Source organism: Pseudoxanthomonas sp. JC1303 (assembly GCF_058448525.1).
The window spans coordinates 2,272,501-2,380,547 of sequence record NZ_CP185958.1 but is presented as its reverse complement, the minus strand read 5'-3'; the positions used below and the strand labels follow the sequence as shown (position 1 = coordinate 2,380,547).

Annotated in this window: 118 protein-coding genes, 1 tRNA gene, 2 rRNA genes and 1 pseudogene (2 of these 122 only partly in view); 62 read left to right on the top strand and 60 right to left on the bottom strand. The window is 67.2% G+C overall.

The features are described 5' to 3' along the window. Nucleotides 1-1,007, top strand: the 3' portion of a protein-coding gene (locus tag ACORQU_RS10585) for an APC family permease (RefSeq protein WP_491641149.1). It extends 298 nt beyond the left edge of the window; 1,007 of the gene's 1,305 nt are visible here — the last part of the coding sequence; its start codon lies beyond the left edge, outside the window; the stop codon is at nucleotides 1,005-1,007. Between the two features lie 99 nt (nucleotides 1,008-1,106). Here ACORQU_RS10585 and ACORQU_RS10580 read toward each other — a convergent pair whose 3' ends face one another. Continuing rightward, a complete protein-coding gene (locus tag ACORQU_RS10580; RefSeq protein ID WP_491641148.1) occupies nucleotides 1,107-1,736 on the bottom strand; it encodes a lectin in 630 nt (209 codons plus the stop codon). 164 nt (nucleotides 1,737-1,900) lie between these two features. Between ACORQU_RS10580 and ACORQU_RS10575 the strand changes: the two genes are divergently transcribed. Then, the gene (locus tag ACORQU_RS10575) at nucleotides 1,901-2,449 is read left to right on the top strand and encodes a hypothetical protein (RefSeq protein ID WP_491641147.1); all 549 of its coding nucleotides are present in this window, start codon (nucleotides 1,901-1,903) and stop codon (nucleotides 2,447-2,449) included. Here the strand turns inward: ACORQU_RS10575 and hmgA are convergent. The 3 genes from hmgA to hppD all read right to left on the bottom strand — a co-directional run bounded on the left by hmgA (nucleotide 2,421) and on the right by hppD (nucleotide 5,398). Continuing rightward, nucleotides 2,421-3,734, bottom strand: a complete 1,314-nt coding sequence (hmgA, locus tag ACORQU_RS10570) for a homogentisate 1,2-dioxygenase (RefSeq protein WP_491641146.1) — start codon at nucleotides 3,732-3,734, stop codon at nucleotides 2,421-2,423. The genes ACORQU_RS10575 and hmgA overlap by 29 nt on opposite strands. A 17-nt stretch (nucleotides 3,735-3,751) precedes the next feature. Then, complete coding sequence (locus ACORQU_RS10565; protein ID WP_491645062.1) at nucleotides 3,752-4,156, bottom strand: endonuclease domain-containing protein; 405 nt, start codon at nucleotides 4,154-4,156, stop codon at nucleotides 3,752-3,754. A gap of 132 nt (nucleotides 4,157-4,288) precedes the next feature. Beyond that, a complete protein-coding gene (hppD, locus tag ACORQU_RS10560) occupies nucleotides 4,289-5,398 on the bottom strand; it encodes a 4-hydroxyphenylpyruvate dioxygenase (RefSeq protein WP_271647356.1) in 1,110 nt (369 codons plus the stop codon). A gap of 78 nt (nucleotides 5,399-5,476) precedes the next feature. On the opposite strand from hppD, the gene ACORQU_RS10555 reads away from it, so the two are divergent. Continuing rightward, nucleotides 5,477-6,019 carry a MarR family winged helix-turn-helix transcriptional regulator gene (locus ACORQU_RS10555; protein WP_491641145.1) on the top strand — a complete coding sequence of 181 codons (543 nt, stop codon included), beginning with the start codon at nucleotides 5,477-5,479 and terminating at the stop codon, nucleotides 6,017-6,019. 91 nt (nucleotides 6,020-6,110) lie between these two features. On the opposite strand, the gene ACORQU_RS10550 is transcribed toward ACORQU_RS10555, so the two are convergent. After that, nucleotides 6,111-6,569: a DUF6265 family protein gene (locus tag ACORQU_RS10550; protein ID WP_491641144.1), complete on the bottom strand. Its 459-nt coding sequence runs from the start codon at nucleotides 6,567-6,569 to the stop codon at nucleotides 6,111-6,113. Between the two features lie 92 nt (nucleotides 6,570-6,661). On the opposite strand from ACORQU_RS10550, the gene ACORQU_RS10545 reads away from it, so the two are divergent. Continuing rightward, on the top strand, nucleotides 6,662-7,501 hold the full coding sequence (locus tag ACORQU_RS10545; RefSeq protein ID WP_491641143.1) for a helix-turn-helix domain-containing protein: 840 nt from the start codon (nucleotides 6,662-6,664) through the stop codon (nucleotides 7,499-7,501). A 69-nt stretch (nucleotides 7,502-7,570) separates the two neighbouring features. On the opposite strand, the gene ACORQU_RS10540 is transcribed toward ACORQU_RS10545, so the two are convergent. After that, nucleotides 7,571-9,091, bottom strand: coding sequence for a peptide MFS transporter (locus tag ACORQU_RS10540; protein ID WP_491641142.1), 1,521 nt, complete (start codon nucleotides 9,089-9,091; stop codon nucleotides 7,571-7,573). Between the two features lie 113 nt (nucleotides 9,092-9,204). Then, nucleotides 9,205-10,074: a tryptophan 2,3-dioxygenase gene (locus tag ACORQU_RS10535; RefSeq protein ID WP_491641141.1), complete on the bottom strand. Its 870-nt coding sequence runs from the start codon at nucleotides 10,072-10,074 to the stop codon at nucleotides 9,205-9,207. A gap of 179 nt (nucleotides 10,075-10,253) precedes the next feature. Between ACORQU_RS10535 and ACORQU_RS10530 the strand changes: the two genes are divergently transcribed. The 5 genes from ACORQU_RS10530 to ACORQU_RS10510 all read left to right on the top strand — a co-directional run bounded on the left by ACORQU_RS10530 (nucleotide 10,254) and on the right by ACORQU_RS10510 (nucleotide 18,086). Then, complete coding sequence (locus tag ACORQU_RS10530) at nucleotides 10,254-13,787, top strand: Calx-beta domain-containing protein (RefSeq protein ID WP_491641139.1); 3,534 nt, start codon at nucleotides 10,254-10,256, stop codon at nucleotides 13,785-13,787. Between the two features lie 176 nt (nucleotides 13,788-13,963). Beyond that, nucleotides 13,964-15,043: a pyruvate dehydrogenase (acetyl-transferring) E1 component subunit alpha gene (gene pdhA / locus ACORQU_RS10525; RefSeq protein WP_491645060.1), complete on the top strand. Its 1,080-nt coding sequence runs from the start codon at nucleotides 13,964-13,966 to the stop codon at nucleotides 15,041-15,043. Continuing rightward, nucleotides 15,036-16,094 (top strand): alpha-ketoacid dehydrogenase subunit beta, encoded by a 1,059-nt coding sequence (locus tag ACORQU_RS10520; RefSeq protein WP_491641138.1) that lies wholly within the window; start codon nucleotides 15,036-15,038, stop codon nucleotides 16,092-16,094. Before pdhA ends, ACORQU_RS10520 begins: the two co-directional genes overlap by 8 nt. 1 nt (nucleotide 16,095) lies before the next feature. Continuing rightward, nucleotides 16,096-16,455, top strand: coding sequence for an SH3 domain-containing protein (locus ACORQU_RS10515; protein WP_271647363.1), 360 nt, complete (start codon nucleotides 16,096-16,098; stop codon nucleotides 16,453-16,455). Nucleotides 16,456-16,730: 275 nt separating this feature from the next. Then, nucleotides 16,731-18,086 (top strand): dihydrolipoamide acetyltransferase family protein, encoded by a 1,356-nt coding sequence (locus ACORQU_RS10510; protein WP_491641137.1) that lies wholly within the window; start codon nucleotides 16,731-16,733, stop codon nucleotides 18,084-18,086. A gap of 88 nt (nucleotides 18,087-18,174) precedes the next feature. Here ACORQU_RS10510 and ACORQU_RS10505 read toward each other — a convergent pair whose 3' ends face one another. After that, nucleotides 18,175-18,516, bottom strand: a complete 342-nt coding sequence (locus ACORQU_RS10505) for a DUF6172 family protein (protein ID WP_491641136.1) — start codon at nucleotides 18,514-18,516, stop codon at nucleotides 18,175-18,177. 186 nt (nucleotides 18,517-18,702) lie between these two features. Here ACORQU_RS10505 and ACORQU_RS10500 point away from each other — a divergent pair, with 186 nt between their 5' ends. Continuing rightward, nucleotides 18,703-19,461, top strand: a complete 759-nt coding sequence (locus tag ACORQU_RS10500) for an SDR family NAD(P)-dependent oxidoreductase (protein WP_491641135.1) — start codon at nucleotides 18,703-18,705, stop codon at nucleotides 19,459-19,461. A 16-nt stretch (nucleotides 19,462-19,477) separates the two neighbouring features. Here ACORQU_RS10500 and adhP read toward each other — a convergent pair whose 3' ends face one another. The 10 genes from adhP to birA form a co-directional block, all read right to left on the bottom strand. Next, nucleotides 19,478-20,506, bottom strand: a complete 1,029-nt coding sequence (adhP, locus tag ACORQU_RS10495) for an alcohol dehydrogenase AdhP (RefSeq protein ID WP_491641134.1) — start codon at nucleotides 20,504-20,506, stop codon at nucleotides 19,478-19,480. Between the two features lie 176 nt (nucleotides 20,507-20,682). Continuing rightward, nucleotides 20,683-22,341, bottom strand: coding sequence for a M28 family metallopeptidase (locus ACORQU_RS10490; protein WP_491641133.1), 1,659 nt, complete (start codon nucleotides 22,339-22,341; stop codon nucleotides 20,683-20,685). Between the two features lie 67 nt (nucleotides 22,342-22,408). Then, entirely contained in the window at nucleotides 22,409-23,350 is a 942-nt protein-coding gene (locus ACORQU_RS10485; RefSeq protein WP_491641131.1) for an MBL fold metallo-hydrolase, read from the bottom strand. A 79-nt stretch (nucleotides 23,351-23,429) separates the two neighbouring features. Then, nucleotides 23,430-24,728: a tryptophan--tRNA ligase gene (locus tag ACORQU_RS10480; RefSeq protein WP_491641130.1), complete on the bottom strand. Its 1,299-nt coding sequence runs from the start codon at nucleotides 24,726-24,728 to the stop codon at nucleotides 23,430-23,432. Nucleotides 24,729-24,996: 268 nt separating this feature from the next. Beyond that, nucleotides 24,997-25,206 carry a CsbD family protein gene (locus ACORQU_RS10475; RefSeq protein WP_271647372.1) on the bottom strand — a complete coding sequence of 70 codons (210 nt, stop codon included), beginning with the start codon at nucleotides 25,204-25,206 and terminating at the stop codon, nucleotides 24,997-24,999. 203 nt (nucleotides 25,207-25,409) lie between these two features. Then, nucleotides 25,410-25,565: an entericidin A/B family lipoprotein gene (locus tag ACORQU_RS10470; protein ID WP_271647373.1), complete on the bottom strand. Its 156-nt coding sequence runs from the start codon at nucleotides 25,563-25,565 to the stop codon at nucleotides 25,410-25,412. 149 nt (nucleotides 25,566-25,714) lie between these two features. Then, nucleotides 25,715-25,790 (bottom strand) — tRNA-Thr (locus tag ACORQU_RS10465). Nucleotides 25,791-25,819: 29 nt separating this feature from the next. Next, complete coding sequence (locus ACORQU_RS10460; protein WP_491641129.1) at nucleotides 25,820-26,620, bottom strand: SPOR domain-containing protein; 801 nt, start codon at nucleotides 26,618-26,620, stop codon at nucleotides 25,820-25,822. Between the two features lie 11 nt (nucleotides 26,621-26,631). Beyond that, nucleotides 26,632-27,402, bottom strand: a complete 771-nt coding sequence (locus tag ACORQU_RS10455; RefSeq protein ID WP_491641128.1) for a type III pantothenate kinase — start codon at nucleotides 27,400-27,402, stop codon at nucleotides 26,632-26,634. Next, the gene (birA, locus tag ACORQU_RS10450) at nucleotides 27,399-28,406 is read right to left on the bottom strand and encodes a bifunctional biotin--[acetyl-CoA-carboxylase] ligase/biotin operon repressor BirA (protein WP_491641126.1); all 1,008 of its coding nucleotides are present in this window, start codon (nucleotides 28,404-28,406) and stop codon (nucleotides 27,399-27,401) included. The genes ACORQU_RS10455 and birA overlap by 4 nt, the downstream gene beginning before the upstream one ends. 86 nt (nucleotides 28,407-28,492) lie before the next feature. Between birA and ACORQU_RS10445 the strand changes: the two genes are divergently transcribed. Beyond that, nucleotides 28,493-28,780 (top strand): hypothetical protein, encoded by a 288-nt coding sequence (locus ACORQU_RS10445; protein ID WP_271647377.1) that lies wholly within the window; start codon nucleotides 28,493-28,495, stop codon nucleotides 28,778-28,780. Further along, nucleotides 28,747-29,529 (top strand): M90 family metallopeptidase, encoded by a 783-nt coding sequence (locus tag ACORQU_RS10440; protein ID WP_491641125.1) that lies wholly within the window; start codon nucleotides 28,747-28,749, stop codon nucleotides 29,527-29,529. Before ACORQU_RS10445 ends, ACORQU_RS10440 begins: the two co-directional genes overlap by 34 nt. 8 nt (nucleotides 29,530-29,537) lie before the next feature. On the opposite strand, the gene ACORQU_RS10435 is transcribed toward ACORQU_RS10440, so the two are convergent. The 5 genes from ACORQU_RS10435 to dusA all read right to left on the bottom strand — a co-directional run bounded on the left by ACORQU_RS10435 (nucleotide 29,538) and on the right by dusA (nucleotide 34,288). Then, nucleotides 29,538-30,986 (bottom strand): ATP-binding protein, encoded by a 1,449-nt coding sequence (locus ACORQU_RS10435; protein WP_491641123.1) that lies wholly within the window; start codon nucleotides 30,984-30,986, stop codon nucleotides 29,538-29,540. Then, entirely contained in the window at nucleotides 30,986-31,669 is a 684-nt protein-coding gene (locus tag ACORQU_RS10430; protein WP_491641122.1) for a response regulator transcription factor, read from the bottom strand. The genes ACORQU_RS10435 and ACORQU_RS10430 overlap by 1 nt, the downstream gene beginning before the upstream one ends. A 69-nt stretch (nucleotides 31,670-31,738) precedes the next feature. Further along, nucleotides 31,739-31,963 (bottom strand): hypothetical protein, encoded by a 225-nt coding sequence (locus ACORQU_RS10425; RefSeq protein WP_491641121.1) that lies wholly within the window; start codon nucleotides 31,961-31,963, stop codon nucleotides 31,739-31,741. A gap of 332 nt (nucleotides 31,964-32,295) precedes the next feature. Beyond that, nucleotides 32,296-33,207 (bottom strand): arginine deiminase-related protein, encoded by a 912-nt coding sequence (locus ACORQU_RS10420; protein WP_491641119.1) that lies wholly within the window; start codon nucleotides 33,205-33,207, stop codon nucleotides 32,296-32,298. Nucleotides 33,208-33,214: 7 nt separating this feature from the next. After that, the gene (gene dusA / locus ACORQU_RS10415; protein ID WP_491641118.1) at nucleotides 33,215-34,288 is read right to left on the bottom strand and encodes a tRNA dihydrouridine(20/20a) synthase DusA; all 1,074 of its coding nucleotides are present in this window, start codon (nucleotides 34,286-34,288) and stop codon (nucleotides 33,215-33,217) included. 86 nt (nucleotides 34,289-34,374) lie between these two features. Here dusA and ACORQU_RS10410 point away from each other — a divergent pair, with 86 nt between their 5' ends. The 4 genes from ACORQU_RS10410 to ACORQU_RS10395 all read left to right on the top strand — a co-directional run bounded on the left by ACORQU_RS10410 (nucleotide 34,375) and on the right by ACORQU_RS10395 (nucleotide 37,494). Beyond that, nucleotides 34,375-35,424, top strand: coding sequence for a site-specific integrase (locus tag ACORQU_RS10410; RefSeq protein ID WP_491641117.1), 1,050 nt, complete (start codon nucleotides 34,375-34,377; stop codon nucleotides 35,422-35,424). Nucleotides 35,425-36,297: 873 nt separating this feature from the next. Next, nucleotides 36,298-36,870, top strand: coding sequence for a hypothetical protein (locus tag ACORQU_RS10405; protein WP_491641116.1), 573 nt, complete (start codon nucleotides 36,298-36,300; stop codon nucleotides 36,868-36,870). Between the two features lie 49 nt (nucleotides 36,871-36,919). Then, a complete protein-coding gene (locus ACORQU_RS10400; protein ID WP_491641115.1) occupies nucleotides 36,920-37,099 on the top strand; it encodes a type II toxin-antitoxin system HicA family toxin in 180 nt (59 codons plus the stop codon). Then, complete coding sequence (locus ACORQU_RS10395; protein ID WP_491641114.1) at nucleotides 37,099-37,494, top strand: type II toxin-antitoxin system HicB family antitoxin; 396 nt, start codon at nucleotides 37,099-37,101, stop codon at nucleotides 37,492-37,494. Before ACORQU_RS10400 ends, ACORQU_RS10395 begins: the two co-directional genes overlap by 1 nt. Before the next feature lie 353 nt (nucleotides 37,495-37,847). Here ACORQU_RS10395 and ACORQU_RS10390 read toward each other — a convergent pair whose 3' ends face one another. The 4 genes from ACORQU_RS10390 to ACORQU_RS10375 are packed head-to-tail and all read right to left on the bottom strand — an operon-like array spanning nucleotide 37,848 to nucleotide 41,464. Then, a complete protein-coding gene (locus tag ACORQU_RS10390) occupies nucleotides 37,848-38,558 on the bottom strand; it encodes a DNA-methyltransferase (RefSeq protein WP_491641113.1) in 711 nt (236 codons plus the stop codon). Next, complete coding sequence (locus ACORQU_RS10385; protein WP_491645058.1) at nucleotides 38,506-38,730, bottom strand: Com family DNA-binding transcriptional regulator; 225 nt, start codon at nucleotides 38,728-38,730, stop codon at nucleotides 38,506-38,508. The genes ACORQU_RS10390 and ACORQU_RS10385 overlap by 53 nt, the downstream gene beginning before the upstream one ends. After that, nucleotides 38,730-39,722, bottom strand: a complete 993-nt coding sequence (locus ACORQU_RS10380) for a phage portal protein (RefSeq protein WP_491641112.1) — start codon at nucleotides 39,720-39,722, stop codon at nucleotides 38,730-38,732. Before ACORQU_RS10380 ends, ACORQU_RS10385 begins: the two co-directional genes overlap by 1 nt. Continuing rightward, nucleotides 39,719-41,464, bottom strand: coding sequence for a terminase large subunit domain-containing protein (locus ACORQU_RS10375; protein WP_491641111.1), 1,746 nt, complete (start codon nucleotides 41,462-41,464; stop codon nucleotides 39,719-39,721). Before ACORQU_RS10375 ends, ACORQU_RS10380 begins: the two co-directional genes overlap by 4 nt. A gap of 180 nt (nucleotides 41,465-41,644) precedes the next feature. Here ACORQU_RS10375 and ACORQU_RS10370 point away from each other — a divergent pair, with 180 nt between their 5' ends. The 25 genes from ACORQU_RS10370 (at nucleotide 41,645) to ACORQU_RS10250 (ending at nucleotide 59,491) form a co-directional block, all read left to right on the top strand. Next, nucleotides 41,645-42,496, top strand: coding sequence for a GPO family capsid scaffolding protein (locus ACORQU_RS10370; protein ID WP_491641110.1), 852 nt, complete (start codon nucleotides 41,645-41,647; stop codon nucleotides 42,494-42,496). 48 nt (nucleotides 42,497-42,544) lie between these two features. Next, on the top strand, nucleotides 42,545-43,564 hold the full coding sequence (locus tag ACORQU_RS10365) for a phage major capsid protein, P2 family (protein ID WP_491641109.1): 1,020 nt from the start codon (nucleotides 42,545-42,547) through the stop codon (nucleotides 43,562-43,564). 6 nt (nucleotides 43,565-43,570) lie between these two features. Continuing rightward, entirely contained in the window at nucleotides 43,571-44,323 is a 753-nt protein-coding gene (gene gpM, locus ACORQU_RS10360; protein WP_491641108.1) for a phage terminase small subunit, read from the top strand. Nucleotides 44,324-44,422: 99 nt separating this feature from the next. After that, nucleotides 44,423-44,887 carry a head completion/stabilization protein gene (locus ACORQU_RS10355; RefSeq protein WP_491641107.1) on the top strand — a complete coding sequence of 155 codons (465 nt, stop codon included), beginning with the start codon at nucleotides 44,423-44,425 and terminating at the stop codon, nucleotides 44,885-44,887. Next, nucleotides 44,887-45,093, top strand: a complete 207-nt coding sequence (locus ACORQU_RS10350) for a tail protein X (RefSeq protein ID WP_491641106.1) — start codon at nucleotides 44,887-44,889, stop codon at nucleotides 45,091-45,093. The genes ACORQU_RS10355 and ACORQU_RS10350 overlap by 1 nt, the downstream gene beginning before the upstream one ends. 2 nt (nucleotides 45,094-45,095) lie before the next feature. Beyond that, on the top strand, nucleotides 45,096-45,461 hold the full coding sequence (locus ACORQU_RS10345) for a putative holin (RefSeq protein ID WP_491641105.1): 366 nt from the start codon (nucleotides 45,096-45,098) through the stop codon (nucleotides 45,459-45,461). Next, complete coding sequence (locus ACORQU_RS10340; protein ID WP_491641104.1) at nucleotides 45,454-45,732, top strand: phage holin family protein; 279 nt, start codon at nucleotides 45,454-45,456, stop codon at nucleotides 45,730-45,732. Before ACORQU_RS10345 ends, ACORQU_RS10340 begins: the two co-directional genes overlap by 8 nt. After that, nucleotides 45,729-46,400: a glycoside hydrolase family 19 protein gene (locus tag ACORQU_RS10335; protein ID WP_491641102.1), complete on the top strand. Its 672-nt coding sequence runs from the start codon at nucleotides 45,729-45,731 to the stop codon at nucleotides 46,398-46,400. The genes ACORQU_RS10340 and ACORQU_RS10335 overlap by 4 nt, the downstream gene beginning before the upstream one ends. After that, complete coding sequence (locus ACORQU_RS10330; protein WP_491641101.1) at nucleotides 46,400-46,972, top strand: hypothetical protein; 573 nt, start codon at nucleotides 46,400-46,402, stop codon at nucleotides 46,970-46,972. The genes ACORQU_RS10335 and ACORQU_RS10330 overlap by 1 nt, the downstream gene beginning before the upstream one ends. Next, nucleotides 46,969-47,388, top strand: coding sequence for a phage tail protein (locus ACORQU_RS10325; protein ID WP_491641100.1), 420 nt, complete (start codon nucleotides 46,969-46,971; stop codon nucleotides 47,386-47,388). Before ACORQU_RS10330 ends, ACORQU_RS10325 begins: the two co-directional genes overlap by 4 nt. Further along, on the top strand, nucleotides 47,376-47,828 hold the full coding sequence (locus tag ACORQU_RS10320; RefSeq protein ID WP_491641099.1) for a phage virion morphogenesis protein: 453 nt from the start codon (nucleotides 47,376-47,378) through the stop codon (nucleotides 47,826-47,828). The genes ACORQU_RS10325 and ACORQU_RS10320 overlap by 13 nt, the downstream gene beginning before the upstream one ends. Before the next feature lie 60 nt (nucleotides 47,829-47,888). After that, nucleotides 47,889-48,881 carry a baseplate assembly protein gene (locus ACORQU_RS10315; protein ID WP_491641097.1) on the top strand — a complete coding sequence of 331 codons (993 nt, stop codon included), beginning with the start codon at nucleotides 47,889-47,891 and terminating at the stop codon, nucleotides 48,879-48,881. Next, a complete protein-coding gene (locus ACORQU_RS10310) occupies nucleotides 48,874-49,422 on the top strand; it encodes a phage tail protein I (protein ID WP_491641096.1) in 549 nt (182 codons plus the stop codon). Before ACORQU_RS10315 ends, ACORQU_RS10310 begins: the two co-directional genes overlap by 8 nt. Before the next feature lie 11 nt (nucleotides 49,423-49,433). Next, nucleotides 49,434-50,855, top strand: a complete 1,422-nt coding sequence (locus ACORQU_RS10305) for a tail fiber protein (protein WP_491641095.1) — start codon at nucleotides 49,434-49,436, stop codon at nucleotides 50,853-50,855. Further along, nucleotides 50,852-51,205: a hypothetical protein gene (locus ACORQU_RS10300; RefSeq protein ID WP_491641094.1), complete on the top strand. Its 354-nt coding sequence runs from the start codon at nucleotides 50,852-50,854 to the stop codon at nucleotides 51,203-51,205. The genes ACORQU_RS10305 and ACORQU_RS10300 overlap by 4 nt, the downstream gene beginning before the upstream one ends. Nucleotides 51,206-51,212: 7 nt before the next feature. Next, complete coding sequence (locus ACORQU_RS10295; protein ID WP_491641093.1) at nucleotides 51,213-51,860, top strand: hypothetical protein; 648 nt, start codon at nucleotides 51,213-51,215, stop codon at nucleotides 51,858-51,860. A 68-nt stretch (nucleotides 51,861-51,928) separates the two neighbouring features. Continuing rightward, entirely contained in the window at nucleotides 51,929-52,495 is a 567-nt protein-coding gene (locus ACORQU_RS10290) for a phage baseplate assembly protein V (protein ID WP_491641092.1), read from the top strand. Between the two features lie 5 nt (nucleotides 52,496-52,500). After that, complete coding sequence (locus tag ACORQU_RS10285) at nucleotides 52,501-52,845, top strand: GPW/gp25 family protein (protein ID WP_491641090.1); 345 nt, start codon at nucleotides 52,501-52,503, stop codon at nucleotides 52,843-52,845. A gap of 12 nt (nucleotides 52,846-52,857) precedes the next feature. Then, entirely contained in the window at nucleotides 52,858-54,039 is a 1,182-nt protein-coding gene (locus ACORQU_RS10280; protein WP_491641089.1) for a phage tail sheath protein, read from the top strand. Between the two features lie 69 nt (nucleotides 54,040-54,108). Beyond that, the gene (locus ACORQU_RS10275; RefSeq protein ID WP_491641088.1) at nucleotides 54,109-54,618 is read left to right on the top strand and encodes a phage major tail tube protein; all 510 of its coding nucleotides are present in this window, start codon (nucleotides 54,109-54,111) and stop codon (nucleotides 54,616-54,618) included. Nucleotides 54,619-54,765: 147 nt separating this feature from the next. Continuing rightward, nucleotides 54,766-55,101, top strand: coding sequence for a phage tail assembly protein (locus ACORQU_RS10270; RefSeq protein WP_491641087.1), 336 nt, complete (start codon nucleotides 54,766-54,768; stop codon nucleotides 55,099-55,101). Nucleotides 55,102-55,109: 8 nt separating this feature from the next. After that, on the top strand, nucleotides 55,110-55,226 hold the full coding sequence (locus ACORQU_RS10265) for a GpE family phage tail protein (protein ID WP_491641086.1): 117 nt from the start codon (nucleotides 55,110-55,112) through the stop codon (nucleotides 55,224-55,226). Between the two features lie 23 nt (nucleotides 55,227-55,249). Beyond that, the gene (locus ACORQU_RS10260; RefSeq protein WP_491641085.1) at nucleotides 55,250-58,048 is read left to right on the top strand and encodes a phage tail tape measure protein; all 2,799 of its coding nucleotides are present in this window, start codon (nucleotides 55,250-55,252) and stop codon (nucleotides 58,046-58,048) included. A 4-nt stretch (nucleotides 58,049-58,052) separates the two neighbouring features. Continuing rightward, complete coding sequence (locus ACORQU_RS10255; protein WP_491641084.1) at nucleotides 58,053-58,493, top strand: phage tail protein; 441 nt, start codon at nucleotides 58,053-58,055, stop codon at nucleotides 58,491-58,493. Further along, on the top strand, nucleotides 58,490-59,491 hold the full coding sequence (locus ACORQU_RS10250) for a phage late control D family protein (protein ID WP_491641082.1): 1,002 nt from the start codon (nucleotides 58,490-58,492) through the stop codon (nucleotides 59,489-59,491). Before ACORQU_RS10255 ends, ACORQU_RS10250 begins: the two co-directional genes overlap by 4 nt. Before the next feature lie 26 nt (nucleotides 59,492-59,517). Here the strand turns inward: ACORQU_RS10250 and ACORQU_RS10245 are convergent, their stop codons facing one another. Both ACORQU_RS10245 and ACORQU_RS10240 read right to left on the bottom strand, forming a co-directional pair. Then, entirely contained in the window at nucleotides 59,518-60,378 is an 861-nt protein-coding gene (locus ACORQU_RS10245; RefSeq protein ID WP_491641081.1) for a DUF2971 domain-containing protein, read from the bottom strand. A 12-nt stretch (nucleotides 60,379-60,390) separates the two neighbouring features. Further along, nucleotides 60,391-60,810, bottom strand: a complete 420-nt coding sequence (locus ACORQU_RS10240; protein WP_491641080.1) for a helix-turn-helix domain-containing protein — start codon at nucleotides 60,808-60,810, stop codon at nucleotides 60,391-60,393. Nucleotides 60,811-60,852: 42 nt separating this feature from the next. On the opposite strand from ACORQU_RS10240, the gene ACORQU_RS10235 reads away from it, so the two are divergent. From ACORQU_RS10235 to ACORQU_RS10220, 4 genes are read left to right on the top strand one after another with little or no spacing between them, the layout of a single operon-like run. Then, a complete protein-coding gene (locus ACORQU_RS10235; RefSeq protein ID WP_491641079.1) occupies nucleotides 60,853-61,161 on the top strand; it encodes a DNA-binding protein in 309 nt (102 codons plus the stop codon). After that, nucleotides 61,158-61,466, top strand: coding sequence for an ogr/Delta-like zinc finger family protein (locus tag ACORQU_RS10230; RefSeq protein WP_491641078.1), 309 nt, complete (start codon nucleotides 61,158-61,160; stop codon nucleotides 61,464-61,466). Before ACORQU_RS10235 ends, ACORQU_RS10230 begins: the two co-directional genes overlap by 4 nt. Before the next feature lie 34 nt (nucleotides 61,467-61,500). Continuing rightward, nucleotides 61,501-61,785 carry a hypothetical protein gene (locus ACORQU_RS10225; protein WP_491641077.1) on the top strand — a complete coding sequence of 95 codons (285 nt, stop codon included), beginning with the start codon at nucleotides 61,501-61,503 and terminating at the stop codon, nucleotides 61,783-61,785. Further along, nucleotides 61,782-61,985, top strand: coding sequence for a hypothetical protein (locus tag ACORQU_RS10220; RefSeq protein ID WP_491641076.1), 204 nt, complete (start codon nucleotides 61,782-61,784; stop codon nucleotides 61,983-61,985). The genes ACORQU_RS10225 and ACORQU_RS10220 overlap by 4 nt, the downstream gene beginning before the upstream one ends. A 98-nt stretch (nucleotides 61,986-62,083) precedes the next feature. Here the strand turns inward: ACORQU_RS10220 and ACORQU_RS10215 are convergent, their stop codons facing one another. Beyond that, entirely contained in the window at nucleotides 62,084-62,785 is a 702-nt protein-coding gene (locus ACORQU_RS10215; protein ID WP_491641074.1) for an OB-fold protein, read from the bottom strand. A 519-nt stretch (nucleotides 62,786-63,304) separates the two neighbouring features. On the opposite strand from ACORQU_RS10215, the gene ACORQU_RS10210 reads away from it, so the two are divergent. The 12 genes from ACORQU_RS10210 (at nucleotide 63,305) to ACORQU_RS10155 (ending at nucleotide 69,655) form a co-directional block, all read left to right on the top strand. Further along, on the top strand, nucleotides 63,305-63,508 hold the full coding sequence (locus ACORQU_RS10210; RefSeq protein WP_491641073.1) for a hypothetical protein: 204 nt from the start codon (nucleotides 63,305-63,307) through the stop codon (nucleotides 63,506-63,508). After that, the gene (locus ACORQU_RS10205) at nucleotides 63,508-63,774 is read left to right on the top strand and encodes a hypothetical protein (protein ID WP_491641072.1); all 267 of its coding nucleotides are present in this window, start codon (nucleotides 63,508-63,510) and stop codon (nucleotides 63,772-63,774) included. The genes ACORQU_RS10210 and ACORQU_RS10205 overlap by 1 nt, the downstream gene beginning before the upstream one ends. Then, entirely contained in the window at nucleotides 63,771-64,022 is a 252-nt protein-coding gene (locus ACORQU_RS10200) for a hypothetical protein (RefSeq protein ID WP_491641070.1), read from the top strand. Before ACORQU_RS10205 ends, ACORQU_RS10200 begins: the two co-directional genes overlap by 4 nt. Before the next feature lie 290 nt (nucleotides 64,023-64,312). Next, a complete protein-coding gene (locus tag ACORQU_RS10195) occupies nucleotides 64,313-67,048 on the top strand; it encodes a toprim domain-containing protein (RefSeq protein WP_491641069.1) in 2,736 nt (911 codons plus the stop codon). Nucleotides 67,049-67,155: 107 nt separating this feature from the next. Next, entirely contained in the window at nucleotides 67,156-67,581 is a 426-nt protein-coding gene (locus ACORQU_RS10190) for a hypothetical protein (RefSeq protein ID WP_491641067.1), read from the top strand. After that, nucleotides 67,574-67,744 carry a hypothetical protein gene (locus ACORQU_RS10185; protein ID WP_491641065.1) on the top strand — a complete coding sequence of 57 codons (171 nt, stop codon included), beginning with the start codon at nucleotides 67,574-67,576 and terminating at the stop codon, nucleotides 67,742-67,744. The genes ACORQU_RS10190 and ACORQU_RS10185 overlap by 8 nt, the downstream gene beginning before the upstream one ends. A 44-nt stretch (nucleotides 67,745-67,788) precedes the next feature. Continuing rightward, the gene (locus ACORQU_RS10180; protein WP_491641064.1) at nucleotides 67,789-68,244 is read left to right on the top strand and encodes a hypothetical protein; all 456 of its coding nucleotides are present in this window, start codon (nucleotides 67,789-67,791) and stop codon (nucleotides 68,242-68,244) included. Further along, on the top strand, nucleotides 68,234-68,467 hold the full coding sequence (locus ACORQU_RS10175; RefSeq protein ID WP_491641063.1) for a hypothetical protein: 234 nt from the start codon (nucleotides 68,234-68,236) through the stop codon (nucleotides 68,465-68,467). Before ACORQU_RS10180 ends, ACORQU_RS10175 begins: the two co-directional genes overlap by 11 nt. Further along, nucleotides 68,460-68,735 carry an AAA family ATPase gene (locus tag ACORQU_RS10170; protein WP_491641062.1) on the top strand — a complete coding sequence of 92 codons (276 nt, stop codon included), beginning with the start codon at nucleotides 68,460-68,462 and terminating at the stop codon, nucleotides 68,733-68,735. The genes ACORQU_RS10175 and ACORQU_RS10170 overlap by 8 nt, the downstream gene beginning before the upstream one ends. 196 nt (nucleotides 68,736-68,931) lie before the next feature. Next, a complete protein-coding gene (locus ACORQU_RS10165; RefSeq protein WP_491641061.1) occupies nucleotides 68,932-69,204 on the top strand; it encodes a hypothetical protein in 273 nt (90 codons plus the stop codon). Further along, nucleotides 69,204-69,431, top strand: coding sequence for a hypothetical protein (locus ACORQU_RS10160; RefSeq protein ID WP_491641060.1), 228 nt, complete (start codon nucleotides 69,204-69,206; stop codon nucleotides 69,429-69,431). The genes ACORQU_RS10165 and ACORQU_RS10160 overlap by 1 nt, the downstream gene beginning before the upstream one ends. After that, entirely contained in the window at nucleotides 69,428-69,655 is a 228-nt protein-coding gene (locus ACORQU_RS10155) for a hypothetical protein (RefSeq protein ID WP_491641059.1), read from the top strand. The genes ACORQU_RS10160 and ACORQU_RS10155 overlap by 4 nt, the downstream gene beginning before the upstream one ends. 27 nt (nucleotides 69,656-69,682) lie before the next feature. Here the strand turns inward: ACORQU_RS10155 and ACORQU_RS10150 are convergent, their stop codons facing one another. The 9 genes from ACORQU_RS10150 to ACORQU_RS10110 form a co-directional block, all read right to left on the bottom strand. Beyond that, nucleotides 69,683-70,207, bottom strand: a complete 525-nt coding sequence (locus ACORQU_RS10150; protein WP_491641058.1) for a hypothetical protein — start codon at nucleotides 70,205-70,207, stop codon at nucleotides 69,683-69,685. Beyond that, the gene (locus tag ACORQU_RS10145; protein ID WP_491641057.1) at nucleotides 70,207-70,728 is read right to left on the bottom strand and encodes a Panacea domain-containing protein; all 522 of its coding nucleotides are present in this window, start codon (nucleotides 70,726-70,728) and stop codon (nucleotides 70,207-70,209) included. The genes ACORQU_RS10150 and ACORQU_RS10145 overlap by 1 nt, the downstream gene beginning before the upstream one ends. Before the next feature lie 323 nt (nucleotides 70,729-71,051). Further along, on the bottom strand, nucleotides 71,052-71,429 hold the full coding sequence (locus ACORQU_RS10140) for a hypothetical protein (protein ID WP_491641056.1): 378 nt from the start codon (nucleotides 71,427-71,429) through the stop codon (nucleotides 71,052-71,054). Nucleotides 71,430-71,533: 104 nt separating this feature from the next. Further along, entirely contained in the window at nucleotides 71,534-72,259 is a 726-nt protein-coding gene (locus tag ACORQU_RS10135) for an HAD family hydrolase (protein WP_491641055.1), read from the bottom strand. A 177-nt stretch (nucleotides 72,260-72,436) separates the two neighbouring features. Beyond that, nucleotides 72,437-72,697 carry a hypothetical protein gene (locus ACORQU_RS10130; protein WP_491641054.1) on the bottom strand — a complete coding sequence of 87 codons (261 nt, stop codon included), beginning with the start codon at nucleotides 72,695-72,697 and terminating at the stop codon, nucleotides 72,437-72,439. 194 nt (nucleotides 72,698-72,891) lie between these two features. Further along, on the bottom strand, nucleotides 72,892-73,260 hold the full coding sequence (locus tag ACORQU_RS10125) for an EF-hand domain-containing protein (RefSeq protein WP_491641053.1): 369 nt from the start codon (nucleotides 73,258-73,260) through the stop codon (nucleotides 72,892-72,894). A 218-nt stretch (nucleotides 73,261-73,478) separates the two neighbouring features. Continuing rightward, on the bottom strand, nucleotides 73,479-73,868 hold the full coding sequence (locus tag ACORQU_RS10120) for a hypothetical protein (protein WP_491641052.1): 390 nt from the start codon (nucleotides 73,866-73,868) through the stop codon (nucleotides 73,479-73,481). A 77-nt stretch (nucleotides 73,869-73,945) separates the two neighbouring features. Further along, entirely contained in the window at nucleotides 73,946-74,134 is a 189-nt protein-coding gene (locus ACORQU_RS10115) for a CPXCG motif-containing cysteine-rich protein (protein WP_491641051.1), read from the bottom strand. A gap of 71 nt (nucleotides 74,135-74,205) precedes the next feature. Then, a complete protein-coding gene (locus ACORQU_RS10110; RefSeq protein WP_491641050.1) occupies nucleotides 74,206-74,742 on the bottom strand; it encodes a CcdC protein domain-containing protein in 537 nt (178 codons plus the stop codon). Between the two features lie 206 nt (nucleotides 74,743-74,948). On the opposite strand from ACORQU_RS10110, the gene ACORQU_RS10105 reads away from it, so the two are divergent. After that, the gene (locus ACORQU_RS10105) at nucleotides 74,949-76,115 is read left to right on the top strand and encodes a PQQ-dependent sugar dehydrogenase (RefSeq protein ID WP_491641048.1); all 1,167 of its coding nucleotides are present in this window, start codon (nucleotides 74,949-74,951) and stop codon (nucleotides 76,113-76,115) included. Between the two features lie 21 nt (nucleotides 76,116-76,136). Here ACORQU_RS10105 and gnd read toward each other — a convergent pair whose 3' ends face one another. The 3 genes from gnd to ACORQU_RS10090 form a co-directional block, all read right to left on the bottom strand. Continuing rightward, complete coding sequence (gnd, locus tag ACORQU_RS10100; RefSeq protein WP_491641047.1) at nucleotides 76,137-77,042, bottom strand: phosphogluconate dehydrogenase (NAD(+)-dependent, decarboxylating); 906 nt, start codon at nucleotides 77,040-77,042, stop codon at nucleotides 76,137-76,139. A gap of 108 nt (nucleotides 77,043-77,150) precedes the next feature. Beyond that, nucleotides 77,151-77,354, bottom strand: a complete 204-nt coding sequence (locus ACORQU_RS10095) for a hypothetical protein (protein WP_491641045.1) — start codon at nucleotides 77,352-77,354, stop codon at nucleotides 77,151-77,153. 156 nt (nucleotides 77,355-77,510) lie between these two features. Continuing rightward, complete coding sequence (locus tag ACORQU_RS10090) at nucleotides 77,511-78,188, bottom strand: DUF2242 domain-containing protein (protein WP_491641044.1); 678 nt, start codon at nucleotides 78,186-78,188, stop codon at nucleotides 77,511-77,513. 257 nt (nucleotides 78,189-78,445) lie between these two features. Here ACORQU_RS10090 and ACORQU_RS10085 point away from each other — a divergent pair, with 257 nt between their 5' ends. Beyond that, nucleotides 78,446-79,342 (top strand): TIGR01777 family oxidoreductase, encoded by an 897-nt coding sequence (locus tag ACORQU_RS10085; RefSeq protein WP_491641042.1) that lies wholly within the window; start codon nucleotides 78,446-78,448, stop codon nucleotides 79,340-79,342. 4 nt (nucleotides 79,343-79,346) lie between these two features. Here ACORQU_RS10085 and ACORQU_RS10080 read toward each other — a convergent pair whose 3' ends face one another. From ACORQU_RS10080 to acuI, 11 genes are all read right to left on the bottom strand, one after another. Continuing rightward, nucleotides 79,347-80,894 (bottom strand): cryptochrome/photolyase family protein, encoded by a 1,548-nt coding sequence (locus ACORQU_RS10080; protein ID WP_491641040.1) that lies wholly within the window; start codon nucleotides 80,892-80,894, stop codon nucleotides 79,347-79,349. Nucleotides 80,895-80,908: 14 nt separating this feature from the next. Continuing rightward, on the bottom strand, nucleotides 80,909-83,053 hold the full coding sequence (gene glgX / locus ACORQU_RS10075; protein WP_491645056.1) for a glycogen debranching protein GlgX: 2,145 nt from the start codon (nucleotides 83,051-83,053) through the stop codon (nucleotides 80,909-80,911). A 47-nt stretch (nucleotides 83,054-83,100) separates the two neighbouring features. Further along, nucleotides 83,101-83,295: a DUF2934 domain-containing protein gene (locus ACORQU_RS10070; protein ID WP_271647399.1), complete on the bottom strand. Its 195-nt coding sequence runs from the start codon at nucleotides 83,293-83,295 to the stop codon at nucleotides 83,101-83,103. Between the two features lie 7 nt (nucleotides 83,296-83,302). After that, a complete protein-coding gene (gene treY, locus ACORQU_RS10065) occupies nucleotides 83,303-85,921 on the bottom strand; it encodes a malto-oligosyltrehalose synthase (protein ID WP_491641039.1) in 2,619 nt (872 codons plus the stop codon). Next, nucleotides 85,918-87,843 (bottom strand): 4-alpha-glucanotransferase, encoded by a 1,926-nt coding sequence (locus ACORQU_RS10060; protein ID WP_491641038.1) that lies wholly within the window; start codon nucleotides 87,841-87,843, stop codon nucleotides 85,918-85,920. Before ACORQU_RS10060 ends, treY begins: the two co-directional genes overlap by 4 nt. Then, a complete protein-coding gene (treZ, locus tag ACORQU_RS10055; protein ID WP_491641037.1) occupies nucleotides 87,840-89,606 on the bottom strand; it encodes a malto-oligosyltrehalose trehalohydrolase in 1,767 nt (588 codons plus the stop codon). The genes ACORQU_RS10060 and treZ overlap by 4 nt, the downstream gene beginning before the upstream one ends. After that, complete coding sequence (gene glgB / locus ACORQU_RS10050) at nucleotides 89,606-91,858, bottom strand: 1,4-alpha-glucan branching protein GlgB (protein ID WP_491641036.1); 2,253 nt, start codon at nucleotides 91,856-91,858, stop codon at nucleotides 89,606-89,608. Before glgB ends, treZ begins: the two co-directional genes overlap by 1 nt. After that, nucleotides 91,855-93,414: a glycogen synthase GlgA gene (gene glgA, locus ACORQU_RS10045; RefSeq protein WP_491641035.1), complete on the bottom strand. Its 1,560-nt coding sequence runs from the start codon at nucleotides 93,412-93,414 to the stop codon at nucleotides 91,855-91,857. Before glgA ends, glgB begins: the two co-directional genes overlap by 4 nt. 435 nt (nucleotides 93,415-93,849) lie before the next feature. Continuing rightward, nucleotides 93,850-95,730, bottom strand: coding sequence for a DUF1302 domain-containing protein (locus ACORQU_RS10040; protein ID WP_491641034.1), 1,881 nt, complete (start codon nucleotides 95,728-95,730; stop codon nucleotides 93,850-93,852). Between the two features lie 135 nt (nucleotides 95,731-95,865). Then, on the bottom strand, nucleotides 95,866-96,501 hold the full coding sequence (locus tag ACORQU_RS10035; protein WP_271648530.1) for a Rossmann-fold NAD(P)-binding domain-containing protein: 636 nt from the start codon (nucleotides 96,499-96,501) through the stop codon (nucleotides 95,866-95,868). A gap of 85 nt (nucleotides 96,502-96,586) precedes the next feature. After that, nucleotides 96,587-97,573 (bottom strand): acrylyl-CoA reductase (NADPH), encoded by a 987-nt coding sequence (gene acuI / locus ACORQU_RS10030; protein WP_491641033.1) that lies wholly within the window; start codon nucleotides 97,571-97,573, stop codon nucleotides 96,587-96,589. 103 nt (nucleotides 97,574-97,676) lie between these two features. On the opposite strand from acuI, the pseudogene ACORQU_RS10025 reads away from it, so the two are divergent. Then, nucleotides 97,677-97,991 (top strand): annotated as a pseudogene (locus ACORQU_RS10025) (winged helix-turn-helix transcriptional regulator); the annotation flags it as partial. Nucleotides 97,992-98,355: 364 nt separating this feature from the next. Further along, entirely contained in the window at nucleotides 98,356-99,021 is a 666-nt protein-coding gene (locus ACORQU_RS10020; RefSeq protein WP_491641032.1) for a DUF998 domain-containing protein, read from the top strand. 8 nt (nucleotides 99,022-99,029) lie between these two features. Here the strand turns inward: ACORQU_RS10020 and ACORQU_RS10015 are convergent, their stop codons facing one another. Further along, nucleotides 99,030-99,953, bottom strand: a complete 924-nt coding sequence (locus ACORQU_RS10015) for a DUF808 domain-containing protein (protein ID WP_491641031.1) — start codon at nucleotides 99,951-99,953, stop codon at nucleotides 99,030-99,032. Nucleotides 99,954-100,086: 133 nt separating this feature from the next. Between ACORQU_RS10015 and ACORQU_RS10010 the strand changes: the two genes are divergently transcribed. Beyond that, nucleotides 100,087-101,715, top strand: a complete 1,629-nt coding sequence (locus ACORQU_RS10010; protein ID WP_491641030.1) for a dihydroxyacetone kinase subunit DhaK — start codon at nucleotides 100,087-100,089, stop codon at nucleotides 101,713-101,715. A 22-nt stretch (nucleotides 101,716-101,737) separates the two neighbouring features. On the opposite strand, the gene ACORQU_RS10005 is transcribed toward ACORQU_RS10010, so the two are convergent. The 6 genes from ACORQU_RS10005 to ACORQU_RS09980 form a co-directional block, all read right to left on the bottom strand. Then, entirely contained in the window at nucleotides 101,738-102,112 is a 375-nt protein-coding gene (locus ACORQU_RS10005) for a hypothetical protein (RefSeq protein WP_491641029.1), read from the bottom strand. 16 nt (nucleotides 102,113-102,128) lie between these two features. Next, complete coding sequence (locus ACORQU_RS10000) at nucleotides 102,129-102,896, bottom strand: LytR/AlgR family response regulator transcription factor (RefSeq protein WP_491641028.1); 768 nt, start codon at nucleotides 102,894-102,896, stop codon at nucleotides 102,129-102,131. After that, complete coding sequence (locus ACORQU_RS09995) at nucleotides 102,889-104,154, bottom strand: sensor histidine kinase (protein ID WP_491645054.1); 1,266 nt, start codon at nucleotides 104,152-104,154, stop codon at nucleotides 102,889-102,891. Before ACORQU_RS09995 ends, ACORQU_RS10000 begins: the two co-directional genes overlap by 8 nt. 246 nt (nucleotides 104,155-104,400) lie before the next feature. After that, a complete protein-coding gene (locus ACORQU_RS09990; protein ID WP_491645052.1) occupies nucleotides 104,401-104,736 on the bottom strand; it encodes a glycine zipper 2TM domain-containing protein in 336 nt (111 codons plus the stop codon). 860 nt (nucleotides 104,737-105,596) lie between these two features. Further along, nucleotides 105,597-105,711: ribosomal RNA gene (gene rrf, locus ACORQU_RS09985) — 5S ribosomal RNA — on the bottom strand. Between the two features lie 151 nt (nucleotides 105,712-105,862). Further along, a 23S ribosomal RNA gene (locus ACORQU_RS09980) occupies nucleotides 105,863-108,047 on the bottom strand; it runs 681 nt beyond the window's last position.

The following is a 108,047-nucleotide window of genomic DNA, read 5'->3' as shown; positions in this document are numbered from 1 at the left end:
GGCTGACCCGCATCAGCTCGGCCGCCGCCCTGGGCAATGGCCTGGCTGACGCGGTCTCGCGCTTCTGGGCACCGGCCGGCGCCGGCGCCGGGCGCCTGTCCGTGGTCATCGGCTCGCTGGCGCTGCTGACCCTGATCAACGTGATCGGGGTGCGCTCGGCTGCCCGCACCGGCGTGGCCCTGGTGATCGCCAAGCTGGTGCCGCTGCTGCTGTTCGTGGTGGTCGGCCTGTGCTTCATGGACTGGAGCATGGCCTTCGCCGGCACCGCGCCGGACCTGGGCGACCTGCCCAACCTGGGCCAGGCCGCGCTGCTGCTGCTGTTCGCCTATGCCGGCTTCGAGAACATCCCAGCCGCGGCCGGCGAGTTCCGAAACCCGCGCCGCGACGTGCCCTTCGCCCTGATCACCATGATCACCCTGGTGACCTTGATCTACGCCGCCGTGCAGGTGGTGGCCATGGGCACCCTGCCCGGCTTGGCGAATTCGGCCACGCCGCTGGCCGATGCGGCCAGCCGCTTCGGTGGCGAGGGCCTGGCGCTGGTGCTGACCGTGGGCGCCGTGGTGTCGATCCTGGGCACGACCAGCAACACGGTGATGCTGGGGCCACGCTTCCTGTTCGCCCTGGCGGCCGATGGCTTCGGGCCGAAGTTCATCGCCCGCGTGCACCCGCGCTTCCGCACCCCGGCCGCGGCGATCATCGTCCAGGGCGTTCTGTCGGTGGCGTTGGCGCTCTCCGGCTCGTTCGAACAGCTGGCGCTGCTGTCGATGGTGACCCGCCTGCTGGCCTACATCGGCACGGCCGCCGCGGTGCTGGTGCTGGCCCGCCGCCATCGCGACAACCCCAATGCGCTGCGCCTGCCTGGCGGTCCGCTGATCCCGATCCTGGCGCTGCTGCTGACCCTGGGCCTGCTGTGCAGCGCCAGCCTGGCCAATTTGCGGGCCGTCGGCGCCGCGGTGGTGGTGGGCACGGCGATCTATCTGTTCCCGCGCAAGGCCGACGCGGCATAAGGCATGCCTGTTGTGGGAGTGGGAGCCTTCATGCCGGCGAAGGGCTTTCCGGGCAAGCCCCATCGCCGCTGTAGCGGCTCCCACCCAAGCGGTGTTCGATCAGGCGCAGCCTTCCACGTAGTCAATCTGGGGTGGCAGGCCCACGCGCCAGCTGGTGACCTTGCCGTCGGCACCGGTCTCGAACACCAGCTTGTCCTTGCCCTGGCTGACGCTGAGGTACTTGCCGCCTTCCACGTACTTGTGCGGCATCGATGACAGCGCGTCGCCGTACAGCGCGCGCAGCTGGCCCTCGTCCATGCCAACCTTGCCGCCGCCGGGCGCGGTTTCCTTGCTGGTGGTGACGTCGTAGCGGACGAAGTGATCGTGTTCGATCATGAAGGCCACATCGGCCTTGTCGGTCGCCCACTTGGGCGTGAGCTGGTAGCAGGAACCGCCTTCGGACGGGGTGCTGCTGTTGAGCTCTCCGCCCCAGGCCTGCCTGGCCTCCTCCACGGTGCTGCCCAGCTTGAGATCGCCATACCCCTGCCACCCCGCAAGCTGGCTGGACGTCGGTTGGCCGCTGGCCTCACCCGGCTCGGGCAATGACGGCGGCAGCGAGGCCGGAGGGACACTTGCGGCCGGCATGGGCTCCTTGGAGGCGGCGGTGTCGGCCGACGATGCGTGGTCATCGGCCTTGCACGCGGACAGGGCCAGGACCAGGGCGGCGGTCAGGGGCAGCAGGGCTTTCATCAGGACACGGACTCCACGATCAGCAGAGCGTCCAGCCTAGTCACTGGCGGTGAATCGCGCGCGAACCGGGCCCTGCGCACACCTCGCACACCACGCTGGTCGAGTGTCATGGCGGTTTCATCGGCACCGGCGAGCCTGCACCGGCCTCGACGCCGTGCCTCCCCATGCAACCTCGCAAAACCGACCGGGCCCATGCCGCCCTGCAGACCCATCGCGCGGGCCTGGACATGCGCCAGCGCCGGATCCTGATCATGGCCGACGGCCGGCGCACGCTGCCCGAGCTGGTGCAGCTGCTTGGGCCGCAGACCGAAGACCACATCGCCACCTTGATCCGGCAGGGCTATCTGGAGATCGCGCAGGCGTCCGCACTCCACATCGCAAAGACACCGGACCCGGCCCCGCGCGTCCATCGACGCTCCCTGATCGCCGCCCGCTTCTACCTGCAGGGCATCCTGGAGCTGCAGCGCGATCCGCGGGCCGAGGCACTCCACCGGCGGCTGCACGATGCGCCGGACGACGCGACGGTCCTGGAGGTGATGCGCGAAGCGGTATTGCAGTTGCCTGCGATCACCTCGCCCGGCTACGCGCAGCGGGTACAGGCACGCCTGGCCGAGGCCGTCCCGGAACACTACGGCGAGGCCTTGAAGGCACCGCAGCCGCCTGCGATCACAGGCTCCGGGGTGCTCAGCCAGGCGGCTGAAAGCGGCGGCTGAGCCCAGCCCAGCACTGCTGGTAGTCGCGCTGGCGGTGCGCGGCTTGCATCGCCTGGCGCGTCGGACGCAGCACCGCGCGGGTCTCGAACATGAAGGCCATCGTGTCGCTGATCACGTCGGGCTTGGACAGGTCCGCATGCGAGGCTTTCTCGAACGTGGCCGCATCCGGCCCATGCCCGGTCATGCCGTTGTGCAACGACGCCCCTCCCGGGGCGAAGCCCTCGGCCTTGGCATCGTAGGCGCCGTGCACCAGGCCCATGAACTCGCTGGCCACGTTTCGGTGGAACCACGGCGGGCGGAAGGTGTCCTGCGCCACCAGCCAGCGCGGCGGAAAGATCACGAAGTCCAGGTTGGCCGTGCCCGGCGTGTCGCTGGGCGAGGTCAGCACGGTGAAGATCGACGGATCGGGATGATCGAAGCTGATCGAGCCGATCGCATTGAACCGGCGCAGGTCGTAGCGATACGGCGCCCCGTTGCCGTGCCAGGCCACGACATCCAGCGGACTGTGGCCGATGGACGCGCGCCACAGGTGGCCCTGGAACTTGGCGATCAACTCGGACTCGCCCTCGACGTCCTCGTAGGCGGCCACCGGCGTTTCGAAGTCACGCGGGTTGGCCAGGCCGTTGGAGCCGATCGGCCCCAGGTCGGGCAGGCGCAGTGGCGCGCCAAAGTTCTCGCAGACATAGCCGCGTGCCTGGCCGTCGGGCAGGGTCACCGCGAAACGCACGCCGCGCGGAATCACCGCGATCTGCTGCGGCTCGACCTCGATCACGCCGAATTCGGTGGCCAGCCGCAGCCGTCCTTGCTGCGGGACGATCAGCAGCTCGGCGTCGGCGTCGTAGAACCAGCGCCCGCGCATGTCGCGGTTGGCCGCGTACAAGTGAATGCCCACGCCGTGCTGCGCCTCGGCGGCGCCATTGCCGGCCATGGTCAGCAAGCCTTCGATGAAATCGGTGGGCGCCTCGGGCAGCGGCAGCGGCGACCAGCGCAACTGGTCCGGGCTGACCGGCCCCTGGCCGAAGCCGTTGTGGAAGTCCGGCGCTTGCTCGAACAGCGCGAAGCCGCCGTGCATCGCCGCCGGCCGGATCCGATACAGCCAACTGCGCCGGTTCTGCCCGCGCGGCGCAGTGAATGCGGTACCCGACAACTGCTCGGCATACAGCCCGAACGCCACCTGCTGCGGCGAATTGCGCCCCACCGGCAGCGCCCCGGCAATCGCCTCGCTGGCGAACTCGTTGCCGAAGCCGGTCATGTAGCTCAATGAATTGCGTGAATGCTCTGCCATGCCAACACTCGCGATGCTTAAAGCCCCTCTCCCTCCGGGAGAGGGGTTGGGGTGAGGGTAAGGGTAAGGTCGCAGGCGCACCGCCAGATCGTCTCGACCACCGCTTCGGTCTGCGTCAGCACTTCATTATCCCAGCACCGCACGACCTGCCATCCCTGCGATTCCAGGAATTTGGTGCGTGCAGCATCGCTTTGCTCCGAATGCTGACTGCCATCGAGTTCAACGATGAGTTTCAATCCGACGCAGCAAAAATCCGCGATGTAGGGCGGAATCGGATGCTGGCGTCGGAACTTCAGTCCTTCCAGTTGACCACCGCGAAGATGCCGCCAGAGCAAGCGCTCGGCATCGGTCATTTCGCGGCGCAGGGCGCGCGCGTCGCGCAGCGTCCGCGTCGGCAGCGGTGGCTTAACGCGTCCTGGCATGGGCAGACGTCCTGTCTGGAAGCTTGCTGGAAGCATAGCGTCGTTCGCCATCTGGACTTCGCCTGACCCTCACCCCAACCCCTCTCCCAGAGGGAGAGGGGCTAAAGCTGCCGCCGTGATCAAGGCATGCTGCTAAAGCACGCCGCGCCGCATCTGGTCGCGCTCGATGCTTTCGAACAGCGCCTTGAAGTTGCCTTCGCCGAAGCCGTCGTTGCCCTTGCGCTGGATGATCTCGAAGAAGATCGGGCCGATCGCGTTCTGGGTGAAGATCTGCAGCAGCTTGCGCTTGCCGGTCTCCAGGTCGGCGTCGATCAGGATCTTGTTGCGCGCCAGGCGCTCGACGTCCTCGCCGTGTTCGGGGATGCGCTGGTCGATCACCTCGAAATAGGTGTCCGGCGTGTCCAGGAAATCCACGCCCGCCGCCCGCATCTTCTCCACCGTGACATAGATGTCGTCGGTGAAGCAGGCGATGTGCTGGATGCCCTCGCCCCGGTAGGCGTCCAGGTATTCGTTGATCTGCGACTTGGGATCGGACGACTCGTTGAGCGGGATGCGCACCATGCCGTCCGGCGCGGTCATCGCCTTGGACAGCAGGCCGGTCTTGGCGCCCTTGATGTCGAAGTAGCGGATCTCGCGGAAGTTGAACAGCCGCTCGTAGTAATCGGCCCACTGCGCCATGTTCCCCGGATAGAGGTTGTGGGTCAGGTGGTCGATGAAGGTCAGGCCGAAGCCGGTGGGCATGCGCTCCACCCCGGGCAGGAATTCATAGTCCGGGTCATGGATGGTGCCGGTGCTGTCGTAGCGGTCGACGATGTACAGCATGCAGCCGCCGATGCCCTTGATCACCGGCGCGGCCACCGCCTTGGTCAGCTCGCGCGGGCCGATCTGCTCGGCACCGTTCTTCAGCGCCTGCACCCGCGCCCACTCGGCGAGCTTGTTGACCCGGATGGCGAAGCCGCAGGCGCTGGGCCCGTGCTCGGCGGCAAAATCGGCGGCGAACGAATCCGGATCCTCGTTGATCAGGAAGGTGCAGTCGTTCTGCCGGTAGGTGCTGATGGCGCGCGTCTTGTGCCGGGCCACCTGGGTGAACCCGAGCTTGCGGAAGTAATCGTGCAGTTGGCCACCCTGGCCGGCGGGGGCGGCGAACTCGACGAATTCGAAGCCGTCGATCCCCATTGGGTTGTCGAACGTGGCAACCTTCGCTTCCGTTCCGGGCGCGTGCGTGGAGGGCTGAGCGCTCATGGAATCTTCTCCCATCTTGCAAAGGAACTCGCGGCAGCATAGTTTCAATTGAAACAAGGCCGCACGCCGCAGCGCACCATGACCCAGCCAGACGCCTCCCTGCCCCCCGCCCAGCCGCTGACCCTGCAGCTGGAAACCTTCGTCCCCTACCAGCTGAGCGTGTTGTCCAACCGCGTCAGCCAGGCGATTTCCGCCGAGTACTACCGGCGCTTCGGCCTGGTGATGACCGAGTGGCGCACCATGTGCGTGCTGGCCCGCTATCCGGGCCTATCGGCCGGCGAGGTCGCCGAGCAGACCGCCATGGACAAGGTGGCCGTCAGCCGCGCCGTGGCGCGCCTGCTGGAGCGTGAACTGGTCAGCCGCGACATCCACGGCGACGACCGCCGCCGCTCGGTGTTGGCCCTGTCGACCAAGGGCCAGGAACTGCACGACACCGTCGCTCCGCTGGTGCTGGAGTGCGAGCGGCGGCTGCTCTCGGTGCTCTCGCCCGAAGAGGTCGAGCAACTCCACGCCCTGATGGGGCGCCTGGGCGGGGCCGGCATGGAGCAGCTGTTGGATGGGCTGAAGGACGCCCCGGTCAGCCCGGTGTCCTCGGCCGAGCGTCATCCGCCGCTGGGCTAAGGCCGCAGCGAATCCCACCACAACGCCGCGGTCTCCCGCGGCGTTGTCGTTCATGGCCGCCCGCCGCCCGCCGTGGCCGGCGCAGGCCCGATCAAGGCGCGCAGCGGGTGTAGTCGAACACGATGCGCATGGGCTTGCCCTCCTGGTCGGGCCCGGCGATCCAGGCGTGCAGGCGCTCGCCCTTGCTGCGGTACTCGATGGTGTTGGGGAAATCGTGCGCGGCATTGGCAAACCGGACCCAGCCCGGGCCGCTTGCCACCATGGGGAAGACGGTGGCCGCCTCGCCGTTGGGCAACACGTGCATGGCCGTGTGCGCACCGTCGCGCGCGATGCGCATGAACTCGAACGACTGCGTCGCCTCGCCGCGGGTCGTGCGCGACATCCCGATCAACGCACCGCCCACCGGCGCCAGCCACGTCTCTTCGATGAGTTGCCCGGCACGCGCGGCGCACCAGCGTCCGGTCAGCCAGCCCAGGTCGGGGCTGGCGCCCAGCGCCACGCCTGACCACATCGCCATCGCCGCACCCACCACCGCCTTGGCCCTTCGCATCGTCGTCGCTCCATGTCAGGAGGCGCGACCTTAGCGAGGTAACGGTCGTGCACGCTTGTAAAAACGCGCACGGCCCGATTCGATACAGGCCCATGGACTACACCGAATCCGCTCCGCCCCTCGCACTGCGCCAGTACGTGCAATGCCTGTGGGAACTCCGCGACGAATCGCCCGATCCGGCGATCCAGGCCGTCTATCCGGACGGGCGCTGCGAACTGCTGGCCGAACTCGGCGTGCCATTGCGATTCCACGGGATGGACGGGCAACTGCGCGCGGACCAGCCCTTCTGCTTCGCGGCCCAGCAACGCGGCCCCATCCGCCTGCAGGCGACCGGGCCCGTGCACTGCATCGGCGTGCGCCTGACGGCCGCCGCCAGCGGCCTGGTCGTGGGCAAGCGCCTGGGCGGCCTGCGTGACCAGGCGCCGGACCTGTACACGTTGGACGCCGTCTTCGCCACGCGCTTCGAATCCGCGATCCGAGCCGGCGTGCAGGCCGGTACGCAGCAGCCGCTCTGGGACCTGCTGCAGGTCCACTGCGCGGGCTTCACGGTGGATCCCCTGGCCGAGCGCGCCGCCGCGCTGCTGGATGCGGCCGAGGGCGATCTGCGCATGCGCGCGCTGGCCGATCAGCTGGGCGTGGCCATGCGCACCCTGCAGGGGCGCTTTCTCGCCGCCGTGGGACTGACGCCGAAGGAATACGCACGGGTGCGCCGCCTGCAGGGCCTGCTTCGCACGCTGGATGCCGCCGCCGCGCCCATCGCCGACGCGGCGGCGCGCCACGGCTACAGCGACCAGGCCCACGCCACCCACGATCTGGCGCGCCTGACCGGGATGACCCCGGCGCGGCTGGTCCGCGCGCTGGCGGGCGACCGCAACGCGGCAGACGCAGCGCGGCTGGCGGCGGCCTTCGTGCGCGGATACGCCAGCACCTGAGCGCATCGGCCGCATTTGAAAACGCAAAACGGCGGCCGGAGCCGCCGCTGCGTGGACCGGATCCAGGCCCTACTTCACGCCATGCATCAGCTTGCTGACCAGCGGGGCGATCAGGAACAGCACCACGCCAAACGCGGTGAGGATCCAGAAGCCCATGGTGTAGGCGTGCTCGGCCGAGGCCACGGTCATGCCGCCCTCGCCGCTGACCAGGCCGGCGAAGATGCCCGACAGGTTGTTGCCGATGCCGGTGGACAGGAACCAGCCGCCCATGCCGAAGCCGACCAGGCGCACCGGGGCCAGCTTGGTCACCATCGACAGGCCGATCGGCGACAGGCACAGCTCGCCCACCGACTGCAGGACATAGACCATGAACAAGGTCCAGAACGGGATCGTGCCGGCATCGCTGACCAGCGTGGACAGGGCGAACATCAGCAGCAGGAAGGCCGAGCCGTTGAACAGCAGACCAAGGCCGAACTTGCGCGGGATCGAGGGATTGATGCGCCCCATCTTGACCCACAGCCAGGCCAGCACCGGCGCCAGCACGATGATGGCCACCGAGTTGACCGACTGGAACCACGCCGTCGGGAAGGTCCAGCTGCCGAACTGGCGATTGACGATCTCGTCGGCCAGGAAGGTGAAGCTGCTGCCGGCCTGTTCGAAGAAGCACCAGAACAGCACGTTGAACAGGAAGATGATCAGCATCGCGATCACCCGGTCACGCTGCACCTTGCCCTCGCGGATGCCTTCCACCAGCAACAGCACCGCCAGCGCGATGAACATCACCCCCAGGATCCAGGCCAGGGCCTGCGCGCCGATGGCCAGCAGGAAATAGGCCACCGGGATTGCCACGATCGCGCCCAGGGCCACCAGCACGATGCGCATCGGGTTTTCAGCGCCCGGCGGCGGCGCGCCCACGCCATTGAGCGCCCCACGTCCGATCCAGAACCACGCCATGCTGATCAGCATGCCCACGCCCGAGGCGATGAAGACCACCTTGTAGGCCGGGATCTCAGGCGTGCCAAAGACCTTGTCGGCCAACCACCCGGTCAGCAGCGGGGCGACCATCGCGCCCAGATTGATGCCCATGTAGAAGATGGTGAAGCCCGAGTCGCGACGTTCGTCGCGCTGGCTGTAGACCTTACCCACCAGGGTGGAAATGATCGGCTTGAACAGGCCATTGCCGATGATCACCGTGGCCAGGCCGATCTCGAACACGGTGTGGTTGGGCACCGCCACCAGAAACAGGCCGGCGGCCATGACGGCCGCGCCCACCAGCACCGAGCGCTGGTAGCCCAGCAGCCGGTCGGCCACGTAGCCGCCAAAGATCGCCGCGGCATACACCAGCGCCAGATAGGCACCGTAGGTGCGGCTGGCATCGCCCTGGCCCGAGGCTTCACCGCCGTAGAACTGGGCCACGATGTACAGGACCAGTGCCCAGCGGATGCCGTAGAAGGCAAAGCGTTCCCAGAACTCGGTCATGAACAGCATCCACAGCGGTCGCGGATGCCCCATCAGGTCGCCGAAGGCCGGCGGATCGCCATTCATCGGTGGAACGGGTTCAAGCGTGGGCGACTTGGACTCGGCGGTCATGCGTCAGATTCCCCTATGCAGCGTGCGTGGACAAAAAAACGTCCCGCCAAGGGGACGCGGCAGGATCACCGCTGCGGCCCCTTGGCGTCAAATGAAACCATTGCCGGCCGTGTTCAGCGCGACGGCGGCGCCAGCCCCACCACCGTGCGCACCTGGAACAGCTCGGGGAAGAACTCCAGTTCCAGCGCCTGCTTGAGGAAGCCCACGCCGGACGAGCCGCCGGTGCCACGCTTGAAGCCGATCACCCGCATCACCGTGCGCATGTGGCGGAAGCGCCACAGCTGGAACTGCGTCTCCAGGTCCACCAGGTCCTCGCACAGCTGGTATTCGCGCCAGCAGCGGTCGGTGTCGGCATAGATGCGTTCGAACATCGGCAGCAGCGCCTCGTCGCGCACGTGCGCATGGCTGAAGTCGCGCTCCAGGTGCTGGCGCGGCACCGCATGGCCGAAGCGCGCCAGGTAGCGCAGGAATTCCTCGTACAGGCTGGGGGCCTCCAGCGCCCCGCGCAGGGCCTGCTGGCCGAACGGATCGTGGGCGAAGACCTTGAGCATGGCCGCGTTCTTGTTGCCCAGCATGAATTCGATCTGCCGGTACTGCAGCGACTGGAAGCCCGAGGACGGCCCCAGCACTTCGCGGAAGCCCATGTACTCCGACGGGGTCAGCGTCTCCAGCACCGACCACTGTTCGGTGAGCTGGCGCAGCACCTGCTTGGTCCGCGCCAGCACCTTTCGGGTCTGCCAGACCTCGTCGCGCTGCAGGTGGCCGATGGCGGCGCTGAGCTCGTGGATCATCAGCTTCATCCACAGCTCGGAGACCTGATGCTGGACGATGAACAGCATCTCATCGTGGTGCGCCGGTGAGGTCAGCGGCTGCTGCGCGGCCAGCAGCAGGTCCAGCCGCAGATAGCCGCCATAGGTGGTGCGGCCGGCCAGGTCGGTGTGAATGCCGTCTTCCAGCGGCCGCTCGTTGTCTTGGATCTGCATCGAAACCGCCAGCTGCGGAGGGGTCCGGCATGGTAGCCGGTCGCGCGCGGACCCACGCCGCGGGATGGCGCACACGCCATCTGTGACCTGTCATGCAATTTACTCAGGATTCGTTCATAGTCGAAAATCGCGCTGCGGACAGTGGCGCATCCCCCGGAAAACGCGATGGAGAAGCTTCGATGACGTCACGGTTGGCGCGCCTGGCGGCGCTAGCGGTATTGGGAATGGCCAGCGCGAGCGGCGCGCAGGCACAGGTGGTGATCAGTCAGGTCTACGGCGGCGGCGGCAACAGCGGCGCGAGCTGGACCAACGACTTCATCGAACTGCACAACACCGGCACCGACCCGGTGGACCTTTCCAGCTACAGCGTCCAGTACGCCAGCTCCAGCGGCAGCAGCTGGCAGGTGACCCCGCTGAGCGGCAGCATCGCGCCGGGTGGCTACTACCTGGTGCAGGAAAGCGCCGGCTCCGGCGGGACCACCGCCCTGCCCGCTCCGGATGCGACCGGCTCGATCTCCATGTCCGGCAGCAACGGCAAGGTGCTGCTGGCGTCCAGCCAGTCTGCGTTCTCCGGCGCCTGCCCGACCGGCTACGTGGACCTGGTCGGCTACGGCTCGGCCAGCTGCTACGAGGGCAGCGGGGCCACACCTGCGCTGAGCAACGCCACCGCGGCCCTGCGCGCGGGCGAGGGCTGCACCGATACCAACGACAACGCCGCCGACTTCTCCACCGGTGCGCCAGCACCGCGCAACGGCGCCACGGCCGGCGCCGTGTGCGGCGCCAGTGGCACCCCGCTGCTGTCCATCGCCGATGCCTCCGGCGACGAGGGCGCAGGTCCGCTGAGCTTCACTCTCACCCTCACCCAGCCTGCACCGGCGGGCGGCATCAGCGTGAGCTGGAGCACCGCCGATGGCACCGCCACGGCCGGTAGCGACTACGTGGCCGCCACCGGCACGGTGAGCCTGGCCGAGGGCCAGACCAGCGCCACGGTCACCGTGGACCTGATCGACGACAGCGTCACCGAATCGGACGAGACCTTCACCGTCACCCTGTCCGACCTGGTCGGCGCGGCGTTGCTGGGCAACGCGACCGCCACCGGCACCATCGTCAACGACGACATCTCCCTGACCGCCATCCACGACATCCAGGGCAGTGGGATCCAGTCGCCCATCGCCGGTTCGCTGGTCTACACCACCGGCGTGGTCACCGGGGTCAAGGGCGCGGGCTTCTGGATGCAGACCCCGGACGCCGAGGCCGACAGCAACCCGGCCACCTCGGAGGGTGTCTACGTCTACACCGGCTCGACCCCGCCGGCCGCCGTGGCGGTGGGCAACTTGGTGCGCGTTTCGGGCACCGTGCAGGAATACGTGCCCAGCGCCGATCCGTACCAGCGTCCGCTGACCGAGATCAGCGGTAGCCCCTCGGTCACCCTGCTGTCCAGCGGTCAGCCGCTGCCCGCCCCGGTGGTGCTGACCGCCGACATGCTCACCCCCAGCGGCGGCCTGGACCAGCTCGAGCGCTATGAAGGCATGCGCGTCACCGCCGCCAGCCTGCGCGTGGTCGGCCCCACCGGCGGCTACACCAACGAGAGCAGCGCCACCGGCACCAGCGACGGCCTGTTCTACGCCGTGCTGGGCGACACGCCGCGCCCGTTCCGCGAACCGGGGATCGAGGCCCCGACCCCAGTGTCCGGCGAGATCCCGCAGTGGGACGGCAACCCGGAAATCCTCACCGTCGACAGCGACACCCTGGGCGGACCGAGCACCGCGCTGGACCTGTCCACCGGCGCGATCGTCACCGGCATGACCGGCCCGCTGGACTACAGCTACCGCCACTACGTGCTGGTGCGTGACCCGGCCGTGGCCATCGAGACCACACCGGGCGTGACCCCGCAGCCGGCGCGCGCGCCGAGCGCCGACGAGTTCACCGTCGCCGGCTACAACATGGAGCGCTTCTTCGACACCACCGCCGATGGCAACAGCGCGCCGACCCTGACTGCCGCGGCCTTCGCCATGCGCCTGTCCAAGTCCTCGGTGGCGATCCGCGACTACCTCAACCTGCCCGACATCCTGGCCGTGGTGGAGATGGAGAACCTCTCCACCCTGCAGCAGGTCGCCGACAAGGTGAATGCCGATGCGGTGGCCGAAGGCCTGGCCGACCCGCAATACGTGCCCTACCTGCAGGAGGGCAATGACGTGGGCGGCATCGACGTGGGCTTCCTGGTCAAGACCGCCACGGTCGGCGCCAGCGTCGCCCGCGTGGAGGTCACCGGCGTGACCCAGTACGGCAAGGACACCACCTGGACCGAGCCGTCGGGCAATACCAGCCTGCTCAACGATCGTCCGCCGCTGGCCCTGGACGCGGTGGTGCACTGGGGTGACGGGCGCACCTTCCCCATCACGGTGATCGCCGTGCACCAGCGCTCGCTCAATGGCGCCGACACGCTCGATGCCGCCGGCGACCGCGTGCGTGCCAAGCGCCAGGCGCAGGCCGAGTTCCTGGCCAACCTGATCCAGGGCATGCAGACCGACGACCCGGACCGCCGCATCACCGTGCTGGGCGACTTCAACGCCTTCCAGTTCAACGATGGCTACGTCGATGCGATCAACACCATCCTGGGCACGCCGACGCCGGACGCACAGACCCTGATCGCCGGCGATGGCGTCGACCTGGTCAACCCGGACCTGACCAACCTGGGTGAACTGCTGCCGGAGGGCCAGAACTATTCGTTCACCTACGACGGCAGCGCCCAGACCCTGGACCACGTGCTGGTCAACGACGCCCTGGTGCTGGCCACCACGGCCTTCGGCATGGACCACGCCCGCATCAACGCCGACTTCCCCGAAGTGGCACGCAACGATGCGACCTCGCCGGCCCGCCTGTCCGACCATGATCCAGTGGTGGCCTACTTCGCCCTGGCACCCAAGGCCGACCTGGCGGTGACCGCCAGCGCCAGCCCGGCCAGCGTGGTCGCCGGCCAGGCCCTGGGCTACACCGCCACGGTCAGCAACAACGGGCCGGAAGCGGCCGATGCCCCGGGCGTGGGCTTCTCCCTTGCCGGCGAACTGCCGGACATGGCGGTGACCCCGGCCGGTGGCTGGACCTGTGACACGGCCCAGGTGGCCGACGGCATGACCTCGGTGGCCTGCAACAGTGCCTCGCTGGCCAATGGCGACAGCGCCAGCTTCAGCGTCAGCGCCACCTCGCTGGCAACGCAGGCCGGCGGGACGGCGACCCTGGCCGTCGCGGCGACCTCGCAGACCTTCGACCCGGTCGTAGACAACAACCAGGCGGTCGCCACCACCGAGGTGACGGTTCCGAACAACGCCGACCTGGCGGTCTCCATCGCCGGCCCGTCCTCGATCAAGGCCATCCAGCTCTACACCCGCTACGTGGTGACCCTGAGCAACGTCGGCCAGTCCGCGCGCAAGCCGGAGCTGCTGATCGACGGCAACACCATGACCGCGCTGTCGCTGCTCGACACGCCGTCTGGCTGGAACTGCGTGCGCCAGGGCAGCCTGCGCGAGAGTCGCTTCCGCTGCAAAGGCTCCAAGACCCTGGCGACCGGCGCCTCGGTGAAGTTCCCGATCTGGGTGACCACCGGGACGGCACGCCGCGGCAGCACGGTGCAGGTGGGCGCCGAAGCGTCCACCGCCTCGCCCGAAGCCAACACGGCCAACAACACGGCCACCTTCTCCACCGCCGTGCGGTAATTACCGACAAAACGTCCGTTGCACCCGCGCGGCCCCGCAAAGGGGCCGCGCTTTTTTTGTCAATCACGACACATCTAAAAACGCTTGCTGCTGCGTTGCGGGAAGGCAAAGCGCTCCTGGGTCATTAACATGGCGGGGCTATGATGAAGTCCTCTTTGCGCAACACCGACGATGCCATGACCCTGGCAGCCAGTTTCCAGATCGAATACCTGCAATACCTCAACCCGGACGGCACCTCCAACGGGCGGCCCCTGCCCGAACTGGCCAAGGACACCGGCCGGCTGGTCGAACTGTTCAAGCAAATGCTGTTCGTCCGCGTCTTCGACACCAAGTCCATCGCGCTGCAGCGCACCGGCAAGCTGGGCACTTACGCCTCCTGCCTGGGCCACGAGGCCACGCACGTGGGCATCGGCGCGGCGATGCGCCCGGAGGATGTCTTCGCGCCCAGCTATCGCGAGTACGGCGCGCAGTTCATGCGCGGCGTGAAGCCGCGCGAGGTGCTCCTGTACTGGGGCGGTGACGAGCGCGGCAACGACTTCGAGGTGCCGCGCAACGATTTCTCCTGGTCGGTGCCGATCTCCACCCAGTGCCTGCATGCGGCCGGCGCGGCGCTGGCGTTCAAGCTGCGCGGCGAAGACCGGGTGGCGGTGAGCACCTGCGGCGACGGGGGCTCGTCCAAGACCGATTTCTATGCCGCGCTCAACTCGGCCGGCGCCTACCAGCTGCCGCTGATCCTGGGCGTGGTCAACAACGGCTGGGCCATCTCGGTGCCGCGTTCGGCGCAGACCGGCGCGCAGACCCTGGCCCAGAAGGGCCTGGCCGGCGGTCTGTTCTGCCTGCAGGTGGACGGCAACGACCTGATCGCCGTGCTCGACGCCATGGATCAGGCCATGCAGCGCGCGCGCAGCGGCCAGGGCGGCACGGTGCTGGAGTTCGTCACCTACCGCCTGTCCGACCACACCACCGCCGACGACGCGCGCCGCTATCGCGACGATGCCGAAGTGAAGGCCGCCTGGGAGCGCGATCCCATCCCGCGCATGCGCACATGGCTGACCGCGCAGGGCCTGTGGAGCGAGGAACAGCAAGCCGCCTGGAAGACCGAATGCGGCCAGCGCATCGACGAGGAGGTCAACGCCTACCTGGCCACGCCGGTGCAACCGGTCGAAGCGATGTTCGACTACCTCTACGCCGATCCGCCACCGGAGCTGCTCCGGCAGCGCGACGAGGCCATTGCCCGGGAGCAGCGCCATGGATGACCACAAGCCCGCGCCGGCACACGAGGCCCTCGGCGAAGCGCACGCCCTGCCCGCGACCGAAACCCCGACCGCCGCCCCGATCACCCTGATCGAAGCCATCACCCAGGCGTTGGCCTGGGAGATCTCGCACGATCCGACCGTGGTCGTGCTGGGCGAGGATGTGGGCGTCAACGGCGGCGTGTTCCGCGCCACCGCCGGCCTGCAGAAGCGCTTCGGCCCCCAGCGCGTGCTGGATACGCCGTTGGACGAGACCACCATCGCCGGCCTGACCGTCGGCATGGCCGCGCAGGGCATGAAGCCCATCGCCGAGGCCCAGTTCGACGGCTTCGTCTATCCGATGGTCGACCATCTGGTCTGCCACGCCGCGCGCCTGCGCTACCGCACGCGTGGCCGCCTGACCTGTCCGATGGTGCTGCGCGTGCCGTGGGGCGGTGGCATCCGCGCGCCGGAGCATCACTCCGAGGCCAACGAATCGATCTTCACCAACGTGCCCGGCCTGCGCGTGGTGATGCCGTCCTCGCCGCAGCGCGCCTATGGCCTGCTGCTGGCGGCGATCCGCGAGCCGGATCCGGTGATCTACATGGAGCCCAAGCGCATCTATCGCCAGTACAAGGAACGGGTACCCGATGACGGCGAGGCGCTGCCGCTGGACGTGTGCTTCGTCTTGCGCGACGGCAGCGACGTGACCCTGGTGAGCTGGGGCGCGCAGGTCAAGGAAGCCCTGGAAGCCGCCGACGCGCTGGCCGCCGAGGGCATCAGCGCCGAGGTCATCGATGTGGCCACGCTGACCCCGCTGGACTTCGACACCATCGCCGAATCGGTGGCCAAGACCGGGCGCTGCGTGATCGTGCACGAGGCCCCGCGCACGGCGGGCTTTGGTGCGGAGATCGCCGCGCGCCTGGCCGAGGAATGCATGTACGACCTGCTGGCGCCGGTCGAACGCGTCACCGGCCCGGACACGCACATGCCGCTGTTCCGCCTGGAGATGAAGTACATGCCCAGCGCGCAGCGCGTGGTCGACGCGGCCAAGCGCACGCTTGCACGGGGCTGAGATGCCGCGTGCGCGTGTGATTGCCCGGCATCGCGCACCCGACCGCGAGGCGGTGCGCGTGGCCCAGGGCGAAACCGTGATCCTGGGCGACCACGACCACGAATGGCCCGACTTCGTCTGGGCCACGCTGGCCCAGGGCCTGGGCGGCTGGATGCCAGCCAACGTGTTTCGCATCGACGATGCCGGCATCGCCACCGCGCAGCAGGCGTATGACACGCGCGAACTGGAGGCCGACCCGGGTGATGTGATCACGCTGGAGCGCGAACACGCCGGCTGGTGGTGGGCGCACGATGCACAGGGACGCAGCGGCTGGATTCCCGCGCGTTCGATCGAACTCATTCAAGAGAATGGGTCCTGCTGATGCGATGGGGACCTGCCACGCCGCACTTGAGTGCGCGTGGAGCAAGGAAGAACGAAGGAATTTATGCCGATCAATGACCGAGTGATGACGCCGCACCGCGCGCACTCAAGCACGGCCCTCCGGGTTGCCGTGTCCGGCCGCCAGCCGGCCGCGCGCGGCTTGGACAGGCAACCAGCCTCGGGCGAACCGTGGTTCGCCCACTACGCCTCGCACAACCACCTGGCGGCCGGACACGACAACGTGGCTGGTCCCCGTCACATCAGCAGGACCCAACCATGAGCGAAAGCAAGACCTTCCACCTCCCCGACCTGGGCGAGGGCCTGCCCGATGCCACCATCGTGGAGTGGTTCGTGAAAGAAGGCGACGTGGTGCGCCTGGACGAACCGCTTGTGTCGATGGAGACGGCCAAGGCCGTGGTCGAAGTGCCTTCGCCGGTCTCGGGCAAGGTGCTCAAGCTGGCCGGCGCCGCCGGCGAGGTGGTGGTGACCGGCGCGATGCTGGCCCAGTTCGCGCCAGACCCCAGCCTGCCGCAGCGCGCGGAAGGCCAGGACACCGGCCATCACCACGGTCCGCCGAAGGCGGCCGCACCGGCCAAGCCCGCGCCCGCGCCGACGCCGGCGGTAGAGAGCTTCGATCACGAGCGCGACGACGCCGGCACGGTGGTTGGCGCGATGCAGTCCTCCGATGCGGTGCAGAGCGAGTCCGCCGTCGCCGTGGGCGGGGTCAAGGCGATGCCGGCGGTGCGCGCGATGGCGCGCAAGCTGGGCGTGGACCTGACCCGCGTGCGCGCCACCGGCGCCGAGGGCGTGGTGACCATGGCCGATGTGAAGCAGGCCGCGGCCGATGGCTCGGCCAAGCTCGGTCGCGTGCCGCCGGCACGTGGCGCGGCATCCGCAGCGGCGCCAGCGCCCAGCGCCGACGCCAACCGTGCGCGCACCACCCTGTCGGCCAGCGGCAAGCCGATGCGCACCTCGCCTCCGGGCAGCAGCGCCAGCGGCCAGCCCGAGCCGCTCAAGGGGGTGCGTCGCAACATGGCCCGGGTCATGGCCGAAGCCCACGCGCAGGTGGTAGCGACCACGCTCAACGACGATGCCGATATCCAAGCCTGGTCGCCAGGCAACGACCTCACTGCACGCCTGGTGCGCGGCATCGTCGCCGCCTGTCGTGCGGTGCCGGCGATGAACGCCTGGTTCGACGGCCAGGCGCTGACCCGCACCCTGCATCCGCACGTGGACGTGGGCATCGCGGTGGACACCGACGATGGCCTGTTCGTGCCCGCCCTGCGCAATGCCGACATCCTCGATGCACGCGGCGTGCGCGAGGGCGTCAACCGCCTGCGCACCCAGGTGCAGGAGCGCTCGATCCCGGCCAGCGAGCTGACCGGCTACACGATCTCGCTGAGCAACTTCGGCATGTTCGCCGGCCGCTATGCCACCCCGATCGTGGTGCCGCCGTGCGTGAGCATCGTCGCCGCCGGACGCGCGCGCTTCCAGATGACGCCGGTGATGGGCGGCTTCGAATCGCACAAGGTCATCCCGCTGTCGGTGACCTTCGACCACCGCGCCTGCACCGGCGGCGAGGCCGCGCGCTTCCTGCGCACGCTGATCGACGACCTGGCGCTGGCCGACTGACGCGGCCCGCCCACTTAGCCGCCCACACCACAACGCCGGCTACAAGGCCGGCGTCGTCGCTTCAGGCGGGGTCGCGCTGCGCGGCCGCTCAGTCGGCGTCGTCGAACTCCATTTCGCCCGAGCCCGTCCGCGGCGCCGCGGGTGCGGGCGGCGCATGGCGCATGTCCGCGCGGCGCACGACCTCGACGTAGAACTGGGTGCCGCCCTGCGCGACCCACGTATCGATCACGCGAATCAGTTCACCGGAGGAGACGTCCCGGGCGCTGGCTTCGTCGGCACCGAAGCGCGCATCGAACCGCCATACTTCCATTCCCACGGGCAACGGCTTGCGTTGCTCGCGCGCGATGTACTTGCGGATCTCGTGCTTGCTGGCCTCCAGCAGGCGATCCGGATGCTTGCCTTCGAGATTGAGCTGGTAGGTCTTGCGCATGACGTTGGCCTGGAACACGGCCGTGCATTGTGAGGCCGTCCGCCGCTGCGCGCGACTGTGGGGGACTTGGTGGGAGCTGCCATGGCAGCGAAGAGCCCTTCCGGGAAAGCGTCATCGCCGCCGTGGCGGCTCCCGCGGAAGGCTTGGCCGATAATCGGGGTCTTCCCCCCCCCCTGGAGCGACCAGATGCCCGAATCCCGCCTGCACGACCTGCGCATCCTGGTGGCCGGAGGCAGCCGTGGCATCGGCCTGGCCATGGCCGATGCCTTCGCCCGCGAGGGGGCGCACGTGTCGATCTGTGCCCGCAGCGAAGGGCCGCTGCGCGAGGCCGTGGCCCGCCTCAGCGGCCACGGCCGCGCCGTCCACGCCCTGCCCTGCGACCTGTCCGATCCGGACCAGATTCACGCCTGGGTGGAGGCAGCCGCCGCCGCACTGGGCGGCATCGACGTGGTGGTCAACAACGCTTCGGGCTATGGCAACGGCAGCGACGATGCCAGCTGGGCGGCCGGCTTCGACGTGGACCTGATGGCCGCCGTGCGCACCAACCGCGCCGCCCTGCCTCACCTGCGCCGCAGTGCCGCGCCGGCCATCCTCAACATCTCCTCGATCAACGGCACGGTGCCCACCCCGCGCGCGGCGGCCTACTCCACCGCCAAGGCCGCGCTGAACTACTACACCGCGACCCTGGCCACCGAGCTGGCGCGCGAGAAGATCCGGGTCAACGCCCTCGCGCCGGGCTCGATCGAGTTTCCCGACGGTCTATGGGACCAGCGCAGGAGCACCGAGCCGGCGCTGTACGCGCGCATCCAGGGCAGCATCCCATTCGGCGCGTTCGGCACGGTGGAAGATGTGGCCGAGGCCGCGGTGTTCCTGGTCTCGCCCGCGGCGCGCTGGATCACCGGGCAGATCCTGGCGGTGGACGGCGGGCAGTCGCTGGGCGCCTGAGGCCTCCCCGCGCCCCTCAGCTGGCCATGGCCAGCACGATCCGGCCCTCGATCTGGCCGGCGTGCATCCTGGCGAACACCTGGTTGATGTTCTCCAGCCGGTCGGTTGCCACAGTGGCCTTGACCTTGCCAGCCGCGGCGAAGGCCAGCGACTCCTGCAGGTCCAGTCGGGTCCCCACGATGGAACCGCGCACGGTGATACCTTCCAGCACCATGTCGAAGATCGACAGCGAAAACTCGCCCGGCGGCAGGCCATTGAGCGCCACGGTGCCGCCGCGCCGGACCATGCCCAGCGCCTGACGGAACGCCACCGGCGAGACCGCGGTGACCAGCGCACCGTGGGCGCCGCCGATCTCCTTCCTCAGGTAGGCCACCGGGTCGGTGGTCTTGGCGTTGACCGTCACCGTGGCGCCCAATTCGGTGGCCAGGGCGAGCTTGGCATCGTCGATATCCACCGCCGCCACGTTCAGGCCCATGGCGCGGGCGTACTGCACGGCCATGTGACCCAGGCCGCCGACGCCGGAGATCACCACCCAGTTGCCCGGGCGGGTGTCGGTCATCTTCAGTCCCTTGTAGACGGTCACCCCCGCGCACAGCACCGGGGCGATCTCGACGAAGCCGATATTGGCCGGCAGATGGCCCACGTAATTGGCGTCGGCCAGCGCGTATTCGGCAAAGCCGCCATTGACCGAGTAGCCGGTATTGCGCTGGGACTCGCACAGCGTTTCCCAGCCACCCAGGCAATGCTCGCAGTAGCCACAGGCCGAATACAGCCACGGAATGCCGACCCGGTCGCCTTCCCTGACGTGGGTGACGCCCGCGCCGACAGCCACGACGTGGCCCACGCCCTCGTGACCGGGAATGAACGGCGGCTTGGGCTTGACCGGCCAGTCGCCTTCGGCAGCGTGCAGGTCGGTGTGGCACACCCCGCAGGCCTCGATCTTGACCAGCAGTTCGCCGGCGGCCGGCCTTGGCACGGGGACTTCCTGGATCTGCAGCGGCTGGCCGAAGTCGGTGACGACGGCGGCCTTCATGGTCGGGTTCATGGGTAGGACTCCTGGGCTCGGGGGGAAGGCAGCCCCCGCACACCAGTCACCGGGGCCTGCGGCGATCCTCCGCCCTGCGACCCGGTGCGGCATTGATCCGGATCAAGCCGCGCGCCAAACCTGCCTCCTGCGGTCCCCGGCCGTGGAAGGGGAACCACACGCCAACGCCGACATGTTCACTCGTGCGCGGACGCCTCCTCGCGCTGCGCCGCGCTGGCCGCACGTCGCCCGGCGAACTCCGAGCCCGCCTCCCACTGCGGCCAGGCGTCGCTATCGGCAATGCGCCGGCCCAGGTCGTAGACCACCGCGACGTCCTGCGCCTGGCCGGTCGCATCCCAGCCCTCGGTCACCTTGTCGCAGGGTTGGTGGTAGCAGCGGGCGAAGTAGGCCTCGCGCAGCGCCTTGCCGCGCTCGACCCCACCCTCGACCATGTCCAGCCCAGGCCCCACGGTGATCGCCGGCACGCCCTGCTGGGCGAAGGCGAAATGATCGGCCCGGTAGAAAAAGCCGGCTTCCAGGTTGGGATCGGGCGTATAGGCCTTGCCACGCGCCTTGGCCACGTCGGCCAGTGCGCCTTCCAGTGAGACCCGGCCGCGTCCCCACGAGGCGATGTCGCGCGTGGGGCCATCGGGACTGAACATTTCCATGTTGATCACCGCGGCCGTCTTGGCCAGCGGCATCAGCGGGTGGGCGGCGTAGTAGGTCGCGCCCAGCAGCCCCTTTTCCTCGGCGGTCAGGGCCATGAACAGCACCGTGCGCGCCGGGCGCGGGCCAGCGGCGAACGCGCGCGCCAGCTCCAGCACGGCGGCCACGCCGGTGGCGTTGTCCACCGCGCCATGCCGGATCGCATCGCCCTGCGCATCCGGCTGGCCCACGCCATAGGCGTCCCAGTGCGCCGAGTAGATCACCGCCTGGTCGGGCTGCTTGGCACCCTGGAGGCGGGCGATCACGTTGTGGCTGGTGACCTGCGCGCGCTTGACTGCAAAGTCCGTGCTCAGGGTCGCATCACCCAGCGTGACCGGGGTGAAGTCCGCGCGCTGCGCCCGCGCCTTCTGCGCCTGGAAATCCAAGCCGGCCGCGCGAAACAGCGCCACAGCCGCGTCGCGCTGCACCCAGCCACGCAGGCGCGTGTGGTACTGCGCCGCGTCGGCCCGTGGGATGTCGAACAGCGCCGAGGTCCCCGAACTGCGGACCGTCGCCCAGCCATACGCGGCCGGCGCGGTCTCGTGGACGATCAACACGCCGGCCGCACCCTTGCGCGCCAGTTCCTCGTACTTGTAGGTCCAGCGCCCGTAGTAGGTCATGCCCTTGCCATCGAAGGCACCCGGCTGCGGCGTCTCGAAGTCCGGATCGTTGACCAGCACCACCGCGACCTTGCCGGTCAGGTCCACGCCCTTGTAGTCGTCCCAGTGGCGCTCCGGCGCGTCCACGCCATAGCCCACGAACACCAGCGGCGCATCTTTCAGCATCACCCGGTCAGCCGGATACAGGGACTGCAGGGTCACGTCTTGGCCATTGCGCCAGCGGGACGCATGCCCGGCCACACGGACCGTGGCGACCGGATCGCCCTGGACCTCGGCGCGCACCAGGGTGACGGCCTGGGTCCAGCCGCCCTGCTCGCCGCCGGGCTGCAGCCCAGCCGCCTTGAACTGCTCCACCAGGTAGTCCACGGTTTTGCGCTCGCCCTCGCTGGCGGGGGCACGGCCTTCGAACGCGTCGGAGGCCAGCACACGGACGTGGCGCGCCAGCGCATCGGCATCGATCTGGACCGGCGCTTGCGCCAGCGTGGGCGGCGCGGCGGCCAAGAGCAGGGACAGGGCGAAGCAAGCGCGCATCGGACAACTCCATCGGGATGGCGGGGCCTGGCAGTCTAAGCCAGCCCGCTTGCCCACTCCGGCATGCTCAGCGGCCTGCGCGATCCAGCCAGCAGGCCAGGCCCTGCGCGTTGAGTTCGATGTCCATGGCCAGCGCCTCGTGCACCTGCGCCTCATCCAGCGGCACCTGGGCCTCGCGGGCACGCTGCTGGTAGAGCGCGGTCAGGCCTTCGAGCAGTTTGCCGTGGCGGTCCGGGTGGCTCTCGAAATCCTGGCCGAGCTTGGCCATCGCATTGATCTGTTCGTACAGCGCCTGGGCGAGTTGCTCGACCTGCGCGTAGGTCTCGCCGACACGCCCGTAATGGGTCAGGTACATGCCCTGCGGCTGGTAAGCCAGCAGGCGCGCAATGGACTGCTTCAGCGCGTCCGGTTCGAACTGCACCGGCGAGCTGGTCGGCAGGATGAAGGCGCCCTGCGGGCCATCGAGTTCGCGATAGGACAAGCCGAAGGTGTCGCCGGTGAACCAGCAGGCGCTGCGCGTATCCCACACGCAATAGTGGTGCCTGGCATGGCCGGGGGTATCCAGGCATAGCAGCGGGCGACCGTTGTGGTCGACCACATGTCCATCCTCGGCCACGACCACACGCTCGGCCGCCACCGGCTGCACCTGCCCATAGCTGCGCGCGATCTCCGCCTCGCCATAGACCGCCGTGGCACCGGCCACGATGCGACTGGGGTCGATCAGATGGGGCGCGGCGCGCGGATGCGCGACCGCTCTGGCATTGGGCAGGTGCTGCAGCAGCAGTCCCGCGCCGCCGGCATGGTCCAGGTGGATATGGGTGACCAGCAGCCAGTCGATGTCCGCTGGCGTCAGTCCGGCGCGCGCGATGGCCTCCAGCAGCAGCGGCACCGAATGATTGGTGCCGCAGTCGACGAACGCCCCGCGCCCGTTCTCGACGATCAGATAACAGGCGTCGAAGTGATCGCGCTGGAAGGCGGTGTCGACGGTATGGATGCCGTGCTGGCTCATGGCGGGCCGGAAACGCGTGGACGAAGCTTCAGTCTAGGCAGCGCGCCGTGAGCGCCCGATGCAGCGCGCGCCGGGGGCCCTACGACGCGGCGGCGGCTTCGCGCAGCGCCGCCAGTGCCGCCAGCACCGCATCGGCCGGGACCAGCAGGCTGATCTGCGGCGTCTCCATCTGGTCGGCGGTCTCGGCGTTCTTCAGCGCGGCGACCAACTGCCCGGCGTCGCGCGGCGAATCGAAGCCCTGGCTCTGCACCAGCACAGTGCCCTGCGCATCGGAGAGCTTGAAGTAGAAGCGTCCGTCGGCCTCGCGGTACTGCTTGAACACCGGCAGCGCGGCCTTGGCCACAGCCTTGGGCGCGGTGGCCGCGGCGGCCGACAGATCGCGCAGGCCCACCGCATCGCGCAGTTCGCGCAGGAACGGCGTGGCGTACTTGGCGCGCAGGCGCGCTGCGCCATCGCGCAGGATCTCCTCGATCCGGTCCGGCCTGGCGACCAGCGTTTCGTAGCGCTCGCGCAGCGGCGCGATGTCACGCTCGACGCGGTCGAACAACTGCTGCTTGGCATCGCCCCAGCCGATGCCATCGGCATAGGCCTGGGCGAACGCGGCAGTCTCCTCCGGCGTGGCGAAGGCCTGGTAGAGCTGGAACAGCGGCGAGCCTTCGGTGTCCTTGGGCTCACCCGGCGCGCGCGAGTCGGTGAGGATTGAGAAGATCAGCTTCTTCAACTCGGCAGGCTTGGCGAACAGCGGGATCGTGTTGCTGTAGCTCTTGCTCATCTTGCGGCCGTCCAGGCCCGGCAGTGTGGCCACGTGGTCGTCGATCAGCGCCTCGGGCAGCGTGAAGTAATCGCGACCGTAGACATGATTGAAGCGCTGGCCGAAGTCGCGGGCCATCTCGATGTGCTGGATCTGATCGCGACCCACCGGCACTTGGTGCGCGTTGAAGAGCAGGATGTCGGCGGCCATCAGCACCGGGTACATGAACAACCCGGCAGTGATGCCGGCATCGGCGTCCTCGCCCTCGGCGGTGTTCTTGTCCACTGCGGCCTTGTAGGCGTGCGCGCGATTGAGGATGCCCTTGCCGGCCACGCAGGTCAGGAACCAGGTCAGCTCGGAGATCTCGGGGACGTCGCTCTGCCGATAGAACCACACCTTGTCCGGCTCCAACCCCGCAGCCAGCCAAGTCGCGGCGATCTCCAGCGTCGAGCGCTGGGTGCGCGCCGGATCCTGCGCCTTGATCAGGCTGTGCAGGTCGGCCAGGAAGTAGAAGCTTTCGGCATCGGCCGCGTGGCTCGCGGCGATGGCCGGACGCACGGCGCCCACGTAGTTACCCAGGTGGGGCGTGCCGGAAGTGGTGATGCCGGTCAGGACTCGGGTGGTCATGCGCTGGTGTCGCGTGGAAATCGGGCCATGCAGTTTACCCGCCCAACTGCGGTTCCCCTTGTTGGGAACACGCATGCGTGAGAACCAGGCCCCCGCGATACGGGATCATCCATCTCGGGCATGCCGCGGCCGGGCAGGCGATCAGGCGCTGTTTCCGCACCCCACGCGTGAGTACGGACGACCGTCAGCAAGAGCGCACATGGAATGTTGGGTCGCATACGACGACGGGCCCGAAGGCCCGTCGTCAATGTGTCACTACAGAACCAAATCAGTGGCGGTGATCCAGATCGCGCTCGAACGCCGATACCTCACGGTTGGCGCGGTCGCGATCCCAGCCATAGCGTTCCTGCAGCTTGCCGGCCAGATATTCGGAGTTGCCTTCGGCCACATCGAACACGTCGTCTGTCAGATCGCCCCACTTGGCCTGGGCCTTGCCCTTCAGCTGCTTCCAGTTGCCGGCGATGATGTCCTTGTTCATACGTCACCTCTTGTCGTTTGGTTTGGTGTTGCCGAATCGCGTGACCAGCATCGCCATCGAGGCGTTGTGTGCGCATGAGCGAGCCGTGGAGGCGCCGTTATCTGTTCAGGCAGACCATCGTGCATTCCATGCGACAAAGAAAAGCCGGCTTTCGCCGGCTTTTCTCGACAACCGTGGCGCGTGCCCCGGTCATGTCGGCACGCTTACTTGGTGCCGGTGCCGCCGGTGTTGTCGGCAGCGTCTTCCATCTTGCCTCCCACCTTCTGGACGTCCTGGCCAGCACCCTTGACGGTGTTGCAGGCAGCCAGCGAGCCAGCGAAAAAAGCAGACAGCATCAGCATGCAGATCATGCGCTTCATGGGAGTTCTCCAGTCGTGTGGTTTCCCGGTTTTCCCCATCGGAAAACCTTGGCGCAGAGGCTGACGAGGACGCCGTGGAAGCTGCGTGAACCCTGCACGTGCCGGTCAGCCGCGGTTGCGGCGGCGTTGAGCGATGGGCTTCAGGAAGATGGTGCCGCTTGTCCGAATCGAACGGACGACCTACCGCTTACAAGGCGGTTGCTCTACCAGCTGAGCTAAAGCGGCACGGACCGGCGCGGGGCCGGGCCCGCATTCTAGCCGCTGATGCGCCCGCAGTCGCGCGTGGCGGCCCGGGGCGCCTGGGCCTGGGCGCGTACCGCGGCACTGTCTTCCGCGCCTGCCGGCAGGGCGACATCCAGCCACCATTGCGAGGCGCCTTCCTCGCCGACCGGCTGCAACTGCGCGCTGAAGCCCGCCTTGCGCAGATCGGCCTGGCGGCGCAGCGCAGCCTCGCGGCTGCCATAACGTCCCAGCGCCACGCCGTTGGCCGTCTCGCCGGTGTTGATGATCATGTAGTCGGTGAAACCCGCCTGGGCGATGCGCTCGACCATGGCCTGCGCGGCGCTGCGATCGGCCAGCGGCGGCAGGATGACGCTGTAGGCGCGCGCTGGCGCGGACTCGGAGCGGACCTGCGCGCGCACCGCGGCCGGCTGCAGGCGGCCGCGCGCGGCCCGCGCGGCCTCGGCGCTGTCGAACGGTCCCAGCGCAAGGCAGGTCTCGGCCGCTGTCGGACTGGGCGGCGGCACTGAGGCCTGGGCCGGGCTCTCAGGCACAGACGCGGGCGGCGCTGCCACGGATTCGGCCGACGTGGTCGGCGCCGGGGATGGCATCGAAGGTGCCGGGGCGGGCTCCTGCGTCTCGCTCGCCAGCGGCGTGGGCGGCGCGACGGCGGGTTCCGGCAATGGCAATGCCGCGGAGGGCGCCACCAGTTCCAGCTGGGCGACCGCCTGTGGCGGCTTCGTCGGCGGCTCGGTCTGCGCAGGGCGGCCCAGCCACCAGCCGGCCACACCCAGGTTGAGAAAGACCAGCAGGACGATCAGGGCGCGGATCAGCATGGGGCCGGATTCTATCGGGCCACCGGCGTCGGCGTGGACGCCTGCCCGCGCGCCCACGCCGCCAGCCCATCGAGCACCAGGCTGTCGGCGCGGCGCGCCTCCGGCAACAACGCGAGCAGCGAGGCGATGCCGCCGCCGTGCAGCAGCAGTCCCGGACGCGCACCCAGCATCCGTTCGGCCTGGGCCAGGCTGCGCTCGATCAGGGCCACGGCGGCCCCGTCGCAGCCGGAGGCCAGCGCATCCTGGGTGTCACGCGCGAACTCGTCGAAGTCTCCCCCTTCCGCCGGCAGCTGCCTGGCGGCGCCGTGCAGGGCCTGGCGCATCAGCTGTGGCGACGGGGCGATGCGCCCGCCCAGGTGCCGTCCCCGCGCATTGAGCAGATCGATCGTCAGCGCCGTCCCGACCCCGGCCACCAGCCAGGGTCCCGGCCCCTGGCCAAGTGCTCCCAGCAGCGCCAGGAAGCGATCCACGCCCAGACGCGACGGATCCGGATAGGCGACCTGCAGATCGCCCAACCGGGCCTGGCTGCGCGCGAAGGACACCACCCGGAAGCGCGCCTGCAGCAGATCCAGCAGGCGGGCGGTCAGCGCCGGCGAGGCCACGCTGGCGATGCTGGCCGACAGCCCCTGCGCAGGCAGCGCGGTGGCCAGCGCCTTTAAGCCGGCGTCATCGGCGTGCCCCAGGGCCAGGACCGGACCACGGCGGCCATCGGCCTGGAGCGGCGCGCACTTGAGCCGCGTATTGCCCAGATCGAACACCCAGCGCGCGCGATCGGTGCTCATGCGCGCGCCGGCCGCACACTGACCTCCCCGGCATGGACCGCACGCAGCTCGCGCCCGACCCGCAGGCGCAGCGCGCCGTCCTCGCCGATGCCCTCCGCGGTGCCGGTGATGTCGCCCTGTGCCTGGTACACCATCACGCGCCGCCCGCGCAGGGCATCGAGCGCGGCATAACGCGGCAGGAACGGCGCCAGGCCCTGCGCGTCGAACAGCGCCAAGGCCGGCAGCAGCGCCTCCAGCACCTGAGCCACCACCCGGTCGCGTGGCGGACGCGCGGGCAGCGCATGCGCCAGATCGATCCATGGCTGGTCGATCGCCGTCCCCTGAGAGACGGGCATGTTGACGTTCAATCCGATCCCGACGACCGCCCGGACCGGGCCACCGGCCTCGCCACCGCCCTCCACCAGCAGGCCGCCGAGCTTGCGCTCGGCCACAAGCAGGTCATTGGGCCACTTCAGCCCGATGCCCTCCACGCCCAGCCCGCGCAATGCCTCGGCGACGGCCACGCCGGCGACCAGGCTCAGCCCGCCCAGGCGGGCCAGCCCGCCACCGAAGCTGCGCGCCACCGACAGGTAGACATGGGCGGCCAGAGGCGAGGTCCAGGTTCGCCCGCGACGGCCGCGTCCGCCGGTCTGGCGCTCGGCCAGCAGCACCAGGCAGCCCTGGCTCGGCGCGGGCCGCCGCAATAGCTCGCTGTTGGTGGAATCCAGCGACCAAGCCACTTCCAGCGACGCGATCTCGGCACGCACGGGCGCCGGAAGCGACACGGTGATTCGCGCGGGCTCCAGCAGGTCCAGTGGCTGCTCCAGTACATAGCCCTGGCCGGCACTTCCGGCAATGGCCACGCCGGCTTCGCGCAGGGACTGGACCCGCTTCCAGATCGCCGCGCGGGTCAGTCCGGTCTCCTGCGCCAGCAGGTCGCCGGACACCGGCCCGGCTGCCAGCCGCAACAGCAGCTGGCGCTCACGTTCGGCGGGGCTGGTTGGCTGAACAGGACGCGCGGTCATCCCCGGCATTATGCGGCACCTTCACGGCGCGCCGAAGCGCGCTATGATTGGGACTTGCCGCTGTGTGCCCGCCCCGGAGTCTTCCGATGCTTCGCGCCTGCCTTGCCATCGTGCTGTTGAGCTGTGCCGCCTCACCCGTGCTCGCGCAGAACGGACGCGCCGAACCGTCGGGCGCCGCCAGCGCGGCCGGATCGGTGCATGGCGCTGACGCCGGCGCTTCCCCGGCCTCCCCGGACAAGACCAGCGCATCGACCAACTACGTGCGTGGCAGCAGTACGCCGGCCTCGGGCCAGGGCAGCGGTGGAGACGACGACAGCATGCTGCGCGTTCGCGTGCCCAAGTGGAACAGCTTTCTGCCAGGCATGTTCCGCTGATCCAGCGGCTGTGGCGCTGGCTGCGCGGCCAGCCTGCTTCAATCGATGATGCCCGTTGGGAGCATGCCGTTTCGGCATTGCCCTGGGCGCGTGGTCTGACTGCCGACCAGCGCGAGACACTGCGGCCACTGGTCGCCCGCTTCCTCCAGCAGAAGACCATCAGCACGGTGGCTGGACTGCAGCTGGACGATGCCGCTTGCCTGCAGCTGGCGGTCCTGTGCTGCCTGCCGCTACTCGGCATCGGCCCCGGCGGCCTGCGCGGGTGGTCGCAGGCGATTGTCTACCCGGAAGCCTTTCGGGTGCAGCGTAGTCATGTCGATGCCGCTGGGGTCCTGCATGAGTGGGAAGACGAACTCGCCGGCGAGGCCTGGGATGCCGGCCCGCTGATCCTCTCCTGGGCCGACATGCAGGCCGACATCGCCGATCCGGCGGCGGGCTATTGCCTCGCCGTCCATGAGATGGCCCACAAGCTCGATGCCCTGGACGGCGCGATGGACGGCACGCCGCCTCTGCCCGCAGCCTGGCGGCGCACCTGGGCGCGAGACTTCCAGCGTCATTACGACGCCCTGTGCCAGCGCGTGGATGCCGGCAAGCGCACGGCCATCGACGCGTATGCCGCCGAGTCGCCGGAGGAGTTCTTCGCAGTGGCGAGCGAATATCACTTCACCGATCCGGCCAGCCTGCGCCAGGCGATGCCGGAGATCGCGGATCATCTGGCACGCCTGTACGGCACCCCGCCCGTTCTATAGGCCCGGCGCTACAGGCCAGGCGGCAACTGGACCTCGAAGCGCGCCCCGCCCAATTCCTTGGAGCGGCTGACGGTGAGTTCGCCCCGATACCCGCGGACCAGATCCTGCACGATCGCCAGGCCGATGCCGTGACCCTGGACGCGCTCGTCACCGCGCACGCCGCGCTGCAGGACCTTGGCCACGTCGTCCTCGGCAATGCCCGGGCCGTCATCGTCGACGGCCAGCAGCAGTCCGGCCCGGCGATTGGCGGTCCCGCCCAGGGGCGCCACGGTCAGCAGCACGCGCGAGCGCGCCCACTTGAAGGCGTTCTCCAGCAGGTTGCCCATCAGTTCCTGCAGGTCGCCGGGCTCGCCATGGAAGCGCGCGGTCTCGTCGATCTCGAATTCGCAGATGACGCCCTTGGCCGCATAGACCTTTTCCAGCCCGCGCACGATGGATTCGGCGTAGGGCTCGATCGCGACCGGCGCGGAAAACAAGGCGTGGCCGCTGGAAGCCGCACGCGCCAGCTGGTAGGACACCAGGTCGTTCATGCGCTTGAGCTGGATGTCCAGTTCCTCGCGCAGGGCCATGGCATGCACGCCATCGTCCAGCTGGGCGCGCAGCACCGCCAGCGGGGTCTTCAGGCTGTGGGCCAGGTCGGCCAGCGTGTTGCGCTGACGCTCCAGGTTCTCGCGCTCGGAATCGATGAAGGCGTTGATGCTTTCGGTCAGCGGTTCCAGCTCGCGCGGGTGGTTGCCCGTCATGCCCTGCGCCTGGCCACGCTGGACGCGCTTGAGCTCGGCGATCACGCGCTGCAGCGGCCGCAGGCTCCAGTTGAGGATCAGGCCCTGCAGCAGCAGCAGCACCACGCCGGCGCTGCCCAGATACACCCATAGCGCATGACGGAAGGTCTGCAGCTGCGAGGTCAGCACCTGGGTGTCTTCCAGCACATAGATCGAATACTGGAATTCGCTCTGCGGTCCGCGCGCGCCCCACACCGTGCCCAGGCCGAACCGGTACACCGTGCCGGCGCTGCCATCGAGCTGGGTCATGTCCAGCGGCCCCTCGAAATCGCGGCCGCCGGGCTTAAGCAGCTTGCCCGAAGGCAGATAGGGGCCTAGCGAGGAGTCCGAGCTCCAGCGCCCGTTGGGCAACACGATCTCGGCGTAGAGCCCACTGCCGGGCTGGCCGAAGCGCGGGTCGATGGCACTGTCCGAGGGAGGGATCAGCGACCCGTCACGACCGAAATCGACCTTATTCGCATAGGACAGCGCATAGCCCTCCAGGCGCCGCTCCAGATTGTCCTCGGCGGTGGTGACGAAGGCCCGGTCCAGGGCCACGCCGGCCAGCGCCAGGAACGCCAGCAGGCCGACACTGGCCGCCAGCAGCTGGCGCGCCCGCAGCGAGCGTGGACGCCACTTGACGATCGGCTCGCGTGGGCCGCCCGCAGGCGGCGCAGGGGACTGCGCCTCGGGCATCAGCCCTCGTTGCGCGGAATCGCGAAACGATAGCCGCGACCGCGCACGGTCTCGATGGGCTTGAGCGCCCCGTCAGGATCGAGCTTCTTGCGCAGGCGGCCGATGAAGACTTCCAGCACATTGGAATCGCGATCGAAATCCTGCTGGTAGATGTGCTCGGTCAAATCGGCCTTGGAGACCAGTTCACCGGCATGCATCATCAGGTACTCGAGCACCTTGTACTCGTAGCTGGTCAGATCGACATTGCTGCCGTTGACGCTGACCGTCTGCGCCGCGAGGTCCAGGGCGACCGGGCCGCATTCCAGCGTCGGCTTGGACCAGCCCGCCGCGCGGCGCAGCAGCGCATTGACGCGCGCGAGTAGTTCCTCGACGTGAAACGGCTTGACCAAGTAATCGTCCGCGCCGTGCTTGAGGCCCTCGACCTTGTCCTGCCAGCTCGAGCGGGCCGTGAGGATGAGCACCGGGAACTTCTTGCCCTCGTCCCGCAGCGCCTTGATCAGCTCCATGCCCGACATCTTGGGCAGGCCCAGATCGATGATGCCCACGTCGAACGGGACTTCCCGCCCCATGTACAGGCCTTCCTCGCCGTCTTGCGCGGCATCGACGGCAAAGCCCTCGCGCTTGAGGCGCGCAGCAAGGGTTTCACGCAGGGGGGCTTCGTCTTCGACCAGCAGAATGCGCATGGACTCTCCCTAGAAATCAGTGTCGGTATTGAACGGGCGGCACCTGAATGAACCACCATTTCGTTCAGATTACGGTTGTGGGGGGTTAGCCCCGCGTGGACGCTCGGCGGGCGCGTCGTTCCGGGCCGAGCCGCCGCCGCGGCGTTGACGATTGCGCGAGGCCATGTCGTCGTCCATGTAGCGGACCCGGCCCTGATCGTCCATCACCTTGACCCGCATGATGTCGCGGCCATCGAACTGAACCCGCTCTGCACCCAGCACACGGCCGCCGCTCCGGGCCTGGGCGCGACGCACGGCTTCGGCCGCCTCCGCGCGGGAGCGCGCACCGCCATCATCGAATCGACCGCGACCGTCCTGGGGGATATTCTCGCGACCGCCGCCGGGCGGCCATGCGCCCCGATGCTGCGCCCAGGCTGGTGCGACCGCGCATAGGGCAGTCGTTCCGGCGAGCAGTAGGCAGTAAGCGCGTGAGCAGGTCATAACGAAATCGTAACGGAGCATTCCCCGATAGGGATGAACCGCTGCCGATCCTCCGATCAGGATGGACCACCAGTCTTGGAAGCACGCGGTGAATTGGCTCTGAACTTCCTGAACGGGGATCGGTGGGGATTCAGCGCGGTGAAGCCTCAAAAGATTTCCGCCACGCAGCACCGCAGCGAGCCCCCCGCCGCCTCGATTGCCTCCAGCGGCACGCTGCGCACCGCAAGGCCGAGCGCCTGCAGTCGGCCCAGTTGCGAAGGGACCAAAGCCTCCCGTGCGATTTGGCTCATCCAGACCGCGCCGGGATCCAGGCTGATCGCGTTGGCCGCGAAGGCGCGCTTCTGCGCTGCCGTCAGGGTCAACACGCCGTCGCCATACAGCTGTTCGAGCACCCTGAGCAGGGGATCAGGCGTGGCCACCCCATCCGGGCACACCAGCGCCGCGCGGCCGGCCAGCAGCGCCAGCACGACATTGGTGTGGTACTCGCCCGACGCCAGGTCGAACACGAACGTGGCGCGCAGCCCGAAGGCCGCGTGCATGAGCGCGGCACCCTGCGCATCGCAGCGTTCGGACAGTCCGCAGAATCCCAAGCCGCGGGCGCGGTCCACGACCAGTGCGCCGGTCAGTTCGCAGGGATGCGCCTGGGTGGACAGGTCGGTTTCGGCATAGCCCAGCACGTCGGTGAAGAACCGCCTGATGTCGGGACGATCCGCCTCGCGCTGACGCACCGGATGCCGCATGCGCCCCACGATCAATCGTCCGGATGTCGTGGCGAAGACGTTATTGGGAAACAGCGCGTCGGGCGTGCGAGCGTCCCCTGCGAACGTGATCACCGGCACCGAGGCGACCAGCGCGCAATGCAGGGCGCGGTGCTCGGCTGCGGCCGCACCGGGATCGAATCCCCCCTTGGCCATGTACACGTTGTCCTGTGCCGACTCGGCGGCGCGGGCAAACCCATCGGGCGAGACGAGAAAGGCCGCGCGCGCCGTCGCCGGACCGGCGTCGGGCGCACAGGCCAGCGCACGTTGCAAAAAGACCGCCGGATCGCGCGTCAGCATCGAGGACTCAGGCCGCGGCCGTCAGGCCCGTGTCGGTGCCTTCCATCGCCTCCTCCACCAGGCGCCAGTCCGCGCCGGGACGATGGGCACCCTCGCTCAGGACCTGGCGAAAGCGCCGCCCCCCCGGCTGCCCGGCAAACAGCCCCAGGACGTGGCGGGTGATGTGCTTGAGCGGCGTGCCTTGCGCCAGCGCGGCCTCGACGTAGGGACGCAACGCCTCCAACAGCGCACGCCGCGAACGCGGCAGGGCCCCGGCCAGATGCGCATCGGCGCGATGCAGCAGATAAGGGTCGTGATAGGCCGCGCGCCCGAGCATGACCGCATCGACCTGCTGCAGGTGTTCATCGATGGCCGACAGCGAAGCGATGCCGCCATTGAGTGAAATCGTCAGTCCAGGCCGCTCCTGTTTGAGCCGGTACGCCCATTCGTAGCGCAACGGGGGGATCTCGCGATTTTCCTTTGGCGAGAGCCCATCCAGCCAGGCCTTGCGCGCATGCACGATGAAGGTATCGCAGCCGGTCTGGGCCACCTGGTCGATGAAGCCGGCGAAGTGCGCGTAATCCTCCAGCTCATCCACGCCCAGGCGGCACTTCACCGTCACCGGGACCTGCACGGCCGCGCGCATGGCGGCAATGCACTCGGCCACCAGTGCCGGCTCCTTCATCAGACACGCCCCGAAGCGGCCGGCCTGCACCCGGTCCGACGGACACCCAACATTGAGGTTGATCTCGTCGTAGCCATAGTCCTGCCCCACACGCGCCGCTGCGGCCAGGCGCACCGGTTCGCTGCCCCCTAGTTGCAGCGCCACGGGATGTTCCGACGGGTCATATCCCAGCAGGCGTTCACGATCGCCCTGCAGGACCGCGTTGGCGTGCACCATCTCGGTGTAGAGCAAGGCGCCTGGCGCAAGCACACGATGAAACGCCCGGCAGTGCCGGTCGGTCCAGTCCATCATCGGGGCAACGGATAGCCGGATTACCCGATTTTGCTGCGGGTTCAGTGACTTACTGGATGGCCTGGGTGAAGAATTATTCACTTTATATACCGCGTTTTCATCATCATTTCCGTGCCGCTGTACCATTGATGCACCACCAGCTGGGTGGTACACCGCCCCGTGGTACACCGATGGCAACCCTGCAGCCACGGAACGGCCGATGGAGGGCCATTGTGCGCCGCAAAGGCCACAAGGCCCAAACGAGGACGTTCCCCACCAAGACCGCCGCCAGGACGTGGGCCGACCGAATCGAGCGCGAGCTGGCCGAGCTCGAAGCACGCGGCGAAACCCCGGCTGACACCACGACTTTGGCCGAGCTGATCGACTGGCGCACTGGCGAACTGCATCACTTCGGCCGGCAGCTCAGCATGACTCAGATCGGCAACCTGACCCGCCTGCGCGAAGGGCTTGGCAATATCCAAGTGCGGGCGCTGACGGCCAACGACGTAATCGATCACGCTCGCCGGCGTGTGACCGGTGATCACATGCTGCCGAACGGCGTTGTCATCCCGCCCGTGTCGCCGGCGACGATGAATGTGGAGCTCGGCTACCTGTCCGAGCTTTTGAAGTTGGCTGCACCCATGAAGTCGATCCGGCCGGTTGGGGATCCTGTAGCAGAAGCCCGTCCGGCTCTGCGCTTTCTGCGCATGGTGGGGAAGTCCAAGCAGCGCGACCGGCGCCCGACAGATCAAGAGCTCAACCGCCTGCGAGCCTACTTTGCCGCGGCGGCATGGCGATCGGAGATCCCCATGGTCGACGTGATCGAGTTCGCCGTGCTCACGGCCAAGCGCGAAAGCGAGATCACCCGTCTGCTGTGGTCGGACCTTGATGCGAAGACTCGAACCGTGCTGCTGCGCGACGCTAAGCACCCGCGGGAGAAGCTAGGCAACCACCGCCGATTCCCACTGCTCGGCGCAGCTTGGGACCTGGTGCAGCGACAGCCCAGGGCGGCCGATGAAGACCGCATCTTCCCCTACAACCCTAAGTCGATCGGCACGGCGTTCACCCGGGCCTGCGCCAAGCTGGCCATCGACAACCTCCACTTCCACGATCTACGCCATGAAGGCACCTCGCGCCTATTCGAGCAGGGGTACGACATCCCCGAAGTGGCTGCGGTCACTCTGCACAAGTCGTGGAATGAGCTGAAGCGCTACACCCAGCTGCGGCCAGAGTCGCTGCACCGCCTGCCTGCCGCGCCCGAAGCTGAAACCGCTTCCAAGTAGCGCGGGGCGGCCTGGCCGCGCGCGGCGCAAAGGCGTCCGAAACGCCGTCAACCCTCTGGCAAAAAGTCTCCTGGACCCGTCCGGACCAATTCGAAGACGCGGCCGGTCGATCAGCGACCGCTGGACGAAGCGACGAAGCAGTGGGCGGATGGAGAGCCATCGCCACTCTTTGGGTGATTTTTAGGGACGGCATCGGGAACAGGTAACAAAGGTAATCCCTGAGAATTTATAGGAAATTCATCTTACAAATCAATCACTTATTGTGAAATTGCAAAGGTAATTATTGGGTAACATTGAGGTAATGGGGTTACCTTTTCGGGAGGTAACATGTGGATGAAAAAATATCCTTATAAATCAATGACATTACCTTTCCGGGGTCTTGAAGTTACCTCGAATTACCCCGTCAGGTAACCCGTGTTTTTGCATTAAAATCAATCGCTTATGTTGATCTTTGCCGACGGGATTACCTGGTTACCTGTTTCCGATGGCGTCTCTAAAAAAACGAGACTCAGGAACGCGCTGCTACAGCCGCCACACCGGTCCCCGGAGCACCCAATTCCCGCAGGGATCCGCAGGCGAAAAGGCCGCTGTCAGCGGCTCGATGCGCCAATCACGGCCTGCCTTCTAGGGCAGCGCAGGCCCGCCGAAAAACAGGGGTAAAAAGACCGCAGGCGTGGCGGGGCGACGACTGCGCGCGCCGGCTGCTGGACCCGATCGGCGGCCCTTTGGCGTCCGAATGCGAGGTGCTGCCCTCCCTGCGCGCCTGGCCGCCCCTGGCCGGGCTGCGCGGGCCGCCGGGCGCGGTGCGCAGCCCAGTGGCGTGCCGGGCGACGATTGACCGAGCGGGGGCGCCAGCCGCGCTACCGTTGCCGCATGCAGATGCGCCTGGCCAAATTCCACTTCGTCCAAGCCTTCGAGGATTTGCTCGGCATCCGGCCGCCGCCGCCAGGGCACACCGGGGACACGATGGATACTTGGCGCATGGCGCCGGGCCAGTACCCGCGCGGCTACGGCGTTCGGAGCTATGGCGGCTTGGGTCTGGTGAGCCCTCAATGGGATCCGAGCCGCCCTGTGATCTGGGACGTGGATCTACCGTTCACCGCTGATAGCGGGCTCGCGGTGTTCTGCAGCGGGGTGCTCATCCGCGACCATGATGGCTGGCGCTACTTCGAGCCGCCCGACCGGGATCCTTTCCTCCTCGCCGCTGTAGTGCGTGGCTCGGCGATGTCGATCGTGGCCAGTTCGCAAGCGCGGTTCCCCTTCGTCCTTCCCGAGACGCAAGCCAACGCCTGGGCGGATGGCGTGATCCCATGGGAAAACGCGGTGCGCAGCCTTCCACGCGTCGAGCGCACCTGGTTCCGCTCAAGCTTGGTCGCACCGCCAGACCACGCGCCCGGCGATACGCCCGACATCATCACCCCAATGCTGGCTCTCGTACGAGAATAATCGTTGTGTAGTGTTGTGTATTTATCAGGCCTTGTGTAAACTTACACACATGGACAGCCGCACACTACTGAAGCAACTGCTCGCCGATGGGTTCGTGATCGTGTCGGTGCGCGGCAGCCACCACAAACTACGCAAGGGCGACCGCACGGTCATCCTGCCGCACCCGAAGAAAGACCTGCCGCAAGGCACTGTAAACAGCATCCGGCGCCAAGCCGGCTGGAGGCCCTAATGCTCTACCCCGTATACGTCTGGAAAGAAGGAGGCACCGCTTACGGCGCTACCCTGCCGGATCTTCCCGGCGTCAACACTGCGGCCGATGAGTTGGCCGACCTGCCGCGCATGGTGCAGGAGGCGGTCGAGTTGATGTTCGAAGGTGAGACGGTTGGCCCCGCTGCGCCTACCGATATCGACAAGTGGCGAGAGGATCCCGCGTTCGCTGGAGGATTCTGGATGATGGTCGACGTGGACATGGCGCGCCTCAACGCCAAGGCCGTGCGCGTCAATATCAGCCTGCCCGAGCACCTGCTGCATCGGATCGACAGCACCGCCCATGCCCGGCACCTGTCCCGCTCCGGCTTCCTCGCGCTGGCGGCAGAACGCGAGCTGGGCAAAGCGGCGCAGTAACGAAAGCAGCCAGCGGGGCCAGATGTTCGCGCGCGCCCTAGCCGTGATGCTTTCGGGTCTTGCACTGACGTCCAGCTGTAGTCAACCGGGATCGGGTAGGCTCACCCCTCAACCACAAAAGGGGCAAGGTCATGGAAAGGAAGAGGATTGAAGTACGCGACCCGAGCGGCAATCTTTGCAAGCTGGTGCCGGAGCCAGTCTGGGTGCTCCTTTCCCAGGCCGTCCGTGAAAGCGGCGACGCTGCGGCAATAGCCGCACTTGAGGCCGCCGAGAAAAAAGCCGAAGCCGCTAGCTTTTTCGACTAGAAAAAGGCCGCCCCACGGGCGGCCTTTTTCCTTCTCAACCGCGCCTCGTTACAACGAGGCCAGGCGCTCGCGCGCGACCTGGGTGTAATGCTCGGTCACCTCACACCCGGTCCAGCCATAGCCCTCAAGCTGGGCCGCCACCAGCGTGGTGCCGGAGCCGGCGAACGGATCGAGGATCCGCCCACCCGCCTCGGTGATCTTCACCAGTTGCTGCATCAAGGCGGTGGGCTTGCCGGTCATGTGCAGCTTGTCGGCCTTGCGAACCGGCTCGCGGATCACACCTGGCAGCACCGGCGCCCGCCTACTGAGCGACATGCTGCCCTTGCTACCCCACACCACATACTCGGCTTGGTTGCGGAAGCGGCCGAGCTGCGGCCGCACGCCTTCGGTCTTGTCCCAGACCGTGATGCCGCGCCAGGTGAAGCCGGCGCATTGCAGCGCGTCGGTGGTCAAGGGCAATTGCCTCCAGTCGGTGAACAGACACACCGGGGCGCCATCCTTCAGCACACGCGCGCACTCAGTGAGCCACAACGTCATCCAGCGCAGGTGTGACCGCTGATCGCGCTCGTCGCCGGCAAAGTCGGCGTGCAGCAATGCGCCGCCTCCCTGGACGTATTTTTCCGACGGCGGCCGCTGCCGGGCGCTGGCGTTCAGGCCACCGCTGGCATACGGCGGATCGGTGATCAGTGCATCGAAAGAGCCGGCCTCAAGAGTCGGCAGCAGGGACAGGGCGTCGCCCTTCAACAGCTGGTTTTGCATGGCAAGAGCCTTCTTCGAATCGCTCGCGGCGATCTGTCGGGAGGCTCTCGGCCTTCATGTGATTGAGCGTGCCGCAGCGTGGGCACTTGATCTGTAGCTCGGTGAACGCACCCGCACGCGCCAACAGGCGCGCGCAGTCACCGCAGCGGAGGTTTTTCAGGCCGTGGTGCATCATGCGGACGGCAACTCCAGCGGCTTGAAGCGGATTACCTCTTCGCCGATCCATTCGTTGATGCGCTGCATGCGCACCTGCAGGGGCACCAGCTCGTTCGATTCCCACACCGTCGAGGCGTCGCGGATCGAGCCGAAGCCGCCTGAGTTTTGCGGCACCACGCCCAGCAGCTGCGGGTAGACGCGCACCGAGGCCAGCACGTCGTCGCGGGTGGTGCTCTTGATGCCCGTGAACTCGTCTTTGGCCGCCACCTCGCTGACCGGGATTAGCTTCAAGCCATCCTTGTTGCCATTGGGCGAGTGCAGGAACAGGTTGCGGAAATTGCCCGGCCCGCGCGCGTTCTTCAGCGCCTCGCGCAACGCATCCACGTCCTTGTCCGATGGCTGCGGATCGGTCAGGTGCAGGATGAAACCCGCGTGCGAGCCGTTGTTGTAATACTTCCGGCGGAACAACGTCGCCGATTCGTTGAGCAACGCCGACTGCAGGGCCGGCAACCACTCGGGGATGCCGTAGATCTCCTGATTGATGTCCGCCTCGCGCAGCTGATAGACGCTGTTGGGCGCGAACTCGAACTCCTCGCCGGTGGTGCGCACCTGGAAGTAGCGGCCCGGCTCGACGCCGCGCCGCATGTATTTGGCCAAGGCCGGCACCAGCGCCAGCGGCCCGCGCAGCATCGAATTGCGCCGCTCGACGTAGGCCATGCCCAGGTGCGTGAAATCCAGCGCCAGCTGCTCGAAAGCCTCACGCGAAAGCAGCCGGTGAGGCTGGAAGGTCCGCACCAGCATGTTGGTCTTGAAGCGCAGGCCAGAGCCGAGGAAAACGTTGGCGCGCGTGGTCTTTGCCAGGCCTTCCAAGCTGATCGGCGGCTCGTAGTAGCGGCCGTTGTTCCAGCACTCGATGTAGTCCAGCAGGCCGCGCGAATCGAGCACGGGCACCGGATCGCCGAAGGTGAAGGCCTCCATGCGAGCAGGCGCGGCCACGGTGTCATTCATCCGATAATCTCCAGGGTGCTGGTGCGCTGGTTGCCGGCGTGCGGCGCTTCCAGCGGTTCGTTGGCCAGGGCATGCAGCAGCGCCCACGCAAGGTCGGCGTGGCCGGTCTCTTCCTTCCGGTCGGCCATGTAGGTCATCTGCCGCCCGCTGGCGGTCATGGTCTTTTTGATCGACATCAGCGACTGCGGAATATCCGTGGCGCCTGCATCCCACTCGATGCGGCCGTTGCTGATCACGTCGAAGCCCTTCATCACCAGGCGCGATTTCACCTCCGGCGAGTAGCTGAAGGTGACCAGGTTGGGGAAGAACGTCCGCACGATCTGCGCCACGCCCGTGCCCATGCCGGTGATGTCGATGCCGATGTAGGTCACCCAGTAGCGCTCGGTGATCTTGCGGATGGCCTCAGCCTGCGCCGCGAAGTCCTTGTTGCGGAACTGGTGGCGCTCCAGCACGCGGAATTTTCCGCCCGGCGTCTGTGGTGGCGCGAGTACGACCAGGCCGGCGCTGTCGCCCGTCTCCGCTGGGTCGTATCCGACCCACACGGCACGGTCACCGAATGGCCGGCGCGCGAAAGGCTTGAAGTCGTCGGCCCATTCGATCCAGCTATCGACGCCGCACGGCTGCAGCATGGCCAGCGGGAATACGCTGGCGCTGTCGTCGACGAACTCGCACATCAGCAAGTTGGCGAACGCATCCGGGCTGTATTCCTCGCGCAGCTCGTCGATGTCGAACAGCTGGCAGCCCCGGCGCGCCGCATCCATGATCGTTACGATCTGACGCCACACGCGGTCCTCGCACGCGCGGCCCGGCGCAAGGGCGCCGTGGGTCACCTCGAGCTTGATGCGCTGGTCTGCCGGCTTGCCGCGGTTGCGCCGCTCGCCCGTCCAGAAGCTGTAGGCCTGGTGGGCCATGCTCGACGGCGTGCTGAAGTAGGTCTTGCGCCACTTCTTGTGCATGGCCATGCCGCTGGCCACCTTGTTCAGCTCGTCGAACCCGTGGGTCCAGAAGAACTCGTCGAAGTAGAAATTGCCGTGATAGCCCTGCGCGGTGCGCGCATTGGTGCCCAGGAAGAAAAGCTCCGCGCCGTTGGCCAGCACGATGCTATCGGCGCCGCGAAGATCCTTGTCCAGCACCTCGCGCACGAAGGACTGCATGTAGCCGCGGAACAGGAAGGCCTGCGCCTTGGACGCGCTCAGAAAAATCTGATTCCGTCCCGTGGTCAACGCGTCGATCAGCGCTTCGCGGGCGAAGTAATAGGTGGCGCCGATCTGGCGGGACTTCAGGATGGCGCGCGTGCGCTGGGTGCCAGCCCGGTACCAGTCGCGCTGGTAGTCGAAACAGCCCTCCAAAAAAGCATCGGTCAGCCGCTCGATGTCCTCTTCGGTGAACTCGTTGCGCTTGGGCTTCTTCTTCTCGCCAGCGTTGCGGTTAGCCACAGCCGGATTGAGGTCGGCCTCATTACCACCGCCCTGGTACCGCTGGATCCGGGCCTGACGCTCCAGCTGCCGGTGCAGCAGATCGATCTCTTTGTAATCGCCGCTGGTCTTCTGCGGCTTCATGACCAGCATCACCAGGCGCGCTTCGAGCGCACCGCCGATGCGTTCGATGCTGTCGGCGCGGTCCCACTCGTCACGCGCCTTCCAGCTGTGTATGGTCTTTTCTTTCTCGCCGGTGGCCTCGGCGATGTCACAAATGCGCCACCCCATCCAATACAGGAACTTAGCCTGCCGGCGGGTATCCATGGGGAGCTGGTCGACGAGCGCGTTCACCCATCTAGGGTGACTTCCACCCCCCGCCGCATACAGAAAATCACCGCGTAAAGGCGGCTGCTACAACGCGGCCGCGTTGCCGCTGTTGCCGCCCCTGCCGACCATGGATGCTCAAGCGCAAAGACCGCTTTGGCATACACGCAGAGGACACCCATGTCGGCCCAGACCAAGAAGTTCCGCTCAAAGTTTTTCCGCGTCGCAGTGGAAGGCGCCACGACCGATGGCCGCGTGATCGAGCGCACCTGGATCGAACAGATGGCGTCGAGCTACGACCCCAAGACGTACGCCGCGCGGGTCTGGATCGAGCATATGCGCAGCATGCTGCCTGACAGCCCGTTTCGCGCCTATGGCGACGTAACCGCGCTTAAGGCCGAAGAGGTCGAAGTCGGCGGCGAGAAGAAGCTGGCGCTGTTCGCCCAGATCGAACCGACCAAGGACCTGGTCGCCATCGTCAACACTCTCAAGCAGAAGCTGTTCACCAGCATCGAGGTCGCGGAGAAGTTCGCCGCCACGGGCAAGGCGTACTTCGTCGGCCTGGCGGTCACCGACTCGCCGGCAAGCCTGGGCACCGAGATGTTGGCGTTTGCCTCGCAGAATCCGGACGCAAGCCCGCTCAAGGCGCGCAAGCAGGCTGCGGACAACCTGTTCACCGCGGCCGCTGAGGCGAGCATCGAGCTGGAAGAGGTTAGCGCAGCCCCGCCGCCGGTCAGTGCTCTGGCAAAGATGTTCGCCGCCATCGGCTTCGCCCCCGCTCAACCTGCCGTACCGGAGCCGCCGGCACCGCAGGATGTCAGCGCCTTCGGCGCGCAGCTGCTGGAGCATTTCACTCTGCAGGAGCAGGCCACCGCCGACCTGAGCGAACGGCTCAACAAGAGCGATGCGGCCTTCACCAAGCTCAGCGGGGAGGTCTCCGACCTGGTCAAGCGTCTGGGTGAGACCGCAGCCCCCTTCAACCAGCGCCCCGTGGTGGCTGGCCCGACCGGCGACGACGCCACCGACTGCTGACCGCCGACTGCGGCACACCCCCCCCCATCCGAGCACCAGGAGCCACACATGCGCCCGCATACCCGTACCGCCTTCGACGCCTATACCGCGCGTGTCGCGCAGCTCAACAACGTTGCTAACCCCGAGAAGGCTTTCTCGGTCGACCCGACTGTGCAGCAGACGATGGAGGCGCGCCAGCAGGAAAGCAGCGGCTTCCTGAGCGCCATCAACGTGATCGGCGTGGAAGAGCTGGTCGGTGACAAGGTGGGCGTCGGCGTATCCGGCACCATCGCCGGTCGCACGGACACCAGCGGCGACGCCGAGCGCAAGCCGCGCGACGTCACGGCCCTGGATAAGAACGGTTACCAGTGCGTGCAGACCGACTTCGACACCGGCATCCCCTACGCCCGCCTCGACGCCTGGGCGCGCCAGAAGAACTTCCAGGCCTTGGTGCGCGATGCCATCCTGCGTCGCCAGGCGCTCGACCGCATCATGATCGGCTTCAACGGCACCAGCGCCGCCGCGACCACGGATCGCGTTGCCAACCCGCTGCTGCAGGACGTCAACAAGGGCTGGCTGCAGCAGTACCGCGAGAAAGCCCCTGCGCGCGTGATGGCCGGGGGTAAGACGGCCGGCACGGTGAAGATCGGCGGCACCAACGCCGACTACGCCAACATCGACGCGCTGGTCATGGATGCGGTTTCGCAGCTGGTCGACCCGTGGCACCGCAAGGATCCGGGCCTGGTCGTGATCCTGGGCCGCGACCTGATCCACGACAAGTATTTCCCGATCATCAACAAGGAGCTGGCGCCGACCGAGCAGCTGGCCGCGGATCTGGTGCTGGGCACCAAGCGCATCGGCGGACTGCAGCCGGTCGACGTGCCGTTCATCCCAGACGATGCGCTGATGATCACCAGCCTGACCAACCTGTCGCTGTACTGGCAGATCGGCGGGCGCCGCCGCTACATCGTCGAGCAGCCGCAGAAGAACCGGGTGGCGAACTTCGAGTCGTCCAACGACGCCTACGTGGTCGAGGACTACGGCCTGGGCTGCGTGGTCGAGAACATCCAGATCGGCGACGAAGGCTAAGCCACCATGGCCCACAGCCCAGCCAAAGCCCACCTCAGCCGCGTTCGCGCGGCTGAGGAAGCGGTCAAGCGCCGCGACAGCGACCCCGCAGAGGACACGCCGGAATATCACCTGCAGCTGATCCAGCTGGCCGAGCATCGCCTGCGCCTGAAGAACATCCAGTCGGAGGAAGGCAAGGCGATATTCAAGGCCGAGATCCTGCCCGACTACTACCCCTACCTCGAAGGCGTGCTCAAGGCCGATGCCGGCGCGGTAGATGAAGTCGTGACCACGTGCATGGTCTGGGCCATGGATGCCGGCGAATTCGCCTACGCGCTGGACCTTGCCGACTACGTGCTGCGCCATGGCCTGGTCATGCCCGATCGCTTCAAGCGCACCACCGGGTGCCTGGTTGCCGAGGAAGTGGCCGAAGCCGCGCTCAAGGCACAGGCGGCCGGAAAGGACTTTGACCCGGTCCAGCTGGCCCGCGCTGCGGCGTTGACCGAAAAGCAGGACATGCCAGACGAGGTGCGCGCCAAGCTGTTCCTGGCCGCCGGCCGTGGCGTGATCCGTACGGCCACCGACGATTCGACCCCGGCGCTGGAGGCCATGCAGCAGTGCGTGGCCGACTTGACCCGCGCCATTGAGTTGCATGGTGCATGCGGCGGCAAAAAGGATCTGGAGCGCGCCGAGCGCCTGCTCAAGAAGCTGACCCAGGCCGAGTCCACGGCGAACCCGCCAGGCGACCCGCCCAACGAACAGACCGGCCAGTCCGGTTAACCGAGCGTCCCCGCAACCCCGCCGGCTCGGGGCTGATCCAAAACGACCTCTCTCCCGTTTTGGTGAAGCCCCGACCACCGGCGTCCTATTCGAGTGCGTATGTCCGGATTCATCGCCAATGGCGTCAGCACCCCCGTCGAGGCCATCCAGTCCGATGGCTGGTGGCCTGTGGTCAAGCCCGACGACATCCGCAGCTGCATGCGCCTGGATGGCTCAATCTCCGCCGAGCGGTTGCGCTACACGCTGGTGGCGGCCATCTCCACGGTCAACGATGAGCTGCAGGCGTGGAAACAGGTCCAGACACTGGCGGGCCACACCTCGCTGGGGGAAGTGCCGGCCGAGTCGATCGACGGCACCTCTCGCCTGGTCCATCTCTATCTCCGCGCCATCGCGTGCTGTGCAGCGGCCGAGGTCGCCGAGCGCTATCGCTCCTTCGACGCCACCGACAGCGCCAACCAGCGCGCCGACGACCTCAGCCCCTCCATCGACGAGCTGCGCCGCGACATGCGCAACGCCATCCGCGATTTCAAAGGCGTGCGCCGCATCACCGTGGAGCTCATCTGATGCAGGTGTTCGCTGCGCAAGGGGACACGCTCGACGCCCTCTGCTACCGCTACCTGGGAGCCACCGCTGACGTTGTGGAAAACGCGATGGAGCTCAACCCCGGCTTGGCCGAGCTGGGCGCGACCTTGCCCCACGGAACTCCCGTGGTCCTACCCGACACCCCGCCGGCGGCCGCCACGCGCGCCCTGGTCCAGCTTTGGGATTGACCATGACCGAGCCTGCCTCCGCCACTTCCATGACCCTGGCCGCTACCGGCGTCAGCATTGCCGCGATGATGCCCAACATGGACGGCAACGCGCTGATCGGCGCGTTCGCCGGCGCCACGCTGTTCGCCGTGTCTGCGCACTCGCGGCCGCTGCTGGAGCGGCTGCTGTACCTGATGGTGAGCCTGATCGGCGGCTACCTGGCCAGCGGCGAGTTGGTGGGCTGGGGGATGCGATCCAGCGGCCTGGCCGCCTTTTTCTCTTCGGCGGTGATCGTGACTTTGACCCTGGCCGCGATCGAGCGCGCCAAGGCCGTCGACATCTTCGGCTTTTTGAGTTGGATCCGGCGCGGAGGGCCGCCCAGTGCGTGAGCTCATCACCATCCTGACGCTAGTGCTAAACGCCGGCATCTGTTTCCGGCTGCTGACCTACCGCAGCGGCCCGGAGACCCGCCACCGGCGCGCCGTAGGGCTCCTGGCGTGGCTCCTGATCGCCAGCACCGGATCGCACGCGTTGCAGATCCTGCTGATCGGCTGCGCCGCCGAGGTCAACGTCTGGCAGCTCATCGTGCTGACCGTGCTGCTGATCCTCGCATTCCGCGCCAACGGCAACGTCGCGCGCCTACTCAGGATGGATCGATGAACGTCACCGACGAGACCCTTGCCCGGATCATGCAGGTACCCGTTGCGCGCGTGCAGCGCTGGACGCCGCACGTCAATGCGGCCATGGATGAGTTCAGCATCCGTAGCCTCAAGCACACCGCCGGCTTCCTTGCCCAGGTCGGACACGAGAGCCTGAGTCTGTCGCGCGTGGTGGAGAACCTCAGCTACAGCACGGCCGAGCGCATTGTGAAGGTGTTCCGCCGGTTCGACCTCAACGGCAACCGCGCCATCGAGCAGTCCGAACTGGACTTCGCAAAGCGATTCGTCCGACAGCCAGAAGCGCTGGCCAACTTCGCCTATGCCGGGCGCGGCGGAAATGGCGACCAGGCAAGCGGTGACGGCTGGCGCTACCGCGGCCGCGGTCCGCTGCAGAACACCCTGCGTGACGGCTATGCCCGCACCGGGCGCCGCATCGGGCTGGACCTGCTGGCCGCCCCCGACCTGCTACTGGAGCCGCACCACGGCATGCGCGCGGCCGGGGCGTTCTGGCTCGACAACGGGCTCAATGCGTGGGCAGACGCCGGCGACGTGCTGGCCATGAGCCGCGGCGTCAACCTGGGCAATCCCCGCTCGCGCAACACGCCGGAAGGCATGGAGGATCGCGCCTCGCGCTGGCGCCGCGCCCTGCAGATCCTGGGAGCGCTGTGATGGGCGCCGATCCGCTGAAGCCCTATCTGGACGCGCTCAAGTGGCTGGCTGTCGTCGCCTTCGTGATCGGCTGGGGCTGGTACTGGCACCACGAAGGTGCCGCCGCCTGGCAGGCGCGCTACGAGGCAGAGGTAGCGGCCCACAAGACCACCAAGGAGGAAAACGCCAGCGTGCTGCATGGCCTAGCCGAGCGCGCACGCGAGGTGGCCGACAAGGCAAAGGTGGCCAGCGAGGCGCTGGCGACCTATCGCAAATCCAACGACGAACGCTACGCGAGGGAAATCCAAGATGCGAAACAAGCTGCTGTTGATCTGCGTGCTGATCTGCGCACTGGTGCTGTGCAGCTGCAGCCATGGTGGCAGTGTGGTGCTACGCCCGGGGCCGGCACCGGTGACGCTGCAGCCCTTGCCAGCGGCCAAGACCTCGCCGCCGAACTTCGGTACCAGGGCGCGCAAGAGGATGTTGAGGACGGAGATTCCGCCGACGCCTGGATCACCTGGCTACAAAGCGAACTGATCGATACGCGCCGACAGGTGGTGGCCGCAGGCTGCGCCGTGGAGGCCTCACCGTGATCAAGCCTGCGCTGCTGCGCGCGGCCCTGGAGGCGGCCCTACCCGAGCTCGCGCGGGACAAGGATCGGCTTCTGATCTTCGCAGACGGCGGCAGCGTGGTTTCCACCGGCGCCGAAGGGCGATCTTTCGAGTGGCGCTACACCCTCAACGCCATCGTGACCGACTACGCGGGCGACCCGAACCTGGTGATGCTGACCCTGCTGGATTGGGCGCGCGTGAACCAGAGTGAGCTACTAGATGCGCCGTCGATGCGCGAGCGCATCGCCTTCGAGGTCGATGTGCTGGCAAACGACAAGGTCGACCTGGACATCAAAGTCCCGCTGACCGAGCGCGCCATCGTGACCACGGACGCGCAAGGCGCCACGGTGATCACCATGGCACCCGAGCCGTCGCCGGTCGATCAATGGACGCTCTGACCGGCCTGGATGAGTGGCTGCAGCCGATGCTGCAGCGCCTGGAGCCGCCGGCACGCGCCCGTCTGGCCCGCGACGTGGCCAGGTCGCTGCAGACCGCCCAGCGCGATCGCATCGGTCAGCAGCGCAACCCGGACGGCACGCCCTATCTGCGGCGAAAGAACCAGAAGCGCGCCAAGGCAGGGCGCATCAAGCGGCGCAAGATGTTCGCCAAGCTGCGCCAGTCCAAGTACCTCAAAGCCCGAGGCACGCCCAGCGAGGCCGTGGTGATGTTCACGCGCCGGGCTGCGCGGATCGCCCGCGTGCACCAGGAAGGGCTGGTCGATGCCGTGCGGCCCGGCGGCCCGCGGGTGAGGTACGAGCGTCGGCAGTTGCTCGGCTTCAGCGACGCCGACCAGCAGCGGATCCGCGACGCGGTGCTGGAGCACTTGCGGGGCCTGTAGCAGGCGCCGCTACACACCGGCCGGCTGTCGCGCGCGCGTATGCGCCCCGACGCTTGTCCCATGTCCACGTTCACCGCGATCGATCTCTCCCGCCTGCCCGCGCCCAGCGTGGTGGAAACGATCGCCTATGAGGTGTTGCTGGCTGAATACATCGCCAGCCTGCGCCAGCTCGATGCGTCTTTCGACGCACTGGTCGAGTCGGATCCGGCGTACAAGATCATGCAGGTCGCCGCCTACCGCGAAATGATCCTGCGGCAGCGGATCAACGACGCTGCCCGGGCCGTGATGCTCGCCTACGCCATGGGCGCCGACCTCGACCAGCTGGCCGCGATCCTGGGCGTCATGCGCCTGGTGCTGGACCCCGGCAATGCCGAGCAGGGCGTCGGCCCGACGCTGGAGCCGGACGAAGACTTCCGGCGCCGCATCCAGCTGGCGCCCGAGGGATTCAGCGTCGCCGGCCCGGAGGGCGCGTACATCTACCACGCACTCAGCGCCGACAGCCGGGTACTGGACGCCAGCGCAAGTAGCCCGGAACCCGACGACGTGCGGGGCATCGTGATGGACGTACTGGCGGCCAACGGCGCATCGGCCGCCCTGGTGGACGCCATGACCGCCGCACTCGATGCAGCCACCTGGCCGGGCACGGTCGTCATCTCGGTGCTGGCCCGGGCGGGTGATGGCACCGCGGACGACGACCTCGTCCAGAGCGTTGCCCAGGCACTGGCGGCGGACGACGTGCGTCCGTTGACCGATCACGTCACCGTCCAATCGGCTCAGATCACGACCTACCAGGTGGCCGCGACCATCTACACCTTCGCCGGACCGGACTCGTCGGTGGTCATGGCGGACGCCGAAAGTCGCCTGCAGGCGTATGTCATTGGCTGCCATCGCATGGGCCGCGACGTCACCCGGTCCGGTCTCTATGCCGCGTTGCACACCGAGGGCGTGCAGCGGGTGGAGCTCACCAGCCCCGCCAGCGACGTTGTCATCGACCGCGCGGGCGCCAGTTACTGCAGCCAGATCGAGCTGGTCCATGGCGGCGTGGATGAGTAGCGCCTCGCTGCTACCGCCGAACGCCACGGCCACTGAGCGCCAGATCGAAGCGGCAGCGTCCCAGCTTGCGGACTTGCCCGTCCCGCTGCGCGATCTGTGGAACGCCGACACCTGCCCCGAGGCGTTGCTGCCGTGGCTGGCCTGGGGCCTGGGCATCGACGCCTGGAAGGACTACTGGCCGGTGTACGTGAAGCGCGCACGGATCCGCGCGGCCATCGAGATCCAGCGCCGCAAGGGCACCGCTCAGAGCGTGCGCCAGGTCGTGGAGTCGTTCGGCGGCGCCGTCGATCTGCGTGAGTGGCACCAGCAGCAGCCGCCGGGCGTGCCCCACACCTTCCAAATGACGCTCACGGTGACCGGGGCCGGTGGTGCCGAGGCCAGCGCGGGCTTCGTCGACGACGTAATCGCCGAGGTCCAGCGGACCAAGCCGGTGCGCTCGCACTTCACCTTCACCCAGGGGCTCGCCGCGGCCGCGCGCGTGCCGGTGGTGGCCGCGGCGCGGGTGGTCGCGTTCCGCCGCATGCAATTCAACACGAACTGACAGGGGTCCCCATGGCCGGTTTTCAGATCAAGGTGACCGACGCAGGCCGTGCGGCGCTGGTCAATGCGCAGAACAACGGCACGCTGCCGGTGCTGATCACGCAGGCGGGCGTTACCGCAACCGCTTTCACCGCCACCGGCGGCACCACAGCCGTGCCAGGCGAACTCAAGCGACTGGCGACGATTGCCGGCGGCGCCTCAGCGGTGGACACCCTGCACGTCACCATCCGCGACGACGGCAGCTCCAACTACACCTTGCGCGGCTTCGGGCTCTATCTTGCCGACGGTACCTTGTTTGCTGCCTATGGCCAGGCCGATCCCATTCTGGAAAAGGCGGCCCAGTCCACGCTGCTGCTGGCCGCGGACGTCATCTTCGCCGACATCGACGCCAGCTCGATCGTGTTCGGTGACACGAACTTCACGGTCGGCCCCGCCACCACCTCAGCGGCTGGCATCTCAGAGCTCGCCACGCCCGAGGAGGCAATCACCGGCGCCGATAGCACGCGTGCGATGACGCCAGCGGCTGCCAAGGCCGCGCTGGATGCGCGTCTCGGCGTGGGCGCGCCGTCGACCTTCTTCAAGCCGCTCCTGGCACTGGCCACGGCTGCACTCATCCGCTCGGCATTGGAGCTCAAAGGCGCCGCCCTGAAGGATGAAGGCCCCGGCAAGGGCTTGGACGCTGACCTGCTCGACGGCCAGCACGGCGCCTACTATCTCAGCTGGACCAACGTCACGGAGAAGCCCGAGCTGGACGACTTGGACGGCGTCCTTTCCATCGCCCGAGGTGGGACAGGCGCAACCAATGAGACCGCCGCCAGGTCCAATCTCGGCCTTGGTACTGCTGCAGTGATGGACGTTGGAAACAGCGGCACAGCTCTCCCGCGCCTGGACACCGCGAACGTGTGGTCGCAGACGCAGCGGTTCGCACAGCTCTCGATCGCTGTCGACAACCTCCTCCTCTACCAGTCCTCGACGAACGCGCTCAGTGTTCGGTCAGGATCTGCGGGTGCCTACTCCTACTTCAACTTTGCTGCGAATGGCGACTTCGTTGTCAATAACGGGTCGCTGCGCTCCAGCGGCGGATTCCAGCCCATCTCCTCACGAGAGCTGAAGACCGCTTTCCGGGCCAACCCCTATGGACTCGAACACGTGCTGCGCCTGGAAACCACGCTAGGCAAGTATCGGAAGTGGTTCAACCGGGACGGCCTGGAGCGAGTGTTCCACATCGCAGAGAACATCGCAGACGTCATGCCGCAAGTCGCGGCCGGTGGCGGCATTGAAGCCATCCCGCCAGGCTCTGCCAAGCCGCAGCAGTACGGAGGCTACAGCATTGAGCAGCTGCTTGCTGTCCATACCAAGGCAATCCAGGACCTGCACGCCATCGTCGTAGCGCAGGGCCGGCGTGTCGCACAACTCGAAGGAGACACCGCGTGACCAATACCCGCATTCGTAGCATCGCCGATGGCGTGCAGGCTGAGCGCATCGCCACTGAAACCCACATGTTTTATGACCCGCTGACTCAAGACGCGCAGGTGGTGTTTCAAGGCCAGGAGTTCCTTGACGTCGCCGGCGTGTTGACTCAGCCGCTCGACGGCCGCGAGGCCTTGCAGACATCGCTTGCAGCGCTGGCAGCACGCAAGTTTGCCGTTGGAGTAGATCCGATTACCGGTGCGGACCTGTCGGACATCAGCGGCGCCGGCGTAACGATGATCCTCAAGGCCATCTACGACACGCTGCATAACGAGGTGCATGCGCCAGAGCCAGCGGCCTCGGAAGCCGAGTGACCGCGTCGTGACCACCTCGTTCCGCACCAGCGCCGGCTTCGACCTGGATGATGTGTTCGATCTCTACGTCCAAGGCACCAAACCTGGCCCGACCGGCTATCGCACCGGCGACGGTACCGATATCAATCAGCGTTATGCGCCCTTGGCATACGGCAGCCAGGCAGCTGACACCGGATTCCGCGTCTCCAATGGCTCCGACGTGAAAACACTCTTCGCCAAGAAGGGAACTGCAAGCTACGCCCTTGGATTCAACGGCAAAAGCTATAGCGCCACCGGCTCACGCTCAGGATTGCATGGGGGTTCCAGCGCCACCGTTGTGCTGACTATTGCTGCTGATGGCAGGTGGTCAGTGCAGGAGATCGGCACGACGGGGAGCGGCACTGTTGCGGCTTCTGGCACCTGGCTCATGCCGGGCGAGAATGCGGGCGCCTGCCAAGTCATGTTTGAATTTGTGATCAGCGGCAATGGCGCTTACAAGTGCTCGACCACGGCGGCCGCCTTTACCGCTCTCAGCGCAGACCAGTCAGTCGACGCGATGGCGTCCGGCTCCGCCGAGCAGGTATCGAGTGGGCAAGGCACCTTCAAGTGCTACCTGAGGCGACCGAATGGAAGCGTCACGGTGAGCGCTTGTAGCTTCACAGTCTCTGCGAACTGACGTTGTAGAGGGCCTGCAGACATCGCGCACCGCATGCCCGCGCGCGCGCCAGGTTTCAGCATGGGGGCATGTCAGCTGACCTGCCCCGGCTACTCTCCAACCTGATCCGCACCGGCACCATTGCCGAGGTGGATCCGGCACAGCAGCGCGTGCGCGTCAGCACGGGCGAGCTGACTACCGACTGGGCGCCGTGGTTCGCCAGGCGCGCCGGCAGCACCGTGACATGGTCGGCGCCCAGCGTGGGCGAGCAGGTGCTGGTGCTATGCCCCGAGGGCGACCCAGCCAACGCCGTGGTGCTCTGTGGCCTGTACTCGGACCAAGTCGCGCCGCCGTCGAGCGATCCGGCCGTGGACGTTGTGCAATACGCGGACGGTGCGCAGGTCGCCTACAACGCCCAGAGCCACGTGCTGTCCGCTGTTCTACCCGCAGGAGCAACGGTCCAGATCACGGCCGATGGTGGCACCACGATCAACGGCCCACTGACGGTGAACGGTGCCACCAAGATCGTCGGCGACACCGAGATCACCGGCAAGGCCACTGCGAGCGTCGATGTTGTCGGCGCGGGTATCAGCCTGAAGAATCACAAGCACAGTGGCGTGCAGTCTGGCAGTGCTCTCACCGGGGCGCCGCAGTGAAGGGCATGAACGCCAATACCGGCGGCCCGATCGACGGCGCCGCGCATCTGGGCCAGTCCATCGGCGACATCCTCACCACCCCCATCAACAGCCGCGTGATGCGGCGCGACTACGGCTCCCTGCTGCCCGAGCTGGTCGATGCGCCATTCAACGATGCCACCCGGACGCTGCTCTATGGCGCCACGGCCGAAGCGTTGATGCGCTGGGAACCACGGATCCGAATCAAACAGATGACGTTGTCGCAGGGCAGCGCGTCGGGCGAGTTCGTGCTGGATCTGGAAGGCGAGCGCACCGACGTCACCCAAGCCAACAGCTACACCCGATTGACCATCCCTCTTCGCTACCGGTAACTGGAGAAACCCATGGACTACCACCACGGCGTACGCGTCATCGAAGTCAACACCGGCGCGCGCACGATCCGCACCGTCTCCACGGCCGTGGTCGGCCTGGTGGCCACGGGTGACGCGGCGGACGTGACCCTGTTCCCCCTCAATAAGCCCGTGCTGATCACCGACGTTCTGGGCGCGGTCTCCAAGGCCGGCGCGACCGGCACGCTGCGCCAGGCGCTGCAGGCAATCTGCGACCAGACCAACCCGGTCACCGTTGTGGTTCGCGTGGCCGAAGCCGATGGCATTGAGCCCGAAGAGATCGAGGCCGCACAGAACGCCAACGTGATCGGCGCCAAGGTGGGCAGCGACTACACCGGGATGCAGGCACTGCTGGGCGCCGAGAGCCTGCTGGGCGTCAAGCCACGCATCCTGGGTTGCCCCGGGCTGGACACCAAGGAAGTGACCACCGCGCTGGCGATCATCGCCAAGAGCCTACGCGCGATGGCCTATGTGAGCGCCGATGCAGCCACCACCGTCGTCGAGGCCACGGCTTACCGCGAGGAATTCTCCGCGCGCGAGCTGATGATCATCTTCCCGGACTTCCTGGCGTTCGACGCCACGACCAAGGCGACCACGTCGTCCTTCGCCACCGCCCGGGCGCTCGGCCTGCGCGCGAAGATCGACAAGGAACAGGGTTGGCACAAGAACCTGTCCAACGTCGCCGTCGCGGGTGTGACCGGGATCAGCCGCGCCATCCAGTTCGACCTGCAGGATCCTGCGACCGACGCGGGCGTGCTCAACGCCGGCGACGTCACCACCCTGATCCGCATGAACGGGTATCGCTTCTGGGGCTCGCGGACCTGCAGCGATGACCCGCTGTTTCAGTTCGAGACCGCCACGCGCACCGCGCAGATCCTGGCCGACACCATCGCAGACGCCATGGCGGTCTACGTCGATGCACCGATGCAGCCCCAGCTGATCAAAGACATTGTCGAATCGATCAACGCCAAGTTCCGCGAGCTCAAGGCCAGCGGCTACATCATCGACGCCAAGGCCTGGTACGACCCGGCGACGAACACTCAGACCACGCTGTCGGCCGGCCAGCTGCAGATCGATTACGACTACACCCCGGTGCCGCCGTTGGAACAGCTGCAGCTCAACCAGCGCATCACCGACTCCTACCTGGCCAGCTTCGCCTCGGCCATCGCCAGCTAATCGCCGCCCTCATCGAAACCGGCCGCGGCGGGCATCTGACCGCCACGCCACCGCACTGGAGACCGCCCCATGGCGCTGCCCCGCAAGCTCAAGAATTTCAACGTCTTCTCCGATGGCTCCAGCTTTCTCGGGCTGTCCAAGAGCATCACCCTGCCCGAACTGAAGCGCGTCATGGAGTCCTACCGTGGCGGCGGCATGAGTGGCCCGGTCAAGCATGACCTCGGCCAGGACGAGATCCAGTTCAAGGCCACCTACGGCGGTCTGATGATCGACGTGCTGCGCCAGTACGCGGCCGTCCGCCACGATGCGGTGCAGCTGCGTTTCGCCGGCGCTTACCAGCGCGACGACACCGCCGCCGTCGATGCGGTCGAAGTCACCATCCGCGGCCGCCATGAAGGTCTGGAATTCGGCGATGCCGAAGCCGGCAGCGACACCGAGCACGTCGTCACCACGGCCTGCAGCTACTACAAGCTGGTGGTCAACAGCGAGACGCTGATCGAGCTCGACCTGGTGAACATGATCGAGAACGTCGGCGGCATCGACCGGCTGGAACAGGTCCGCTACGCCATCGGCGCCTGATCGGGTCAACGCCTGACTGGGATCCCCTCAACGGACACGGCCAGATCCGTCGCCCCCATGCACTGATGGGCGGAAGCGGCCGAAGCTCGACCGAAGCCGGCATGGCGGAAGAGGTTGCGCGCCCCACCTATCCCCGGAGAGACCCCTGTGTCCAAAGAGCAAGCCATCCCCGCGGCCGACGCCGCCAAGCAGGCCGCCAGCATCCCGCTGGAGACCCCCATCATCCGCGGTGGCCAGCGCATCGATCGCCTGGACCTGCGCAAGCCTGGCGCCGGCGAGTTGCGCGGCCTGAAGCTGGTCGACGTGATCAACATGGACGTCACCGCGCTGATCACCCTGCTGCCTCGCATCACCTCACCCACGCTGACCACCGCCGACGTGTCGGCCATGGATCTGCCGGACCTGACCGCCTGCGCGGTGGAGGTGGCGTCTTTTTTCTTGACGCGGGCACAGAGGGCCACCCAGGACTTCCAGCCCGCGTAGAGGACGCCATGGCCGACATCGCCGCCATCTTCCATTGGCAACCGGAGGTGATGGACAGGCTGTCGGTCGAAGAGTTGATGGAGTGGCGCGAACGCGCCCGTAAGCGAAGCGGCGCCGAGGACTGACCGGCGCCGCGCCTGGAGCCCCGATGAGTGAAGACATGCGCCTGCGCGTCCTGCTGGACGCCGTCGACCGGGTGACCGGTCCCTTCCGCAAGGCCATGTCAGGCGCCAAGGGGCTGACCGGCGCACTGCGCGAGCAACGCGAGTCGCTGCGCGCCCTGCAGGCACAGCAGCGCGACATCCGTGCGTTCCGCGAGCAGTCCGACGCACTCAAGCGCTCCAGCCAGCAGCTGGCCGACCAGCGCGCCAAGGTCCGCGCCCTGGCGGCGGAAATGCGCGGCGCCCAACATCCGAGCGAAGAGCTCACCCAGCGCTTCGAGGCGGCCCAACGCGCAGCCGGCCGCGCCAAGTACCAGTACGGCCAGCAGCAGCAGAAGCTGCAGGCCCTGCGCACGACGCTCAACAGCGCCGGGGTCAGCACGCGCGAGCTGGCCACCCATGAGCAGCGCCTGCGCACTCAGGTGGATCAGGCCACCGCCGCGATCGTCCAGCAGCAGAAGCGCCTGGCCGCACTTGCCGCCACCCAGCGCCGCGCCGACGCGCTGCAGTCCGGCGGGCTCAAGGCAACAGCGACCGGCGCGGCGATGGGCTTCGCCGGCCGGCGCGTGCTCGACGGCGCACTGCTGCCGGTGAGCGAGGCTGTCAGCTTCGAGTCCGCGATGGCCGACGTGCGCAAGGTGGTCAATTTCGACACCCCGCAGCAGTTCGCTCAGATGGGCCAGGACATCCAGGCGCTGTCGATGCGCCTGCCCATGGTGCCGCAGGAGATCGCGGCCATCGTCGCCGCCGCGGGCCAGGCCGGCGTCCCCCGCAAGGAGCTGATGCGCTTTGCGGCCGACGCTACCAAGATGGGCGTGGCGTTCGACACCACGGCCGACAGCGCGGGCCAGACCATGGCCACCTGGCGCACGGCCTTCCGCATGGGCCAGGACGACGTTGTCGCACTGGCCGACAAGATCAATTACCTGGGCAATACCGGCCCGGCCAACGTCCAGAAGATCAGCGAGGTGGTGAACCGCATCGGCGCGCTGGGCGAGGTCGCCGGCCTGCAGTCCGGCCCGCTGGCCGCCTTGGGCGCCACGGTAGCCGGCATGGGCATCGAGTCCGAAGTGTCCGCTACCGGCATCAAGAACCTGCTGCTGACGCTGGCCTCCGGCGAGGCCGCCACCAAACGCCAGCGCGCCGCCTTCGAGGAGCTCGGCCTTGATGCTGGACGGATGGCCAAGCTGCTGCAGAAGGACGCCAGCGGTGCCATCACCATGGTGCTCGAACGCCTGCGCGAGCTGCCCAAGGCGCAGCAGGCCGCCACCATGACCCAGCTGTTCGGCCGCGAGTCGATCGGCGCGATCGCGCCGCTGCTGACCAACATGGAGCTGCTGCAGGCCAACCTGGACAAGGTCGCCAACGCCAACATCTACGGCGGCTCGATGGAGGCCGAATACGCCTCGCGCGTGGCGACCTCGGCCAATGCCATGCAGTTGGCAAAGAACACGGCGCTGGTCCTGGCCCAGGTGCTGGGCGACACTTTGCTGCCGGACATCAAGGCCGCCTCCGAGCGCGTCTCGTCCCTGGTGTCCAACGTGGTCAACTGGACCCGGCAGCATCCGCAGCTGGCGCGCGCCATCACGGTCAGCGCGGTGGCCGGCGCGGCGTTGCTCACGGTGCTGGGCGGCGTGCTGGCGATCGGTGGGCTGGCCGCCATGGGCCTGGGGCAGCTGACCGCGGCGTTCGCCACCCTGTCCGGCGGCGCCGGCATCGGTGGGCTGGCCGCGCGCATGGGCTCGCTGGTGTCCAGCGTCTTCCCCTCGCTGCTCAACCTGGGCCGCGCCCTGATCGTGGTGCTGGGCGGTGTCAGCGCGCCGGTGCTGTTGATCGGGGCACTGCTGGCCGCGGTGGCGCTGGCCGTGTGGCGCTACTGGGGGCCGATCAAGGCCTTCCTCGGCGGCATGTGGGAGGGCATCGTGGCCGTCGCCAGGCCGGCCATGGGCCAGCTGCTGGCCGCCCTGGCGCCGCTGGCCCCAGTGTGGGAGGCCATTACCGGCTTCATGCGCGATGCGTGGGGTGTGGTCAAGGAGATGTTCACCCCGTTCCAGGCAACGGCCGAGCAGCTGCAGGGCGCGACCGACGCCGGCCGAGGCTTTGGCGCGATCCTGGGCGGCGTCATCTCCCAGGGCATCCGCAACCTCACGCTGGCGATCCAGTACGTGGTCGGCGCCTGGCGTGTGCTGAGCGGCATCTTCAGCGGGGATGGCCCCAAGATCCGCGCGGGCCTGGAGCAAATGTGGCAGGCAGTCAGCGCGTTGCTGGGCGGCTGGCCAGACCGGATGCGGCAGATGGGCGTGAACATGGTCGCTGGCCTGGTCGACGGCATCCGCTCGATGCTGGGCGCGGCCCGCGATGCGGTCGCCGGCATCGGCTCGGGCGTGATCGACCGCTTCAAGTCTGTGCTGGGGATCCACAGCCCATCGCGCGTGTTCGCCCAGCTGGGCGACTTCACCATGCAGGGACTCGCCCAGGGCCTGCAGCGGCGCCAGGGCGCGGCGCTGGACGCACTGGAAGGGCTCGGCGCCCGGATGCGCCAGGCGGGCGCTGGCGTGGCCCTGGCGGCCGCCATGGCGCCGGCGGCGGCCATCGACAGCCGCCCGCCCGTGTCGCCCACCAACGCCGGCAGCGCCGGGCAGGTGGTCAACCACTACGAGATCCACATCCACGCCGCGCCGGGGATGGACGTGGAAGCCCTCGCGCGACTGGTCCAGCAGAAGCTGGACGAGCGCGATCGCGCCAACGCTGCGCGCCGACGTTCCGCCCTGGCAGACCGGGATTAACCACATGCTGATGACGCTGGGCACCTTCGTGTTCTCGATTTCCACTGCCGCCTACAACCAGCTGACGCGGCAGACCGGCTGGCGCCACGCGCGCAGCGAGCGCGTCGGTGCGATCGCGGCCAGTCAGTTCGTCGGCCCCGGCGAGGACACGATCGAGCTGGCCGGCCTGATCGCCCCGCCACTGACCGGCACCCACGCCTCGCTGGACTCCCTGCGCGAAATGGCGGGCACGGGCCGCCCGTGGGCGCTGGTCACCGGCACCGGCAAGATCGTCGGCGCGTTCGCCATCACCTCGCTACGCGAGACCCGCACGCACTTCCTCGGCGACGGCACCGCCCGCAAGGTGGAATTCACCCTGTCGCTGGGCCGCGTGCCCGACGAGACCATGCAGGCCGAGCAGCGGCTCGCCGGCGAGCCGAGCGCCAGCACGGGTAACGTGGCATGAGCAGCCCTCCTGGCAATTACCCCACGCCGGCCTGGCGGCTGGTACTGGACGGCAAGGATCTGACTGCACGCGTGGCCCCGCGTCTGCTGGACCTCACCCTGACCGAATGCCGCGATGGCCAGGCCGACCAGCTCGACCTGCAAATCCATGACCACGACGGCCAGATGGCCCTGCCACGCCGCGGCGTAAGCCTGAGCCTGTCACTGGGCTGGGCCGGTAGCGGGATGGTCGACAAGGGCACCTTCATCGTCGATGAGGTGGAGCACCACGGCGCCCCGGACATCATCACCGTGCGCGCCCGCAGCGCGCAGCTCACCGCCGGCATGCGCACGCGCAAGGAGCGCAGTTGGCACGGGACGACGGTTGGCGCGGTAGTCGGCGCGATCGCCACCGCCAACGGCCTCAAGCCGGCGGTGGCCGGCACACTCGCCAGCGTGGCCCTGCGCCACCTGGACCAAGCCAACGAGAGCGACGCGGCGCTGCTCACGCGCTTGGGCAAGCGCTTTGACGCGGTCGCTACGGTCAAGGCTGGCCGGCTGATCTTCGCGCCCATCGGCAGCGGCGCCACGCCCTCGGGCAAGTCGCTGCCGTCCACGTCGATCACGCGCAGCGACGGTGACAGTCATCGGTTCGGTGCTGCGGACCGCGACGCCTACAGCGGCGTGCGTGCGTACTGGAACGATCACAAAGGCGCGCGACGGCGGGCAGTGGTCGTCGGCGAGACGGACAACGTCAAGTCGCTGCGCGAGACCTACGACAGCGAGGCCACCGCCCGGCACCAGGCCGAATCGGAATGGCGCCGCGTGCAGCGCGGCGCGTGCAAGCTCGAATTCACCCTCGCGCTTGGGCGGCCGGACGTCTATCCGGAGCAGCGCGTCACGGTGGTCGGCCTCAAGCCCGAGATCGACGCCATTACCTGGCTGATCGCCAAGGCCACTCATACTGTCAGCGGCAGCGGCGGCTACGCCACGGCGCTGGAGATGGAATCAGCGCTGTAGTCGTGCCCGCTTCGGCCAGTTGAAAACTAGAGCGGCCAGATGGTGCCGCCTGGCTCACCAAATACAAAAGCCATGGAGGGTCGCCTATATGCAACTTCCTCGGGATCGACCTCTAAACGGGTCATCTCATAAGAGCCGGGCCGGAAATATGCGCGATAAAAATGTGGCTTGCCGCTTTCGCCGGAGAAAAGCTTGATCACCGCCTTCATCACGTGGTCGGGGCAGCGCATTCCGAAAAGAATGCTGCTGATCTCAAACGGTTGAGGCAGCAGACCGCTACCCTGCTGGACATCGCGCCACTCCGCTTCATAGCTCCAGTCTGGAGACTTCCGCAAGAACGCTGCTTCCGTCACCCTCCGTCGCGCGCCTCTGCTATTCAACATTACCCATTCCAGCACGTCGGAGAGCATGACCCCGCGCGACGCAGAGTAGTCCACGGGCCTTAAAAAAGGACAGCGGTGCTGATCAGAGGCGTAGCCGATGCAAATTCCGCGATGGCTGTCCGCATAGTGGCTCCACATCAGCGGGCTATCCCAGCGCTCGGACAATGAAAAGACGCCTCGCGTGGCAAACACCTTTGCTAGATGAGCTTCGATATCGTCAATCAGGTAGGGGACGACCTGCTCATCGGACAATCGCAATTCGTTGAACTCTTCGTCTAAGCCTGTTCTGTGGTGCAGTGACGAGTCTTTTCCGCACATCCTCTCGTGCAGTTGCTCGACTTCGCTGAAAGTCAGGTCATTTATAACAGCGGGCACGCCCTCCACCGGGTCATTGAAGGACGCCATGCGCGAATACCACACCTCACCGTCAAGGATCGGCTTGATCGCCAAGGCATCGAAGGCGCGGTACTTGAAGAGCTCATCTGGCAGTTGGTTATGCGCCATGGATCCTGCTCCTCAATCCGCGCGCCGGCGCCGTGCCGGCTTCGCCACGACGGGTTGCGCTGAGCTCGGCTCCGCTTTGACTAGCGCCGCCTTGCCACCGCGAGGCACCGGCCGCGGCGTTGGCAGCGGTGGTGCTTCCATGCCACCAGACAGCGCCACCGTGGCCATGGCGCGCATGGCCGGCCGGGCCTTGCGATAGAGCGCTACCAGCTCGGCTTCGGCGTCGGTCAGACGCTCGTGCCGCCCCGTCAGGATGTAACCGACATCCGCACCGACCTGATCGGCCAGGGTGAGGTACACAGCGGTGGGCGAGTACTCGTCTTTCTCGTACTGGATCTGGGAGCGCTTGGTGATCCCAACCACCTTGCCCCACGCCTCCTGGCTATAGCCCAGGCGCTTGCGTTCTTCCTTGAGACGGGTTCCTACGGACACGATCAATCTCCTTGAAAAGTGAAAATTTCTTCACTACGCTAGGTGAAACATTCTTCACCAAAGCATAACGAGGGTCTCACAGTGGGGAACGGAAACCTTAACGGTAGCGGTCAGGACACCACCCTGCTTACAGCGGCCCAGGTGCGCGAACACCTCCGGGCCAACGGCATCACTATCACGGCGTTCGCAAGACAACACGGCCTGAGTCGGAACTCGATCAACGGCGTTCTGCGGGGCACCACCAAGGGCACCTATGGCGAAGCGCACCGCGCCGCCGTTGCCCTTGGACTCAAGCCGGCGCCGGATTCTTGCACAAAGGCACCCGCCGCCAACATGGAGCCGCAGCCGTGAGCGCGGCCCTGGGCCACCGCGTGGTGTTCAGCTGCGAAGCCTGCGGTCACGCCTTGAAGAAGCGCACCAGCAGCCTGGAGCACCGGTTCCTGCGCAAGGACATCTATGTCTGCGAAAACCCGGTGTGTGGCGCCAGCTACAGCGGTCACTCAGAACTGACCGGCATCGCCAGCCCAAGCGGGGTGCCCGATGCGATCGCAAGCGAATTGCCGCCCACGCCGGCGTTCGTCCGCAACCAGGCCTATCAGGCCTGGCGCCAAAACAACGGCGACACCCAGCTGGATCTGCTCGGCGCCGCCGGCTGACACAACACGTAGCACGCCTGAGGGGAGGCGAATCATGGAACGACGCAACGAGCTGGCCGCACTGCCGCCAGCGCAAAAGAAGTGCCTGCTCGCCGCCGCATTCGCCGGCGGCCTGGTCCTACGCAAGGCGGGTTATGTCGGCTGCGATGTCGCATTGGCGCGCAAGCATGGCGCCCACGGCGGCCACGCCGGCAGCATCGTAGGGCGCCTCAAGTCGCGCGGCCTGCTGGCCGTGTCCTACAACGCAGAAACGGCCACCGTGACGCCCATGGGGCGCGAGGTCGCCGCTGCGCTGTCCAACGACCAGGTGCTGGCATGAGGCGGCCGCACGCGATCTACCGGGACGGCTGGGCCACGGCGATGGAGCCGGCCCTGGTGACCGCGCCCAGCCGCGTGGACCACGTTTCGCGCCAGCAGAAGCAACGCGAGGCGGACGCCCTGCGCGCAGCGGTTGAGGCCCATATCGCCGCTGGTGGCCCATACGAGTGTCTATCAGTGGGCAGCGGCGAAGCCCGATGAACGCGCTTCCAGCATCCCGTATGACCAGGCTGGGGGCGAACTCTGCCCGCCAGAGGCTGGGGCGCGGCAGGATTTACCCTGCCACGCCGACCTGCGCCTTACTGCATGGTGCAGTCGTCCAGCACGGGCGAACCCATGAACATGCCATCACCCTTGCAGCCCACCACGATGTTCTGGCCCTTTGCGAGCTCTGCGGCGGTCGCTGCGCTCAGGCCCTGCACGCGCACCGTGTCGAAGGTGTCCCCGCCGGAGAGCAGCACGTACACCTTGTCGGTGAAATCCTTCTTGATATCTGTGATCGTTCCGCTCACCGCCAGTTGCTTGCCTTTGTAAGCGTTGTCGGCGGTGACCTCATTCGCCTGGTAATCGGCGAAGAGGCTCTCGGCGGATACCTCCACCGCAGGCACCGCTTCCTTGCTGCCCACAGGCGTGAGGTCGACGTACTTGCCGCTAGCGCTGTTGGGGTCAGTGCGGGCGGCCTCAGCCTGCTGCGCTTTGACTTTCTCGACGTAGTCCTTGTAACCGCTCTGGCCGATGGCTGCGCCGAAGATCGCCAAGCCAATGAAGTAGACGATGGGCGACACCACAAGCGAGCACAGCAATGGAATAAGCCCGCCAGCAGTGCGGCCGCGCGTCATGACCACGATGGCCAGGATGAAAGCGACCAGATTGAGCGTCCAGCCAACGAACAGGCCGACGCCGGGAATCGGGATGAGAAACAAGACCCACGCGATCGCCAGAGTGATCCAGGTGGCCTTGACGGGTGCTGCTTTTGCTTCGGTATGAGTGACGCTGGACATGTTGCTTTCCCCCTTGGGTGGTTATTGAAGTTCCATCTAGGCGACATGCACCTGCGCCGGCGCGCGATCCGTTTCAGCGTGAAATGGGCCGCTCCCCAGCGGTCCCCCAGACCCGCGAAGTCTACCTTGCCGCTTTCAGCGGGCCTACGTGGCGTCGCGCGTTATGTGGCGCCGGTCGCGCATGGTGTGCAGGAACTGCCTGCGATTGCAGAGGCCGCACGGGTTTGCATTTCCCCCTTGACAGCCACGACCCAGAGCGGCAACTATTCGTCCGTCGCTGCACATTCAGCGGCCGGGATTGGTCTCCCGTGTTGTTCAGGCGCATCAAGCGCCCTCTGCCGAGCCGGCGCTTTTTTCATGCCTGCCTCGCGGCGGGCGGCAGCTCGCAACCTCTATGGCGGGCGGTGCGCGGGGGGCTTCGGCCCCGCCGGTCCTGAACCCGGTAGACCAACCCGCACCGTCCGCCACCTTCGATTGGTCTCGAAGCGGCGGACTCCATCCAAGTTCAGGAGTCCGTACATGTCTGAGGACACACCCCGGCCGGGCCACGCCCGCGCCCCGCACCTGGCCTATTTCTTCGGCCAGATCGCCGACACCACCGAGTGGCACCACAGCGCATGGCTGGCCCTGATGGCCCGCCTGGAAGCGCTGGGCAAGCCTGCGCGTGACGTCACCGTCGGCGAGATCCACGACGCCATCCAGGCCACCCAGGCAGGTGGCTGATGTGCGCACCCATCGAACTCAGAACACGCGTGCCAGGGATCTTGTTGCGCGCCTCGCGCGACAAGCACTGCGTCTTTCTGGCCTGTATTCAGGCCGACACCGGGCACTGCTTGTCGATCGCGTCCACACAAGCCCACCTCGTGCGGCGAGGCACCCACAACACCCTGATGGCTGGTTCCATGCTCTACCTGCTGGACGCAGGCGAATCCGATCGCCTGCTGGGCTGGATCGATCCGCCGTCCGTAATGCAAGGAGCCCAAACATGACAGACCACCGCAACGGCGCAGACGGCGCCCACAGACCCGCCAGCAGCGACCGGCAGGTCATCGAGGCGAACGATTTCGACCGGCTGCTCAGGGCGCAATTCGCCCTGCAGCTGCTGGCGGCGGTCAACACCAATGTGGCCACGGAGGCCCGGATCAGCCACGACGCCACCGCCGCCATCGCCGAGTACATCCGCGATGACATGCAACTGATCCTCGGCGCCGCCATGCCCGAAGACGAGGCCCGCTGACCCACTCACCCCGGCACGGCGTCGCGCCAACGACGCCGCACCGGATACCCCGCGCTCAGGAGAGAGCCATGCACCACCCCACACACCACGGCCCGCACCGGGCCGCCCGCTTACGGCCCACAAGAAGACGGATCTGGGCCGCAGCGCTGTACGCCTACCAGGCCAGAAGCCTGGTCGCGTCCACGTAAGCCACACGCGGCATGCCGGCGCGCCAACGCCGGCTGCAGCGCTCAACAACGCTCAGGAGAGAGCCATGCAACACCACCACACAACAGGCGGCAGGCTGACCGATGCGGGATGACCTGCGCGACCAGGTGCTGCAGCGGATCCAGGCCGATTACGGCCTGAAGCCGCGCAACGGCACCGACTACCTGCGGGGCGGCACGTGCCCGTCCTGCGGCAAGAAAGAGCTCTACACCAGCCTCAGCAAGCCCTGGATCCTGCGGTGCGGCCGGCAGTCCAAATGCGGCCGCGAGATCGCCATCAAGGATGTCTACGAGGATCTGTTCGAGGACTGGGGCCGTCGCTTCCAGCCGACCGCCGCCGCGCCCAACGCCGCGGCCGATGCTTACTTGAAGGCCTCGCGCGGGTTCGACATTGCCGAGCTCCAGGGCCTGTATACGCAGGAGAACTATTACGATCCGCGCCTACGCGCCGGCTCGGCCACGGTGCGCTTCGCTCTGGACAAGGGTGGCTGGTGGGAGCGGCTGATCGACCGCCCGAGCCGCTTCGGCAAGATGAAGGCCCGCTTCCAGCCCGGCGCCAGCTATGCCGGGGTGTGGTGGGCGACGCCGGCGACGAAGGAAGCCCTGGCCACGGCCAAGGAGGTCTGGATCGTCGAGGGCATCTTCGACGCGATCGCGCACTTGCAGCACGGCAACGTGGCTGTCTCGGCCATGTCCAGCAACCAGTTCCCTGGCGAGTCGCTGCGCGAGCTGGCGAGACTGCGCGCGGGCAACCTGCCGACGCTGATCTGGGCGCCGGACAACGAACCTGCCAAGGGCAAGGGCCCGGGCACCCACGACTACCTGCGCAAGCACGTGGCGATGGCCAAGAGCCTGGGCTTCCAGTCGCGTGCAGCGCTGATCCCCCAGGCCGGCCGCAAGGTCGACTGGAACGACCTGCACCTGCGCGCGGCCGCGCACAGCGACAGCGACGCCCGAGTCAAGCAATGGGCCGACGACCTGGCCGAAGCACGCCACCAGGGCGACCTGCTGCTGGCGCGCAGCGCCAAGGAAAAGGGCCTGTTGATCTTCAACCACCGCCCGGAGCGGTACGAGTTCCACTTCGCGCACAAGGCTCGGATGTGGTGGTTCGAGTTCGACTATGCGCGCCTGGAAAAGCTCAAGCAGGAATTCAAGAAGCAGCACGGCGAGGACGAGCTGGACGACGAGGCCCTGGGCAAGATGCAGGCCGCCGCGGCGACGGTGAGAGAGATCGCCAACTGCTTTCCCGAGGCCCTGTATTTCCAGCGCAACGAGGTCACCGACGAGAGCTGGTATTTCTTCCGGGTCGACTTCCCCCATGGCGCGCCGGCGGTAAAGGGCACCTTTACCTCATCGCAGACCCTCAACGCGCCGGCCTTCCGCGATCGCCTGGCCAGCTTCGCCCCGGGCGCGGTGTTCGATGGCACCGCCTCCGAGCTGATCCACGTTATGAAGGACCAGCTCTACAACATCAAGAAGGTCGACACCATCGACTTCATTGGCTACAGCAAGGAGCACCGCTGCTACCTCCTGGGCGACGTGGCGGTGCGCGAAGGCGAGCTGGTCCAGGCCAACGAGGAGGACTATTTCGAGTTCGAGAAGCTGCGGCTCAAGACCACGCAGAAGTCGATCCGCTTGGACATCCAGCGCGACCCTGACAAGTTCCGCAGCGAGCGCGAATGGTTGCCCTGGCTGTGGCAGTGCTTTGGCACCCACGGCGTGACGGCGCTGACGTTCTATTTCGGTTCCCTGTTCGCCGAGCAGATCCGTAGCGGGCACAAGAGCTTCCCGTTTCTTGAAGCCACGGGCGAGGCCGGTGCGGGCAAGACCACGCTGCTGACGTTCCTGTGGAAGCTGCTGGGCCGCTCAGACTACGAAGGCTTCGACCCGGCCAAGTCGTCCAAGGCGGGCCGCGCCCGCGCGATGGGCCAGATTTCAGGCATGCCCGTGGTGCTGCTGGAAGCCGACCGCAACGAGCCGGACAAGGCGCATTCCAGGACCTTTGAGTGGGACGAGCTGAAGGACTTCTTCGGCGGCGGCACCCTGGCCACGCGCGGCGTTCGCAACGGCGGCAATGACACCTACGAGCCGCCATTCCGCGGCACGATCGTGATCAGCCAGAACGCCGCCGTTGACGCCAGCGAGGCGATCCTGACGCGCATCGTCAAGCTGCATTTCAAGCGGCCCAACGTCACCACCGAGAGCCGCATCGCGGCCGATAACCTTAACGCCTTGCAGGTTGAGGAATTGAGCACCTTCCTGCTGCGCGCGATCCGCGCCGAGAAACAGGTGCTGGAGAAGTTCGCCGAGCGCACCCGCTATTTCGAGGTTGAGCTGCGCAAGCACACCGAGCTGCGGCTGGAGCGCGTAATCAAGAACCACGCGCAGATGATGGCGCTGTTGGACTGTCTGTGCCTGGTCATCGAGCTTCCCGAGGACATCGTGCGCAAGACCCGGGGCGCCATTGTCCAGATGGCCGAGGAACGCCAGCAGGCGATCAGCGCGGACCACCCGGCGGTGACCGAGTTCTGGGAGGCCTACGAGTACATCGAGGGCATGAATACGCGCCCCACGCTCAACCACGCGCGCGACCCGAATCAGATCGCCATCAACCTCAACGAGTTCGCCGCCAAGGCGGCCCATTACAACCAGCGGATCGCGGACCTGCCCACGCTGCGGTCCCTGCTGGCCAACTCACGACGCCACAAGTTCATCGCCGGCAACAAGGCAGTGAACAGCGCCGTGCGCGGACGCGACCTGGAAACCGGCGAACTGCCGCGCGACGGGGTCAGCGTGAAGTGCTGGGTGTTCCAGAAGTGACCACCCGAAACGAAAACCGGGCCAGCAGGCCCGGGAAAAGCCGGTCCGGCGGGAGGCGCGCCAACGCCACCCCAAGGCCATTCACCAACGAAGCTCAGGAGAGAGCCATGCAACAGATGTACGAGAGTAATCCCGAAAACGCCGCACGCTCGGAGGTGTCAAGCACCGGACCAGGCGCGCAGGCTAGCACGGGTGTTGAAGTCTGTGGATTCGATCCGGCCCGCCAGCTGCCGTGCAGCGCCGAGTTCCGGATCGTCATCACGCACAACCGCGTGACCCAAATCGCCACGCTGAACATGGGTGGCCAGCGCACCGTCACACGCACCTGGGAGCGCCGGCGCGGCTCGCGGCCGGGATGGGTGTTGGTCGGGCACGAGAGCGAATTCATCGCGGCCGAGGACGCAATCTCCGCCGAGCTGGCCACCTTTGCCGACAGCGTGGATTTCCCATTTGCGGTCGCCAACATGCTGCCAGGCACCCGGGCTACGGCCGAGGCGGTCGCCGCGGCCGCCCAGGAGGTGGCCCATGCTTGATCTGCTGATCATTGCCGCCGGCCCGCTCGGTGGCGCCCTGGTGCACCACCTGTGGGTCACCCGTCCCGACCGTCGCACCTACAGCGGCACCGCCGTGGGCCAGACGCCTTTCGCGCTGCGCCGGCGCCGTGCCATGGCCGTGCGCGTGGGAGGTGCAGCGTGAACGCTCGCCTCGGGCTTTCCCCCGTCAACGCCGACAAGGTCGTGATGGCGTTGGCCACCGACGAAATGCTGGCCGCCCTGAATATCCCGCTGCAGGTCCGCCGTGGCCGGCTGGTGCTGGATTACCAGACCCACCCGTACCCGGTGCTGATGCTGGGCGCACAGGGGATCCCAGCCGAGCCGCTGTGCCGGATGCACACGCGCGGTTCCAAGCCATGGACCGAAACGCTGGTGCCGCGTGATCCCACGCTGCGGCTGATTGCCGCCGACGTGGCCGAGCGCATGAACAAGGTTCCCGCCTCGCTGGTGCTCGCCCACACCAAAGACCTGTGCCGGCGCAAGTTCGTGCGGCTGCAGATCATCCACCAGGAGAGCCGCTACGTGGCGCTGACGCTTCACGGCACGTGGCGGGGTCACAAATCCGGCTTGCTCGGGCCGTTCGCGGCGCCGGAGCCGAAGATGCGCCCGACCCTGACCCGGGAGGTGGCCCATGGATTTTGAGCGCATCTGCGAGGTCGCACGTGCCGCCCACCGTATGGGCTGCACCGGGCCGCTGTCGAAGGGCGAATCCCTGACCGCCGCCCTGGTCCTCAATCGCGCTGACTGGTTGGTCGAGCACGGCTACACCATCGCCCAGGCGCTCGATCGCATCGACGACAGCACTGTGCCGTTCCTGGGCGAGGCAGAGCGCCTGTTGCGCATGGAGGGCCTGTTCAATGGCTAAGTCCGTGCTGCTTTATGGCCCGCCGGCGAGCGGCAAGACGCGGTACGCCGCACGCATCGCCCAGCGCCTGGGCTTGACGCACGTGGTCGAGCTCGATCGGCAGGTGCGCCGTCCGCAACGCGACGGGCGCGCTGCCAGCGCGCTCTTCATCACCAATAACGAGGCCGGATCCCGCGAGCTCGCCAAGACGCTGCGCGCAGACCGGCTGCATATCGACGTCGCCCTGCAGGCGATCGACGTAGACCCCAAGGAGGTGGCCCGTGGGTGAGTTCGCCGGCGGTTTGGTTCTCGGATTCATCCTCGGCCAGCTGGTGGTGCTGCTGGCCGCCCTTTTCATGATGGGACGCGCTGACGAGCAGGGAGGTGGCAATGGCTAAGTTCGAGATCCGCCATGCACACCTGTTCTGCGGCCTGGGCGGCGGTGCGGCCGAGCTGTTCGAGTCCATCTTGGGAGGGCTCAACCGATGACCCAGCGCGAGATCGAGCACAACAGCCCCATACCAGCCTGCAAGAACGGCCACCCGGCCCGCCTGATGCTGGACACACGCCGGTGCGCTAACGGCGGTCCTGGCGGCCATTACGTCGAATGCCGCTGCCGCTCGTCCGCACGCTTCGCCCATGTCGACGATGCGCTGCGGGACTGGCAAAGGGCCAACGGCCGGCGCGCACCGCGGGCGACACCGTCACTCGGCAACGTCGTGCAGCTGGATCTACTGCGCGCGAAAGGAGGGCCGTGATGGCGGAGCACGCCCAATCCGCCGGAGACTTCTCCGGCGGTGCCTATCGCCTGCAGGAAGAAGCCCGAGAGCTGTTGCGCATGGGGTTCACCACCGCCGAAGCGGTCGACCCGTTGATCGAGCGGGCGAAGGTCGAGCGCGGCGTGAACGGCGCTGCCCGACTGCTTGCAGCCATGCGTCACGAATGGTCCATTCGCACCAGCTGGTGGGAGGGCGCGCCCGAATGAGCCAGTCACACGCAGAGGTGGCCACGTTCTGGCTGCTGTTCGGGCAGTACGGTCCGACTATGACGGTCGAGCAGCTGCGTGACGCCTTCTTCCCCAAGGCGCAGATGCAGACAATGGCCAACAAGCACAGCGCCCGGCTACTCCCCCAGCGAACCGGGCAGGTCTACGACACGCGCGACGTGGCTACCTGGTGGGATGCACAGCGACAACGCGGGGCTGGATGACATACAAAAGCCGCCCTCAGGCGGCTTTCATTTGGTCTGCACGGACTTGACCATCTCAAGGAACACCTTGAATAACTCAAGTTGAGGTGTCGTGATTCCTATTTTTCCGGCCTTTCCCGTGTCTCCCTCGCCAGACCTACTAATCATTCTTACTAGCGTCATCGCAAGAGATAGAGGGACGGCGGCCAGGATCACAAGCACCAAACCCGCCAACACGATCACGTGCCAACCAGCGCCTTTAGTAGTCGCGAAGATGGCAAGAGTCTCGTCATCGATGAGCGCACATATCGCAAACAAGAGCGCCACCAGGTACACGAGGCACGCGCCACCAAATGCGAAAAAAGCTTTCTCGCGCCACTTTCGATGCGCGACCTCGCTAAGCGTGTACTGGCTTGCATAGTCCTCGTTGTTCGACCCGGCCGGAGCTACAGTCGATTGTGGGAGGTCCGCGTTCAACTCGCTCTCAGCGTCCTTCGCAGTCTGCGCTGCAGCGGGGCCCATCTCGGAAAACTGCGCTTTCTCACTAGCGCCAGGAGGGTTCCCAGCAGCCATCAAGCAGCGGCCTCACTCTGGCCAGTACCACCCGCTGACTGCACTTCGCGAATTTTTCGCTTGTAGTGATCCTTGATCAAAGCATTGTCGATAGGCGCAAAGCGCATATCGCGACCACCTTGCTGGTTCCAGGCGATCGACCAAGGAGTGTCCTGCAAGTGCGTCATCGCCGATAGCTGAACACCACTGTAGCCCGCGTAGTGGCTCCAAACCGCATCGAGAAGGCTAGCGGTCGAGGGGTCAACTTCTGAACTCGTCTGCCAAGGGAAAGGCCCTTGTGGAATCAATCCTTGCACGGCTCCGCTTCCGAATAGCTTGACGCGGTCATACAACGACTTGACCACCGGCCCATAGCGCCAAGCCTGAACCTGCTCGTTGATCAACGGCTGATCCAGATAGCCCAAATGCCAGCCGTGCGCGATATAGACCAGCTTGATCAGCTGCATAGGCGTAAGCGCCCGTCCCTCGCTAGAGGCCTTCTCAAGGAAATAATTGGCGATGGTGGCGGGCGAGTGGGCCATAAGTCGCTCCTAGACGCGGGAAGGTGAAGAAACTTCTAGGAAGCCGGTCGAGTCTCACACACCCCAGTCTCAATGGCAGAGAGACCGCAACCGGCAATTCGCGGGATCACTTGATGGGGTTTGGCCCTCAATTCTCAAGAGCACTGTACCAATGGTGTACCAGACTAGCTGTAACGCTTATGTAGCCTGCAGGTCGGTCCAATCCATCATCGGGGCGACTTGAAGCCTGGGCAGCGTCATCGGCAATCGGGGCGGCGCGGTCGGGGCGTCCGCGGGTCACTAGGGGAAATGTGGATTATGCCAGCCCTGCCAGGTAGGCCCGCTCAGTCCAACGGGCGGGCCCAGTGTGCGTAGCTGGTGCGCAACAGGCTGCGCAGCGCCTGTACCGGCATGCGCTGCTCCGGTGCCAGGCGCTCGGCCACGCCGCGCCAGCCGTCTTCGTCGTCGCGGGCCCTGGCGCGCACCACCTCCCGACATGGTCGCGCCAGCGCCTTGGCCAGCGCGCAGGCGAAGTACACATCGCCCGGCGCCCAGCCTGGCTGCTGCCCGAGCGCCACGACATAGCCTCGCGGCACGTCGAGATAACGCGCGATCTCGTCGACGAAGGCGTCGGGATAGCGCGGCGCGTAGGCATTGAGGTCCTTGAGCCGGGCATCGAGCCATGCGTCGCCGGTCTGCGCGGCATAGGGGGGCGGCGCCACGGCTGTCTGGGAAGAGACCGAGCCGCGATCTACGGTCTGGGCCCAGGCACCGCAACTGACTACAAGGCAGGCGATCGACAGGCTCCAACGAACCCCGCTGCGTTTCATCCCAGCGCGTCCCCGGCTTCGATGCGCGCCAGTGCCCCGGGCAGCTCCCGGGCATCCTGGACCTGCAGCAGTTGCGGGGTGTGCTCAGCCAGGTCGTGCTCGGCCTCATGCGCCCAGGTCACGTGATACGGCATATGGATGCCCCAGCCGCCCAGCCCGACGACCGGCGCGATGTCCGAGCGCAGGGAATTGCCGATCATCGTGAAATGCTCGGGGGCGACCTCCAGTTCGCCCAGCACGCGCTGGTAGGTCGGGGTGTCCTTTTCCGAGACCACTTCGATGCGGTGGAAGAGGTCCGACAGTCCGGACTGCACGATCTTGGCCTCCTGGTGGAACAGGTCGCCCTTGGTGATCAGCACGATGCGGTGATCGGCGGCGATGGCTTCCACCGCAGCCCGGATGCCATCGATCAACTCGACCGGATGGTCCAGCGTGGCCCGCCCGATGGCGATGATGTCCTGCACGTGGCGGGCGCTGATGCGCTCCTCGGTCAGCTCGATGGCCGCTTCGATCATCGACAGCATCATGCCCTTGGCGCCGTAGCCGAAGATGCGCAGGTTACGGCGCTCGACCGTCAGCAGGTGTGCCTGGGTGCGTCGATCGCTCAGGTCGATGTACTGCCCCACGATCTGCTCGAAGGCAGCCTCGGCGGCGCGATAGTAGTCCTCGCTCTTCCAGAGCGTGTCGTCACCATCGAAACCAACCCACTCGATACGGGGCATGCGGACTCCTGAAGCGGCACGGGAGGCCTTGAGGATACCGGTTCGCGCAAGCCACCACGCGCCCGCGCCCCGCTGTCCGAACCAAACGAAACGGGCGGCCCATGGGCCGCCCGTTTGACGCTTGCAGCATACGTTGGAGACCCACCGCGATGCTGCAGCCAGCGCCGTTGCTTCGCGTTAGTGCGCCGGCGGGGTGCTCTCAGCCGGGGTAGTCTCAGGCGGGGTTTCCATGGACGGCGGGGTGCTCTCAGCCGGCATGGTCTCGGCCGGCGTCGATTCCGGCGGCATCGTTTCAGCCGGCGCGGACTCGGCGGGCATGGTCTCGGCCGGAGCGGAATCAGCCGGCGGCGCGGTGTCTTCGGCCTTCGGACCGCAGGCGGACAGCACCAGCGAACCGGTCAGAACGGCGGCCAGCGCCAGAGTGTTGCGAATCTTCATCGGATCCTCCTTGTTGCGTATGGGATCTCCGCGGTCAGGCGAAGACGGACGTGGGCGGAATCGGAATACGGGTGGAACGTCATGCAAGACTCCATGAACGCATGAACGGGAGTCCCGCACGCATGAAACGCTGTCCTACCGTTGCGGTCAAGTGAAGCGTTGTCCCGCGCTGCAAGACATTCGGAGCCGGGGGGCTACTGCCCGGCCCCTCCGCCATAGTGGCTGACGATGAAGGCCTTGTACTCCTCCGGGGTGAGCTTGCCATCCGTGTCGCTGTCTGCCTGGCCGAAGATCTGAGTCAGGCCGGGGCTGCCATTGGCCTCTTGCTTGCTGATGGCGCCGTCCCGGTCGGCATCCAAACTCTCCCAGCTCTGCTGGCTTTGACCGGACGCGGCCGGCTGCGCCGGTGTCGCCGCATCGGATTGGATCTGCTGGTGGTCACGCATTGCCGCGTCCTGCAGATCCTGCTGGGTCTGCTGCTGGGCGAAGGCCGTCACTGACAGCGCCAGCGATGTCCCGAGCGCGAGCGCGGCGGCCAGTGGAGAACGGATCGTGGGATTCATGTTGGCTCCTTTCCTGTCCAGTGGGCGGGACGCCGCCGCGTCAGGCACGTGGCATCCGTGGCGAACCATGAGACCGATCGCCTGAACGCAAAAACTCATGCGCGGGCGCGACCAACACCGCGTTAACCCGCTCGATCACAAGCCACGCTAGGCCCGTCGTTAGCGGGACGTCGGCGGTCTGCAAAGCCATCGTTTCGCGCGTGATGCAGCCGACGGTTTCACGCGGGTGGATCGGAGTCCTGCGGTACCTGCGCGGAAGAACGCGCACTGAATGCAAGTCGCGAAAGCACCACGCCGACCACTGCCCCGATGGCTTCGCATGCGACGCGCATGCCGAGGGCGTCGGGATCGTGGATCCGTTGCAGCGCCATCCGCGCATACAACGGCGACTCCAGCTTGACCGTCCCGATGTAGAACAGGTGCCAGGTGTCGATGCCAGCGCCGATCAGCAGGGCGATCCCCAGACTCCAGCCGATGGCGTGGGTCTGATGGAGGCCCGTGCGGGCGGCGATCCAGTGCCACACCGCGTAGACCACCACGCCGATCAACAACGCGATGGCGCCGGCCTCGAGCGCGCCGAGCAGGCCAAAGTGCAGGGGAAGATTCATGAAAGACCGGCTTGCGCCGCGACAGGAAGCGCGGCTCGAGGAGGTCACTACTCTAAAGCAAGGTCACCCGAACGCCGTCAGGCGTCATTCTCGGTCCGGGCGATGACCTGCGCCTGGCCGGCGTCGTCCAGGACCAGCTGAATGCTGATCGGCCGGCAGCAGACCTGGCAGTCCTCGATGTAGGCCTGATCCCCGGCCGAGGCGTCCACCGCGATCTCCAGCGGCTCTCCGCAGTACGGGCAATGGATATCGAGAAAATCGAGCATGGGCGTGAGGATCGGTGCGTCGGCGTGAGGACGGGGTCAGCCCGCAGCGCAAGGGGCGGCGGGTCTCCCGATCACCCCAGCGCGGCCGGCGGCGCGTCGCGGCCGAGCGGCGGACGCAGATGGCGCATCCGCCACCACAGCCCGCCCACATGCACCAGCGAATACACCACCAGCGCCGCGGCGATGCCCATGGTCAGCGGACTGGCCTGCTGACCGCTGGCCGCCATGCCGCCGGTCAGCGCACCCTGGCTCCAACGCCATGCCAGCCGCCCCAGCAGCACCACGCTGAGCGCACCGCCGATCCAGGGATTGGGCGTATACCAGCCACAGCCATCGACCCATTCGGCGTGGGTATGGCGCAGCGAGAACAGACCCAACGCGGCGCCCAGTCCCGCGCCAACGGCCACGCCGAGCGCGACATGCGGCAGCAGGCATGCCACCAGCACCAGCATGGCCGCGACGAATGCCAACAGACACAAGCGCACCATCGTGCGCCGTGGCTTCCATTGCTGGCGTCCGAAGCTGCGCCGGATCCGGCGGTAGTAGAGGAAGGCCAACCCCGCGATCGACAGATACGGGGTCAGCGGGGCAAGGGCGTGGGCAGGCATGGACAGATCCTCGCGGCGGGCACCTGCGCAGACTGGGCCGACCCGCGGATCGATACAAGGTGCCAAGTGTCACCTCCTGCCCAGGGAAAGGCCGCACGCGGCCCGGTGACGATGTGGTCAGCACTGACGCGGACTGAACAAGCCGCCCCGCGAGCCCGGGTACAACCAAGGACACCTACGGCCGATGACCGAAAAGGCGTCCTTCCATGTCCACGTCCCGCACCGCGCTTTCCCTGTCCTGCCTGCCCGCGTTGCTGGCCCTGGCGGCCTGTGGGGGTGCCACCTCCACGCCGGCGGCGACCGATACACGCACCGGGGCCGACACGGCGCCGTTCCAGGTCACCGCCCTGCAGACCTTCGACGCGCCCTGGGCGATGACCTTCCTCCCGGACGGGCGCCTGCTGGTGACCGAAAAGCGGGGCCAGTTGCGCCTCTTCGACCCCGACACCCGACGCACCGGCACGATCGAGGGCGTCCCCGAGGTGGAAGACGGCGGTCAGGGCGGACTGGGCGACGTGGTCCTGCACCCTGACTTTTCCAGCAACCGGCAGGTCTACCTCAGCTATGCCGAGGCCGGCGCGGATGGCACCCGCGGCGGCGCGGTCGCCCGCGCCACCCTGGTGCTGACCGGAGAAGGCGATGGCCGCCTGGAGGCGCTGCGGGTGATCTGGCGCCAGACCCCGAAGGTCACCGGACAGGGCCACTACGGCCACCGCTTGGCCTTCGGACCCGGTGGGATGCTGTGGATCAGCTCCAGCGAGCGGCAGAAGTTCGACCCGGCCCAGGACATGTCCGGCAACCTGGGCAAGATCGTCCGGCTCCACGACGACGGCCGCGTGCCGGCCGACAATCCTTTCGCCGGACAGGGCGGCGCAGCGGCGCAGGTCTGGTCGCTGGGCCATCGCAACGTGCTGGGCCTGGCCTTCGATGCCCAGGGCCGCCTGTGGGCGCACGAGATGGGGCCGCGCGGCGGCGACGAGTTCAACCTGATCGAACGCGGCGCCAACTACGGCTATCCGCTCGTCTCCAACGGCATTCATTACGATGGCCGCCCCATCCCAGACCACGACACGCGTCCCGAATTCAACGCCCCAAAGGTGAGCTGGACGCCGGTGATCTCGCCGGCCGGACTGGTGATCTACTCCGGCAGCCAGTTCCCCGACTGGCAAGGCGACGCCTTCATCGGCGGGCTGTCCTCCCAGACGCTGGTGCGCGTGGAGATCGACGGGACGCAGGCGCGCGAAGCGGCCCGCTACGACATGGGCCAGCGGATCCGCGAGGTTGAACAGGGCCCGGATGGCGCCCTGTGGCTGCTGGAGGACGGCAAGGAGCGCGGCGGCGGCCGGCTCCTGCGACTGACGCCACAGGCCTGAGCCTGCCGGCCGCGACGCGGGTTATTCCCGGGTGATCTTGTGCCCGCCAAACCCGTTGCGCATGGCCGCCAGCAGCTTGTCGGCATACGAGTCCTTCTCGCGCGAACGCAGGCGTTCGAGCAAGGACAAGGTGATCACCGGCGCGGCGACATCCAGATCGATGGCCTCGGCCGCGGTCCAGCGCCCTTCACCCGAATCCTCGACATAGGGCGCAATGCCGGCCATGGTGGGATTGTCCTTCAACGCCTCGGCGGTCAGGTCCAGCAGCCAGGAACGCACCACGCTGCCGGTGCGCCACACTTCGGCGATCTGGTGCAGGTCCAGCTTGAAGTCCTGCTTGCCCTGGAGGATAGCGAACCCTTCCGCATAGGCCTGCATCAGGCCGTACTCCACGCCGTTGTGGACCATCTTGGTGAAATGCCCTGACCCCACCGGTCCGACGTGGCCCCAACCCGTGGTCGGCGATGGCGCCAGCGCCTCGAAGATCGGCTTGAGCGTGGCCAGGGCCTGGTCCGGGCCTCCGACCATCATGCTGTAGCCCTCGGTCAGCCCCCACACGCCGCCGCTGGTGCCGCAGTCGACATAGGCGATGCCCTTGTCCTGCAGCACCGCAGCGCGGCGCAGGGTGTCCTTGTAGTAGGAGTTGCCGCCATCGATGACGATGTCGCCGGGCTGCAGCAGCGGCACCAGCGTGTCCAGGGTGCTGTCGACGATCTTCCCCGCCGGCACCATCAGCCAGACGATGCGTGGCGAAGGCAGGCCAGCGACTAGCGCCTCCAGGGTGTCGGCGGGGCCGATGCCATGTCCGGCGGCACGTGCACGCGCTTCGGGCATGGGGTCGAATCCACCGACTTTATGCCCGGCCTGCACCAACCGCTGGGCCATGTTGGCGCCCATGCGCCCCAGCCCGACCATGCCCAGTTCCATACCATCGTCTCCGAAGACTCACGCACCATCGCGCGGCCGCCATGATGCCCCCGCCTGCGTGAGTCGGGGGTATGCAAACGATGACCCGAGATGGCCGCGTCGAGCGGGCTAGTCGCGGACCAGGGTGACGTAGGCACCGCTGCCGAGGATCTGGAAGGTTTCGTTGTCCACGCGGCGCACCGGACTGCCATCGTCCAACGCATAGCGATCGCGGGGATGGCCGGAAGCGGCCTGCTCGACGTCGGCAGGCAGGATGCGCACGCGGCGACGCTCGCCGGTGCTGTCCTGCGCGAGGAAATAGCGAGATTCCATCGAAGTGTCCCTCCCAGGAGCACGTGGTCCGGGGAGCTTGGAACCGCAGGCGTTAAGACCATCTGCAGACGGTGCGATGCCCATGCCGGCCACGCGCGGTCAACAAAAAAAGCCGACCTGCGAGGTCGGCTCTGGCGCATGTCCGGTGGATGCGGATCAGGGCTCGGATGCGGGCTCGCTGGTCGACTTAGGCGGTGCGGGCGCGTCCACGGGCGTGGCGGGCGCGGTACTGGTCGGCGCCGGGACGATGGTCCCCGCAGACGGGGTTTCGGCCGGCATCGGGATGGTTTCGCCCACCGGCTGCGGCTGCAGCGGCTCTGGCGCGGGCGGAGGCGGCTGGACCGGCTTGGGCGCGGCCGGCGCCGGCTTCTTGACCTGCGGCGGCAGATAGCGGTCGACCAGCTTGAAGAACGAGCGGTAGAAATTGGGATCTTGCACGGTCAGGCTGGCCACGCGCACCAGCGAGTCATCGGTGCTGCCGAACGGCAGCGACAGCGAGCCCAGCGCGGTGCCCACGCTGGCAGAGGTATTGGACTTGCGCAGGTTGTAACGATCCTGCGTGGCACTGGCGAAGACCCAGGATTCGCCCGAGGCCTGGCCCACGCAGGACACGCGGATGGCGACCTGTTCGTGGACTTCCGGCTCGGGCTGGAAATTCTTGTTGGCTTCCACCGTGGAGGCATCCGAGCGGCTGACCACGTAGCCCTGGCTGAGCAGCGCCCGGCGCGAGGCCTCGCAGACCTGGTCGGGGGAGCGGTCGAAGGTGCGCGAATAGGTCCCGTCCGAATCGAAGGTCTCGGTCGCCAGCATCTCGCCGCGGTTGGAAAAGGGCATATGACCGCAGGCGGTCAGCAGCAGAGCGGCAGTCAAGGGTGCAAGGCGCAGCACGATTCGTCGCATGGGGGCTGGCAGGACAGGTGCGGAAAACCCCCGAAGCATACCCTTGTCCGACGTAAACGGTTTCACCTCGGCGCACACTTCGCTCAGTCGGCGTTGGGACTGGCCCTGCGCGGGCACCGAACGCCGCACGGGCCCATCACGGCAGCGGGCCTAGGCTCGATGCCTTCCTGAGCAACCCGCGAGGCAAGCACATGCAGGCTTTGATCACCGGCGGCAGCGGCTTCATCGGCCAGGCGCTGTGCCCTGCCCTGTTGGCTGCCGGCTGGCAGGTCTCGGTGGTCAGTCGCGACACGCGCGAGGCGGCGCGGCGCCTGCCCGGGGCGGTGCGCCTGCTGGCCGACATCGAAGGCGCTGGCGGTGCCGATGCCGTCATCAACCTGGCCGGCGCGCCGCTGGCCGGTCGGCGCTGGACCGAGGACTACAAGCACACCCTGCGCGAATCCCGCCTGCGCACCACCGAGTCGGTCCTGGCCTGGATGGAGGGCCTCACCGTGCGCCCCGGCGTCCTGATCTCCGGCTCGGCCATCGGCTACTACGGCCCGCGCGATGACACGCCCCTGCCCGAGACCGCAGCGGCGGGCCAGGACTTCGGCGCGCATCTGGCCGCCGACTGGGAGGCGGCGGCCCTGCCCGCCCACGACCTGGGGGTGCGCACCGTCCCGCTGCGCACCGGTGTGGTGCTGGGCGACGGCGGCGGCGCGCTGCAGCAGTTGCTCACGCCGTATCGCATGGGGCTGGGCGGGCCGATCGGCGATGGCCAGCAGTGGTTCAGCTGGATCCATCGCGACGACCTGGTGCGCATGATCCTGTGGCTGCTGACTGAGGACACCGTGGACGGGCCGGTCAACGGTACCGCCCCCGAACCGGTGCGGCAGAAGGATTTCGCCGGTGCGCTCGGTCGAGCCTTGCACCGTCCGGCGGTGTTGCCCACACCAGGGTTCGCGCTCAAGGCGGCCTTCGGCGAGATGGGGCAGATGCTCATCGACGGCCAGCGGGTCATCCCGGCGCGGGCGCAGGGCCAGGGGTTCCAGTTCCTGTATCCGGATATCGAAACAGCCCTGGCGCAGATCCTGGAGACGCAGGCCTAGGCCGTCAGCCAGCGGCCGGCACGGCCAAACGCGCGCGCAATTGCTGCGCGCGCGCGGTGATCGCGGCCCGGCGGGTGTCGTCCAGCCGCTCCAGGCTGCGCCACTGCAGCGCCGCGCGCGGGTGCCGCGCGAAACGCGCCTCATGGCGCAACAGGAAATCCCAATACAGCGTGGTGAATGGACAGGCCGTCTCGCCCACCGCCTCACCCGGGTCGTAGCGACAGCCGACGCAGTAGTTGGACATGCGCTGGATGTAGCGCCCGGAAGCCGCGTACGGCTTGGACACCATCACCCCACCGTCGGCGAACTGGCTCATGCCCAGGGTGTTGGGCAACTCGACCCATTCAACCGCATCGACATACACGGCCAGGTACCACGCGTGGATCTGCGCCGGCTCCACCCCCAGCATCAGGGCGAAGCTGCCGGTCACCATCAGCCGCTGGATGTGGTGGGCGTAACCCAGCTGCAGGGTCTGTCCCAGCGCCTGGCGCAGGCAGGCCATGTGGGTGCGGCCATCCCAGTAGAACGCCGGCAGCGGCTGGCGCGCCTGCAGCACGTTGTCGGCGGCAAACCCCGGCATCCGCAGCCAGTAGACGCCCCGTACGAATTCGCGCCAACCGATGACCTGGCGCACGAAGCCCTCCACCGCCTCGATCGGCGCACGCCCTTCGCGCCAGGCCTGCACCGCGGCGCTCACGACCATGCGCGGCGAGAGCAACTTGAGGTTCATCGCGGCCGAGAGCAGCGCGTGATACAGCCATGGCTGGTCGGTCCACATCGCGTCTTGGTAACGGCCAAAGGACGGCAGGCGCAGGGCGATGAAATCCTCCAGCGCCGCGCGTGCCTGGGCTGGGGTCAGGACCCAGTCGAACCGCGTCAGGTCGCCTGGCCGATCGGCAAAGCGGTCCTGGACCAGGGCAATCACCTCGCGGGTCAGCGCATCGGGCGGGAACGCCGCCGGTAGCGGCAGGTCCTGCGGACCGTCCTTGCCGAAATGGCCGCGATTGTCGGCATCGAAGTTCCAGCGCCCGGTCACCGGCTGCTCGCCGTCCATCAGCACGCCTTCGCGGCGGCGGATCCAGCGGTAGAAATGCTCCATGCGCAATTCGCGACGGCCGCGCGCCCAATCGGCGAATTCCTCCGGTGCGCAGTAGAAATGCAGATCGGGCCGCTCCACCCAGCGGCTGCCGGCGGCATTCACCACCTTGGGCAGGGACTGCGCCAGGCGCCACTCGCCGGGGCGTACCGCGATCACCTTCTCCGGCTGCAGTTCGGCCAGGTCATGGGCGAGCGCGTCTTCCAGCGTGGCATGCGCATGCTGGTCCAGCGCGCCGTATTGCACCGGCCAGCCACGCGCGCGCAACGCATCGCGGAAATGGCGCATCGCCGCCAGGAAGACGGTGATGCGCGGCTGCGTGCTCCACACATGCGAGGCCTCGTGCGCGACCTCGGCCATCCACACCGCATCGCGCGCCGGATCGAAGCCCTCGAACGCTGCCGAGTCCTCGTCGAGCTGGTCGCCCAGCACGACAATCAGGTTGCGCACCGCCATCGCTGGCCCGTTGCTCAGTCGCCGGCGGGAGCGGTGGGATGCACCACCGCAGCGTCCTGTTCGACGGCCATCAGCGCCAGCGAGCGCCCCACGGCCGTCCATTGCGCGCCGGCCGGGACCGCGCGCTCGGCGTGGCGTTCGGCGGTATCGATCTGCACACGCCAGTGCTCACCCTCCACGACGGGCAGCTGGAACACCACCTCGTCCGGGCTGGCGTTGAGCAGCATGAGCAGGGTGACGTTGGCACCGACCTCGCGCAGGCCGCTGGCCGGGGTGCGGCCGTCCACGCGCATCATCAGCGCGCGGGCGATCGGGTTGTGCCAGTCCTCCTCGGTCATTTCCTCGCCAGTGGGCGAGAGCCAGGTGACGTCCTTGATGCCCAGTTCCTCGTCGAAGATGCCATCGAAGAACCGCGAGCGATGCAGCAGCGGATAGCGCCGGCGCAGCGCGGTCAGGCGCTGCACGAACCGGGTCAGGGCCTGGCCGTCGGGCTGGGCCGCCAGCTCCCAGTCCAGCCAGCTCAGCTCGTTGTCCTGGCAATAGGCGTTGTTGTTGCCGTGCTGGGTGCGGCCGAACTCATCGCCGGCCTGCAGCATCGGCGTGCCCTGTGACAGCAGCAGCGTGGCCAGCAGGTTGCGCTGCTGGCGCGCGCGCAGGGCCACGATGCCGGGATCCTCGGTGGGCCCCTCGGCACCATGGTTGTAGGAGATGTTGTTGTCGGTGCCGTCGCGGTTGTCCTCGCCGTTGGCCTCGTTGTGCTTGTGGTTGTAGCTGACCAGGTCGGCCAGGGTGAAGCCATCGTGCGCGGTGATGAAGTTCACCGACGACGCCGGGCGGCGGCCGCCGCGGTTGAACAGGTCGGCGCTGCCGGTGATGCGCGTGGCCAGCTCGGAGAGCTTGCCTTCATCGCCGCGCCAGAACGCGCGCACGTTGTCGCGGAACTTGTCGTTCCACTCGCTCCAGCCCGGAGGGAAGCCGCCCACCTGATAGCCACCAGGGCCCACGTCCCAGGGCTCGGCGATCAGCTTGACCTGGCTGAGCAGCGGGTCCTGCCGGCAGGCATCCAGGAAACTGCCGGAGGGATCGAAGCCATGACGCTCGCGCCCCAGGATGGTGGCCAGGTCGAAGCGAAACCCGTCCACGTGCATTTCCGAGACCCAGTAGCGCAGCGAGTCCATCACCATGCGCAGGGCGCCGGCGTTGGTCAGATCGAAGGTGTTCCCGGTCCCGGTATCGTTGATGTAGTAACGACGGTCATCGGCCAGGCGGTAATAGCTGGCGTTGTCGATGCCCTTGAACGACAGCGTCGGGCCCAGCTCGTTGCCCTCGGCGGTGTGGTTGTAGACCACGTCCAGGATCACCTCCAGGCCGCCATGGTGCAGGCGCGCCACCATCTGCTTGAACTCGGAGATGGACGAGGTGGCCATGTAGCGCGCATGCGGGGCGAAGAAGCCCAGCGTGTTGTAGCCCCAGTAGTTGGACAGCTCCTGCTCGAGCAGGTGCTGGTCGTCGATGAAGGCGTGAATCGGCAGCAGTTCCACCGCGCTCACGCCCAGCCCGCGGATGTAATCCACCAGCGCGTCGGTCTTCAGCCCGGAGAACGTCCCGCGCACGCTCTTGGGCACCTCCGGGTGGTTCATGCTCAGCCCGCGCACATGGGCCTCGTAGATCATCGAGCGGTACCAGGGGGTCTGCAGGCGCTTGTCCGCGCCCCAGGTGAAGGCCGGGTCGATCACCGCGCACTTGGGCATGTAGGCGGCGCTATCGCGACGATCGAAGGACAGGTCGCCGTCCTTGTGCCCGATGGTGTAGCCGAACAGATGCGGCGCCCATTTGAGCTCGCCGACGATCTGCTTGGCGTAGGGGTCCAACAGCAGCTTGTTGGGGTTGAACCGGTGCCCGGCTTCGGGCGCGTAAGGGCCGTGCACGCGATAGCCATAGAGCTGACCGGGACGTGCGTCGGGCAGATAGCCGTGGAAGATCTCGTTGGTGTACTCCGGCAGCGCGATGCGCTCGATCTCGCGGCCGCGTTCGTCGAACAGGCACAGCTCTACCCTGGTGGCGTTGGCCGAATACAGCGCGAAGTTGACCCCTAGCCCATCCCAGGTGGCGCCGAGCGGAAACGGCCGCCCCTCGCGGATGCGGGAGCGACGCTGCAGGCGACGCGGCGTCGGTGTGGGACGAGGGGGACGGCGACCAGAAGCACTCAAGGGGCAGGATCCTTGGAATTGGGACGAAACGGATGGACCTCACCGCCCTGTTCGGCGGCACGCAGTTCTGCGTCGACCAGGCGCTCGGCCATCGCCCAGTGGCGGGCCGATTGCCCATCGGGTCGGCCCTCGGCCTCCCAGATCTCGTGGGCCAGCTGTTCGATGCGTTGCCTGCGCGTATTGGGATCCATGGCCAGGTCAGTGATAGGTGGCCAGCACGGCCACGGGGGAATGGGCAAACAACTCGGTCAATGCCACCTGCCCGCCGCTGACCGTCAGCACGCGGTCGTCGGGCAGGTGCCGGTAGCGGCCGTCGGGCAGCGCCAGCGAGCCGCCCTGCCAGCAGCTTGCCGGCAGCAGGGGGAGCGCAGCGTCGAGACAGGAGGCGGCCAGGCCGCGCGGCACGGCGACCACCAGCGTGGCCTCACCGTACTGGCGGCGGAAGGCCAGCACCTGGCCGGCCGGCAGGCCTTCGATCAGGACCGGACGGTAATCACCGCGGGCGAACAGCTCGGGCAATTCCGCGCGAAGCTGCAGCAGCCGCGCGATCAGACGCGCCTTGACCTGGCCACTGCGCCAGCCGGTGAGCAGCGCCGACCACGGCGTGGTGTCGTCGAGCCAGCGCTGGCGCAGGGCGAAATCCACCGGCCGGCGGTTGTCCGGGTCCACCAGCGACAGGTCCCAGTCTTCGGTGCCCTGGTACAGGTCGGGCACGCCAGGGGTGGTCAGTCGCAGGGTGGCCTGGGCCAGGCCGTTGATCGCACCGGCCGCGCCCAGCGCCTGGGCGGCGGCATGCAGGGCCGCGCGCAGCGGCGCCCCCTTGTCTTCGCACAGCGCGGTCTCCAGCAGCGCGCGCGCGGCGGCTTCGTAGCCCGCGTCCGGCTCGGTCCAGGTACTGCGCAGCTTGGCCTCGCGCAATGCCTTGGTCTGCCAGGCGGCCAGGCGCTCGGCATAGGCCGTCAGGCCCGCCTGATCGTCGAGAGCCAGGGCCAGCGGCCAGGCCGCCACCACCATTTGCCACAGCATCAGCGCATCGCCGGCACTGGGGCCGCCCGCATGTGGCGCCCGTCCCAGGTCCGCGGCCAGGCCAGTCAGCCGCTCCACCTGATCGGCCCACCACTGGGGCAGGCTGGACAGCACGGCCAGGCGCATGCGCACGTCCTCGCCCCGCTTGTGGTCATGGGTCGCGGTGGCCAGCAGCATGCGCTGGCCGGCGGCCACGCGCACCAGGCAGGCCTGGTGAAACGCATGCGGATCCACGGCCAGATGGGTGGGATGGGAGCCCACCTCGTTGCGCGAGAGCAGCACGCCATGCCGATAAAAGGCGGTGTCCTCCACCGACTTGGCGTTGAGCGGGGCAGACAACTGCTCGATGCGTCGGCGCAGCACCCGGCGCAGGCTGCGCTGCACCGTTGGGGTCTCCGGCATGTCGCGCATCCACTCGCACAGGGCGTCGATCGCGGCCTGCACCTGCGGCTTGGCGGTGGCCCGGGCCTGGGCGGCGGCCTGGGCGAACAGCGCCCGGTCCGGCGCGTCCAGGCCGTCGTGCCCGGCGTAGGTGCGGTAGACCGGGAAGCGGCGCATCACCGCGCTCAGCGCCCCGCCCAGCATCTGCGGACTGAAGGCGCGGCAGGCCAAGTCCAGATGCGCAGCCGCCACCGCCGCCTGCAGGGCGCGGGTGAACTCTGCCTGCAGCGGTCCATCGAGGATCTCGCCGCGCGCCTGGAATTCCTCCTGCGCGAAATCGCCGCTGCGGCCACTGGCCGTGCGCCACAGCGCGCGCAGCGGCGCCTCGCCATCGGCGTCGTGCAGCACGCCCGACACCTGGTCCATGAAGTCGTAGCCGGTGGTGCCCTGCACCGGCCAGTCACGCGGCAGGCGCTCGCCCGGGGCGAGGATCTTCTCGACCAGCAGCACGATCTTGCCCGGCCGCAGACCACGCTTGCGCCCGGCCTTGTCCACGTGGCTGCGCAGGCGCCGCAGGTAGCCGCGCGGGTCGGCCAGGCCATCGACGTGATCCAGGCGCAGGCCGTCGATCACGCCATCGGCGATCAGCCGCAGCGGCAAGGCGTGGACCGCGGCGAACACCTCGGGCCGCTCCACCCGGATGGCCGCCAGCGAGGTGATATCGAAGAACCGCCGGTAGTTGACCATGTCGTTGCCGACCCGCCACCAGACCAAACGGTAGGGCTGGCGTTCGAGCAGGCGATGCAGGGTCTGCTCGCCGCGGGCGCTGCCCTGGCTGATGCGCCAGGCCCAGTCGCGGCGCTGGTCCGGGTCGGCCGGCACCGGCATGCCATCCATGCGCACCGGGAAGCGGCTGTCGTGGTGTTCCAGGCGCAACTCGCCGGCCGCGTCGACCTCGAGCTTCAAGGCCCCGTCGGTCAGCGCCTGGGCATAGGGGCGATCCAGCACCGGCAACCACAGCTTGCCGTCGTGCCCGGGACTGCGCCAGTCGATATCGAACCAGTCCGCATGGCGGCTGCGGCGCCCGTGGCGCAGCACGTCCCACCACCACGGATTGGAGGCATGGGCCGCCATGTGGTTGGGCACGATGTCCAGCAGCAGACTCATCTGGTGTGCCTGGACGGCCGCGTGGAGCGCCATCAGGGCGTCCTCGCCGCCCAGTTCGGGATTGACCGTGCCCGGATCGGTGACGTCGTAGCCGTGGGTGGAGCCCTGCACCGCCGTGCCGATCGGCGACAGATACAGATGGCTGATGCCCAGACGCGCGTAGTAAGGCACCTGCGCGGCGGCATCGCGCAGAGTGAAGCCGGCATGGAGTTGCAGCCTGGCGGTGGCGCGCAGGTTGGTCATGGCGCGGCGTCCCGTGCCGCAGCGAAGTTCTCCAGCGCGGTTTCCAGCGCCGTTGCCGGCAAGGGTTCGGGCAGGCGGCGGCGCCAGTTGGGATGGCCCTCGACGATGCCTGGCAGGTTGGGCTGCTCCTCCAGGCCCAGGGCATCCTCGGCCGGCAGCAGGGCCAGCGGCGCAGGCGCATGGGCCACAAAGGCGCACCAGCCGCCCAGGTCCGTCCCGTCGCCGCCGTCGGCCTGCACCTGGGTGGACAGCGCGGCGACCTCGGCCTCGCGCTGCGCGCCCTCGGCCGCACGATCGACCTGTCCGCCGGCGCCCAGGCGCTGGCGCCAGTCCAGGTCACGGCCGATCCGCCAGCCGGCCAGGGTCGGCAGATCGTGGGTGGTGGTGGTGGCCACCGCCGAGTTGCGCCAGCGCGACGGTGGCAGGAACGCACCGTCGCGATCGCGGGTGAACATCAGCACGTCGATGCCCAGCACGCCGCGCTTGGCCAGTTCCTCGCGCAGGCCGTCTGGCACCACGCCCAGGTCCTCGCCGATGACGATGCAGCGATGACGCCAGGACTCCAGCGCCAGCAGCCGCAGCATGTCCTGGAAGGGATAGCCCAGGTAGACGCCGTCGCCGGCGCTGCCCCCTTCGGGCAGCACCCACAGCCGCAGCAAGCCCAGGATGTGGTCGATGCGGACCCCGCCGCGCCCCCGCATCACTGCCCGCAGCAAGGCAATGAACGGCGCGAACCCGCTGGCGCGCAGCCCGGTCGGCGAGTAGCTGCCGATGCCCCAGGCCTGGCCGTCGGCGTTGAAGGCGTCCGGCGGCGCGCCGAGGACCAAACCGGGCAGCACCGCCTCGGGCCAGGCGGCCGCTTCGGCGCCATGCGGGTCGAAGCCCACCGCCAGGTCGCTGATCAGGCCGATACGCATGCCCGCCGCGCGCGCGGCCTGCTGCACGCCGGTCCAGCTGCGCGCAGCCAGCCACTGGGCGAACAGCTGCAGCCCGGGATCCGCGTCGCCGGCCTCGCGCGCGGCGAAGGCAGCATGCTGGGCCAGCGCCGGTCCACCATCCTCGATGAAGGCCTGCAGGTCGCGCCACTGCGGGGCGTCCGGTCCGAAGCCGGCATGCAGCGCGCGCAGCCAGGCCCACTTGGCCTGCGCCCCGGCCTCCCAATCGACCCACGGCCCGGCATGCAGGTCCGCGAATCGCGTCTCCAGGCCGGCCTGGCGCAGGGCGGCGGCCGCCGCGTCCTGGCCCAGCACCATCGCCGGCGCGGCATGCAAGGGATCGAAGAAGCGCCGGTCGCTTGGCGAATAAGGACTGTAGTAACGCCCCACCGGACGCGCGGCATGCACCGGGCTCAGGGCCAGGGCATCGCCGCCAGCCGTGGCCACCGCCGCGGCCCAGTCGGCCGCGCCTTGCGCATCGCCGATGGAGGCATCCCACACGCTGGAAGCCGAATACACCTGCAGGCCCACCCCCCACGCACGCGAATGGGACACCTTGCAGGCATCGGCCACCGACCAGCAGCGCCCCGGCGCCACGGCGACCTGCAACGCACTGGCCGCATCGCCGCCGATCTCCAGCCGGTAGTAACCGGGTAGGCGCACCTGCGCGGTCTGGCCTTGCGCGTCCAGGCGCCCTTCCTGCGCGTGGCCCTCGGCATCGACCAGCCGATAGCGGGTGCCGGCGGCGGCGCCGACCTGGATGGGCATTCCCGCCAAGGCCGTCACCAGCACTGGCGCCTGGGCCAGCGCGGCCAGGCGGTGCTGGCTGTCCTCGCGCTGGGCCGGCGTCGCACAGGGATAGCCCATGGCCTCCAGCGCCGCGCGCAGCGTATCCGGCGCGACCGTGCGGGGACGACTCGCCACATCGACCCAGTCCGGCTGCAGGCCGGCCGCGCGCGCCAGGGTGTCCAGGGAGGGCGGACTCATGACGCCGCATCCCGTAGCCAGGCGCGCAGGCTGTCGGGGGCCAGCATCGTCGCGTGCGCGGTGCTGTTCTGCGCATGCAGCAGCTCGCCCGCCGGCGGCGGCGCCGAAACGGCAACGCGGCCGAAGTTCATCTCAACCTGCAGCACCTGCGCCCCGAGTTGCCAGCTGGCGCGGATCGCGCCCGGCGCGAGCACCTCGGCTCCCAGCGCGCGGGCAGCGTCCAGGTGCGGGACCAGTCGCTCGGCGCGCACCCGCAGCAGGGCGGTGAACCAGGCGGCGAACTCCGCTCCTTCACCCTGTTCGGCGGCTGCGATATCGCAGCGCGATGCGGCAAAGGTGGACGCTGCATTCGGATCCGGGATGGCCGCGCGCGCCTCAGGATCGGCAAAGGCGGCGAAGTGCGCGAACTCGCGGCGCCGTCCTTCGCGCACCGCTTCGTCCAGCGGCGGTGCGTAGTCGGTGAAGAACAGGAACGGCTCGCGCGCGCCCCATGGCTCCCCCATGAAGAACAGCGGGATCATCGGCGTCAGCGTGGCCAGCGCGAGCGCCGCACGCAGCGCTGGTGGCGAGATCAGTGTGGACAGACGATCACCCTTGGCGCGGTTGCCGATCTGGTCGTGGTTCTGCGCGAACACCACGAACTTGGTCGGCGGCAGGTGCCCGGACGGCTCGCCGCGCCGGTGCCCGCGATGGTCGGCCTGGCCCTGGTAGGCAAAGCCTTCGGCCAGCACCCGCGCCAGGTGCGCGCTGGGATCGTCGGCAAAGCCGGCGTAGTAGCCCTCCTCCTCGCCGGTGAGCAGCACGTGCAGCGCGTTGTGGAAGTCATCGTCCCATTGCGCGGTGAAGCCATCGGCCAGGCGAAAGGCCTGGTTGAACTCGTTTTCCAGGACCAGATGCACGTGGCGCTGCGGCGGCAGGCTGGCCACCACCGTCTGGCGCAAGGTCTCCAGGAAGTCGTTGGGCACGATGGCGTGCACCGCATCCAGGCGCAGTCCGTCGAAGCGGTACTCGTGCAGCCACATCAGCGCGTTGTCCAGGTAGTAGCGCTGCACGGCGGGCTGGTTGAAATCGATCGCCGGCCCCCATGGCGTGGGCGCCTGCGCGTTGAAGAATCCTTCGGCGTATTGGTGCAGGTAGTTCCCGTCCGGCCCGAAGTGGTTGTAGACCGCATCGAGGAACACCATCAGGCCGTGCCCGTGCGCCGCATCGATCAAGGCCTTGAGTTCGTCCGGCGTGCCATAGGCCGCGGCCGGCGCATAGGGGAGCACACCGTCATAGCCCCAGTTGCGCTGCCCGGGGAAGGCGTTGAGCGGCATCAGTTCGATGGCGGTAATGCCTAGCGCGGCCAGCTTCGGCAGCTGCGCCTGCACCCCGGCATAGCCGCCACAGGTGCCGACGTGCAATTCATAGAGCACCGCTTCGCGCCAGGGCCGCCCACACCAATCGGCGTGCCGCCAGGCATAGGCCTCTGGATCGACCACCACGCTATGACCATGGACACCGTCGGGCTGCCAGCGCGAGGCCGGATCCGGCACGGGCTCGCGCCCGTCGATGCAATAGCGATAGCGCGTGCCCGGCGGTGCGTCGAGCGTGGCGTCGAAGCTGCCATCGTCGCGGCGCTCCAGCGGGTGCCGGCCCGCGTCGTCCAGCTCCAGCACCACCTCGGCGGCATCCGGCGCCCACAGGCGGAAACGGGTGCGTCCATCCCGGCCCGGCGCCGCGCCCCACCACGGTTCGCCGGCCTGTCCCCCGGGCGCGGCCATCAATCCGCCTTCAGCCAGATGGTGGCCAAGGGCGGCAGGGTCAATGCCAGGGACTGCGCGTGCCCATGCATCGGCACCGCTTGGCTGTCCACCGCACCGGCATTGCCAACGTTGGAACCGCCGTAGTGGCCGCTGTCGGTGTTGAGGATCTCGCGCCACTGGCCTGCCCGCGGCACGCCCACGCGGTAGCCATAGCGCGGCATCGGGGTGAAGTTGCTGACCGCGAGCACTGGCGCCGCGCCAGTGTCGCGATCGTGGCGCACGAAGGCGAACACGCTGTTGGCGTGATCATCGCCCACCGACCACTCGAAACCTTCGGGCATGTGGTCGTTGCGGTAGAGCGCCGGTTGCTCCTTGAGCCGGGCATTGAGGTCGGAAACCAGCTGGGCCAAGCCGTGATGCTCATGCACCCGCATCAGCGGCCAGTCCAGCTGCGCATCATGGTTCCACTCGTCCCACTGGCCGAACTCACCGCCCATGAACAGCAGCTTGCGTCCCGGGTGCGCCCACATGAAGCCGAAGTACGCGCGCAGGTTGGCCAGCTTCTGCCAGGTGTCGCCCGGCATCTTGGTCAGCAGCGAGCCCTTGCCGTGGACGACCTCGTCATGCGACAGCGGCAGCATGAAGCGCTCCGAGAACGCATAGACCATGCCGAAGGTCATCTCGCTATGGTGGTGCTTGCGATGCACCGGATCACGCTTCATGTACTCCAGCGTGTCGTGCATCCAGCCCATGTTCCACTTGTGGGTGAAACCCAGCCCTCCCAGCTCCGGCGGCAGGGTGACCCCGCCCCAGGCGGTGGATTCCTCGGCGATCATCATCACGCCCGGAAAGCGCCGGCCGACCTCGCTGTTGAGGCGCTTGATGAATTCCACCGCCTCCAGGTTCTCGCGCCCGCCATGCCGGTTGGGCACCCACTCGCCCTCGGCGCGGCTGTAGTCGCGGTAGAGCATCGAGGCCACCGCATCCACGCGCAGCCCATCGATGTGGTAGCGCTCGATCCACTCCAGCGCGCTGCCCACCAGATAGGCCGAGACCTCGTGGCGGCCGTAGTTGTAAATCAGCGTGTTCCAGTCCTTGTGGAAGCCTTCCCTGGGGTCGGCATGCTCGTAGAGCGAGGTGCCGTCGAAGCGCTCCAGGCCATGCTCGTCGTTGGGAAAATGCGCGCTGACCCAATCCAGCACCACACCGATGCCGGCGTTGTGGCAGGCATCGACGAAGCGGGCGAAGCCTTCCGGCGAGCCGTAGCGCGCGGTTGGGGCATACATGCCCAGCGGCTGGTAACCCCACGAGCCTCCGAAGGGATACTCGGTGATGGGCAGCAGCTCGATGTGGGTGAAACCCAGCCACTGCACGTAGGGGATGAGCTCGCGCGCCAGCCCGTCCCAGTCCAGTGGCTGGCCATCGCTGCCCCAACGCCAGGAGCCGGCGTGCACCTCGTAGACGGCCATCGGCTCGGGCGTGGTCGCGCGCGCCGCACGCTGCGCCATCCACTCCACGTCGGTCCAGGCAAAGGCCTCGGCCTGCGGCACCACCGAGGCGGTGGCCGGCGGCAGCTCGCATTGACGCGCCATCGGATCGGCCTTGTGCGGCAGGCGGGTGCCATCGCCAGCGGTGATTTCATATTTGTAACGGGCCCCGGCGCCCAGGCCGGGAATGAACAACTCCCACACGCCCCCGGCATGGCGCAGGCGCATGGGATTGCGCCGCCCGTCCCAGCCGTTGAACTCGCCCACCAGCGAGACCCGCTGCGCATTGGGCGCCCACACCGCAAACCGCACGCCCTCCACGCCTTCATGCACCATGCGGTGCGCGCCCAGCGCCTGTCGCGCGCACTCGCCGTCTCCATTGACCAGCCCATGCAGCCAGGCCTCTTCGAGCACCGGACCGAAGGCGTACGGGTCATCCATTTCCTGCATGGCCGAAGGCCACGCGATGCGCAGCCGGTAGCGCATTGCGGTCCCCAGTTCGGCCTCGAACAGCCCGGCCGGGTCCAGACAGCGCGTCAAGGCCACGACCTTGCCGTGCTCGTTGAGCAGCGCCATGGCCTCGGCGCCCTGGGCCATCGCACGCACCCGGACCTTTCCTTCGGGGGTCGCATGCGGCCCCAACAGCGCGAACGGATCGCCACCGTGACCATGCAGCAGCGCTTCAAGCCGGGGATCCAGGCACGTTTCCACACGCTCCTCGCCCGTCTCGCTCTCTCCGTCGCTCTTGCGCATTGCCTGCTTGGCCGACATCCGTTCGCTCATGCCAATGCCGTGGTCCGATCGTAGAGCGCCAGGTACTTGCTGCCGGCCAGGTCCCAGCCGCTGGGGCGCAGCATGGCCGCGCGCCGCATCGCATGCATCAAGCCCGGCAGCCGGAAGGTACGGAAGGCGCGCGCCAGGCACCGACGCAGCGCATCGGCGGACGGATCCTGGAACAGGAATCCGGTGACGCCGTCGTCCACCGTATCGATGAGGCCGCCGGTCGCGTGGGCGATGGGCAGGCTGCCAAAGCGCTGGGCGTACATCTGGCTCAGGCCGCAGGGCTCGAAGCGCGAGGGCATCAGCAGGAAGTCCGATCCGGCGAACATGCGCCGGGCCAACTGCTCCTCGAAGCCGATGTAGGCCCCGATGTGACCCGGGTAGCGCCGGGTCAGCATCCCCACCGCCTGCTCGATCTGCGGCTCACCGCCGCCGATGATGACGATCTGCCCGCCGGCCGCCACGATCTGGGGCGCCACCTCGCAGATCAGGTCCAGACCCTTCTGGTGGACCAGGCGCGAAACCACCGCAAAAAGCGGCCCGTTGCGCTCCGGCAGACCGAAGTCACGTCGGACCTGGCGCGCATTGGCATTGCGCCCGGCCCAGTCGTTGACGCTGAAATGCGCCTGCAGATGGCGGTCGGTCCGCGGATCCCAGCTGGCGTCGATCCCATTGAGGATTCCGGTCAGGCCACCGGTCGCCGCGCGCCGCGCGAGCAATCGGTCCAGGCCGCAGCCCATCGCCGGCAGGGTGATTTGCGCCGCGTAACTGACGCTCACCGTATTCACATGCACGGCATGGACGATGCCCCCGCGCAGGAAGGACATCTGTCCATAGAACTCCAGGTCGCCGCGGCCTTCCTCGGGAATGCCCAACAACGGGGCCACCGCATGCGGGAACAGGCCCTGGTAGGCCAGGTTGTGAATGGTCAGCAGGCACGGCGTCTTGCCGCCGGACCACTTCACGTACGCCGAGGCCATCGCACAGGGCCAGTCGTTGAGATGCAGCAGGTCCGGGGTCCAGTCCATGCCGGCGCGCCCGCCAGCGATCTCCGCCGCCGCCCGCGACAGGGTGGCGAACCGGATCGCGTTGTCTTCCCATTCCGCGCCCAGGCTGGTGACGTAGGGCGAACCCTCACGCTCGAACAGCTCCGGGCACAGCAGCACATAGACCGGCAGACCGTCGGCCTGGCGGGTATAGCCCACCTTGCAGGCAGGCAGCGCGGCGTGCGCGCCGATGTGCCCGACGATCTCCAGCTTGCCGGCCCTGGCCAGGACCGCGCGATAGCCGGGGATCAACACCCGCGCGTCGTAGCGGCTGCGCAACGCGCGCGGCAGCGCGGCGGCGACATCGCCCAGACCGCCGGCCTTGATGAAATCGGCCATCTCCGAGGTGACGAACAATGCGGTGCGCCGGGCCACCGTGCCGACCCGCAGCGTATCCGGATCGTTCGCCGCCCCGGGAATGAAGCGCCCACGCGCATCGCGATGCCGGGAGCGGTGACCGCGCGCAGGCACGGCCGGCACGCTGTCCGGCAGCGGGCTAGAAACGGGAGACATCGCAGACGCGACCATGGGGGAAATCCGTCGAAATCTGAAGGGGGAAGGACGGAACAGCACGAGCCAAAACAGCGCGGAGCACAAACCGCCGCCATGGCGCGAAACCAGGCGACGTGACGCGAAGAGAATTGGACGGCGCGGCCATGAGGGGCCGGAGGACGTCCGCGATTGAATCTACGAACGCCCCAATAAAAGGGATGTGAAACGTCTACCTCAATCTCATGACATCACGCAAGCCTTGTCCGCCTGGGTGTTGCAGGAAAACGCCGAACGGTACCCAGCCCCTCTGTCGGCGCTGTCAGACATCCGCCCCGATGGTTCGTCTTCCCAGTGACCAGTGACGTCACCGTGCGGTGCCGCGCTTGGCCTTGAACGCAAAACGCCGCCATCGCACGAAGCCATGACGGCGCCTGGCAGGCCTTGGAGCGTGGCGGACTAGAAGGTCGTCCCGATGGCCATCACCACGTTGTCGTGGTCGGCCAGCACATCGTAGGGGGGGTCGCCCAGGTAATGGGCATAGGCCACCGAGGCAAAGGCGTGGCGCGCAAATTTGGCGGCCAGCCCCAGCGAGACCGTCTTGCGATCCTGGACCAGGCTGCTGTCCACCGCATAGCCGTGCACGTCCTGGCCCCAGGTCAGGCTGGGCGACAGGGTCGTGCCGCCCACCGTGTAATTGAGCTGGCCTTTGACCCGGTAACCCCAGGCCATCTTGGTGAAATACCCCCTGTTCATGCAGCCATCCGGGTTCTGCACCGCCGAGCAACTGCCATCAAAGCCCTCCGGCGAATAGCCCCAGGCGAAGCCGCGCCCGTAACGCGCCGCGTCCAGGCCGGGCAGGTTCACGTGCTGCCAGGCGGCCTCGCCGGCCAGCAAGCCGCTGCTGGCGCCGAGCATCGGTCCCAGGGTGCGCACCGCCGACAGCTGCCCCTGCCACTTGTCGAAGCGGTCATAGCCGCGCAGCAGGAAGCCTTCGGGCTGGCCCAACGTCCGCCCGCCAATCGGCCCGCCATTGCGGGTCAGCGCGGCAAACATGTCGGCGGTGTTGATCTGAACCGGCAGGTTGCCCGAATAGCTCACCTCGCCGGCGAACTTCCACGACCGGCCCTTGTGCGAGGCCGACACGCCCATCAGGTGGATGCCGTTGGGATATTCCCAGGCCTCGGTGATGCCGCTCAGGCGCTGGGACAGCGCGGCATAGGCGGCCGGCACGCCATCGGCTTCCAGCGCCGCGGCCAGCGCGGTATTGGTGATGGCGCTGTTGGGCGTGGTGGCGTTGAGGATCGGCAGGCGCGCGTTGTAGCGCATCCAGTACACGCCGATCTCGGTCGCGATCGGCTTGAGCAGGTAATGCGCCGCCACCCCGTACTGGCCGCCGTCCTTGCCGTCGATGTCGGTGCCGCGCGGCAGAATGCCGCCAGCCGTATTCATATAGCCGTCGCTGAGCCACTGGCCGGCACCGGCTGTGGTGCCGTTGATCGGATAGTAGGCGTTGGACTGCAGGCCGGCGCAGCCGTTGTCGATGCCGATGTCCGTGCCCGACCAGTAGGTGCCGCAGGGATCCAGTTCGGTGCGGCGCCAGTTCCACTGCCAGAATCCTTCGATGGACAGGCCGTTATCGAAGCTCAGCCTGTTCCATAGCATCTCGACCGGCAGCTGCGCCTCGGTGGCCGCATCGGTGCCTGGGCGGCGCAGGGAGGTGTAGTCGAACGGGTTGACCTGGTTGAAGCCGACAAAGAACAGCCCTTCGCCCCACCTGACCCGTTGCTTGCCGACCCGCGCATCCCAGTGGGCGTGGCCGCCGACATTCCAGCGGCCGTACAGATAGGCATCCAGCAACATCGCGCCGGAAAACTTGTTGGATTGCGAGAACCCGTCGTCGCTGAGTGGCGCGTTGGCCTTAAAGCCGCTGGGCTGATTGCCCTGCGGGACATCGTTGTCCTGTTGCGCGGTGTCGTACCAGGCACGCCCGCTGACGGCCAGGCCGAGGTTGCGGTACTTCAGGTCCACCCCGGTACTGATCTTGAACAGTGCCGAATACACATCGCCGGCGCCGTAGTTGAGATTGCCGTCATCGGAGGTGTCGCTGCCGTCGCCGCCCTTGGCCCGACCGTCGGAGCGGAAGCCCTTGCCCACCAGGTGCGACGAGGCACCCGTGGTGCGCACGCCCATACCGAAGGTGGCGCGCGTGGTCCAGTTCCCGGTGAGCTCGCCATCGGCAAGGCTGAAGTCGGCGGCGTGCAGGGGCGCGGCGATGGCCAGCGCCAGCGCACACAGCGGCAGGCGTGCGCGCGGGGTGAAACGGACAGCGTGGAGCATCAAACCTGACCGGCATGCCGAAAACGGCGTGCTCTATACCACCGCGCCAACCCGCTGCCGACTTTGGTTGCAGGCGTTACCGGATCAGCTGAAAACAAGCAGTTTTCGAGCACGCGCGCGCAGTGCTCACCTGGCTTACGCCGCGAGTCGTTCGCTGGATACCACATGCCGCCCAGGGCGCGCCTGCAACGCGGCATCGACCAGGGCAGTGGCGATGCATTCGGCCGGGTTGATCCGCAAACGGGCCGGCAGCAGCGGGCCGAGCATGCGCAAGGTCATTCCCGCAGCGCGTTCGACCAGACGCGACGCATGACGCTCGCCATCGATCAGTCCGGGGCGCACCAGGGTCAGGGAGACATAGCCCAGGGCGGTCAGGTCACGCTCCAGGTTGCCCTTGACCCGGTTGTAGAAGAAGCGCGACCCGGGGTCGGCGCCGGCCGCCGAGGTCAGCGCGTAGGACAGCGCCCCCCTGCCCAGCGCCTGTTGCGCCACCTGGAGCGGATAGTCGTGGTCGACGCGCGCAAAGGCGTCGCGCGAACCGGCCTGCTTCATCGTCGTGCCCAGCGTGCAGACCACGCTGTCGACCTTCCACCACTCGGCATCGCGTGGCAGGGCTTCGAAATCCACCACCGGGTTGATCAGCTTGGCATGGGCGGTGGCCAGCGGCCGGCGCGTCGGCGCGACCACGCGCTCGACCGTCTCCTCGACCAGCAGCTGGGACAGCACAAGGCTCCCCACCAATCCGGTCGCACCGACCACCATGACCTGCATCATCGCTGCGGATACCCACGCGCACCTGTCTCGTTGCTCCCCAGCCTAGCGCAGGCGTGCGCGCCGGTGCACGCGCGCGCACCGTTCAGGCGTTCACGTCGACCACCACGCGTCCGCGCACCTTGCCGGCGAACAGGTCATCGACCACGCGCGGCACCTCGGCCAGACCGACTTCCGTGGTGACCGACGCGAGCAGCGCGGGATCCAGGTCGCGTGCCAGACGCTGCCACGCGGTTTCGCGCACGGCCTGCGGGGCGTTGACCGAGTCGATGCCCGCCAGAGTGACATTGCGCAGGATGAAGGGCGCCACCGTGGTCGGCAGGTCCATGCCCTGGGCGAGGCCACAGGCGGTGACTGTGCCGCGATAGCGCGTCTGCGCCAGCACATTGGCCAGGGTGTGGCTGCCGACACTGTCAACCGCGCCGGCCCAGCGCTCGCTCTGGAGCGGCTTTCCGGCTTCACCCAGCGGACGACGGTCGATCACTTCGGCGGCGCCCAACGCCTTGAGGTGGTCGGCTTCTTCCATGCGTCCGGTGGAGGCCACCACGTGGTAGCCCAGCTTGCCCAGGATGGCGATGGCCACCGAGCCGACACCGCCATTGGCGCCGGTCACCAGGACCTCGCCGTCGCCCGGCCTGACGCCGTTGTGCTCCAGCGCCAGCACGCTCAGCATGGCTGTATAGCCGGCCGTACCGATGGCCATGGCCTGGCGCGCGTCGAAGGCCGACGGGCGATGCACCAGCCACTCACCCTTCACCCGCGCGCGCTGCGCATAGCCACCGTGGTGGGTCTGGCTCAGCGCCCAGCCGTTGAGTACCACCGGATCGCCTGGCTTGAAATCCGGGTTGGACGAATAGACCACGCTGCCTGCGAGGTCGATGCCGCCAATCAGCGGAAAGGCCTGCATGATCCTCCCCTTGCCGCTCAGCGCCAGCGCATCCTTGTAGTTGACCGTGGAGTATTCCACCGCGACGGTGACATCGCCTTCCATCAGGTCGCTGTCTTCCAGCGTCACCAGCTGCGGCTGCACGCCGCCGTCCACCTTGTCCACCTGCAATGCCTTGAATGCCATGGTCCTGGTTCCATCGTGTCGATGGCGGCCATGCTAGCCGCCATGAAGTGAGCGCTACAGAACGTACACTCGTGTGCCTCGGTATCACCGGTGATCCTGTGCCATGCGCAAGCAACCCGAGTTCAAGAGCGGCTGTACGGTCGAACTGACCCTGCACGTGATCGGTGGGGTATGGAAGCCCCTGATCCTGTTCCACCTGCTGGGCGGCAAGAAGCGCTTCATGCAACTGCAGCGCCGCGTCCCCAACGCCACCCAGCGCATGCTGACGCGACAGCTGCGCGAGCTGGAGGCCGACGGGGTGATCCGCCGCGAGGTGTTCCCTGAAGTGCCGCCACGGGTGGAGTACGAACTGACCACTTTCGGCCGCACGCTCGAACCGGTGCTACTGCTGCTGCGCGACTGGGGCGAGCAACATCGCCGGACCCTGTTGCCGGGGGACACGCCTACCGAGGACCGGACCCTGGAGCGCGGTGGCGCGGTCCGCGCGCGGGCCCGCGTACAAGAGAGTGACCCCTCGGTTGCGTCTAAGGTTGATCGGGCCTGATGGGCAGCTTCGTCAACGCGCCTGGTGCTGTTTGAGAATCGATGTCTCGTGAACAACCCATTGCCTGGCTCCGGGGCGCCGTAGGTTTGGGTCACACGCGACCGGGAGACCTCACATAACGACGACGACCGATTGCGCAGCCTCCTTCCGCTGAACAGGCCCCTCGCAGCGCGTGCATCGCATCGTCCCCATGTGGCGACTAGAATCGGACGCCTGCACGATGCAGCAGAACAGACCCATGCCAGGAACGGCAACCCGTACCGAGACCGTCATCGCCGCCACGCCTGCCCATCAGGACGTGCGCCCCCATGCAACGTGGCCGCGCCTGGCGCTGTCCAGCCTGGGCGCCTTCGTCCTCATTACCGTGATCGTGCACCTGCTGCGTCCGGACCTGGACGTGGTGGACGATCAGATGAGCCTGTACCTGATCGGCCCATGGGGCCATCTGCTGCAGGCCGCGTACTGCGTGCTCAGCGTGGGCATGCTGGCGCTGGTGCATGGACTTCAGCGCGACCTGGCCCCGATGGCGCGCAGCCGCGCCTGCCGGGGATTGTTCGTCACCGCAGCGGTGGCGTTGTGCATCACCGCCTTCGCCTGGATGGACATGCCCGAGGCCACGGTCACCCTGCAGGGCGACATCCACCACATCGCCGCGACCACCGCGTTCCTGTGCGCGACGATGGGAATCATCTGGCAGGCGCATACCTTCGGCCGCGATGCGCGCTGGCGCCGGCATCGTCGCTGGGCCCTGCCGTGGGGCGTGTTGTGCTTCGCCTCGCTGTGGGCGATGGGGGCGTGCCCGGACACCTTGAACGGCCTCGGGCAGAAAGCCGTGATCATGCTGATGCTGGGCTGGCTGGCTGCGGTGAGCCTGGTCCTGTTGGGCCACGCGCGCCGCGCGTGAACTGAGCCTCAGTGCGCGGCCGCCTTGCCGCGCGCCTTTCCCACCAGCTGGACCACGCCGAGCACAATCGCACCGGCCAGGATGCCGACCACGGCATTGGCCACCATCGACACCACGCTGCCCAACGTGCCTTCAGGCAGGATGCCTTCGATGAAGTGATGCAGCGGGCCGATGTTGTGGACCAGGATGCCGCCGCCGACCAGGAACATGGCGATCGTCCCGGCGATGGACAGGAACTTCATCAGCAGCGGCGCGGCCACCACCAGGCCACGCCCGACACTGGCCATTACTCCGCCCTTCTTCGTCAGCCACAGGCCCAGGTCGTCCAGCTTCACGATGGCGCCGACCAGGCCGTACACGCCCACCGTCATCGCCAGGGCGATCACGGTCAGCACGATCACTTGCTGCAGGAATGGCGGCGCCGGCGAGGTCGCCGTCAGCACGCCCAACGACAGCACGATGATCTCCGCCGAGAGGATGAAGTCGGTGCGGATGGCACCCTTGATCTTGTCCCGCTCGTAGGCGACCACATCCACGCTTTCATCGGCCAGCGCACGGACCTGTTCGGCATGGCGCGCAGCCTCCGCTTCCTTCGAATGCAGGAACTTGTGCGCCACCTTCTCCACGCCTTCGAAGCACAGGTAGGCGCCGCCGATCATCATCAGGTAGGGGATCGCCACCGGCAGCCAGGCGCTGATCGCCAGCGCGGCCGGCACCAGGATCGCCTTGTTGACCAGCGAGCCCTTGGCCACGCCCCACACCACCGGCAGTTCGCGATCGGCCGTAACCCCGGTCACCTGCTGCGCGTTGAGCGCCAGATCGTCACCCAGCACGCCGGCGGTCTTCTTCGCGGCGACCTTGGTCATCACCGCCACGTCGTCAAGCAGGGTGGCGATGTCGTCGAGCAGGGTGAGCAGGCTGGCTCCGGCCATGGGCGCAACTTCCAGTAGAGGGGCAGGCATTGTGCATGCGTGCGCGCCGCGCGGGGCGACCAGGCCTGCGCGTTCGGCTCACATCGCGTCCATTACGCTCGGACGCCCGTGACAGATCAGACAGGTTGCCTGCATGCAGCAGTTTCTCGGGGCGCCCCGCGCCATCGTCGACGACATCCTCACCGGCACCGCGCAGCTGATGCCCCTGCTACAGAGCACGCCAGAATCCGGCGTGCGCATCGTCCTGCGCGCGCAGCGCGATCCGGCACAGGTGGCGGTGTTGTCCGGCGGCGGATCCGGGCATGAGCCTTCGCACGCCGGCTTTGTGGGCAAGGGCATGCTCAGCGGCGCCATTGCCGGAGAGTTGTTCGCCTCGCCTGGCGTGGAAGCCGTGCTGGCCGCCATCCGCGCCTGCGCAGATGCGCCCGGCGTGCTGCTGGTGATCAAGAATTACACCGGCGACCGGCTCAATTTCGGTCTGGCGGCCGAGCGCGCCCGCGCCGAGGGGATCGACGTGGCCACGGTGCTCGTGGCCGACGACATCGCCCTGCCCGATGCCAAGCAGCCGCGTGGCCTGGCCGGCACGGTGCTGGTGCACAAGTTCGTCGGTGATCTGGCCGCGCAAGGTCTGCCACTGGCCGAGATCGCCCAGCGTGGCCAGGCTTTCGCCGACCGCCTGCTGTCCCTGGGGATGGCCCTGTCCAGCTGCACCGTGCCCGGCCAGACCCAGGGCAAGCGCTCGCCCGAATTGGGCTTGGGCATCCACAACGAGCCCGGCGCGCGTAAGGTCGACCCGCAAGGTGTCGAAGACGCCTTGGAGCTGGTGCTCGCCCCGCTGCTGGATGCAGCCGATGCCACATACGGCGCGGGCGCGCGCCTGGTCGTGATGCTCAACGACCTGGGCGGCTGTTCTACCCAGGAACTGGGCACCCTGACCCGCGGCATGCTCGCCCGTATCGGGGTGGAGCGGATCGCCCTGATGCCGCGCCCGGCCGCGCTGATGACCTCGATGGACATGCATGGCTTTTCGGTGACGCTGGCACCGGCCGATGAAGACGTGCTGGCGGCGCTGCGCGCGCCGGTCGAGACCCTGGGCTGGCCCGGCGTGGTCGAACCGCATGCGATAAAGCACTTCACCCCAGCGCTGTCGCGCCAGGGGGCCGAGCCAGGCGGTGGCCAGCGTGACGCGGCACGCGGCGCGGCGCTGGGCAGGCTGGCCGAAGTCTTGATCCAGGCCGAGGCCGAACTCGATGCGCTCGATGCCCGCACCGGCGACGGCGACGCCGGCTCCACCTTCGCCAATGGCGCCCGCGCCCTGGCCGACGCGCTTGCACAGGATCGTCTGAGCACCGGTGAGGACGCCGCGCTGGCAACCGAACTCGCCGCACTGATCGAGCACAGCATGGGCGGCTCCAGCGGCGTATTGCTGTCGATCCTGTTCACCACTGCGGCGACGACGCTGGAGCGCGGCGACGGCTGGCCGGCCGCGCTGGCCGCAGGCATTGCGCGCATGCAGGATTACGGCGGTGCGCGCGAAGGCGACCGCACCATGCTCGATGCGCTGATTCCCGCCATCCAGGCGCTCGATGGTGGCACGCTGGCCGATGCGATCAACGCAGCGCGCAGCGGCGCGGACGGCACCGCGCAGATGACCCGTGCCGGCGCCGGCAGATCGGCCGCGGTGCCCGAGGACGCGTTACGTGGCGTGGTCGACCCGGGCGCGGAAGCCGTGGCGCGCGCCTTTGCGGCCTACGCGGACTGAGGCCATCGTGACCTGCGTTCTTTCACAGGGCGCAGTCCGGCGCATGTGGCGTGCCGGTGTAATCCAGGCAATGGCGGAAGCCGGCGGGCAATCCCTTCAGTTCCCGGCTCTGCCCGGCTGCGAGCTGGAAGGCGAGCTCGGTCGCATCTGGCGGCACCTGGACCGCTGCCGGTCCGGCCACCTTGAAATAGCACGCGCCGCTTCGGCTTTGCATGCACGTGAAGCGGACGCGCTCGCCCCGCGCCACGATCCGCGCGGCATCGACCTTGACGTGGTCCAGGCTGACGGCCGACTCGATGCTCACATCGGCATGCACATGGCAGCCGCTCAGCAACAGCAGGATCGGAAACAGCACCGCCGGCGATCGCCAGCCGCGTTGGATGGAATGCAGTCGCATTGTGGGTCTCCTTGGCTTACATCGCGCGGAACAGCGGCATGAAGGTCGGGCTGACCGCGAGGACATCCGGATGCGTCTTCAGGCGCAGGCAGCCACGGCCGCCGTCCTCCCGACTGACCGATGCCACCGCGCGCAGGTTGACGATCGTGCCGCGATGGATCTGCTTGAAGTGCGCCGGATCCAGCGAAGGCAGCAGTTCGCGCAGCGGCGTACGCAACAGCGCCTCCCCCTCGCGCGTGACCACCACGGTGTACTTGTTGTCGGCGCGGAAGTACGCCACGTCTTCCACCAGGATCAGGCGCGTGTCGCGGCCGACGCTGGCGGTGAGCCAGACCAGGGGTTCGGCGACCGTGCGCGGCAGCGCACCACCCAGCTGCTGGAACAGCCCCACCAGCGCTTGCTGAGCTGGCAGCGTTGGCGCCTGGCGTGCCAGCACGCGCTGCACGGTGGCCTTCAGCCGCTCCGGAGCGATGGGTTTGAGCAGGTAATCCACCACTCCGTGTTCGAACGCATCGACGGCATACTGGTCATAGGCCGTGGTGAACACGACCTGCGTGCGATATCCGGCCTGGGCCGCGGCCGCAGCCACTTCCAGCCCCGTCAGTCCGGGCATGCGGATATCCAGGAATGCGACGTCGGGCTGAGCGCTGGCGATGGCCTCCAGCGCGTCGGCCCCATCTTCGCACTCGGCGACCACGCGCAGCTCCGGTGCGACTTGGGCCAGCTGCGCCACCAAGGCGGCACGCAGCAAAGGCTCGTCTTCGGCCACGATGCAATCAGGCACGGGACGCCTCCTCTGCGATCGGCAGGGTGGCCGCCGGCACGCTGAGCGTTGCCGCGACCCCCTTGGGGAAGTTGGAGACCACCGCCAAGGTGGCGTGTGCACCGTAGAGCAGGCGCAGGCGTTCGCGGACATTGCTCAGGCCGATTCCGGTGCCTCCCGTGCCGCCGGCAAAGCCCCGGCCATCGTCGGCCACGGTAATGGAGACCTGTCCCTCCATCACGCGCGCCAGCAGCCAGATCGTGCCGCCTCCCGACTGCGGCTCCAGCCCGTGCTTGATCGCGTTCTCGACCAGAGTCTGCAGCATCATGGCCGGCAGCGGCAGGGGGAGCAGCGCCGCAGGGACGTCGACCTGCAGGGTCAGGCGCGGCCCCATGCGGATCTTCATGATCTCCAGATAGGCGCGTGCGCGTTCCAACTCCTCGCCCAGTGTGGACCAGGCTTCTTCGCCACGCGGAAGCGAGCGCCGCAGATAGGTGATCAGATGTCCCAGCATTTCGTCGGCACGGGCGGCATCGGTCCGGGTGAGCAACTGCGCGCTGGTCAACGTGTTGTAGAGGAAATGCGGCTCGATCTGCGCATGCAGCAGGCTCAGCCGGGCCTGCGCGACTTCCTTGTCGGTCGCGATCTGGCGCGCGTTGTCCTGCTCGGCGCGCCGGCTTTCCGCAATCCGGCGGCTGATCGCCCGGCCGATCGCATCGGCATGCTCCAGATTGGCGCCGTGATCGATTTTCAGCCAGTCGGTCCAGGCGCCGCTTTCGGGTTCGCAGATCAGCGACAGGCTACTGCTTTCGGTGCCTGGCGTGATCGTCGCAAGCAGCTGGTTGCGACGAAAGCCCAACCAGGGAATCAGACTGAAGCGGCCCGGCGGCCGCTGGCGCCCGTAGGGATCCGAGTAACCCACCTTCGCCCGCACCTGCAGGCTGTCACGCGCACTCTGGATCTCCTCGACGCCCGGCAGTTCGCGTACTGCCGCGTCGACCAGGGCAAACGCCTCGCTGGCACCGAGCGGGATCTCGATCTGGCGTCGTTGGCGGTTGGCAAGGGTGACCGGATCCACGCGTCCGGTGATCAGGCGCACCCGCCGCACGTGCGAAAACGCTCCCGCACTGACATAGCCGATGAAGAGCAGCGCTGCCAGCACGACCGGCCATGCTGGTCCGTTGTCGATGAAGGGAATCGACGCATAGATGATCAGCAGCAAGACAAATGCAAGCACCCAAGCCAGCGTGATCCGCATGACAAAAAAAAGACCAGCCATCGCCCCTTCCCCAAGACATTGAATCGTGCCGCGAGGATAGACCCCCGCTCGCAGAGCCGGGACGGGTAGGCGACGAAACGCCACAACCGCCGACGAAACACCCGCGGTGGGCGCTCAATCGGACCGGAGGCGCGCAAGCGCCGGATTTGGCGCTCCCATTGAGTCGCCAAAAAGAAGAGCGGGGCCATGACTGGCCCCGCTCCAGGTCTCAAGCTCGGGAAGGCGATCAGTTCGCCAATCGATGGCTTACTGGCGGGTGCAGCGCTTCTCCACCACGCGATCGCCTTGCTGTTCCTGATGGTGCCCCTGCACCGTGCGCCCGACCGCGCCGCCAGCCACGGCGCCACCGACCGTTGCCAGCTTCTTTCCGGTCCCGCCGCCAATCTGATTGCCAAGCAGGCCGCCGACCACCGCGCCAGCGGCGGTCCCAGCGATACGGTTGGGATCCTTGCTGTTCTTCTGCACCTCGACGTTGTGGCAAACCACGCGGGTGCCATCATTGAACCGGCGTCCTTCGTCCTGCGGCCCGTAGCTCTGCGCCATCGCGGCATTGGCCGCCATCATCATTCCACCGACCAGCATGATGCGAATCGTGTTCATGCGTGTTTCCTCGCAACGGTTTGAAACGTGTGGCCATGACGCCACCCGTCCTAGCAGGGCACCGTGAAAAATCGCGGACTCTGCCCTGAACGGGGCAGGCCGTTCACACGTGGGTTCTTGATGTCTGGACGAGGTGATCGCCCTGGTTTCTTGCGCTGGCGTTATCCGCTCGCGGTGCCAGAGCGCACGACACTGCCTCGGTGCCCCTTTGAAGAGCCCCTTGTGCGGTCAAGTTCGCCGAACTGGGCGAGCATTTGGCGTCTTGTCTCCCACAAGGCAGGATGACATTCAAAAGCTAGACGCTGGATAGACGCTGCCCTTGAGTAGTCTCCTCGGGCATTTCGGCTGCACGCCTTCTCGACTTGGTCTCGACGGACGCGCTGTATTCGCAGATGCTGCTTTTCTATCTGCAGACGCGGGGTTTTCTATGGTCGGCGTGAGATTTGAACGACCGTCGGCCGGCGGCAGCACGCACTCTGGATCAGCCTTGAACCATGTTTGAAGTTTTCACGAACGTGCCTCGGCATTCTGACTTCGCCGATGTTCTGCGTTTGCTGGTTGGCGGGCCGCTTTGTACCCACGACGCAACGCTAGGCTGAAAAGTCCACCTGCGTCGCCCGGTTGGTTTCCCGTGCTGTGTCTGGCGCCGTATGTCCTGACCACGGGCGCGTTGATGGGGCAGTCGCGCAGACGAGAAGTTTCTGCGATTTGCCGAGCGGTAGGCGAAGTTCGGCGGGGCGCTGGGGATTAAGTCGCTCGGCGCCATTGGGCGTTTATCCGGTTGCGGACGGACAAAGAAAAACCCCCCAGATCTTTCGATCTGAGGGGTTTTAGGTGTAAGGCCCTGGCGATGACCTACTCTTGCATGGCTTAAGCCACACTACCATCGGCGCAACTGCGTTTCACTTCCGTGTTCGGGATGGGAACGGGTGGGACCACAGCGCTAATTTCACCAGGGAGACGGTTGGAGCGTCGCCATCCAAACAACGGATGAGGCGCACAGTCTCGCGTAGTTACTTGTGATGTAGGGAGTGTATAGATGGCATCGACGTGTTGTCGAGGCTAAGTGTGTGGTGCATCGGCGTATGCCGAAGCCACTTGAGGTTATATGGTCAAGCCGCACGGATCATTAGTATCAGTTAGCTCAACGCCTTACAGCGCTTACACACCTGACCTATCAACCACCTAGTCTTGATGGTTCCTTTAGGGGACTTGTGTCCCGGGAGATCTCATCTTGAGGCGCGCTTCCCGCTTAGATGCTTTCAGCGGTTATCGCTTCCGAACATAGCTACCCGGCAGTGCCACTGGCGTGACAACCGGAACACCAGAGGTTCGTCCACTCCGGTCCTCTCGTACTAGGAGCAGCCCCTCTCAAATCTCCAACGCCCATGGCAGATAGGGACCGAACTGTCTCACGACGTTCTGAACCCAGCTCGCGTACCACTTTAAATGGCGAACAGCCATACCCTTGGGACCGACTACAGCCCCAGGATGTGATGAGCCGACATCGAGGTGCCAAACACCGCCGTCGATATGAACTCTTGGGCGGTATCAGCCTGTTATCCCCGGAGTACCTTTTATCCGTTGAGCGATGGCCCTTCCATACAGAACCACCGGATCACTAAGACCTACTTTCGTACCTGCTTGATCCGTCGATCTTGCAGTCAAGCACGCTTATGCCTTTGCACACAGTGCGCGATGTCCGACCGCGCTGAGCGTACCTTCGTGCTCCTCCGTTACTCTTTGGGAGGAGACCGCCCCAGTCAAACTACCCACCATACATGGTCCCCGATCCGGATAACGGACCTAGGTTAGAACGTCAAGCACATCAGGGTGGTATTTCAAGGATGGCTCCACTGCAGCTAGCGCCACAGTTTCACAGCCTCCCACCTATCCTACACAGACGAACTCAACGTTCAATGTAAAGCTATAGTAAAGGTTCACGGGGTCTTTCCGTCTTGCCACGGGAACGCTGCATCTTCACAGCGATTTCAATTTCACTGAGTCTCGGGTGGAGACAGCGCCGCTGTCGTTACGCCATTCGTGCAGGTCGGAACTTACCCGACAAGGAATTTCGCTACCTTAGGACCGTTATAGTTACGGCCGCCGTTTACTGGGGCTTCGATCAAGAGCTTCGCCTTGCGGCTGACCCCATCAATTAACCTTCCAGCACCGGGCAGGCGTCACACCCTATACGTCCACTTACGTGTTTGCAGAGTGCTGTGTTTTTGATAAACAGTCGCAGCGGCCTGGTCACTTCGGCCTCCCCCAGCTATTCACCAGAAGAGGCGCACCTTCTCCCGAAGTTACGGTGCTATTTTGCCTAGTTCCTTCACCCGAGTTCTCTCAAGCGCCTGAGAATTCTCATCCTACCCACCTGTGTCGGTTTACGGTACGGTCTGTGTAAGCTGAAGCTTAGGAGCTTTTCCTGGAAGCGTGATATCAGCAGCTTCGCTCTAAAGAGCTCGTCCTTCGTCTCAACGTTGCTCCCCCGGATTTGCCAAAGGGAACCGCCTCAACGCTCTCACCAGGACAACCAACGCCTGGCCTGCCTAACCTTCTCCGTCCCTCCATCGCACTTACACGAGGTGCAGGAATATTAACCTGCTTCCCATCGACTACGGCTTTCGCCCTCGCCTTAGGGACCGACTAACCCTGCGTCGATTAACGTTGCGCAAGGAAACCTTGGGCTTTCGGCGTGCGGGCTTTTCACCCGCATTATCGTTACTCATGTCAGCATTCGCACTTCCGATACCTCCAGCAGACTTCTCAATCCACCTTCGCAGGCTTACGGAACGCTCCTCTACCGCGCACACCAAAGTGTGCACCCCAAGCTTCGGTTCACTGCTTAGCCCCGTTAAATCTTCCGCGCAGACCGACTCGACCAGTGAGCTATTACGCTTTCTTTAAAGGGTGGCTGCTTCTAAGCCAACCTCCTGGCTGTCTATGCCTTTCCACATCGTTTTCCACTTAGCAGTGAATTTGGGACCTTAGCTGTGGGTCTGGGTTGTTTCCCTTTTCACGACGGACGTTAGCACCCGCCGTGTGTCTCCCATACAGTCCGTCTTGGTATTCGGAGTTTGCAATGGTTTGCTAATCCGCGATGGACCGCTAGCCATAACAGTGCTCTACCCCCAAGAGGATACATATGAGGCGCTACCTAAATAGCTTTCGAGGAGAACCAGCTATCTCCGGGTTCGATTAGCTTTTCACTCCTAATCACAGCTCATCCCCGTCTTTTGCAACAGACGTGGGTTCGGGCCTCCAGTACCTGTTACGGCACCTTCACCCTG

Excerpts from the sequence above, each read along its gene's own strand:
- ACORQU_RS10090 (WP_491641044.1), bottom strand. The coding sequence starts at position 78,188 with ATGCCCTTTTCCAACCGCGGCGAGATGCTGGCGACCGAGACCTTCGAT.
- ACORQU_RS10320 (WP_491641099.1), top strand. The coding sequence starts at position 47,376 with ATGGACGCTCTGACCGGCCTGGATGAGTGGCTGCAGCCGATGCTGCAG.
- ACORQU_RS10190 (WP_491641067.1), top strand. The coding sequence starts at position 67,156 with ATGCAACAGATGTACGAGAGTAATCCCGAAAACGCCGCACGCTCGGAG.
- ACORQU_RS10215 (WP_491641074.1), bottom strand. The coding sequence starts at position 62,785 with ATGTCCAGCGTCACTCATACCGAAGCAAAAGCAGCACCCGTCAAGGCC.
- ACORQU_RS10510 (WP_491641137.1), top strand. The coding sequence starts at position 16,731 with ATGAGCGAAAGCAAGACCTTCCACCTCCCCGACCTGGGCGAGGGCCTG.
- ACORQU_RS10540 (WP_491641142.1), bottom strand. The coding sequence starts at position 9,091 with ATGACCGCCGAGTCCAAGTCGCCCACGCTTGAACCCGTTCCACCGATG.
- ACORQU_RS10445 (WP_271647377.1), top strand. The coding sequence starts at position 28,493 with ATGCTTCGCGCCTGCCTTGCCATCGTGCTGTTGAGCTGTGCCGCCTCA.
- ACORQU_RS10160 (WP_491641060.1), top strand. The coding sequence starts at position 69,204 with ATGGCGGAGCACGCCCAATCCGCCGGAGACTTCTCCGGCGGTGCCTAT.
- ACORQU_RS10545 (WP_491641143.1), top strand. The coding sequence starts at position 6,662 with ATGGACTACACCGAATCCGCTCCGCCCCTCGCACTGCGCCAGTACGTG.
- ACORQU_RS10515 (WP_271647363.1), top strand. The coding sequence starts at position 16,096 with ATGCCGCGTGCGCGTGTGATTGCCCGGCATCGCGCACCCGACCGCGAG.
- ACORQU_RS10040 (WP_491641034.1), bottom strand. The coding sequence starts at position 95,730 with ATGCTCCACGCTGTCCGTTTCACCCCGCGCGCACGCCTGCCGCTGTGT.
- ACORQU_RS09995 (WP_491645054.1), bottom strand. The coding sequence starts at position 104,154 with ATGGCTGGTCTTTTTTTTGTCATGCGGATCACGCTGGCTTGGGTGCTT.
- ACORQU_RS10420 (WP_491641119.1), bottom strand. The coding sequence starts at position 33,207 with ATGCTGACGCGCGATCCGGCGGTCTTTTTGCAACGTGCGCTGGCCTGT.
- treZ (WP_491641037.1), bottom strand. The coding sequence starts at position 89,606 with ATGGCCGCGCCCGGGGGACAGGCCGGCGAACCGTGGTGGGGCGCGGCG.
- ACORQU_RS10460 (WP_491641129.1), bottom strand. The coding sequence starts at position 26,620 with ATGCTGATCCGCGCCCTGATCGTCCTGCTGGTCTTTCTCAACCTGGGT.
- ACORQU_RS10280 (WP_491641089.1), top strand. The coding sequence starts at position 52,858 with ATGGACTACCACCACGGCGTACGCGTCATCGAAGTCAACACCGGCGCG.
- ACORQU_RS10275 (WP_491641088.1), top strand. The coding sequence starts at position 54,109 with ATGGCGCTGCCCCGCAAGCTCAAGAATTTCAACGTCTTCTCCGATGGC.
- hmgA (WP_491641146.1), bottom strand. The coding sequence starts at position 3,734 with ATGGCAGAGCATTCACGCAATTCATTGAGCTACATGACCGGCTTCGGC.
- ACORQU_RS10210 (WP_491641073.1), top strand. The coding sequence starts at position 63,305 with ATGTCTGAGGACACACCCCGGCCGGGCCACGCCCGCGCCCCGCACCTG.
- ACORQU_RS10315 (WP_491641097.1), top strand. The coding sequence starts at position 47,889 with ATGTCCACGTTCACCGCGATCGATCTCTCCCGCCTGCCCGCGCCCAGC.
- ACORQU_RS10485 (WP_491641131.1), bottom strand. The coding sequence starts at position 23,350 with ATGAGCCAGCACGGCATCCATACCGTCGACACCGCCTTCCAGCGCGAT.
- ACORQU_RS10200 (WP_491641070.1), top strand. The coding sequence starts at position 63,771 with ATGACAGACCACCGCAACGGCGCAGACGGCGCCCACAGACCCGCCAGC.
- ACORQU_RS10355 (WP_491641107.1), top strand. The coding sequence starts at position 44,423 with ATGTCCGGATTCATCGCCAATGGCGTCAGCACCCCCGTCGAGGCCATC.
- ACORQU_RS10370 (WP_491641110.1), top strand. The coding sequence starts at position 41,645 with ATGTCGGCCCAGACCAAGAAGTTCCGCTCAAAGTTTTTCCGCGTCGCA.
- ACORQU_RS10260 (WP_491641085.1), top strand. The coding sequence starts at position 55,250 with ATGAGTGAAGACATGCGCCTGCGCGTCCTGCTGGACGCCGTCGACCGG.
- glgA (WP_491641035.1), bottom strand. The coding sequence starts at position 93,414 with ATGTCTCCCGTTTCTAGCCCGCTGCCGGACAGCGTGCCGGCCGTGCCT.
- ACORQU_RS10155 (WP_491641059.1), top strand. The coding sequence starts at position 69,428 with ATGAGCCAGTCACACGCAGAGGTGGCCACGTTCTGGCTGCTGTTCGGG.
- ACORQU_RS10330 (WP_491641101.1), top strand. The coding sequence starts at position 46,400 with ATGGGCGCCGATCCGCTGAAGCCCTATCTGGACGCGCTCAAGTGGCTG.
- ACORQU_RS10220 (WP_491641076.1), top strand. The coding sequence starts at position 61,782 with ATGAGGCGGCCGCACGCGATCTACCGGGACGGCTGGGCCACGGCGATG.
- ACORQU_RS10285 (WP_491641090.1), top strand. The coding sequence starts at position 52,501 with ATGAACGCCAATACCGGCGGCCCGATCGACGGCGCCGCGCATCTGGGC.
- ACORQU_RS10245 (WP_491641081.1), bottom strand. The coding sequence starts at position 60,378 with ATGGCGCATAACCAACTGCCAGATGAGCTCTTCAAGTACCGCGCCTTC.
- ACORQU_RS10390 (WP_491641113.1), bottom strand. The coding sequence starts at position 38,558 with ATGCAAAACCAGCTGTTGAAGGGCGACGCCCTGTCCCTGCTGCCGACT.
- ACORQU_RS10185 (WP_491641065.1), top strand. The coding sequence starts at position 67,574 with ATGCTTGATCTGCTGATCATTGCCGCCGGCCCGCTCGGTGGCGCCCTG.
- ACORQU_RS10405 (WP_491641116.1), top strand. The coding sequence starts at position 36,298 with ATGCAGATGCGCCTGGCCAAATTCCACTTCGTCCAAGCCTTCGAGGAT.
- ACORQU_RS10015 (WP_491641031.1), bottom strand. The coding sequence starts at position 99,953 with ATGGCCGGAGCCAGCCTGCTCACCCTGCTCGACGACATCGCCACCCTG.
- ACORQU_RS10085 (WP_491641042.1), top strand. The coding sequence starts at position 78,446 with ATGCAGGCTTTGATCACCGGCGGCAGCGGCTTCATCGGCCAGGCGCTG.
- ACORQU_RS10105 (WP_491641048.1), top strand. The coding sequence starts at position 74,949 with ATGTCCACGTCCCGCACCGCGCTTTCCCTGTCCTGCCTGCCCGCGTTG.
- ACORQU_RS10435 (WP_491641123.1), bottom strand. The coding sequence starts at position 30,986 with ATGCCCGAGGCGCAGTCCCCTGCGCCGCCTGCGGGCGGCCCACGCGAG.
- treY (WP_491641039.1), bottom strand. The coding sequence starts at position 85,921 with ATGACCAACCTGCGCGCCACCGCCAGGCTGCAACTCCATGCCGGCTTC.
- ACORQU_RS10115 (WP_491641051.1), bottom strand. The coding sequence starts at position 74,134 with ATGCTCGATTTTCTCGATATCCATTGCCCGTACTGCGGAGAGCCGCTG.
- ACORQU_RS10305 (WP_491641095.1), top strand. The coding sequence starts at position 49,434 with ATGGCCGGTTTTCAGATCAAGGTGACCGACGCAGGCCGTGCGGCGCTG.
- ACORQU_RS10535 (WP_491641141.1), bottom strand. The coding sequence starts at position 10,074 with ATGCAGATCCAAGACAACGAGCGGCCGCTGGAAGACGGCATTCACACC.
- gnd (WP_491641047.1), bottom strand. The coding sequence starts at position 77,042 with ATGGAACTGGGCATGGTCGGGCTGGGGCGCATGGGCGCCAACATGGCC.
- ACORQU_RS10070 (WP_271647399.1), bottom strand. The coding sequence starts at position 83,295 with ATGGATCCCAATACGCGCAGGCAACGCATCGAACAGCTGGCCCACGAG.
- ACORQU_RS10565 (WP_491645062.1), bottom strand. The coding sequence starts at position 4,156 with ATGCCAGGACGCGTTAAGCCACCGCTGCCGACGCGGACGCTGCGCGAC.
- ACORQU_RS10130 (WP_491641054.1), bottom strand. The coding sequence starts at position 72,697 with ATGAAGATTCGCAACACTCTGGCGCTGGCCGCCGTTCTGACCGGTTCG.
- ACORQU_RS10020 (WP_491641032.1), top strand. The coding sequence starts at position 98,356 with ATGCCAGGAACGGCAACCCGTACCGAGACCGTCATCGCCGCCACGCCT.
- ACORQU_RS10010 (WP_491641030.1), top strand. The coding sequence starts at position 100,087 with ATGCAGCAGTTTCTCGGGGCGCCCCGCGCCATCGTCGACGACATCCTC.
- ACORQU_RS10430 (WP_491641122.1), bottom strand. The coding sequence starts at position 31,669 with ATGCGCATTCTGCTGGTCGAAGACGAAGCCCCCCTGCGTGAAACCCTT.
- dusA (WP_491641118.1), bottom strand. The coding sequence starts at position 34,288 with ATGGTACAGCGGCACGGAAATGATGATGAAAACGCGGTATATAAAGTG.
- ACORQU_RS10290 (WP_491641092.1), top strand. The coding sequence starts at position 51,929 with ATGTCAGCTGACCTGCCCCGGCTACTCTCCAACCTGATCCGCACCGGC.
- gpM (WP_491641108.1), top strand. The coding sequence starts at position 43,571 with ATGGCCCACAGCCCAGCCAAAGCCCACCTCAGCCGCGTTCGCGCGGCT.
- ACORQU_RS10120 (WP_491641052.1), bottom strand. The coding sequence starts at position 73,868 with ATGAATCTTCCCCTGCACTTTGGCCTGCTCGGCGCGCTCGAGGCCGGC.
- ACORQU_RS10145 (WP_491641057.1), bottom strand. The coding sequence starts at position 70,728 with ATGGCCCACTCGCCCGCCACCATCGCCAATTATTTCCTTGAGAAGGCC.
- ACORQU_RS10470 (WP_271647373.1), bottom strand. The coding sequence starts at position 25,565 with ATGAAGCGCATGATCTGCATGCTGATGCTGTCTGCTTTTTTCGCTGGC.
- pdhA (WP_491645060.1), top strand. The coding sequence starts at position 13,964 with ATGACCCTGGCAGCCAGTTTCCAGATCGAATACCTGCAATACCTCAAC.
- ACORQU_RS10500 (WP_491641135.1), top strand. The coding sequence starts at position 18,703 with ATGCCCGAATCCCGCCTGCACGACCTGCGCATCCTGGTGGCCGGAGGC.
- ACORQU_RS10555 (WP_491641145.1), top strand. The coding sequence starts at position 5,477 with ATGACCCAGCCAGACGCCTCCCTGCCCCCCGCCCAGCCGCTGACCCTG.
- glgB (WP_491641036.1), bottom strand. The coding sequence starts at position 91,858 with ATGAGCGAACGGATGTCGGCCAAGCAGGCAATGCGCAAGAGCGACGGA.
- ACORQU_RS10380 (WP_491641112.1), bottom strand. The coding sequence starts at position 39,722 with ATGAATGACACCGTGGCCGCGCCTGCTCGCATGGAGGCCTTCACCTTC.
- ACORQU_RS10375 (WP_491641111.1), bottom strand. The coding sequence starts at position 41,464 with ATGGATACCCGCCGGCAGGCTAAGTTCCTGTATTGGATGGGGTGGCGC.
- ACORQU_RS10135 (WP_491641055.1), bottom strand. The coding sequence starts at position 72,259 with ATGCCCCGTATCGAGTGGGTTGGTTTCGATGGTGACGACACGCTCTGG.
- acuI (WP_491641033.1), bottom strand. The coding sequence starts at position 97,573 with ATGGCATTCAAGGCATTGCAGGTGGACAAGGTGGACGGCGGCGTGCAG.
- ACORQU_RS10035 (WP_271648530.1), bottom strand. The coding sequence starts at position 96,501 with ATGCAGGTCATGGTGGTCGGTGCGACCGGATTGGTGGGGAGCCTTGTG.
- ACORQU_RS10110 (WP_491641050.1), bottom strand. The coding sequence starts at position 74,742 with ATGCCTGCCCACGCCCTTGCCCCGCTGACCCCGTATCTGTCGATCGCG.
- ACORQU_RS10060 (WP_491641038.1), bottom strand. The coding sequence starts at position 87,843 with ATGAGTCCGCCCTCCCTGGACACCCTGGCGCGCGCGGCCGGCCTGCAG.
- birA (WP_491641126.1), bottom strand. The coding sequence starts at position 28,406 with ATGACCGCGCGTCCTGTTCAGCCAACCAGCCCCGCCGAACGTGAGCGC.
- ACORQU_RS09990 (WP_491645052.1), bottom strand. The coding sequence starts at position 104,736 with ATGCTGGTCGGTGGAATGATGATGGCGGCCAATGCCGCGATGGCGCAG.
- ACORQU_RS10335 (WP_491641102.1), top strand. The coding sequence starts at position 45,729 with ATGAACGTCACCGACGAGACCCTTGCCCGGATCATGCAGGTACCCGTT.
- ACORQU_RS10490 (WP_491641133.1), bottom strand. The coding sequence starts at position 22,341 with ATGCGCGCTTGCTTCGCCCTGTCCCTGCTCTTGGCCGCCGCGCCGCCC.
- ACORQU_RS10205 (WP_491641072.1), top strand. The coding sequence starts at position 63,508 with ATGTGCGCACCCATCGAACTCAGAACACGCGTGCCAGGGATCTTGTTG.
- ACORQU_RS10400 (WP_491641115.1), top strand. The coding sequence starts at position 36,920 with ATGGACAGCCGCACACTACTGAAGCAACTGCTCGCCGATGGGTTCGTG.
- ACORQU_RS10005 (WP_491641029.1), bottom strand. The coding sequence starts at position 102,112 with ATGCGACTGCATTCCATCCAACGCGGCTGGCGATCGCCGGCGGTGCTG.
- ACORQU_RS10180 (WP_491641064.1), top strand. The coding sequence starts at position 67,789 with ATGGCGTTGGCCACCGACGAAATGCTGGCCGCCCTGAATATCCCGCTG.
- ACORQU_RS10385 (WP_491645058.1), bottom strand. The coding sequence starts at position 38,730 with ATGCACCACGGCCTGAAAAACCTCCGCTGCGGTGACTGCGCGCGCCTG.
- ACORQU_RS10310 (WP_491641096.1), top strand. The coding sequence starts at position 48,874 with ATGAGTAGCGCCTCGCTGCTACCGCCGAACGCCACGGCCACTGAGCGC.
- ACORQU_RS10095 (WP_491641045.1), bottom strand. The coding sequence starts at position 77,354 with ATGGAATCTCGCTATTTCCTCGCGCAGGACAGCACCGGCGAGCGTCGC.
- ACORQU_RS10530 (WP_491641139.1), top strand. The coding sequence starts at position 10,254 with ATGACGTCACGGTTGGCGCGCCTGGCGGCGCTAGCGGTATTGGGAATG.
- ACORQU_RS10225 (WP_491641077.1), top strand. The coding sequence starts at position 61,501 with ATGGAACGACGCAACGAGCTGGCCGCACTGCCGCCAGCGCAAAAGAAG.
- ACORQU_RS10345 (WP_491641105.1), top strand. The coding sequence starts at position 45,096 with ATGACCGAGCCTGCCTCCGCCACTTCCATGACCCTGGCCGCTACCGGC.
- ACORQU_RS10475 (WP_271647372.1), bottom strand. The coding sequence starts at position 25,206 with ATGAACAAGGACATCATCGCCGGCAACTGGAAGCAGCTGAAGGGCAAG.
- ACORQU_RS10165 (WP_491641061.1), top strand. The coding sequence starts at position 68,932 with ATGACCCAGCGCGAGATCGAGCACAACAGCCCCATACCAGCCTGCAAG.
- ACORQU_RS10550 (WP_491641144.1), bottom strand. The coding sequence starts at position 6,569 with ATGCGAAGGGCCAAGGCGGTGGTGGGTGCGGCGATGGCGATGTGGTCA.
- ACORQU_RS10580 (WP_491641148.1), bottom strand. The coding sequence starts at position 1,736 with ATGAAAGCCCTGCTGCCCCTGACCGCCGCCCTGGTCCTGGCCCTGTCC.
- ACORQU_RS10575 (WP_491641147.1), top strand. The coding sequence starts at position 1,901 with ATGCAACCTCGCAAAACCGACCGGGCCCATGCCGCCCTGCAGACCCAT.
- ACORQU_RS10265 (WP_491641086.1), top strand. The coding sequence starts at position 55,110 with ATGGCCGACATCGCCGCCATCTTCCATTGGCAACCGGAGGTGATGGAC.
- ACORQU_RS10125 (WP_491641053.1), bottom strand. The coding sequence starts at position 73,260 with ATGAATCCCACGATCCGTTCTCCACTGGCCGCCGCGCTCGCGCTCGGG.
- ACORQU_RS10455 (WP_491641128.1), bottom strand. The coding sequence starts at position 27,402 with ATGAGCACCGATCGCGCGCGCTGGGTGTTCGATCTGGGCAATACGCGG.
- ACORQU_RS10520 (WP_491641138.1), top strand. The coding sequence starts at position 15,036 with ATGGATGACCACAAGCCCGCGCCGGCACACGAGGCCCTCGGCGAAGCG.
- ACORQU_RS10505 (WP_491641136.1), bottom strand. The coding sequence starts at position 18,516 with ATGCGCAAGACCTACCAGCTCAATCTCGAAGGCAAGCATCCGGATCGC.
- ACORQU_RS10480 (WP_491641130.1), bottom strand. The coding sequence starts at position 24,728 with ATGACCACCCGAGTCCTGACCGGCATCACCACTTCCGGCACGCCCCAC.
- ACORQU_RS10150 (WP_491641058.1), bottom strand. The coding sequence starts at position 70,207 with ATGGCTGCTGGGAACCCTCCTGGCGCTAGTGAGAAAGCGCAGTTTTCC.
- ACORQU_RS10175 (WP_491641063.1), top strand. The coding sequence starts at position 68,234 with ATGGATTTTGAGCGCATCTGCGAGGTCGCACGTGCCGCCCACCGTATG.
- ACORQU_RS10350 (WP_491641106.1), top strand. The coding sequence starts at position 44,887 with ATGCAGGTGTTCGCTGCGCAAGGGGACACGCTCGACGCCCTCTGCTAC.
- ACORQU_RS10395 (WP_491641114.1), top strand. The coding sequence starts at position 37,099 with ATGCTCTACCCCGTATACGTCTGGAAAGAAGGAGGCACCGCTTACGGC.
- ACORQU_RS10255 (WP_491641084.1), top strand. The coding sequence starts at position 58,053 with ATGCTGATGACGCTGGGCACCTTCGTGTTCTCGATTTCCACTGCCGCC.
- ACORQU_RS10195 (WP_491641069.1), top strand. The coding sequence starts at position 64,313 with ATGCGGGATGACCTGCGCGACCAGGTGCTGCAGCGGATCCAGGCCGAT.
- ACORQU_RS10080 (WP_491641040.1), bottom strand. The coding sequence starts at position 80,894 with ATGGCGGTGCGCAACCTGATTGTCGTGCTGGGCGACCAGCTCGACGAG.
- ACORQU_RS10250 (WP_491641082.1), top strand. The coding sequence starts at position 58,490 with ATGAGCAGCCCTCCTGGCAATTACCCCACGCCGGCCTGGCGGCTGGTA.
- adhP (WP_491641134.1), bottom strand. The coding sequence starts at position 20,506 with ATGAACCCGACCATGAAGGCCGCCGTCGTCACCGACTTCGGCCAGCCG.
- ACORQU_RS10170 (WP_491641062.1), top strand. The coding sequence starts at position 68,460 with ATGGCTAAGTCCGTGCTGCTTTATGGCCCGCCGGCGAGCGGCAAGACG.
- hppD (WP_271647356.1), bottom strand. The coding sequence starts at position 5,398 with ATGAGCGCTCAGCCCTCCACGCACGCGCCCGGAACGGAAGCGAAGGTT.
- ACORQU_RS10365 (WP_491641109.1), top strand. The coding sequence starts at position 42,545 with ATGCGCCCGCATACCCGTACCGCCTTCGACGCCTATACCGCGCGTGTC.